Annotated in this window: 97 protein-coding genes, 1 tRNA gene and 1 other RNA gene (1 of these 99 running past the window's edge); 59 read left to right on the top strand and 40 right to left on the bottom strand. The window is 41.7% G+C overall.

Annotated elements, in window-relative coordinates:
• Nucleotides 1-114 precede the first annotated feature (114 nt).
• From J4E06_RS00005 to J4E06_RS00020, 4 genes are read right to left on the bottom strand one after another with little or no spacing between them, the layout of a single operon-like run.
• A complete protein-coding gene (locus J4E06_RS00005; RefSeq protein WP_349521993.1) occupies nt 115-1,086 on the bottom strand; it encodes a PfkB family carbohydrate kinase in 972 nt (323 codons plus the stop codon).
• The gene (uxaC, locus tag J4E06_RS00010) at nt 1,083-2,510 is read right to left on the bottom strand and encodes a glucuronate isomerase (protein ID WP_349521994.1); all 1,428 of its coding nucleotides are present in this window, start codon (nt 2,508-2,510) and stop codon (nt 1,083-1,085) included. Before uxaC ends, J4E06_RS00005 begins: the two co-directional genes overlap by 4 nt.
• Nucleotides 2,510-3,694, bottom strand: coding sequence for a mannonate dehydratase (gene uxuA / locus J4E06_RS00015; RefSeq protein ID WP_349521995.1), 1,185 nt, complete (start codon nt 3,692-3,694; stop codon nt 2,510-2,512). The genes uxaC and uxuA overlap by 1 nt, the downstream gene beginning before the upstream one ends.
• Nucleotides 3,695-3,731: 37 nt before the next feature.
• Nucleotides 3,732-4,586: an SDR family oxidoreductase gene (locus J4E06_RS00020; protein ID WP_349521996.1), complete on the bottom strand. Its 855-nt coding sequence runs from the start codon at nt 4,584-4,586 to the stop codon at nt 3,732-3,734.
• A 130-nt stretch (nt 4,587-4,716) separates the two neighbouring features.
• On the opposite strand from J4E06_RS00020, the gene J4E06_RS00025 reads away from it, so the two are divergent.
• Nucleotides 4,717-5,388, top strand: a complete 672-nt coding sequence (locus J4E06_RS00025) for an NUDIX hydrolase (protein WP_349521997.1) — start codon at nt 4,717-4,719, stop codon at nt 5,386-5,388.
• 87 nt (nt 5,389-5,475) lie between these two features.
• Here J4E06_RS00025 and J4E06_RS00030 read toward each other — a convergent pair whose 3' ends face one another.
• Both J4E06_RS00030 and J4E06_RS00035 read right to left on the bottom strand, forming a co-directional pair.
• Nucleotides 5,476-5,856, bottom strand: coding sequence for a response regulator (locus tag J4E06_RS00030; protein ID WP_349521998.1), 381 nt, complete (start codon nt 5,854-5,856; stop codon nt 5,476-5,478).
• Nucleotides 5,853-10,781, bottom strand: coding sequence for a PAS domain S-box protein (locus J4E06_RS00035; RefSeq protein WP_349521999.1), 4,929 nt, complete (start codon nt 10,779-10,781; stop codon nt 5,853-5,855). Before J4E06_RS00035 ends, J4E06_RS00030 begins: the two co-directional genes overlap by 4 nt.
• Before the next feature lie 1,140 nt (nt 10,782-11,921).
• Here J4E06_RS00035 and J4E06_RS00040 point away from each other — a divergent pair.
• Entirely contained in the window at nt 11,922-12,461 is a 540-nt protein-coding gene (locus J4E06_RS00040) for a hypothetical protein (protein WP_349522000.1), read from the top strand.
• A 31-nt stretch (nt 12,462-12,492) separates the two neighbouring features.
• Here the strand turns inward: J4E06_RS00040 and J4E06_RS00045 are convergent, their stop codons facing one another.
• Entirely contained in the window at nt 12,493-13,827 is a 1,335-nt protein-coding gene (locus J4E06_RS00045) for a metal-dependent hydrolase family protein (RefSeq protein ID WP_349522001.1), read from the bottom strand.
• Between the two features lie 59 nt (nt 13,828-13,886).
• The gene (locus tag J4E06_RS18365) at nt 13,887-14,057 is read right to left on the bottom strand and encodes a DUF2147 domain-containing protein (RefSeq protein WP_502877328.1); all 171 of its coding nucleotides are present in this window, start codon (nt 14,055-14,057) and stop codon (nt 13,887-13,889) included.
• 464 nt (nt 14,058-14,521) lie between these two features.
• On the opposite strand from J4E06_RS18365, the gene J4E06_RS00050 reads away from it, so the two are divergent.
• On the top strand, nt 14,522-14,740 hold the full coding sequence (locus J4E06_RS00050; protein ID WP_349522002.1) for a hypothetical protein: 219 nt from the start codon (nt 14,522-14,524) through the stop codon (nt 14,738-14,740).
• On the opposite strand, the gene J4E06_RS00055 is transcribed toward J4E06_RS00050, so the two are convergent.
• A complete protein-coding gene (locus J4E06_RS00055; protein WP_349522003.1) occupies nt 14,741-15,799 on the bottom strand; it encodes a site-specific integrase in 1,059 nt (352 codons plus the stop codon).
• 969 nt (nt 15,800-16,768) lie between these two features.
• On the opposite strand from J4E06_RS00055, the gene J4E06_RS00060 reads away from it, so the two are divergent.
• The 4 genes from J4E06_RS00060 to J4E06_RS00075 are packed head-to-tail and all read left to right on the top strand — an operon-like array spanning nt 16,769 to nt 19,265.
• On the top strand, nt 16,769-17,842 hold the full coding sequence (locus J4E06_RS00060; RefSeq protein ID WP_349522004.1) for an NAD-dependent epimerase/dehydratase family protein: 1,074 nt from the start codon (nt 16,769-16,771) through the stop codon (nt 17,840-17,842).
• A 3-nt stretch (nt 17,843-17,845) separates the two neighbouring features.
• Nucleotides 17,846-18,409 carry a vitamin K epoxide reductase family protein gene (locus J4E06_RS00065; protein ID WP_349522005.1) on the top strand — a complete coding sequence of 188 codons (564 nt, stop codon included), beginning with the start codon at nt 17,846-17,848 and terminating at the stop codon, nt 18,407-18,409.
• A gap of 16 nt (nt 18,410-18,425) precedes the next feature.
• The gene (locus J4E06_RS00070) at nt 18,426-18,800 is read left to right on the top strand and encodes an SPW repeat domain-containing protein (RefSeq protein WP_349522006.1); all 375 of its coding nucleotides are present in this window, start codon (nt 18,426-18,428) and stop codon (nt 18,798-18,800) included.
• 9 nt (nt 18,801-18,809) lie between these two features.
• Nucleotides 18,810-19,265 carry a hypothetical protein gene (locus tag J4E06_RS00075; RefSeq protein ID WP_349522007.1) on the top strand — a complete coding sequence of 152 codons (456 nt, stop codon included), beginning with the start codon at nt 18,810-18,812 and terminating at the stop codon, nt 19,263-19,265.
• 8 nt (nt 19,266-19,273) lie between these two features.
• Here J4E06_RS00075 and J4E06_RS00080 read toward each other — a convergent pair whose 3' ends face one another.
• Entirely contained in the window at nt 19,274-21,241 is a 1,968-nt protein-coding gene (locus J4E06_RS00080; RefSeq protein ID WP_349522008.1) for an aconitate hydratase, read from the bottom strand.
• Nucleotides 21,242-21,548: 307 nt separating this feature from the next.
• On the opposite strand from J4E06_RS00080, the gene J4E06_RS00085 reads away from it, so the two are divergent.
• The 4 genes from J4E06_RS00085 (at nt 21,549) to nhaA (ending at nt 26,812) form a co-directional block, all read left to right on the top strand.
• Nucleotides 21,549-23,435 (top strand): peptidase MATCAP family protein, encoded by a 1,887-nt coding sequence (locus J4E06_RS00085; protein ID WP_349522009.1) that lies wholly within the window; start codon nt 21,549-21,551, stop codon nt 23,433-23,435.
• On the top strand, nt 23,432-24,481 hold the full coding sequence (locus J4E06_RS00090; protein ID WP_349522010.1) for a glutathione synthetase: 1,050 nt from the start codon (nt 23,432-23,434) through the stop codon (nt 24,479-24,481). The genes J4E06_RS00085 and J4E06_RS00090 overlap by 4 nt, the downstream gene beginning before the upstream one ends.
• A gap of 8 nt (nt 24,482-24,489) precedes the next feature.
• Complete coding sequence (locus tag J4E06_RS00095) at nt 24,490-25,398, top strand: succinylglutamate desuccinylase/aspartoacylase domain-containing protein (protein WP_349522011.1); 909 nt, start codon at nt 24,490-24,492, stop codon at nt 25,396-25,398.
• A gap of 61 nt (nt 25,399-25,459) precedes the next feature.
• Nucleotides 25,460-26,812 carry a Na+/H+ antiporter NhaA gene (gene nhaA, locus J4E06_RS00100; protein WP_349522012.1) on the top strand — a complete coding sequence of 451 codons (1,353 nt, stop codon included), beginning with the start codon at nt 25,460-25,462 and terminating at the stop codon, nt 26,810-26,812.
• A 38-nt stretch (nt 26,813-26,850) separates the two neighbouring features.
• Here nhaA and tal read toward each other — a convergent pair whose 3' ends face one another.
• Both tal and tkt read right to left on the bottom strand, forming a co-directional pair.
• Nucleotides 26,851-27,942, bottom strand: a complete 1,092-nt coding sequence (tal, locus tag J4E06_RS00105; protein ID WP_349522013.1) for a transaldolase — start codon at nt 27,940-27,942, stop codon at nt 26,851-26,853.
• 33 nt (nt 27,943-27,975) lie between these two features.
• On the bottom strand, nt 27,976-29,982 hold the full coding sequence (gene tkt, locus J4E06_RS00110) for a transketolase (RefSeq protein WP_349522014.1): 2,007 nt from the start codon (nt 29,980-29,982) through the stop codon (nt 27,976-27,978).
• 267 nt (nt 29,983-30,249) lie between these two features.
• On the opposite strand from tkt, the gene J4E06_RS00115 reads away from it, so the two are divergent.
• Both J4E06_RS00115 and J4E06_RS00120 read left to right on the top strand, forming a co-directional pair.
• A complete protein-coding gene (locus J4E06_RS00115; RefSeq protein WP_349522015.1) occupies nt 30,250-30,714 on the top strand; it encodes a DUF4199 domain-containing protein in 465 nt (154 codons plus the stop codon).
• A 135-nt stretch (nt 30,715-30,849) separates the two neighbouring features.
• Nucleotides 30,850-31,407: a type 1 glutamine amidotransferase domain-containing protein gene (locus tag J4E06_RS00120; protein WP_349522016.1), complete on the top strand. Its 558-nt coding sequence runs from the start codon at nt 30,850-30,852 to the stop codon at nt 31,405-31,407.
• Between the two features lie 129 nt (nt 31,408-31,536).
• On the opposite strand, the gene J4E06_RS00125 is transcribed toward J4E06_RS00120, so the two are convergent.
• Complete coding sequence (locus tag J4E06_RS00125) at nt 31,537-32,208, bottom strand: ferredoxin reductase domain-containing protein (RefSeq protein ID WP_349522017.1); 672 nt, start codon at nt 32,206-32,208, stop codon at nt 31,537-31,539.
• Between the two features lie 399 nt (nt 32,209-32,607).
• On the opposite strand from J4E06_RS00125, the gene J4E06_RS00130 reads away from it, so the two are divergent.
• The gene (locus J4E06_RS00130; RefSeq protein ID WP_349522018.1) at nt 32,608-32,799 is read left to right on the top strand and encodes a hypothetical protein; all 192 of its coding nucleotides are present in this window, start codon (nt 32,608-32,610) and stop codon (nt 32,797-32,799) included.
• A gap of 20 nt (nt 32,800-32,819) precedes the next feature.
• Here J4E06_RS00130 and J4E06_RS00135 read toward each other — a convergent pair whose 3' ends face one another.
• Nucleotides 32,820-33,287, bottom strand: coding sequence for an MgtC/SapB family protein (locus tag J4E06_RS00135; protein ID WP_349522019.1), 468 nt, complete (start codon nt 33,285-33,287; stop codon nt 32,820-32,822).
• Nucleotides 33,288-33,533: 246 nt separating this feature from the next.
• Between J4E06_RS00135 and J4E06_RS00140 the strand changes: the two genes are divergently transcribed.
• Nucleotides 33,534-33,773, top strand: coding sequence for a DUF7218 family protein (locus J4E06_RS00140; protein ID WP_349522020.1), 240 nt, complete (start codon nt 33,534-33,536; stop codon nt 33,771-33,773).
• A 73-nt stretch (nt 33,774-33,846) separates the two neighbouring features.
• On the top strand, nt 33,847-34,338 hold the full coding sequence (locus tag J4E06_RS00145) for a thiol-disulfide oxidoreductase DCC family protein (protein WP_349522021.1): 492 nt from the start codon (nt 33,847-33,849) through the stop codon (nt 34,336-34,338).
• A gap of 242 nt (nt 34,339-34,580) precedes the next feature.
• Here the strand turns inward: J4E06_RS00145 and mobB are convergent, their stop codons facing one another.
• The 5 genes from mobB to J4E06_RS00170 all read right to left on the bottom strand — a co-directional run bounded on the left by mobB (nt 34,581) and on the right by J4E06_RS00170 (nt 46,540).
• Nucleotides 34,581-35,603 carry a MobB family relaxase gene (gene mobB / locus J4E06_RS00150; RefSeq protein ID WP_349522022.1) on the bottom strand — a complete coding sequence of 341 codons (1,023 nt, stop codon included), beginning with the start codon at nt 35,601-35,603 and terminating at the stop codon, nt 34,581-34,583.
• A 5-nt stretch (nt 35,604-35,608) separates the two neighbouring features.
• Nucleotides 35,609-36,193: a BfmA/BtgA family mobilization protein gene (locus J4E06_RS00155; protein WP_349522023.1), complete on the bottom strand. Its 585-nt coding sequence runs from the start codon at nt 36,191-36,193 to the stop codon at nt 35,609-35,611.
• A 262-nt stretch (nt 36,194-36,455) separates the two neighbouring features.
• Nucleotides 36,456-37,700, bottom strand: coding sequence for a site-specific integrase (locus J4E06_RS00160; protein WP_349522024.1), 1,245 nt, complete (start codon nt 37,698-37,700; stop codon nt 36,456-36,458).
• A 217-nt stretch (nt 37,701-37,917) separates the two neighbouring features.
• A tRNA-Pro gene (locus tag J4E06_RS00165) sits at nt 37,918-37,991 on the bottom strand.
• A 236-nt stretch (nt 37,992-38,227) separates the two neighbouring features.
• Nucleotides 38,228-46,540 (bottom strand): T9SS type B sorting domain-containing protein, encoded by an 8,313-nt coding sequence (locus J4E06_RS00170; protein ID WP_349522025.1) that lies wholly within the window; start codon nt 46,538-46,540, stop codon nt 38,228-38,230.
• A gap of 154 nt (nt 46,541-46,694) precedes the next feature.
• On the opposite strand from J4E06_RS00170, the gene J4E06_RS00175 reads away from it, so the two are divergent.
• Nucleotides 46,695-47,813: a PQQ-dependent sugar dehydrogenase gene (locus tag J4E06_RS00175; RefSeq protein WP_349522026.1), complete on the top strand. Its 1,119-nt coding sequence runs from the start codon at nt 46,695-46,697 to the stop codon at nt 47,811-47,813.
• Nucleotides 47,814-47,825: 12 nt separating this feature from the next.
• Here J4E06_RS00175 and murQ read toward each other — a convergent pair whose 3' ends face one another.
• On the bottom strand, nt 47,826-48,641 hold the full coding sequence (murQ, locus tag J4E06_RS00180; RefSeq protein WP_349522027.1) for an N-acetylmuramic acid 6-phosphate etherase: 816 nt from the start codon (nt 48,639-48,641) through the stop codon (nt 47,826-47,828).
• 4 nt (nt 48,642-48,645) lie between these two features.
• On the bottom strand, nt 48,646-49,395 hold the full coding sequence (locus J4E06_RS00185) for a DeoR/GlpR family DNA-binding transcription regulator (protein WP_349522028.1): 750 nt from the start codon (nt 49,393-49,395) through the stop codon (nt 48,646-48,648).
• 172 nt (nt 49,396-49,567) lie between these two features.
• Between J4E06_RS00185 and nagB the strand changes: the two genes are divergently transcribed.
• The 4 genes from nagB (at nt 49,568) to J4E06_RS00205 (ending at nt 55,656) form a co-directional block, all read left to right on the top strand.
• Entirely contained in the window at nt 49,568-51,505 is a 1,938-nt protein-coding gene (gene nagB, locus J4E06_RS00190; protein WP_349522029.1) for a glucosamine-6-phosphate deaminase, read from the top strand.
• Between the two features lie 206 nt (nt 51,506-51,711).
• On the top strand, nt 51,712-52,992 hold the full coding sequence (locus J4E06_RS00195) for an MFS transporter (protein WP_349522030.1): 1,281 nt from the start codon (nt 51,712-51,714) through the stop codon (nt 52,990-52,992).
• On the top strand, nt 52,985-54,571 hold the full coding sequence (locus J4E06_RS00200) for a glycoside hydrolase family 3 protein (protein WP_349522031.1): 1,587 nt from the start codon (nt 52,985-52,987) through the stop codon (nt 54,569-54,571). The genes J4E06_RS00195 and J4E06_RS00200 overlap by 8 nt, the downstream gene beginning before the upstream one ends.
• Nucleotides 54,568-55,656 carry an anhydro-N-acetylmuramic acid kinase gene (locus tag J4E06_RS00205; RefSeq protein WP_349522032.1) on the top strand — a complete coding sequence of 363 codons (1,089 nt, stop codon included), beginning with the start codon at nt 54,568-54,570 and terminating at the stop codon, nt 55,654-55,656. Before J4E06_RS00200 ends, J4E06_RS00205 begins: the two co-directional genes overlap by 4 nt.
• On the opposite strand, the gene J4E06_RS00210 is transcribed toward J4E06_RS00205, so the two are convergent.
• Complete coding sequence (locus tag J4E06_RS00210) at nt 55,653-56,867, bottom strand: multidrug effflux MFS transporter (RefSeq protein WP_349522033.1); 1,215 nt, start codon at nt 56,865-56,867, stop codon at nt 55,653-55,655. The genes J4E06_RS00205 and J4E06_RS00210 overlap by 4 nt on opposite strands.
• Nucleotides 56,868-57,031: 164 nt before the next feature.
• Between J4E06_RS00210 and J4E06_RS00215 the strand changes: the two genes are divergently transcribed.
• Nucleotides 57,032-58,093, top strand: coding sequence for a Gfo/Idh/MocA family protein (locus J4E06_RS00215; protein WP_349522034.1), 1,062 nt, complete (start codon nt 57,032-57,034; stop codon nt 58,091-58,093).
• 117 nt (nt 58,094-58,210) lie between these two features.
• Entirely contained in the window at nt 58,211-58,339 is a 129-nt protein-coding gene (locus tag J4E06_RS00220; RefSeq protein WP_349522035.1) for a GIY-YIG nuclease family protein, read from the top strand.
• 271 nt (nt 58,340-58,610) lie between these two features.
• On the opposite strand, the gene J4E06_RS00225 is transcribed toward J4E06_RS00220, so the two are convergent.
• Genes J4E06_RS00225 through J4E06_RS00235 form a run of 3 tightly spaced genes read right to left on the bottom strand, consistent with a single transcriptional unit; the run spans nt 58,611 to nt 62,107 of the window.
• Nucleotides 58,611-60,152 carry an acyl-CoA carboxylase subunit beta gene (locus J4E06_RS00225; RefSeq protein ID WP_349522036.1) on the bottom strand — a complete coding sequence of 514 codons (1,542 nt, stop codon included), beginning with the start codon at nt 60,150-60,152 and terminating at the stop codon, nt 58,611-58,613.
• Nucleotides 60,153-60,157: 5 nt separating this feature from the next.
• Entirely contained in the window at nt 60,158-61,600 is a 1,443-nt protein-coding gene (accC, locus tag J4E06_RS00230) for an acetyl-CoA carboxylase biotin carboxylase subunit (RefSeq protein ID WP_349522037.1), read from the bottom strand.
• A 6-nt stretch (nt 61,601-61,606) separates the two neighbouring features.
• The gene (locus tag J4E06_RS00235) at nt 61,607-62,107 is read right to left on the bottom strand and encodes an acyl-CoA carboxylase biotin carboxyl carrier protein subunit (protein ID WP_349522038.1); all 501 of its coding nucleotides are present in this window, start codon (nt 62,105-62,107) and stop codon (nt 61,607-61,609) included.
• 178 nt (nt 62,108-62,285) lie between these two features.
• Here J4E06_RS00235 and udk point away from each other — a divergent pair, with 178 nt between their 5' ends.
• The 11 genes from udk (at nt 62,286) to J4E06_RS00290 (ending at nt 72,621) form a co-directional block, all read left to right on the top strand.
• Nucleotides 62,286-62,894 carry a uridine kinase gene (udk, locus tag J4E06_RS00240; protein WP_349522039.1) on the top strand — a complete coding sequence of 203 codons (609 nt, stop codon included), beginning with the start codon at nt 62,286-62,288 and terminating at the stop codon, nt 62,892-62,894.
• Nucleotide 62,895: 1 nt separating this feature from the next.
• Complete coding sequence (locus J4E06_RS00245) at nt 62,896-63,228, top strand: FtsB family cell division protein (RefSeq protein ID WP_349522040.1); 333 nt, start codon at nt 62,896-62,898, stop codon at nt 63,226-63,228.
• Nucleotides 63,221-64,606 (top strand): methylmalonyl-CoA mutase subunit beta, encoded by a 1,386-nt coding sequence (locus J4E06_RS00250; protein WP_349522041.1) that lies wholly within the window; start codon nt 63,221-63,223, stop codon nt 64,604-64,606. The genes J4E06_RS00245 and J4E06_RS00250 overlap by 8 nt, the downstream gene beginning before the upstream one ends.
• A complete protein-coding gene (scpA, locus tag J4E06_RS00255; protein ID WP_349522042.1) occupies nt 64,599-66,707 on the top strand; it encodes a methylmalonyl-CoA mutase in 2,109 nt (702 codons plus the stop codon). The genes J4E06_RS00250 and scpA overlap by 8 nt, the downstream gene beginning before the upstream one ends.
• Nucleotides 66,708-66,841: 134 nt before the next feature.
• A complete protein-coding gene (locus J4E06_RS00260) occupies nt 66,842-67,615 on the top strand; it encodes a ParA family protein (protein WP_014031590.1) in 774 nt (257 codons plus the stop codon).
• On the top strand, nt 67,616-68,521 hold the full coding sequence (locus tag J4E06_RS00265; protein WP_349522043.1) for a ParB/RepB/Spo0J family partition protein: 906 nt from the start codon (nt 67,616-67,618) through the stop codon (nt 68,519-68,521). It begins immediately after the preceding gene.
• Nucleotides 68,514-69,170, top strand: a complete 657-nt coding sequence (locus tag J4E06_RS00270) for a DUF5683 domain-containing protein (protein ID WP_349522044.1) — start codon at nt 68,514-68,516, stop codon at nt 69,168-69,170. The genes J4E06_RS00265 and J4E06_RS00270 overlap by 8 nt, the downstream gene beginning before the upstream one ends.
• Before the next feature lie 3 nt (nt 69,171-69,173).
• The gene (gene dapB, locus J4E06_RS00275) at nt 69,174-69,875 is read left to right on the top strand and encodes a 4-hydroxy-tetrahydrodipicolinate reductase (RefSeq protein WP_349522045.1); all 702 of its coding nucleotides are present in this window, start codon (nt 69,174-69,176) and stop codon (nt 69,873-69,875) included.
• Nucleotides 69,876-69,923: 48 nt separating this feature from the next.
• Complete coding sequence (gene lepB, locus J4E06_RS00280; protein WP_349522046.1) at nt 69,924-71,663, top strand: signal peptidase I; 1,740 nt, start codon at nt 69,924-69,926, stop codon at nt 71,661-71,663.
• Nucleotides 71,664-71,687: 24 nt separating this feature from the next.
• Complete coding sequence (locus J4E06_RS00285) at nt 71,688-72,320, top strand: WbqC family protein (protein WP_349522047.1); 633 nt, start codon at nt 71,688-71,690, stop codon at nt 72,318-72,320.
• Nucleotides 72,313-72,621, top strand: coding sequence for a DUF6122 family protein (locus J4E06_RS00290; protein ID WP_349522048.1), 309 nt, complete (start codon nt 72,313-72,315; stop codon nt 72,619-72,621). The genes J4E06_RS00285 and J4E06_RS00290 overlap by 8 nt, the downstream gene beginning before the upstream one ends.
• Here J4E06_RS00290 and J4E06_RS00295 read toward each other — a convergent pair.
• The 7 genes from J4E06_RS00295 to J4E06_RS00325 form a co-directional block, all read right to left on the bottom strand.
• Nucleotides 72,610-73,644, bottom strand: a complete 1,035-nt coding sequence (locus J4E06_RS00295) for an endonuclease/exonuclease/phosphatase family protein (RefSeq protein WP_349522049.1) — start codon at nt 73,642-73,644, stop codon at nt 72,610-72,612. The two genes, J4E06_RS00290 and J4E06_RS00295, sit on opposite strands and share 12 nt — an antisense overlap.
• A gap of 3 nt (nt 73,645-73,647) precedes the next feature.
• Complete coding sequence (locus J4E06_RS00300; RefSeq protein ID WP_349522050.1) at nt 73,648-74,511, bottom strand: rhomboid family intramembrane serine protease; 864 nt, start codon at nt 74,509-74,511, stop codon at nt 73,648-73,650.
• A gap of 3 nt (nt 74,512-74,514) precedes the next feature.
• On the bottom strand, nt 74,515-75,249 hold the full coding sequence (locus J4E06_RS00305; RefSeq protein ID WP_349522051.1) for a rhomboid family intramembrane serine protease: 735 nt from the start codon (nt 75,247-75,249) through the stop codon (nt 74,515-74,517).
• On the bottom strand, nt 75,250-77,100 hold the full coding sequence (gene mutL, locus J4E06_RS00310; RefSeq protein WP_349522052.1) for a DNA mismatch repair endonuclease MutL: 1,851 nt from the start codon (nt 77,098-77,100) through the stop codon (nt 75,250-75,252).
• Nucleotides 77,100-77,384, bottom strand: a complete 285-nt coding sequence (locus tag J4E06_RS00315; protein ID WP_349522053.1) for a riboflavin synthase subunit beta — start codon at nt 77,382-77,384, stop codon at nt 77,100-77,102. Before J4E06_RS00315 ends, mutL begins: the two co-directional genes overlap by 1 nt.
• A 193-nt stretch (nt 77,385-77,577) precedes the next feature.
• Entirely contained in the window at nt 77,578-78,060 is a 483-nt protein-coding gene (gene ribH / locus J4E06_RS00320; protein WP_349522054.1) for a 6,7-dimethyl-8-ribityllumazine synthase, read from the bottom strand.
• Nucleotides 78,061-78,063: 3 nt separating this feature from the next.
• Nucleotides 78,064-78,825, bottom strand: coding sequence for a tetratricopeptide repeat protein (locus J4E06_RS00325; protein ID WP_349522055.1), 762 nt, complete (start codon nt 78,823-78,825; stop codon nt 78,064-78,066).
• A gap of 127 nt (nt 78,826-78,952) precedes the next feature.
• Here J4E06_RS00325 and recF point away from each other — a divergent pair, with 127 nt between their 5' ends.
• Genes recF through J4E06_RS00340 form a run of 3 tightly spaced genes read left to right on the top strand, consistent with a single transcriptional unit; the run spans nt 78,953 to nt 80,755 of the window.
• The gene (gene recF / locus J4E06_RS00330; protein ID WP_349522056.1) at nt 78,953-80,032 is read left to right on the top strand and encodes a DNA replication/repair protein RecF; all 1,080 of its coding nucleotides are present in this window, start codon (nt 78,953-78,955) and stop codon (nt 80,030-80,032) included.
• A 4-nt stretch (nt 80,033-80,036) separates the two neighbouring features.
• On the top strand, nt 80,037-80,459 hold the full coding sequence (locus tag J4E06_RS00335) for a hypothetical protein (RefSeq protein ID WP_349522057.1): 423 nt from the start codon (nt 80,037-80,039) through the stop codon (nt 80,457-80,459).
• On the top strand, nt 80,459-80,755 hold the full coding sequence (locus J4E06_RS00340; protein WP_349522058.1) for a DciA family protein: 297 nt from the start codon (nt 80,459-80,461) through the stop codon (nt 80,753-80,755). Before J4E06_RS00335 ends, J4E06_RS00340 begins: the two co-directional genes overlap by 1 nt.
• Nucleotides 80,756-81,100: 345 nt before the next feature.
• Here the strand turns inward: J4E06_RS00340 and J4E06_RS00345 are convergent, their stop codons facing one another.
• The gene (locus tag J4E06_RS00345; protein WP_100815890.1) at nt 81,101-81,520 is read right to left on the bottom strand and encodes a nucleoside-diphosphate kinase; all 420 of its coding nucleotides are present in this window, start codon (nt 81,518-81,520) and stop codon (nt 81,101-81,103) included.
• Nucleotides 81,521-81,569: 49 nt separating this feature from the next.
• Nucleotides 81,570-82,604 (bottom strand): alkaline phosphatase D family protein, encoded by a 1,035-nt coding sequence (locus J4E06_RS00350; protein ID WP_349522059.1) that lies wholly within the window; start codon nt 82,602-82,604, stop codon nt 81,570-81,572.
• Between the two features lie 74 nt (nt 82,605-82,678).
• On the opposite strand from J4E06_RS00350, the gene J4E06_RS00355 reads away from it, so the two are divergent.
• The 6 genes from J4E06_RS00355 to J4E06_RS00380 all read left to right on the top strand — a co-directional run bounded on the left by J4E06_RS00355 (nt 82,679) and on the right by J4E06_RS00380 (nt 90,848).
• Nucleotides 82,679-83,695: a DHH family phosphoesterase gene (locus J4E06_RS00355; protein WP_349522060.1), complete on the top strand. Its 1,017-nt coding sequence runs from the start codon at nt 82,679-82,681 to the stop codon at nt 83,693-83,695.
• Complete coding sequence (gene gldI / locus J4E06_RS00360; protein WP_349522061.1) at nt 83,692-84,240, top strand: gliding motility-associated peptidyl-prolyl isomerase GldI; 549 nt, start codon at nt 83,692-83,694, stop codon at nt 84,238-84,240. The genes J4E06_RS00355 and gldI overlap by 4 nt, the downstream gene beginning before the upstream one ends.
• Before the next feature lie 11 nt (nt 84,241-84,251).
• Nucleotides 84,252-85,355, top strand: coding sequence for a peptidylprolyl isomerase (locus tag J4E06_RS00365; protein WP_349522062.1), 1,104 nt, complete (start codon nt 84,252-84,254; stop codon nt 85,353-85,355).
• Nucleotides 85,356-85,460: 105 nt separating this feature from the next.
• Nucleotides 85,461-86,534, top strand: coding sequence for a DUF3810 domain-containing protein (locus J4E06_RS00370; protein ID WP_349522063.1), 1,074 nt, complete (start codon nt 85,461-85,463; stop codon nt 86,532-86,534).
• 59 nt (nt 86,535-86,593) lie between these two features.
• Nucleotides 86,594-89,539 (top strand): amidohydrolase family protein, encoded by a 2,946-nt coding sequence (locus tag J4E06_RS00375; RefSeq protein WP_349522064.1) that lies wholly within the window; start codon nt 86,594-86,596, stop codon nt 89,537-89,539.
• A gap of 10 nt (nt 89,540-89,549) precedes the next feature.
• Entirely contained in the window at nt 89,550-90,848 is a 1,299-nt protein-coding gene (locus tag J4E06_RS00380; protein WP_349522065.1) for an amidohydrolase family protein, read from the top strand.
• 243 nt (nt 90,849-91,091) lie between these two features.
• On the opposite strand, the gene J4E06_RS00385 is transcribed toward J4E06_RS00380, so the two are convergent.
• Nucleotides 91,092-91,895, bottom strand: a complete 804-nt coding sequence (locus J4E06_RS00385) for a DUF6503 family protein (protein ID WP_349522066.1) — start codon at nt 91,893-91,895, stop codon at nt 91,092-91,094.
• A 49-nt stretch (nt 91,896-91,944) separates the two neighbouring features.
• Between J4E06_RS00385 and J4E06_RS00390 the strand changes: the two genes are divergently transcribed.
• The 14 genes from J4E06_RS00390 (at nt 91,945) to J4E06_RS00455 (ending at nt 110,390) form a co-directional block, all read left to right on the top strand.
• Nucleotides 91,945-92,766: a TrmH family RNA methyltransferase gene (locus J4E06_RS00390; protein ID WP_349522067.1), complete on the top strand. Its 822-nt coding sequence runs from the start codon at nt 91,945-91,947 to the stop codon at nt 92,764-92,766.
• Nucleotides 92,767-92,769: 3 nt separating this feature from the next.
• Nucleotides 92,770-94,002, top strand: coding sequence for a M48 family metallopeptidase (locus J4E06_RS00395; RefSeq protein WP_349522068.1), 1,233 nt, complete (start codon nt 92,770-92,772; stop codon nt 94,000-94,002).
• 44 nt (nt 94,003-94,046) lie between these two features.
• Nucleotides 94,047-96,251, top strand: coding sequence for a RelA/SpoT family protein (locus tag J4E06_RS00400; protein ID WP_349522069.1), 2,205 nt, complete (start codon nt 94,047-94,049; stop codon nt 96,249-96,251).
• Between the two features lie 43 nt (nt 96,252-96,294).
• Nucleotides 96,295-96,750, top strand: a complete 456-nt coding sequence (locus tag J4E06_RS00405) for a Fur family transcriptional regulator (RefSeq protein ID WP_293168220.1) — start codon at nt 96,295-96,297, stop codon at nt 96,748-96,750.
• Between the two features lie 12 nt (nt 96,751-96,762).
• Complete coding sequence (locus J4E06_RS00410) at nt 96,763-98,031, top strand: adenylosuccinate synthase (protein ID WP_349522070.1); 1,269 nt, start codon at nt 96,763-96,765, stop codon at nt 98,029-98,031.
• A gap of 98 nt (nt 98,032-98,129) precedes the next feature.
• Nucleotides 98,130-100,241: a glycoside hydrolase family 97 protein gene (locus J4E06_RS00415; protein ID WP_349522071.1), complete on the top strand. Its 2,112-nt coding sequence runs from the start codon at nt 98,130-98,132 to the stop codon at nt 100,239-100,241.
• Between the two features lie 86 nt (nt 100,242-100,327).
• A complete protein-coding gene (locus J4E06_RS00420) occupies nt 100,328-100,807 on the top strand; it encodes a Dps family protein (protein WP_349522072.1) in 480 nt (159 codons plus the stop codon).
• 294 nt (nt 100,808-101,101) lie between these two features.
• Complete coding sequence (locus J4E06_RS00425; RefSeq protein ID WP_349522073.1) at nt 101,102-102,805, top strand: OstA-like protein; 1,704 nt, start codon at nt 101,102-101,104, stop codon at nt 102,803-102,805.
• The gene (locus J4E06_RS00430) at nt 102,805-104,001 is read left to right on the top strand and encodes an aspartate aminotransferase family protein (RefSeq protein WP_349522074.1); all 1,197 of its coding nucleotides are present in this window, start codon (nt 102,805-102,807) and stop codon (nt 103,999-104,001) included. Before J4E06_RS00425 ends, J4E06_RS00430 begins: the two co-directional genes overlap by 1 nt.
• An 86-nt stretch (nt 104,002-104,087) precedes the next feature.
• Nucleotides 104,088-105,488 carry a tetratricopeptide repeat protein gene (locus J4E06_RS00435; protein WP_349522075.1) on the top strand — a complete coding sequence of 467 codons (1,401 nt, stop codon included), beginning with the start codon at nt 104,088-104,090 and terminating at the stop codon, nt 105,486-105,488.
• Nucleotides 105,489-105,509: 21 nt separating this feature from the next.
• Nucleotides 105,510-106,427, top strand: a complete 918-nt coding sequence (locus J4E06_RS00440) for a polyprenyl-phosphate transporter (protein WP_349522076.1) — start codon at nt 105,510-105,512, stop codon at nt 106,425-106,427.
• A gap of 19 nt (nt 106,428-106,446) precedes the next feature.
• Entirely contained in the window at nt 106,447-107,484 is a 1,038-nt protein-coding gene (locus J4E06_RS00445) for a DUF368 domain-containing protein (protein ID WP_349522077.1), read from the top strand.
• Nucleotides 107,459-108,190 (top strand): shikimate dehydrogenase family protein, encoded by a 732-nt coding sequence (locus J4E06_RS00450; protein ID WP_349522078.1) that lies wholly within the window; start codon nt 107,459-107,461, stop codon nt 108,188-108,190. The genes J4E06_RS00445 and J4E06_RS00450 overlap by 26 nt, the downstream gene beginning before the upstream one ends.
• 142 nt (nt 108,191-108,332) lie before the next feature.
• Nucleotides 108,333-110,390, top strand: coding sequence for a DUF349 domain-containing protein (locus tag J4E06_RS00455; RefSeq protein WP_349522079.1), 2,058 nt, complete (start codon nt 108,333-108,335; stop codon nt 110,388-110,390).
• Between the two features lie 66 nt (nt 110,391-110,456).
• On the opposite strand, the gene J4E06_RS00460 is transcribed toward J4E06_RS00455, so the two are convergent.
• From J4E06_RS00460 to J4E06_RS00480, 5 genes are all read right to left on the bottom strand, one after another.
• Nucleotides 110,457-110,882 carry a CBS domain-containing protein gene (locus J4E06_RS00460; protein ID WP_349522080.1) on the bottom strand — a complete coding sequence of 142 codons (426 nt, stop codon included), beginning with the start codon at nt 110,880-110,882 and terminating at the stop codon, nt 110,457-110,459.
• A 75-nt stretch (nt 110,883-110,957) separates the two neighbouring features.
• Nucleotides 110,958-112,529, bottom strand: a complete 1,572-nt coding sequence (gene rny / locus J4E06_RS00465; protein WP_349522081.1) for a ribonuclease Y — start codon at nt 112,527-112,529, stop codon at nt 110,958-110,960.
• A gap of 52 nt (nt 112,530-112,581) precedes the next feature.
• A non-coding RNA gene (ssrS, locus tag J4E06_RS00470) (6S RNA) lies at nt 112,582-112,691 on the bottom strand.
• A 54-nt stretch (nt 112,692-112,745) separates the two neighbouring features.
• Complete coding sequence (locus J4E06_RS00475) at nt 112,746-113,039, bottom strand: cell division protein ZapA (protein ID WP_349522082.1); 294 nt, start codon at nt 113,037-113,039, stop codon at nt 112,746-112,748.
• 14 nt (nt 113,040-113,053) lie between these two features.
• Nucleotides 113,054-113,344, bottom strand: coding sequence for a coiled-coil domain-containing protein (locus J4E06_RS00480; RefSeq protein ID WP_349522083.1), 291 nt, complete (start codon nt 113,342-113,344; stop codon nt 113,054-113,056).
• Between the two features lie 168 nt (nt 113,345-113,512).
• On the opposite strand from J4E06_RS00480, the gene J4E06_RS00485 reads away from it, so the two are divergent.
• The gene (locus J4E06_RS00485) at nt 113,513-115,204 is read left to right on the top strand and encodes a M23 family metallopeptidase (RefSeq protein WP_349522084.1); all 1,692 of its coding nucleotides are present in this window, start codon (nt 113,513-113,515) and stop codon (nt 115,202-115,204) included.
• A gap of 130 nt (nt 115,205-115,334) precedes the next feature.
• Nucleotides 115,335-115,343 carry the 5' portion of a hypothetical protein gene (locus tag J4E06_RS00490; protein WP_349522086.1) on the top strand. It continues 639 nt past the right edge of the window, so 9 of the gene's 648 nt are visible here — the first part of the coding sequence; its start codon is at nt 115,335-115,337; its stop codon lies beyond the right edge, outside the window.

The following is a 115,343-nucleotide window of genomic DNA, read 5'->3' on the forward strand; positions in this document are numbered from 1 at the left end:
TCCACCTGGGATACTACTGCCAATTTAAAGCCTAAGTTGTAATCCTTTTGGGTCCGCTTAACTGTTTTGTTTGTTGATGATTCCATAAATAAGTCGAATTGTTGTCAACTTATTTCAGGACGGGTCATGCTTTAAACAAGAAGCCGCAACGGCAAAGTCCAAGGCTTTTTGATTATCTTCCGGATAGGCCAATAGGCCATAAATCAATCCCCCCATAAAGGAATCTCCTCCACCTACCCGATCTACAATATGTGTAATTTGATACTGGGATGATTTGAACATGGTTTTACCATCATACAACACGCCTGCCCATGTATTGTGCGATGCCGATATTGATCCCCGTAGCGTGGTTATCACCTTTTTGGCGTTGGGAAATCGTTTTATCATCTGCTGGCACACGGACAAAAATGCTTCGGCCTTGACATGTTCCCCTTGTTTTGTAATGTCCAAACCTTCTGGTTTGATACCAAAGTGTTTTTCGGCGTCCTCTTCATTGCCCAGAACAATATCGCAGTAGGAGGTGAGCTCGGACATGATCTCCTCCCGCTTTGTATCATCGCAGTATTTCCAAAGTTTGGCGCGGTAGTTTAAATCCGTGGATATGGTAACCCCATGTTTTTTTGCGATTTTCACGGCATCGATACAGGCATCTGCTGCTCCTTGTGATATGGCGGGGGTAATTCCGGTCCAGTGAAACCATTCCACATCCTTGAAAACACTGCCCCAATCTACCATTCCAGGCGCTATCTCTGCCATGGCAGAATGTGCTCTATCGTAGACCACCTTGCTGCCCCTGCTTACCGCACCTGTCTCCAAGAAATAGATGCCCAAACGGTCACCGCCATAAATAATATTGTCCGTGCCTACCCCCCGTTTTCGCATTTCCATTAGGGCACACTCGCCTATATCGTTCTTTGGTAGGCGGGTCACAAAATCCACGGGCACTCCGTAATTGGCAAGAGATACCGCCACATTGGACTCTCCGCCTCCGTAGACCACATCAAAACTGTTGGCCTGCGAGAACCTTAGGAACCCCGGAGGGGCCAAGCGAAGCATTATTTCCCCAAAGGTTACTACTTTTTTCATTCTGTTATCTCTATTTTTTGATTACATCCTAAATTAAAATAGGCCTTGGCATTTCTATAGCAAATGTCCTGAACCAAGCTACCGATATAAGGTATGTCATTCGGCACCAACCCTTTCTTTACGTCATTCCCCAATATATTACACAACAATCTCCTGAAATATTCGTGTCTTGGAAAGGATAGAAAGCTCCGGGAATCGGTGAGCATGCCCACAAAACAACTGAGCAAACCCATATTCGATACTGCATTAAGTTGCCTTTCCATGCCGTCCAATTGATCATTGTACCACCATCCCGACCCCATTTGTATCTTTCCCCGAACACTACCATCATTGAAGTTCCCTGCCATGGTCGCAAAAACTTCATTTAGAGCAGGGTTAAGATTATATAGGATGGTTTTGCCAAGCTGTCCCGTGTTTTCAAGGGTGTTCAAGAATTTGGCAAGGTTTATGGCCTGCGGAAAATCGCCTATCGAATCAAACCCTGTATCGGGTCCTAACAACTCCAATTTTCTTTTGTTTGTATTGCGTAGGGCCCCCAAATGGAATTGCTGTACCCATCCCAGTTTGTGATACTCCCGACAAAGGTGAGCCAAGGTCTCGTAAGTAAAGTATTGTATTTCTTCGATTTCCAATGGATTGCCATCCATGACCTTTTTGAAGATTGTCTCTATATCAAAGCTGTTCATCTCGAAATGGTACAACTGTTCCAGTCCATGATCAGAAAGGCGACAACCGTTCTCATGAAAATATGCCATTCTTTTTTTAAGGGCCGTAATCAAATCCTGATAGGATTTTATGTGGATTCCGGACACCTCGCCCAACTTTTCCAAATATGTTCTGTAGGCACTATTGTCCTCAATAGCATATATCTTATCTGGTCTAAAGGTTGGCAACATTTTTGGCGAAGAATCGTTCTTTGACATGCTACGATGATGTGCTAAAGTAGCTGTGGGATCATCCGTGGTACAAATCACCTCTACGTTGAACTGTTGCAACATTCCAATTGTACCATGACTTTTCTTTTGCAGTTGCTCTTTGGTATCCCGATAAATCCATCCAGCATTTTTGCCTGTAAGCAGCTCATCGATTCCAAAGTAACGTTGTAGTTCCAAATGTGTCCAATGGTACAGTGGGTTCCTGAGCGTGTAAGGAACGGTTTCGGCCCATTTTTGAAACTTTTCTTCGTCGGATGCGCCTCCTGTAATGTACTGCTCATCAATACCAAAAGTTCGCATTGCCCTCCATTTATAATGGTCATCCTTCAACCAAGCCTCAGTGATATTTTTGAATTGGTAATCACTGGCAACATGTTCGGGCGACAAATGGTTATGGTAGTCAATTATGGGCATTTCCTTCGCAAAGCCATGGTAGAGTTCCTCAGCATATGGGGTTTCCAGTAAAAAGTTATCTTTTATAAATGCCATTAGCGAAAGGATTTTTCAATGCCATACATGAGTCCTCTTAATTCTGCAAGACCCCGTAAGCGTCCTATCGCGGAATATCCGGGATTTGTTTTTTTGTTGATATCGTCCAACATTTGGTGCCCATGGTCGGGCCGCATGGGCATGCGTAGGTTTTTTACATTTTGTTCCTTGCGTTCAAGTTGTTCTTTGAGCAATTCGTACATTACGCCGTACATATCCACATCACCATCCAAATGGTCCGCTTCATGGAAATTGCTCAGTGAGTCTCTTTTGGTACTTCTCAGATGTATAAAATTGATTTTTTCCGACAGTCGATTGGCCATGCCCACCAGATCATTATCCGTCCTTACGCCATATGAGCCCGTACAAAAACATAATCCGTTATGCGGACTATCATAGGCTGCAAGCAGTTTATTGGCATCTTCTTCCGTACTCACCACTCTGGGAAGTCCCAAAATAGGGTAAGGGGGATCATCCGGGTGTATTGCCAAAAAGACCCCGGACTTTTCAGCGGTTGGGCCAATCTCCTTGATAAAGCTGTACAGGTTATTCCTGAGTTCCTTATCTCCTATTTCATTGTAAGTGTCCAAAGCCTGTTTGAACTGTTCCAACGTATAACCTTCCTCTGCTCCCGGCAATCCAGCAATGATATTTTGGATCAACCTGTTCTTGGCTCCTTGGTCCATGGCATTAAATTTGTCAATGGCGCGCCCGACAACAGCTTTAGAATAATGGTCAAAGGCCTTTTCACGATTCAGGATAAAGAGTTCAAATGCTGCAAATTCAATAGCATCAAACCGAAGTGCATAGGAACCGTCCGGCATTTTATAGGAAAGATCGGTCCGGGTCCAATCCAAGATCGGCATAAAATTGTAGCACACTGTATCAATTCCGCATGAACCAAGATTTTCAATGCTTTGATTGTAATTGGCTATATACTCTTGGTAGTTTCCCGTTCTTTTTTTTATGTCTTCATGAACAGGAATACTCTCTACAACCGACCATGTAAGACCCGAAGCCTCTACTTCTTTTTTTCTTTTGTTTATTTCCGATGTGGGCCAAACATCTCCATTTGGAATATGGTGCAATGCCGTTACGATTCCAGTTGCGCCCGCCTGCCTGATATCTGAAAGGGAAACAGGGTCTTTTGGTCCGTACCATCGCCATGTCTGTTCTAATCCCATGAATATTGAATTTTCATTACTTCTTGATTTCTTTTACTCAAACACCGCTAAAAGCACTGAACCCTCCATCGATGGGAACCACAATGCCCGTTATAAATTTTGATTGTTCACTGCTCAACCATAACGAGGTGCCCACCAAATCCTCCGGTTCGCCAAAGCGTCCCATGGGGGTTTGATCGATTATCGTGGTACCCCTTGGGGTCAACCCACCATCTTCTTTGGTCAATAAGCTTCTGTTCTGATTGGTTAGAAAAAACCCTGGTGCCAAGGCGTTGACCCTAATGTCCACTTTGGAAAAATGGACCGCAAGCCATTGGGTAAAATTCGAAACGGCAGCTTTTGCACCGCTATAGGCCGGTATTTTTGTAAGTGGGCTAAAGGCATTCATTGACGAGATGTTGAGAATACTGCATCCTGTGCGACCAACCATTTCCCTAGAAAAAATCTGTGTGGGCAAAAGGGTTCCAATGAAGTTTAAGTTGAACACAAATTGAACCCCTTCCATATCCAAATCAAAGAATGTTTTAAAATCCTCTGCTGTCCTTTCCAAGTCTTTCTTGAGCAAATAGGGTTCACTTGTTGTTCCCAAAGGATGGTTCCCCCCTGCACCATTAATTAAAATATCACAGTGCCCAAGTTTTTCCGCAATTTCCTTTTTGGCCACTTGTAGGCTTTTCCGATCGAGTACATCCACTTTGACAGCAATTGCACTGCCCCCAGCATTATTGATTTTTTCTGAAACAACTTCGGCCGATTTCATATTCAAATCCATCACACAGACCTTTGCGCCTTGATCGGCAAAAGCATGGGCCAGGGTACCGCATAAAACCCCGCCGCCACCCGTTATCGCGACAACCTTGCCTTTCAATTCTTTATATTTGGGATTTTCCATTGCTATTATTTTTTCTTTGAACAAGATAATGGGTCAAGTAAAAGTTTATTCTGTGTACTTTATACATAGTTTCAAATATATAATTTTTTACTGTCCATTCAGAGAAAAAACCAAAATTTTACACTAAAAAATGAAAATTCAAGAAAAACTTCAGGATATCCAAGTAAAACCGGATTCGTTCGAATGTTCCGTCACTGCTGACATAACGGTTTTTGGGTATGTTGACGGGAAGCTAAAAATCCTACTTATAAAAAGGTCGTTGGGACATTTTAAAAATCAATGGCATGTCCCCGGGGGAGTAATGGAAGAACATGAAACCATTGAGGACTGTGCAGCAAAGGTCCTTTTTACCCTGACAGGTTTCAGGGACATACACTTTGAACAGGTAAAGACCTATACAGCCTTGGACAGGCACCCTTTAAAAAGGGTCATTACTATATGTTTTTATGCTTTGGTCAAACCCGAGAACCACCCCTTGGCACTAAGGGACAATATTACGAGCATTGATTGGTTCGATGTGGACAATATTCCCAAAAATCTCGGGTATGACCATGAAAAACTGATCAGCGAAGCATACTCATTTGTCCAGAACAATTTAAGGCATAGACTAATAGTTGGTGAACTTTTACCTAAAGAGTTCACCCTACATGAACTACAGAACTTATACGAGGATATTTTGAATATTGAACTGGACAGAAGGAATTTCAGAAAGCGTATATTCCAAATGGATGTTTTGGTGAACACCGGGAAAAAGAAGTCGGGCGTAAAGGGAGGTCCTTATTTGTACCGTTTAAAACACTAGAGGTCTATGGCACATTTGACTTTTCATAGTTAATTCAAACAGTCAACATACTCTTTTCCCAATGTCCAGTCAAATGTAGTAAGTCCACTAACCAAATATGGATTTAATGTCTTCTATCGATAACGGTTTTTTAAAATAGCCTCTAACCAGTTTAAGCTCATCAGCCTTTTTGATATCACTTTCGTCAGTGGAAGAAGAAACAATATATATGGAAATGTTATCGCCTTTGATGGTTTGTAATCTCTCAAGTTTTTCGATAAATTCCCATCCATTCATTCTGGGCATGTTTATGTCCAGTAAAATCTGATATAAAGTTTCCCCGGTATAGTTTTCATAGAGAAAGTCCAACGCTTCCCTACCATCTGCAAATAACTTAATGGTCAGATTTGGATCCACCTTTTCTATCAATTTTGTTGAAACCCAGTTAAAGATAGGGTCGTCATCCACCAACAGTCCCAATTTATTCATTTTGTTAATGCTTTAATATCCATCAATCGTGTCTCTGCTACAATTTTTTGAACTATTCTGTCAAGTTCTTCACCGGATAGTTTGACCTGTTCAAGTAAAAAGGGTACATCGTCAGAATCGTCCGGCTCTAAGTCCAAAAGGTTGATGATTCCCAAAAGACGTGACAATGGGGCCCGTACCACGTGCGATTGAGTCCATGCAATGTCCCGTAGTTTTTTGTTTTGGGTTTCTATTGTGCTTACATATTCCTGCTTATCGGTGATGTCGCTTGCCAGTACCAACCGCACCGTTCTTCCCTCATATTCAATATCATTGCTGTAGATCTCTACACAAATGGTCTCACCCGATTTTAAGGTATGGAAAAATATACCGGCATAACTGTCTCGCTTTTTTCTTTGGCGTTCTTTAAGACTTTTTTCAAGAAATTCTATATGGGCTTTCGGCCTGATGTCCTTTATGGTCATTTCCTTGAACTCATCCAATGTGTAACCATATTTGGTTATGGCTGCGTTGTTGACGTTCAAAAAATATAATGTTTGCGGGTCATAAATCCACATCGGTTGCGGGCTGAAATCGAAAAGATCCTGATAAATCTTTTTGCTTTTGTTCAATTCTGCGTAGGAATGTTCCAGTTCCTTGTTGGTTATGGAAGTTTCTATTGCAGTAGAAAGGTTGTTCGTTACGGTGTTTAAGAAGGAAATATCTTCGTGACTCCAATCCCTTTCACTATGACAGTCGTCAAGACCAATGAAGCCCCAAAATGATGTATTTATAAAAATGGGGAGTACTAAAATAGCCTTAATATCCTGTTCAAGAAGCAACTTTTTGGTTTTAGTGTCCTGCATTTCACTGACGATGGCCCTAAATTGCTTATTACTTGTCAAAGGCTCTAAAAAATCCTGGATGTCCGAAAATGGGATACTTTGGAGTTTTGGATTATTAATCTGTGAATGCACTTTCTCACTGCTCCACTCCAACCGCTGGTTTGTTTCCAGCTCCCTGGTTTTTTCATTGAGGGAATTCTGGAAATAGTAAACCCGGTCCACTTTTATACATTGCCCCACTTTGGCAAATACTTTTTCAATTATTTTGAACCAATCGTCATAATTGAGCAGGTCTTTGTTCATTTCGGCAATGATATTCAACTGTTCTGTTTTCCGCTGAATTTTTTCATCGGCCTTCTTTTTTTGGGTAATATCCCTAAAAAACACACTGATTCCTTCTTCGGATGGATATGCATTTACTTCCAGCCATAGGCCGTAATAATCTTCAAAAGAGATCGGCTTCTTCGTCTGCAGTACCTTGTTATAGTTTGTATATGAAGGTAAATCCACCGCATCTGGGAACACGTCCCAAAGGTTTTTGCCGATCAGCTCTTCCCTTTTTACCCCGAGCAACCGTTCGGCGGTCTTGTTCCAATAGGTCACTGTGAAGTCCTCTTTCATGGCGAAGAATGCATCTCCGATACTCTCCAGTATCATATTTTTTTCCTGATAGGCAGATTCCAATGCCGCTGCGGCCTTTTTCCTTTCGTCAATATTTTTAAAATAGACCGAAACCCCACCATTGGAAGGATAGGTGTTGATCTCGTACCAAAACCCATTTCCAGGGTAGCGGTATTCAAAGCTCTCTGCTTTGCCTTTCTTGGCGACTCTTCTATATACGGTTTCCAATTCGGTGCCCAAGGTAGGGGAAAACAGTCCCCAAATGTTTCTGCCCAATACTTCATCACTCTTCTTACCAAGCAAATTTTCAGCTTCCTTGTTAAAAAAGGTAAAGTTCCAGTCCTTGTCCACAGCATAGAACGCATCCGAAATACTGCCCAATATTTCTTGGAGCTGCAATTGGGTGGTCTTCATCGCGTGGATGTCCTGGATACTTCCATATATCTTTGCGCACATCCCATTTGCACGTTCACTTTTTCCAATGATCCGCACCCATTTTTCCATTCCCGAACTGGTCTTTAATAACACCTCTTCGTCATATTCCTTGCCCGTTTCAATGAGTTCCTTAATCCCATTTTCCACTATGGGCCTGCTTTCAGGGGTATAGAATTCCAGACCACCGCTCAATGAGGCATCATAGTCCTCGTCCACTTCTATTATTTTTCGTACCATGGGCGACCAATACATGGAATCGCTTCCTGGTTCTGCAAGCAGGTCCATTTCCCAGCTGCCAATTTTGGAGAGTTCCGAGGTTTCTTCCAAGAGATGGGTCAACTTTACCTCATCGGTGATATCGAAGATCATGGAATTGAAAAGAACGGTGCCATCTCCCAATTTATAGGGCGTTCCATAGCCTTCGTGCCAACGTAGCTTTCCGTTGGGAAGTATGCTTGTCCAACGACTGTGCCATTGGGAGAACGTTTCTATAGAGTTTTGGATTTCCCCTTGGAGTTTTTCATACGCGCCTCCTTCCCTTATCTGTTCCCATACAGGTGCGGTATCCCTCTCACATTCTTCTGGGCTCATCCCCCATATTTCCGTGGATTTTTGGCTGACCGAAGCCAGCTTGTCAGTACCATCTGGATAGACAATATATTGGAAAGTAACCCCCGGCAGGTCATTGGTGATGCTTTGGATTCGATGTTCAGCTTCTTTCAGTTGGGTAATATCCTGAAAACTTCCATAGAGCCGGATACATTTCCCATGAGCCATTTCGGCCTGCCCCATGGCCTTGACCCATTTTTCATTGCCTTTAGCGGAAATAAAAGCAGCCTCATAATCAAAAGCTTCTCCTTTTTCCATTGCTAAACTGACGGCAGTTTTGACTTTTTCCCTATGGTCCTCCTTATAAAAATCAATGGCATGTTCCAGCTCAGGCTTATAGCTCTGCGGATCAGTCTCATAAATTTGGTGCACCCCGTCCGACCATGTCAACTTTTCATTGATCATATCGATTTCCCAACCGCCTATTTTGGCCAATCGCGAAGCATCGGATATCACTTCCTGCAATTTTTTGGCTTTGGTGATATCTTTAGCAGTGGCATAGACCACACCTTCATCCATCACTACCTTGCAGTACCAACTGAGCCAGACAAGATTGCCAGTTTTGGTGATGTAGCGGTTTTCAATTTCAAAGGTTTCTTGCCTATCCGTTATTTTTTGGATCAGTTCATCGGAAATTTTCCTGTCTTCTTCATGGATGAACTTGTGGAAGGAATTGCCCACAATCTCAGCTTCTTCATAGCCCAATATGTCACACCCCACCTTGTTCATTTTGAGAAAGTTCCCCTTGAAATCCAATAGACAAATGAGGTCTGGCAGGGTCTCGAACAAGTGCGTCAAATCCTCCTCCAAACGTTTTCGGTTGATTTCCGACCCCAAATAATCTTCCAATTTGGACAGTACGGGATAATGGGCCTTGAACAATTTCTCATTTTCCGAGGTGCCAACGGCCAAGACGCCTACGATGTTGCCCTGGTGCTTTAAGGGAATGCCCAACACCGACTTTACGCCCGATTGTTGCGCAGCCTTTTTTCTGACAAAGAGGTTGTTATGGTCAATGTTCCCCCACAGTACCGATTGTTTGGTTTTCCACACCGTTCCGGGAAGCCCATCGCCCAAGCCCATTTCCTTGACATCCTTGGAGTGTTGATAAAATGTTTTTCCTGTCTCATCATTCCCATACATGGCAGCAAACCGGAGACTGTTTTTGTGGGTACTGGGCAGCCATACCTCGCAAAAAGTAAAATCGCCGTAGATGGTGACCAATTTGCATACCTGTTTAAGAGAGCTCCCAAGGCTTAACTTCTCCTTGAAGGTTGCACTAATCTTGGCCAGAAAATCCTTTTCGAGCTGGGCATTGATTTTTGAGGATACATCCCTTTGGATGGCAATATAATGTGAAATAGTCCCTTTGATATCCTTAACGGGCGAAGCTGCGATATTGATCCAAAACGGGGATCCGTTTTTTCGGTAATTGGTGATGATGATCTCACAAGAATCCCCATTGATCAAGGTTTTGTATAACCGTTCCAATTCATTTCTGTCGGTCTTAGGACCTCTAAGAATATCAGGGGTTTTGCCAATGACCTCTTCAGGTTTATATCCTGTCATTTGGGTAAATGCCCTGTTTACATATACTATTTTTGGATCTTGCTCTTCCAGAGGCCCAGCATCGGTGATCATAACGGCATCATTGGCGTGGGTCACCACGCTTTCGAGCAGTTTCAGCCGTTGTTCTTCCTCTCTTTGTGCTGTGATGTCCTGAACGGTACCCTCAAAAGAGATGGGTTCTCCTTCGGTATTCCTATTCAATCTTCCTTGTTCACGAACCCATCTGATCCTACCATCGGGCAGGAAAATGCGGTGTACAAAATCCATTTCAGCCTGTCCCGACAACGCGGTTTCCTGTTCCAGTTCAAAAAGTTCCCTGTCATCGGGGTGTATGCTATTGTAAAAGGCATCAAAAGTTACTTGAAACTCGTTTTTGTCCCTTCCCCAAATTTCATAGACCTTGTCCGTCCAGCTCAATGAACCTGAATGGATGTCAAACTTCCAATATCCCAGTTTGGCAATTTTCGAAGCGGTTTCCAATCTTATTTCGGACTGCTGCAGTGCCACGTATTGTTGTTCCTTTTGGGTAACGTCCTGACATACGGCCATAATACATTTTCTGTTCTGAAAATTCACTTTGCGGCCTATAATATCCACCCTAATTTTTTCCCCATTTTTTTTCTTGTGGGTAAAAGTCCCGAAAGGTATGCTGCCCTTCTCTTGGGCGATGTTTTCATGGCAGGACTCAATGTTATGGGCTTCATCTTGGGTAGCTAGTTCCATCAATGAAAGCGCAAGAAATTCCTTCCGGTGGTATCCATAAAGGTCCATCGCCGCCTGATTGACATCCAGAATCCCAAAAGTCACTATATCATAGATCAAGTTGGGTAAGGGATTGTGGTAAAAGAGATTGCCGTAGTCGTTCATAATTGGGTCGATTGGACGTAATAAGTATTAAAAGAATAATGAATATGGGCAAAAAAAACTAAAATTTTGTTAAACCGCACATTAATCTAATTTAATTTTGTAGGTTTTTTCGACTAAATGTGCGAAGAATAACCGTCGCTCATCATCCAAACGATAAATTTTATGATTTATGTTCCATTTTATCATAAAATCATTGTGCCCAACTTTTATCATGCGAAACATTTCCCTTTCACTTATCCTTCTTGAAATATAACGACGTTTTTTATCTGTTTTAGATTGATATAGCGTTTGGGTGCAGCAATACATTAAACACTTTCTTGATAATTCTCTGGTGTTTTTTTTGCAATGACCTCAAAAATTGAAAATAAATTGGAAAAGGTGGTTGTTTATCCTTAAAGCTGGTTGGCTTTGTATCAAAATGAGGAGGCCGAATGGATAGGGTTTTATCATTTCAGTGAATATCTTAGTGGAGGGGTTCCATATATTATCAATATTGGCACTAACGATTTTGAAGATTGGTTTAATTGAAAACGCCGGACATCCTATACCCCCTTCGCCGGATTAAATTGAGTAACCTCCAATACCAAACAAAAACCTGACTTTCCAATCAATACAGTCAAATATTGGGTGGCTCAAATTTTCCGTTATTTGTAGCCTCAACCATCCGGCCCATCCACTGAAATTAGATAAACTTGGTTTTCTGCAAATGCAAAACGATTGAGCAATAATAAAGGCTCTCATCAAGGAAAATTCATAAAGAAAATCAATGGTTTGTAAAACATCCCAGATTACATACAGGCTTACTTAATTCAAATATTGACATACTTAAACTCTTGGTCCTTTTATAATGACCATTCGTTCTTTCCATTGAATGAAAAGGGTTTAAAACTTGCTTGTACCATGCAATTATCTTAAAATTGTATCCCTATTACTAGAAAAAGAAAGCTTACAAATACACACAGAATAGGTTTAGAAATTATCCAAAAAGTCCATTCCGATCAATTGAATCACAGTTTTTTCAACAAGAGCAAAAAAGAGCAAAATAAAATTTTAATGGTTATAGGAAGTGTGTCTATTGCATTGCTCCTTGTATTCATAGTTATTTCATTAAAAACTGAGGTTTATATAATAGGTGTTTTTATGTTTTTTGCCGTATTGACCATTATTGCACCATTTTATGATATGCCATCGTTAAAAAAAAGTGGGAGGGTAATTTACCATTCTCCCTTGTTTATATCAGAAAAACCTACAAATCGGGCAATCAAAATTCACGGGGGCACTTTGTTCGATTATTATTTTGTCATAGACAAAAAAATGAACGGTAAACAAAGGACGAATTTTATTTTACAGCAATATTTGGATGGGCTATTGTCCTTAATGGAACAATACAAGGAGAATAAACACCTAATCGTTAAGGGGACCAGCTACATAATCAATGAACGAACAGCAGAAAAAATGGGGTTCAAAACTATCAAAACCGATACCTTTCAAAAAATAATCTTAAACTTTAATTTTTTAAATGTTTTACTATCATATTCGATTGCAAAAAACAAACTATCGTTTCCGGCAGTTAACAATACAAAAACATTTCAAGCCGAGATTGGTGAACTGATTGAGCGAAAGGAATATGTCGAAAATCTAAATCAATCATTAAAACGTATGATTGCCAGTAATTATTAGAAAACATGGTCAATTACCGTTTGTAAAATAATTATTCTTTAGTTCCTTCTATAGTCTTTTTTATAACCTGACCCTCTTTCATTACAAACACAACTTGGGTGATGGTAGGTATAAACGCTGTAACAAGATTGCCCTTCACCGCGACAATATCCGCTTTGGCACCACTCTTCAATACTCCGATTTCATCTTGTTTTCCAAGGTTTTTGGCCGATAAATATGTTGCGGATTGTAGAATATCCAAGGGCGACATCCCTGATCCATAATAGGCTTTGAACATATCGACCGATGAACTACCCCTAGACCTGTTTATCTCTGTATAATTATCTGAACCTGCGACTATGGTAACCCCTTTTTCAATTGCCCGTTGCAATCTATCTGTCATTGCATTCCGATACCTGTCAATCCATTCATTGCTATCTTGATCATAACCAGCCAACGTACTGTATAGAACCATATAGTCCTTACTGTTTTCCGTTGGGACCAAGAACACATTTTTATCGGCCATTAATTCCAATGTTGAATCAGAAATATTGAATCCGTGCTCGATACCATCCACACCTGCCTCAACAGCGTTCCGCGCAGATTCATCAGTAACTGCATGAGCGGTCACCTTTAAACCGTAAGTATGTGCCGTTTTTACGATTGCCGTTATCTCCGCTTTAGTGAGCATAGTTTTATTGGGCAAGTTATCAGCACATATTTTAATTAGATCGACACCTTGATTGACATGCTCTTGGACTGCAACTTTGGCATCTTCCACTCCCCTAACAATCCGATATTCTTCGTCTATTAGGTTTTGATGTTTTGGTGAAACACCATAAATCTGCCCACCCGATGAAGCCAAGATAGGGCCTGATGCAAAAACTCGAGGACCCTCTATAGTTCCCTCGTGAATCGCGTCTCGAAGGGCTACATCCAAAAATAGTCCGGAGTTCCCCAAATCCTTTATACTTGTAATACCGACATCCAGATAAGACCTTGCCCTTTTAACTCCGCGCAGGGTTCGCAAGGCCTCACTTTCCATAGCAAGTGTAACTACTGCGTGTTCTGCAAAATCGACATCAGCAGATTGCGAGAAAAGTACATGGGTATGCCCATCTATTAGACCGGGCAATACGGTGTAGGCTGAAAGATCAATTATGTTGCCTGTTTTCGTGATTTTCTTACCGGCATCATATATATCGACAATCTCATTGGAATCGATCTCTACTATTTGGTTCTCAACAAGCAAGTTATTTTCGCTATCATACAAGAGACCTGCCTTGATATAAGTTATCTGACCCTGAGCTATGAAGTGCGAAGAAAAAAATAGCGTAAGCATCAAAAAAGAAAAATTATCTCTACTCATTGTGAATATATTTTTCATGGTTTAAGTTTACAGGTTACTCAAGCGTTATTACGAGCCAAAATTCAGTGTTTTCGCCTTCAGTATTGTGTTCTGCCCAGTAGAGCAATACCCAAATAACCTCTCTCTTTTAATTTTGTTTTACTCAATAGCCTTAAATAACACTTATAGGTTGCTCCATTTTCTGGATCAAGGATTGTCCCGCCATTAAAAAAATCCCCAGCTTTTTTTAGGTTCTCAATAATATTCATTCCTATGATCGCCCCCTTTTTTTCGTTCCCGTGCAAGTTTCGCAGACTGCATTCCTATAGCTTACATAACTCTCCACTATTCTGGCAAAATAGAGATTGTCCCTATTATAGATTTTAATAATTGCTTTTTTTTCTTTGGTCCTGTCATCAAAGGTTTCCCATTTTACAATTATACTTTGCCCATAGGATAAAGAGCCTCAGACAAACAATATAAGCATAGTTATCTGTTTCATTTCATTTATGTTTTAAATTTTAGACTTGGTTTTTTTTTACCTTCCATTGGAAATTGCAATGTTTAGGGCCATGATCAGAAAAATCAAGGATAAAAGTTGAATTAAAAATGGGGAAATGGATTTAAAAAAGATGTATGCACGGAACGGCGAGGAGAAAGACACAAGTAAATCCAATTGAATTGTCAACCAAAAAACAAAAGCCTCTAAAACAGGGTCTTTACAGGCTATCAAGTGCAGAAGATTGCAGGCATGCCTATTTTATTGGCCATTACCATGTCAGGTATTGCAGTCGAAAGCCCTCTATATCTTCGTATTAAGATGAGATTGCAAAAAAAGCCAGGTGTTTTGCAATATGCCAGAAGATGGATAACCGTCCACAAAATCAATGCGCTGATAGGGTGTTTCCAGTTATTATTCTCTTTTACCGAATTATTGCCCAATAATCCATAATCATTCTGCAACTGCCTGTTGTTTGTTCAATTGCCCCATTTTATCAATTAAATATTGCATGTCTTGCCCTATTTTGTTTTCCAAAACCCGGGCATAGATTTGCGTCGTGGACAATTTGGTATGTCCAAGCATTTTGGAAACCGTTTCGATTGGGACTCCATTAGACAAGGTCACGGTGGTGGCAAAAGTATGCCTGGCCGTATGGAAGGAAATATTCTTGTGTATGCTGCAAGCCTTGGTAATTTCCTTTAAATATGCATTGGTCTTTTGGTTGCTATATACGGGCAGGAGGCCATTATCCTCAATTGGTGCCCCTTCATATTTCTTCATGATCTCCACGGCTCTGGGAAGCATAGGGATCTTTACAGGCTCATTGGTCTTTATCCGTTTGGTATATATCCAATAGTTACGGTCAATTCCTTTGCTGATATTGTCCTTGGTGAGAAGCTTGATGTCCATAAAGGTGAGTCCCGTATAGCAACTAAAAAGAAAGACATCCTTTACCCTCTCCCTACCTATATTCTTGAAAGTGGTGTCGTCAATCAAATCAATCTCTCTTTGGGTAAGATAGTTGCGGTCAAATTTATCGAAGCGCAATTTAAAGTTTCGAAACGGGTCCTTGTCCAACCATTCCAACCTGACCCACAATCGTACAACCTTCATCAAACGCTCCAAGTGCTTCATCGTGCCATTGTTGGTGCAGGTCTTCGGATTCCTCTTTGGTTTGAAAGTCCTGATGTAGTTTTCAAAGTCCAATATGAACTTGTGCCTCAATTCTCCTAACGATACATCGTTGGTTTTGAGTTTTGTGGTAATGTAGCTCTTTAAGTATTTCTCGGTGGAATAGTAATTTTTCATGGTGCCAGGTTTAAGGGCATGGACCATGTTTTTGTTGTGGTACTCAAAAAGTTCAAGAATAGTATGGTTCAATTCATCCTCCCCGACATACCTAGCCTTGATCAATCTTGCCGTTATCAATGCCCTTTCCATGTGCAACTCCCTATGAACATTGAGAATTTCCCCATATACGGTGTCAAGGTAGGCGTTCAAATCTTCCATGGTTTTGTTCCTTGGAAAGGCTTTTCCACGTTTTTTGTCCCAATTGCACACCTTTATGCACCTTTTTAACTGACTTCTGCACGCGCCTTTTTTACCGTAATACGCAGGTAGATATCGTACATGTTCGGGTCATTGCGTTTTTTCCTAACGAAGAAATTAATTCCTAAAGTACTGTATGTCCGCATGTTGTAATAGTTTAAGTTGAACAAATGTTAGTGGTCGGACTGCCCTTAAACCTCAATTGTCCATACTTAAAACTACAACAATCTGTGCATTGGTGTGCTCACCTTATTGCACACCGAAAATTTGGATTTAGATGATATCAATTGAATGCAATAAAAACAAAAAGCACTGATAATCATACAATTAACAGTGCTTTATTTTAACCTAAATAGTGGTTGGTCGGGATGACTGGAAGAAAGCTATTTAATCAACTTACTAACAATCAACACCTTATACTGTATTCCAAAACTGATTAACCGAACTCTAAACTGTACTCAAAACAATACATTCAGTGGCAAAACTTATGGATGTTTTACACCTCAAACTTAGGCATTTTTTTGATAAGTAACGATTAATGATTCAATGTATCTTATAGGTAAATCAATTTCTTCTTACTATGAAAAAGCTTGTCATATTGCTTTCAATGACCTTCTTAAGAATCAATCAGTCTTGTGATAGCGCAGATGGAGATATTGACTTTGAAGGTAACAACCTTTTGAATTTCAGTTCATCAATGCAGGATTGTTGGGAGAAATCATCGAGAAAAAGGATTTGGAGTTTAACGAATTCATTGAGTTTTCATATGACAATCAATTCATATCACACGAGAATTTATCGATAGCACTAACTATTCCCGTATTTGCATCAAAGAATCTCATCCTGAACAGTTTTATTTATTCTAAAATAAATTAAAAAATTCTTTAAGACACTATCACGAAGCATTTAATATCAAAAAATTCAAAGTGTATGGACGAGATAATTGAACATTCAAAATTTGGAGCAAGAAAAGAGGACAAGCAAGTAGTAGTTATTACAGGTAGCAGCGGCCTAATTGGTTCTTCGTTGATACAACGATTATCCAAAAATTACAGAGTGGTCGGTCTGGACAGAGTAGGCCCTCCTTACCCTCCCCTACAGGCTGAATGCGTTAATTTCGACATTACTGACGAAAAAGCCATAAATGCCGCAATGGAACGCATTCGATATGGATATGGCAACAAGATTGCCTCCGTTATACACTTGGCCGCCTACTACGATTTTGGAGAAAAGGACAATCCGAAGTATCACGAAATCAATGTAAAGGGCACCAAAAAGTTTCTGCAACAATTACAAGACTTTGACGTCGAACAATTTTTGTTCTCAAGTTCCAATCTTATTTACAAACCTACCGAACCTGGAGTTAAAATCAATGAAGATTGTCCTGTTGAGGCCAATTGGGGCTACCCTGAATCCAAAGTACTAACAGAGGACCTCATCAAAAAAAACAATGACGATATCAATGCTGTTTTCCTACGAATTGCTGGAATTTATACGGATGATGGTCATTCCATACCCATCACACAACAAATCAAACGTATTTATGAAAAAGAATTGCTCAGTCATTTCTATTCTGGAGATGTAGACCACGGTGATGTTTTTGTCCATTTGGAAGACGTGGTCGATGCTATAGAAAAGGCTGTGGACAATCGTAAAGAAATACCCAATGAAACCGCTTTAAATATTGGTGAGCCCACTTCGCCCACCTATCAAGAAATACAGGATGCCGTAGGCAATCTATTACACGGAAAAGATTGGGAAACCTATGAAGTGCCCAAATCTTTAGCTAAGGCTGGTGCATGGGCCCGCGATCTTGTAAGTGACCCTTTTATTAAACCATGGATGATCGATAGGGCCGGCACCCATTACGAACTCGATATTTGGCGAGCAAAGGATTGTTTGGGCTGGGAACCAAAACACAGGGTTATGGACACCCTGCCCAAGATGATTGAAGACCTTAAGGCAGACCCTGAGGCATGGTATAAAAAAAATAATCTCGACTAAACCATGGTAAACCGCACGGAACACATACCGCCAGGTTGGGATTACAATCCTGCGACATGGTCGCAACGTATTCCCATTGTCATCCTGGCATTTATAGGATTTGCAATAGCAACATATCTTTCATTCTACCAATTGGATTATATAGATACCGTTTGGGAACCCTTTTTTGGGGAAGGCAGTGTAACGATTTTGAATTCAAAGATTTCACATTTGTTACCGATACCGGATGCAGCCCTTGGTGCTTTTGGATATTTGGTAGATGCCGTGGCCGGTATAATAGGTGGCACATCCCGTTGGCGAAAGATGCCTTGGATTGTCATCGTGTTTGGTTTGGCCGTTGGACCTCTAGGGTTCATAAGTGTGATGCTGGTGGTCTTTCAACCGGTCCTTTTTTCGGCCTGGTGCACCCTTTGTCTTGCCTCGGCCGTAATCTCCATTGCCATGATCGGACCTGCAATGGACGAGATGTTGGCCAGTCTGCAATACATTCAACGGGCAAAAAAATCAGGAGCCTCGACTTGGAAAGTATTTTGGGGCGTACAACCCGAAGTAGAAAAAGTAAAATAACGTAACCAATATCCGTATGATGTGGACAAAATTTATAAATATCGTTTTAGGTCTATGGCTGATGACAGCACCTGCAATTTTGGGGTATGGTTCTGCCGCAGGGAATAACGGGCATATAATAGGCCCCATTATCGTTACTTTTTCCACTATTTCCCTTTGGGAAGCAACAAGTACCGTACAAAAATGGAACTATCCATTTGCGATTTGGCTGCTTTTGGCCCCATGGGTATTGGGCTATAACCTGTCCATTGCCATCGTAATGGATATGGTCGCCGGGGCCATGGTATTCGCTTTATCAACTGTAACCTCTAAAAAGAAAAATCGTTATGGAGGAGGGTGGTCCTCGCTTTGGCAAAAAAATCCCGACCATATGAAGAATCCAATGGAATAATCAAAAGCAATGTTCAACACAAATACATGGAATACACAAAAATTAAGTTGGTTTTACGCCATCATTATTGCTCTATTGGTCGCTTGTGCCTCCTTAATGCTGATTTATCATCAAATTATTGAAGTTTTTGACCTTCGTATCGTCTATGTTATCTTCATTTTACTGGGTATTTTGGGATTCTCCACCAATTTGGCGAGACATTCCAAAGAAGCCATTTCTTTTATCAAGGCATTCAAACTCTGTTTTAGAACAGGAACATTTATGTTTACCATATTGTTCACCATCGTCATTGTAACTGTTATCGTTGCCCCAAACATCGATGTGATGAAACAAGGTGGATTGGTCAGCAAGGAATCTAGTCGAGTAGGTTTTTTCTTTTCAATGGTCATTGAGATTTTTGCCACTATTTTGATAAGCTCTTTTGTCGCTGCCTTTATTCCCGGGATGATTCAAAAGAGTAAATAATATCTGCTTTACGAAGCTAGTTTTTCTTTAAAATTATTGATGGTGCCACCTTTCATCAATAAATCTATCTGCCGCTTGCTCAGTTTATGACTGAGTGCAACTTCTCTATGGTCATTCTTGTTTTTCACCAATGCCCGTATAGAGTTGCCCTCCGCTATATCCCTTTTTAAATTTTTAAAGCTAATTATTGCGCCTTGTTCCAGCACATCATAATCATCTGGGTTATTAAACTCCAAGGGTAGAATGCCAAAATTCACCAGGTTCTGCCACGCAATCCGGGCATAATCCTTTGCAATGACCGCGACTTGACCCAAGTATTTAGGTGCGATTGCTGCATGCTCCCTACTGCTTCCCTGTGCATAATTCTCACCGGCCACTACAATGTGCCCTCCGTATTTTTCCTTAGCGTTCAGCGCGCTTTTATAAAATGTTTCATCAATGACCGAGTATGAAAATTTACTGATTTCGGGAATATTGCTACGAAAGGGAAGTACCTCTGCACCTGCCTTCATAATCTCATCCGTGGAAATATTATCTCCCATTTTTAAGAGTATGGGCACTTCATATTCCGATTTTAATCCCTCCATATTGGGAAGGGATTTAATATTAGGGCCTTTTTTCAGCTTTATCTCTGTTTTATGCTTAGGGGGCGGCACCAACATATCTTTATTGATTATTTCTAATTCAGGAGCTTTAAATGTTGGGTATCCCATACCGTAAATATTCACAATTTTTCTTGGATCTGTAATTTCACCTGTTAAGGCAGAAGCCGCAGCAGTTTCAGGGCTGCACAGATATACTTGATCGTCCTTAGTGCCAGATCGGTCCGGAAAATTACGGGGCATGGTGCGTAAACTTATGGAGTTGCTCGCTGGAGCTTGCCCCATTCCTATACAACCCATGCATCCAGATTGATGAAAGCGTGCCCCTGCCTTTATCAAGTTTGCAAAGGCTCTGTTTTCAATCATATTCTGAATAATCTGTCGGGAGGTCGGGTTTATATCAAACGACACTTCTGGGTGTATTGCCTTATCCTTGACAATGGCTCCTGCCATCCAAAAATCACGCAATCCCGGGTTGGCCGAAGAACCAATCACTACCTGACCTATCTTTTTTCCCTCGACTTCTGTAACGGGTACCACATTTCCTGGACTTGTGGGCAAAGCGATCAAAGGGACAAGGGTATCCAAAACAATTTCATCTTCTAAATCGTAGGCACAATCATTGTCTGGAAGGATTTCCATCCAATCCTGTTCACGACCTTGAGATTTCAAAAAACGTTTTGTTTTTTCATCACTGGGAAAAACCGTGGTGGTCGCTCCCAGTTCAGCACCCATATTAGCTATGACATGGCGATCCATGGCACTTAAATATTTTAATCCTTCGCCGTGGTATTCAATTATTTTACCCACTCCACCCTTTACATCGTATCTACGGAGCATTTCGAGCACAATGTCTTTGGCACTGACCCAATCTGGCAGTTTTCCTGTTAACTTAACCCCCATTATCTTGGGCATTTTCACATAATAAGGCTGTCCGGCAATAGCAGTGGCCACATCGAGCCCGCCGGTTCCTATGGCCAACATTCCCAATGATCCCGCGGCACAACTATGGCTGTCCGAGCCCACTAGGGTCTTTCCCGGAATGCCAAAGCGTTCCATGTGTACAGGATGGCTTACGCCATTACCGGGCCTGCTGTACCATAGTCCGAATTTTTGGGCGGCAGAATGCAAAAAAAGATGGTCATCTGCATTTTTATAATCGGTTTGCAACAAATTGTGATCCACATATTGCACCGCCACTTCAGTCTTTGCCCTATCGAGTCCCATCGCTTCCAGCTCCAATTGAACCAAGGTCCCTGTAGCATCTTGAAGCAGGGCCTGATCTATGGTAATGCCAATTTCAGTTCCATGTTTCATTTCTCCCTTCACCAAATGGGATTGTATCAATTTTTGGGTGACGTTCAATGGTTTCATGATGCTAATAGGTTTTATAAAAAACAGTTTCAACCCATTGAATTATAAAAGTTTTCGTGGGCTTCCCTTTAAAATACAAATAATATGATGGAAAAGCCATGCTTTTGGAGCAAACAATTTATAGGTTTCAAAACCTAACCTATAAATACAAGGTGAGTTTTCATCAAAGAATTCCTGTAAGCAACACTTCTACAGATTTTTTTATGTTTTAAGCAAAAACTTGAAGCATTAAAGTCAATGATCATTATTGACAATCATTATGTTCAAAAGAAACTTCACTTAAGTATAGTGAATAACAAAGTGAACAATGGATAAAATAAAGTTTCTTTTCAAAAAATCCATCGAACAGATTCTAAAGAATTTGGGGAAACACGATGAATACAATTGCCGTTTACCTGGAGGTGGGTTATTGCATATTGAAAGTGGCCTACCGTATTTGATTGTTTACCGTAAGAAAACCAAAGATGTAGGAACAAAAGAAATCGTGCTCAGCGAGGCGTGCTATCTGGTCATAGGTCGGAAAGACTTTAAAGGATATCAAAACCTAATATTTGCATTGGCCGACCATTTTTCCACAAAATACGAATCTTATTTGCTGTTTGAGCTCTTTTCGGGCCCAGAAAACAGTACAAATTTTTCTATGAAAGGCCCGGCTGAACTACTACCAAAAACACTTAAAGTTTTGGAAAATGGCCTGCAACAAATCAACCTGATAGTTCCTAATATTCAGATAGGAACAAGAATGGAAAATACCAACTCAAGACATCCTGATGGACGGAGACCGCTATTAAGCATTGAAAAAACCAAACAATGTGGTGCCCTGCTTTTAGGGCTTGAAGTACCACCTATATACCGTGATGTCAAAAATCGGTTATATCCAGTTTTCTTTAGGGAATTCCATAATTTTTTAACCAAGGCAATGCAGCAAGCCATTTATGACTTTATACGGATACAGACCGTTTGTGGCGTTACGAGTTACAATGCTCTTGGCCAGCGATATCCCAAAGAAAAAGTTTTTGAAATTGACAGAAAACTATCGGACATTGAAAACTCCTATCAGTTTTTGTGGTTGGTATCCCCTTCGAACATACATAATATTAAAAATACATTTTTTGACAGCGGTTTTGAGACCATACTTGATTATCACTATCGTTTGTTGCCCATAGACCCCGATTTATTGAAAAGAAAACTTTATGAGCTTAGGATTGAAAAAATTGAAGACCCTACCCTATCCTACATTTTTCGTCAGAAACGGGAAGAACTCGATCATCAAATTTCTATGCTCAACGAGCGGGGCACTGCCAATTTCTTTTACAACAGCATTCGCCTGCATCATGGTATTGAACGTGAACTAAAAGAAGAAGCCGAGAATTTATTAAAACATCTTCCGGAAACCAACTCAGAGGACAATGAGGATTCCAGAATGGACACACAGGAGTTTGCTGCATTGGCACAAAAAGAAATTGATTTTCTAAAGAAACAGGATAATAGCTTTACATGTAAAATTCATATCCGCAAGGATTTAAACATTATGATGGTTTCTCAAGGCGACCTCTACATTCCAGCGGATTATAATGTCAAAAGGTATGAAGCTGAGGCTTTGATACAACATGAAGTGGGAATCCATGCCCTGACCTATTTCAATGGCAACCAGCAACCCTTTAAACAATTGAGCGTTGGATTGGCAGATTATGACCCGATGCAAGAAGGCCTAGCGGTTTTTTTTGAGTATATGGCAGATGGTCTAAGCACAAACCGCTTGCGAACATTGGCCGGGAGGGTTATAGCTGGCTGGGCCAGGTTGAATGGTAAAGATTTCAAAAAGATTTTTGAACTGCTAGTTAAAGAATATGGCTTCAGCAAAACACGGGGCTTCAATATCACCTCAAGAATTATGCAGGGCGGCGGTCTTCTCAAGGACATCATCTATTTAAAAGGACTTTTGAAATTGATGCATTACCTAAAAAATGGTGGTAAAATAGAGCCCTTGCTCTCTGGAAAATTCGGTTTCCATCATATCGAAACCATACAACAATTGACCGAACGAAACATACTGAAACCGCCAGTGTTGAAACCTAGATATCTTCTTGACTTGAATTTTGAGGCCAAAGTAGAAACAATAAGACAGGGTTTACCTGTTTACAATATGGTATGCGACAGTATTCCTAAAGAAACTCAAATTGCAAACAAATGAGAATATGTTTTGTCTTAAATAAAGTGGCCACAGAGGCCAATGGTACGTCCATAGCATTGATGACCAAAGCCCATGAAATGGGTCATAATGTCAGTGCTACAGGGGTCGGTGGCTTTAACCTTGACTATGCGGGCACCATAACCATTGATGTCACAGCAGTAAAAAAAGGAAAGGAAATCAAGAAGCCGGAGCAATACCTCGAAGCCTTAAAAAGTAAACAGGCCCTACAAAAAAGAATAGAGGCCAGTTCTTTGGACGTCCTGTTTATAAGGAATAACCCGACGGAAGAACGCGCTGGAAGAGAATGGGCCGAACACTCCGGAATTGCATTTGGTCGAATGGTACAGCAACTCGGAGTGCTCGTACTCAATGATGCATATGCCCTTTCAAACGCATTCATTGATAAACTTTATTTTGAGGAGTTGCCCAAGAGCATCAAACCCGCCTCCATTATTACCCGGAACAAAGAGGATATATTAGCCTTTTGGAAAGAAAACAATAAGAAAATGGTGTTGAAACCCTTAGAAGGTTCGGGAGGGCAAAACGTATACTTGATTGATGAAAACCAGAAAAATCTCAACCAGATTATATCCACCTTAACCGCGGAAGGATATATCATAGCACAAGAATATCTTCCCGAAGTAAAGCACGGCGATGTTCGCGTGCTACTCATGAACGGTAAAATATTAGAGCAAGATGGTAAGCAGGCCATTATTCGACGTGTAAGTGGCAAAGGAGAGTTTAGAAGCAATTTTTCCCTTGGAGCCACTGCGGACAACAGTAAACTAACCGGTGCCATGCAGCACATTGTGGACATAACAGCTCCAAAATTGATCAATGATGGACTCTTTTTTGTGGGTCTGGATATTGTAAAGGACAAACTGATAGAGATCAACGTACTGAGTCCTGGTGGTTTAGCCAAGTTCAACAAAATAGGTCTACCGGATTTTACGCAAACCGTAATCCGGGCAATAGAACGAAAATTGGAGTTTAAAAAAATGCATGGCAACCATATTTCAAACAAGACTTTAGCAACTATGCAATAATATAAACTATGGAAAAGGAAGTATCCAGGATAATCGGTGAATATAATTCTGGAACACCTGGCCCCCTATTATTTGTAACAGCAGGTGTTCACGGCAATGAACCCAGTGGGGTAATTGCCTTGCAGAAAGTATTTCGTGAATTACAACAGAATAAACCAAAAATCAAGGGTACCGTGGTGGGTGTCTCGGGAAACCGCGAAGCACTTAAGAAAAATGTCCGATTTATCGACGAGGACCTGAATCGTATTTGGACCCAAGAGAAATTGGACAAAGAAATCCCTGAATCGTCCGAACAGATAGAAATGGGGCGTATTATCGGTGCATTGAACCGGTACCCCAAAAGGCATTATTATAAGCAATACTTTTTGGATTGCCACACCACGTCCTCAGAGAGTCTGCCCTATATATCGGTACAAGAAGTAAATGACAATGACCAATGGGCAAGTCGTTTTCCAACCTACATCGTAAGAGGTTTCAGTGATTTGATCACTGGCGATATTGATCATTATTTAAGTCGCCACGGCCTTACCGGTTTTGTTTTTGAGGGCGGACAACACGAAAGCGAAACCGCTGTTGAAAATCACGAAGGCATAATATGGTTGGCCCTCAAGAAAGCTTTGGACCTTGACTTACATTCCATTTCGTGTTATCCCGAATGCGTTAAAAACTTTACGAAAAAAAACGCTCCCCAACCAAAAACCTTCGAAATCGTGTATCGCCACAGTCTTCAAGATGAGGATGATTTTAAAATGGAACCTGGATTCAAAAACTTCAGCAAAATTGAAGAAAAACAATTGCTGGCCCTGCACAATGGAAAAGAAATTCGAAGTGACCGGGATGGTTATATTTTTCTGCCTCTCTATCAATCCAAGGGAAATGACGGTTTTTTTATTATAGAAGAAGCAAAAGCGCATTGAGCAACTATAGACAGTAAGCAATATTTAATGGTTAAACCCAAAAATGTTGAAAACACGTTAAATGACTAGACTACAGCCAAGAACATACTGGGGAAAATTTAAAGATAAAATCAGGTCGCTCTTTTCGGGTGATTTATCTTCGGGTGTGCTTATGGTACTTGCTGTAATAGCAGCCTTGGTAATTGCTAACGCAGGTTGGGCTTCAGAATATCATGAATTTTGGGAACAACAATTGAACATCCAACTAAACAACACCAACTTGGAAATTACTTTTCATGAAATAGTAAATGATGGTCTTATGGCCATTTTCTTTTTTATGATTGGACTGGAAATAAAACGGGAACTTATCGCAGGTGAACTTTCTAAACCCAGAAAGGCATTGTTGCCCATTTTATGTGCAATTGGAGGACTCATTTTCCCAGCGTTGATTTATTTCTCACTCAACTTTGGGAAAGACACTATGCCTGGCTGGGGAATTCCCATGGCAACCGATATCGTGTTTGCTTTGGTATTGTTGACCTTGGTAGGAAACAAAAAAGTCCCTTCCAGTTTAAAAATATTTATAACAGCCCTTGCTGTTATCGATGATCTCTGCGCTGTGCTGATCATTGCTTTTTTCTATACCGATCAAATTGTTTTTGACAGTCTATTATGGGGTTTCATATCTTTTTTTGTGCTGCTGATAGCTAATAGAATCGGTCTGCGAAATCCTTTATTTTATGGCGTAGTGGGTCTTTTGGGCATTTGGACAGGTTTTTTCCTTTCAGGCGTGCACGCCACCATTGCCGGGGTAATTACAGCCGCTGCCATTCCAGCAAAAGTGGGAATGAACGAAAAACAGTTCACCAACAATATCAGAAACCTTATCGACACTTTTGACAACACACGATCATTGGATACCGTATTTATACAAAAAGAGCAGCTTGAGTTGGTGCATATTATTCAAAAGGCCATACGTAAAACAGTTCCTCCTTTGCAGACTATTGAAAAGGTATTACAGCCCTTCGTGAATTTTGTTGTACTCCCCTTATTTGCCTTTGCCAATACAGGCCTGGTTATTAAGGCTGAAAATATGGGCCAATTGTGGCAACCGCTATCTCTTGGTATTATTTTAGGTCTGGTTGTAGGGAAATTTTTGGGCATATCTTTAATTGCCCGATTAGCCGTTGCCGCCAAAATCGCCAAACTACCACAAAAAGTGAAATGGCCACAATTATATGGAGCAGCAGCCTTTGCCGGTATAGGGTTTACCATGTCCATATTTATTGGGGGGCTGGCCTTTGATAATGAAGCATATGTTTATCAGTCCAAGTTGGCAATTTTATTGGCATTTGTTTTGGCTGTTCTATTAGGTAGCGTGATTTTTCGCTTTTTTGTGAAATCAGAAAATGGACAAAATGTATCAACAGCATGAAAATAGTTGCACTGGTTTTGAACAATTATTCAAATTTATCAGACTGTTGCATTTTTTTGCTCTTCTATACCGTTTAGAAGCTTTTTAAATGGAGTATTGAATTTGTCGATGCCCTCTTCCACAAGATTATGCGCAATTTGCTTCATTTGAATACCTGATTCTTCTATTTTTTCCAATCTCTTTGAGGCCTTATCCATATCATTCTTCAAACTATCCGTAGCCTTTCCATGGTCCCGAAATGCATTGAGCGTTTCCATGGGAAGGGTGTTAACGGTGTCCTCTCCTATCAAAGCCTCCACATATTTCACATCGCTATAGGATGGGTCTTTTGTACTGGTACTGGCCCACAGTACTCGTTGCGGTTTGGCGCCTTTAGCTTCTAATTTTTTGAATCTTTCGCTAGAAAATACTTCTTCATAGATCGTGTAGGCTTTCTTCGCAGATGCTATGGCCGCTTCGCCTTTGATATCATGCAATCCTTTCTCTTCCAGCAGAGGGTCTACCATAACATCGATACGGCTAAGGAAAAAACTTGCCACGGAACGCACTTCATCAGTGGGTTGGCCGGCATTAAATCTTTCTTCCAGCCCATCGATATAAGCTTCTGCAACTTTTCTGTATCTATCCAAGCCAAAAAGCAATGTAACATTTACGTTTATTCCTTCGGAGATACATTGATGTATTGCTGGAAGCCCCTCCAACGTCCCCGGAATTTTGATCATCACGTTCTTGCGGTCCACTTTTTTCCAAAGTTCCCTGGCTTGTTCAATAGTGCCGCCTGTATCACGGGCCAGGTGCGGGGAGACTTCTAGACTAACAAAGCCGTCATCTCCTTTGGACTCATCATAGACCGGCCTGAAGATATCCGCTGCTTGCTGTATATCCGCAATTGCAATCTCAAAAAATATATCTTCATTGTCCATTCCCTTTTTTGAAAATTTTGCGATGTCCCCATCATAATCAGAACTGTTGCTGATTGCCTTTTCAAAAATGGCAGGGTTTGAGGTAAGGCCGCGTAAGCCATCCTCCTCTATAAGCTTTTTCAATGTACCGGAATCCATTAGGTTGCGGTCCAGTAAATCCAGCCAAATACTTTGGCCGTGTCTGCGTATTTCTCTTAAGTTGTTCATATCATTTTATTCTTTGTTTGTTCTACATTCTTTTTAAGAAAGCAGCGCCTTTGCTTTTTCAACTATATGCTCTACAGTGAAACCATATTCTTCCATAAGCTCTGCACCAGGAGCCGATTCTCCAAATCTGTCAACACCGATTACAGTGCCTTCATCTGTTACATACTTGCACCACCCCATTGGTGAGCCCGCTTCAACGGCCAATCGTTTTCTTATGGTCTTGGGCAATACTTTTTCTTTATAATCATCCTCCTGTTTTTCGAAAAGTTCCCAAGAGGGCATGCTCACGACCTGTGCGGCAATGTTCTGTTCTTTTAGTTTTTCTTGGGTGGCAATCACCAATTGTACTTCTGAACCCGTACCAATGAGAATAATTTCAGGTTCGTCATCAGCTTCGGAAAGTATATAAGCTCCTTTTTCCAGGGCATCGGCTTTCACATATTTTTCCTGATCAATTATGGGAAGTCCCTGTCGTGTTAAAACAATTGCAACTGGCCCTTCGGAATGTTGGATGGCCACACGCCATGCATGTGCGGTTTCATTGGCATCTGCTGGACGAATAACCATTAAATTGGGCACAGACCTGAGGCCTATCAATTGCTCCACGGGCTGATGTGTTGTACCATCTTCGCCCAGGCCAATACTATCGTGCGTGTAAACTAAAATTGGGCGAGTTTTCATGATGGCTGCCAGACGTATCGGAGGTCTCATATAATCTGAGAATATAAAGAAAGTAGCACCGTATGGAATTAAATAATTGTTCAATGCCATTCCGTTTAAAATAGCTCCCATGGCATGCTCCCTAACCCCAAAGTGAAAATTACGGCCCTCTCTAGTGTTTGCTGAAAATGATTCATAATCTTCCAACTCCGTAGCGTTGGAAGGTGCCAAGTCGGCTGAGCCTCCTATTAAATTGGGTAGATACGCTGCGATAGCGTTCAAAGTTTTTCCAGAGGCTTTACGCGTCGCCATTTTCTCCCCTGGGGTAAACACCGGTAGTTCTTCCTCCCAGCCGTCGGGTAGGTTTCCGTTGGTCAATTGTTCATATTCCTTAGCGAGTTCGGGATATTGCTCTTTATAATTTTCAAATAGTTGGTTCCACTCCTCTTCTTTTTTAACGCCTTTTTTACCTGCATCACGATACAGGTTCAATACCTCTTCATCTACGTCAAATTTTGAATCCGAATCAAAACCAAAGTTTTGTTTAACAAGCTTTACTTCATCTTCACCCAAAGGAGAACCATGAGCTTCTCCGGTATCCTGTTTGTTGGGACTACCATAGGCAATATGCGTTCTCACCTTGATAAGAGAAGGGCGATCGGTTTCTTCTTTAGCCTGATTTATAGCTTTGGAAAGGGCTTTTACATCGTTGCCATCATCCAGTTCTTGCACATGCCAACCATAGGAATCAAAGCGTTTGGCCGTATCATCCGTAAAGGTGATGTCGGTATCTCCTTCTATGGAGATATGGTTGTCATCGTATAAATAGATAATGTTGCCTAACTTTAAATGCCCGGCTAAGGAAGCAGCCTCGGCACTGATTCCCTCCATAAGATCACCATCACTGCAAATGGCGTATATCTTATAATCAAATAAATTAAATTGAGGTTTGTTGAAGCGTGCAGCCATGTATTTCTGTGCTATGGCAAAACCGACACCATTGGCAAAACCTTGACCCAATGGCCCTGTGGTGACTTCCACTCCCTTTAATAAATGTTTTTCCGGATGCCCTGCGGTTTTGCTGTGAAGCTGCCTAAAGTCTTTAATATCATCCATGCTAATATCATATCCGGTCAAATACAGAAAATTGTATTGCAGGATACATGCATGCCCTGCAGATAAAATAAATCTATCCCTATTGGCCCAATCTGGGTTTTCAGGATTGTAGTTCATGGCTTCCATCCAAAGCACATGCCCCATGGGCGCAAGCGCCATGGCTGTTCCCGGGTGCCCCGATTCGGCTTTCTGTACGGCATCTATTGCTAATATTCTTACAGTATCTATTGCTTTTTGCTCTATGCTTTCCAAGGTTTCGTTCATACTCAAGGGTTTTAGGTTTGTTTGCATTATAGCTTTATACCTTAGAAAATACGGATTGTTCAAAAATTGGATTGATGGTATCGATACAAAAATTGGTTCAAATAGTTAAGAATGCATGCAATGAAAAGGGCATCCTTATAGTTTTAGAACCAAAAATTAAATCGAAAAGGGCAAAGAATCCCCATGTTGATGTATACGTTTAAAGAGATTAATGAGTGAAGCAATCTTTCAAGATTCAATACTAATTCTCTTAAAAAACACAGAACTATGAAACAATCTTATCTTCCCTATTGGTATGGCATTGGTATAGCTGCTGCCGCCATCGCATTTTTTATATTGTTATCACTTTTTGATTTGCACACGAATCCTTTTTACAGCGCAGCAAACATTATATTCTTTGGAGCTGGATTGTTTTTGTTAGGATTAAAATGCAAGAATACTGCCAATGGTGATTTTAAATATCAATATGGATTCTTGGCCATGTTCAAGGCCGGAGTTTTTGCAACTCTCATCATTTCATCTGTTTTTCTCTTGTACATAACAGAACTTAATACAAGTTTTTTAGCAGAGATGCTTACCGTTTGGAAGAAAGATTACAATATTACGCCCAATATCGTAGTCTTTGGATTGGTACTGATGGGGCTTTCTACCAGTTTGGTGTTCTCTTTAATCCATATGCAACTATTTAAAAAATCTCAGAATACCGAAAAAGGTAAAAAACATACGTTATAAAACCACCTGGCACCGGAGCCATGTTCGATTGTTTTTTTCGATACCATCAATTTAAACTTCATTTAAGTCAACCTTTGTTCCATCCATATTTTAGATTATTGATTCAATGGATATTAACATTAAAACTTTTATACTATGAAATTGAAAGATAAGAAAATAGCCATATTGGCCACGGATGGATTTGAACAATCTGAACTTTTTGAACCTTTGGAAGCACTCAAGAATGAGGGGGCAACAGTTGATATTGTTTCCAATAAAGAAAGAGAGATTACAGCTTGGAACAAAATGGATTGGGGCAAGAGCATTGAAGTGGATACAACTGTCGATTCTGCCCATGTATTGCATTATGATGCCTTGGTATTGCCTGGTGGATTAATAAACCCTGATATTTTACGAATTCATACAATTGCCGTTAATTTTGTAAAAGCATTTTTTGAAAGACATAAACCCGTCGCTGCAATTTGCCATGCTCCATGGCTTCTAATAAATGCTGATGTTATTGATGGACGAAAAGTTACTTCCTACAAAAGCATAAAAAAAGATGTTATTAATGCAGGCGGGCTATGGGAAGATAAAGAAGTGGTTGTGGACAACGGCTTGGTAACAAGTCGAAACCCTGATGATTTACCTGCATTTTGCAGTAAAATTATAGAAGAAGTTTTAGAGGGAAAACACGAGGGACAACACGCGTAACATCTTCACCTGATTATATAAACTCAAAGAGGGGCGGCCAATTCAATGGTCGCCCCTCTTTGAGTTATTGCATTACAACATATTTCAAGTACAATTTAATGCATAGGGCTTAACTTGGTTCCGTCCATACTAAGATTCTTCAGTTACTATCTTATCATCCTTTGCACCAAGTTTTTTCAAATCTTCAACCACGCTTTCAATCATTTTTGGTGGGCCGCAAACATAAAAATATTGTAAGAAGTCCGATACGGTATCCTTTAAGTACTTCTCATCAATATGACCATGGGCGTACTTCTCCGCATCCTCCTTGGATAAGATGTTTAGGAAATTACTTCCGAGCAGACTACTAAACCAATCCTCAAGAAAAATATCCTTTACCGTCTTGTTGGCAAATATCAGGGTGTTATTGCTCATTTTACTTTGCTCCTCTAACGACTTGAAAATGGCAATAAAAGGAGTCACTCCTGCACCTCCTGCCAAAAATATCCCGTTGCCCTTGAACTTGATTGCACCAAAAACATCTCCTACAACAAGTTCATCACCAACATCTAGTTCGGTAAGCTTCGCTGTTACGCCATCATGTTCCGGATATACCTTAATCGTAAATTCCAACACATCTTCTGTTGGCAAGTTTGTAAAGGTAAACGGTCTTTTTTCATCCTTCCAATTCTCTTGGTTGATGGATATCTCGGTAGCTTGACCAGGCTCAAAGTTGTAATCATTTGGTTTTTCGGTAACAATTCTCAAAACATTGTAATTGATCAATTCAATGGATTTGATTTTTACGGTATGCGATTTCATCTATTCTTTTTTACATTCATAAAACTGATAAAAGTATCCGAACAAGCTGCTTTGTTTTGATATCTACTATCTCTAGAGGGGCAAAGTGTGACGCACGTAAAAAAACAGAACTAGTTCGGAACTTTCAACTTTAAATAAATTAAGCATTGGTAAATCGATAGGTTAATCAGATACATACAATTGTTGACTCGATTGAGCAGAAATTAAGCAAACGAAACACTCTTTAAAATACATTATGAGTGTGAAGAGGCATCGATTAACTCATTTCAGTCAATCTTAATTTTTATTGCAACAATCTAAAGCTTTTTCATTGTTATATTATGGTTGTCTATGAATTACAGCAGTGAAGTTGGCAAACTTCAACGAGCTTCAATACAAACTCAAAAACCGCTAGGAAAAATGGAAAAGAAAGGAAAAAAAGAACATTGGAAAGCCAAAGATAGTGCTCCAATGGAAACAAAACAGGAAAACGATATAGGTGTGGAAAATCGAACAACACACTCCACAAAGAATAGGTTTCCATGGCTCACCATCATTGCAGTGATAGTATTGATTTCTATTGTAGCCATTACCATACTTACAGGAGCCTAGGAATTTTATATGTGTTAGTGCTACTCCCCTTTGGACTTATTTCTTTCCCCCAACTTATCATCTATATAGCCGAAAATAATATTTATAACAACCACTAAAACGGTGAGAATAGTCAACTCTATCCACATGACCATAGCTGCCAAGCAACCTGCTCCTGCACTGCACCATAACGTAGCCGCAGTTGTAAGACCCTTTACCCGCTCCTCTTTCTCTTTTTGAAGAATTACACCTGCGCCCAAAAATCCTATTCCCGTAACAATTTGACTAAGAACCCTGGTAATATCGGTATACTCTTCGCCATAAAACCTCAAGGATATTAATACAAAAACAGCAGAACCTATCGCTACTAAAGTATTGGTTTTCAAGCCCGCCTCTTTACCTTTAAGTTCTCTTTCCAATCCTATTAAAAGCCCGGAAATGGTGGCTAAGCCCACTTTTAGGGCAAAATCCATTATTTGAGCTGAATCATTTGTGAATACTTCTGTCATAAATATCAAATTAAAGAACCACCTTTAAGTAGGAGTTGCTAAAAGCTACACTGTTCTGTTCTAACCCATTACCCCATAAAGTCTTAATCTTAACGCTATTCATTATTAAGTTCGGTGACCAGAAAAAATGAATATCCGTTCTAGAGCAATAAAAATATCAAATGGGGCAATCAAACCCGTGTTATTTTAAAACCTTTGACCTAAAGCAAAGAAAGAAGGTCTTTGCAGTAAATCAATATGATGATTATGCCAAATACCAGAATAAAAAACGAGGAACAATATGAAGCCCTACTTGATAAAGGGTACAGTAAAGAAAAAGCTGCCAGGATTGCCAATACACCAGATGCAGGAAAGAAAGGTGGAAAAGCAAGTCCATATGAGGAATGGACGAAAGAACAGCTCTATGACCAAGCCCAAAATGTGGGCATCGATGGTCGCTCCAAAATGGACAAAAAAGAACTTATCCAAGCCTTACGAAACAATTGAAGGAACCTATTCGGTTCATTTTCCTTATTTGCAAAACGGAACATAAAAAAAGAATACCGTAAGTCCAAAACAAATGTTTTTAAAAATAAAAAAAACAGAATATTCGCCAAAGGAAAAACCGGTACTGATTTGGGACGGTACATGCGGGTTTTGTAAATTTTGGATTATCCGCTTGCAAATTACCACCAAAGATAATATAGCCTATCTGCCTTATCAAGATGCTGCTGATAGATATAAGGATATTCCTGTAAAGGAATTTAAGAAAGCTTCTCGCTTGATTGAACCGAACGGTAAGGTTTTTAGTGGTCCCGATTCCTTTTACCGAAGTCTAAAATATACTAGCATAAAATCCCCTTGGCACAATTGGTACCAAAATAGCAAATGGTTTTCCAAGTCCAGCGACCATACCTATATCTTTATTGCTAAAAACAGGGCGTTGCTGTTCAAGTTAACGAAAGTCTGTTTTGGAAAAAACCCAACCAATTTAAAGCATTATTGGCTTATTTATCTCGCTATCCTTGTTTTTGTAGTAATCATTGCTTTACATACGTTGTCACAGCATTAATAATTTTTTCTTCCATACCAAAAAAATGTTTGAGGGCAAAGGCCCAAACCAATAGAATAATTCCTATAATAAATAATATGGTGTTTAAGCTAATCTCAAAACTGAACTGTTTATTACAAAACAATAATAACCCCAAATCCTTACCACAAACTTTTGCGCATGGATCCTATCGGGTTTTTGTAGTGTTCCGGTAGATAAGCGTAAAACAAAAACCCGAAAGGGCGCAACCTACTTTTTGGATTTCAATAACCCATGTCCTCACCTGTGCCCCTAGCTTTATCGATTCCCCTCCCAAGAGCCTTGATGATCTTGGCCGCTATTTGCATTTTATTGGTCGGTATACTGGGAGCTTTTACACCCATAGTCTTTAAAAGTTTAAAGGCCATGTCCTTTTCCTTTGTGGGCAGTCCCATTACCTTGGCAAAGAACTTCCCCGGTTCCTTGGCATGGGCCTTTCTCCCAACATAGGATTCCACATAGTTCCTTTTGAAGCCCGTTGTCCTGTCAAAAGTCTTCTCCGCTGCTTGGTAAAAATTGTCCCTATCAAATCCTCTCTTGACCATCTTTCCGTTCAGTTCCACTTCGGATGCCTTGTGCTTGGCCATGGGGGAAAGGGTATAGGTGTTCGTTACGTCCCTTCTGCTCACTATGATATGGATATGGGTCTGTGGCCCCTCTTTTTGCATTCCTGCGGCCACCAATTGTCCATTCTGTTTGTGTGGGGCCAATCTTGTTTGCTCTGCAATACTCTTTTCAAGCTCTTTGACGTTCCCTATGGATTCGCCACGCTCAACTTTTCGTATCTCGTTCCTGAGCCTTGCTATCTCCCCTCGGTAGGGTGCATTCTCCCGGACCTGTTTGTCAAATCCCCGATAGGTGCGTTCATGCTCAATCTTGGCATAGTATTTCAGGTTCTCGGCCTTGACCTCTTGGTTCCTATGGAAATTCTTGGCATAGTCCTCCATGAGTTTCCTTGTGTATTCCCTTAGCATATTTGGGTCATTGCCTATGGCCTTTAGTTCCCTTTGGTTGGGACTGACCACTATGGAATAGAATTTCGGGTCTTTCTGCCTCAATTTGGCCGTATTGGCATCTATTTCATCGATGACCGTTTGAGGGCTTACGCTGTCGTTTTCTTGGTCAAAGAATTCCTCCCTGTGTTCGGGTAATCTATCCTCGTTTTCCTTTTCCAGATAGTCCACATAGTTCCCCACACTGGAGTTGTAGGTACTGCCTATTTTCTGTGCTGAGACGGTAAGGTACATGGCTGTTATCTTAATTGGTATTTGAGGCTCTCAAAATCCCCAATGCCCATATTTATTTTTAAATAGGGTTTTCCCATCATCGGCTCTACCTTTTCAACGTTGTTAAGGATTTCATTGCAACGTTTTTTATATTCTTTGAATTCTTGCAGCATTCTATCATGCTCCACTTTTGGAACGGTATTCCTAGGCTCCAAAAAATCCATTCGCTCTTCCTGTATCTGGACGGGTTTCCGTCTCGGTTTCCTTCCATCCTTTACATAGGCCTCATAAAGTATCAACACCATTTCATAGGTGGGTCGGATACTGGTCTTTTCCATGTTCTTGATAATGGCAATAAGCCTATCGAATTTTTTCATCATCTGACGCTCCATCTTTTTGATACTGTCAAGGATGATCTTTGTCCCCTCTCCAAAAGGGTCGAGGTTGTTCTCCTTGAAGTATTGTATCATTCCGTCCAACACTTCGCTATGGGATTTGTTGAATTTTTTGGAATAAGTGCGAAAGCGTGTGGCCGTTTCCTTCTTTACGGTGATATTGGAATAACCACCGCTCCCTTTTTTTGTTCTATCATTTGTTGATTGCTTTTCCATAGGTATTTTTCATTTTTTCGTCAAATTGCGTCAATTTTTGCGTCAAAAATTTCCAGTGTTTACAGGGCTTCCCATAGGGTTTACTGTAGATTTCAAAAAAGTCTACTGTAGGTCCATATTTTCCACAGTATTCCAAAATCGATTCAATCAACTGGTTTTCAACGTTTTGAAGACCCGAAAATAACCGTGATGGCGCAATCTGCGCATCACCCTCTTGCTATTCCGAACAACTCCCATTCAGTCGTAGTTCTGAATACCCTTTTCAATCCCCGATTGCCTTTTTATGTTCCTTTTGGTTCATATGGTCAATCAGGTTCTGCATGTCCTCCCCTATCTTGTGTTCCAGTACCCTTGCATAGATCTGGGTAGTGGACAGTTTGGTATGGCCGAGCATTTTGGAAACGGTTTCTATCGGGACTCCATTGGAAAGGGTTACCGTTGTTGCAAAAGTGTGCCTGGCCGAATGAAAGGATATGGTTTTATAAATACCACAAGCCTTAGCAATTTCCTTTAGATATTTGTTTGTCTTTTGATTCGAGAGTACAGGTAGTATTTTAGTATCGGTCTCTGGACTGTCCCAATACTTTTCAATGATTTCTTTTGCTTTGGGCAATAGGGGCAGTTTTACACTTTCCGATGTCTTTTCCCTTTTGGTATAGATCCATTGGTTTCCATCTATGCCCAATACCAGTTGATTCTTTTCAAGTTCCCGGACATCGATATAGGATAGGCCTGTATAACAGGCAAAAAGGAAAGCATCCTTGACCTTTTCATATCCTGCTCCAGTGAAGTCCGTTTCTTCAATGAGCCTAAGTTCCCTTTCCGTTAGATAACTGCGTTCAGTTTTATGAAAGCGGAGCCTATAGTTAATGAAAGGGTCTTTGTCCAACCATTCCAACTTAACGCCCAGCCTGACCATTTTCATCAAACGCTCCAAGTGTTTCATAGCTCCATTATTGGTACATTTTTTTCCCTTTTGGAGTTGTGGGCCGTTCAATAGATAGTGTTCAAAATCGGTAATGAACTTATAGTTCAATTGTTTCAATCTGATGTCGGGTAGCTTGTATTTGGATTCCAAAAAACGAAGGAGATACTTTTTGGTCCCATAATAGTTCTTCATCGTTCCGGGGCGGAGTACACTCTTTTGTGTTTTGTTATGATACTCGATAAGTTCAAACAGGGTATTATGTTGCTCGTCCTGCCCTAGATAACGGGCCTTAATGGCCTGTGCCGTGATCACCTTTTCTTCCCGCAATAATACCTTGTGGGTGTCCATAATCTGGGCATATACCTCATCAAGGTAGCTGTTCAATAAACGGGCCTTGTGGGTCAGACCATGGAGCCTTCCCTTGTTTTCATCCCATTCATTCACCGAAACATATCGTTTCAGACTAATCTCAGCCCGTTTTCCATTGACGGTGATTCGGGCATAAATGGTCAGCTTTTGGGGATTATTTGAAATGTCCCGTGTGAAGAGAAGTACTTTTAAAGTGTTGGAATTGCGCATAATACATAACTTTTGGGTTTGACAAAACAGGTTTGCAAAACACCCATAAACAGCGTCAAACTGTAGCTAAATTATGCACAAGGAACGTACCGAACCATTCACCGAACTCTACACCTTTTATATGTATTTAAATGATATCAAATGAACGCACAAAAAACAAAAAGCACTGTCAATCAGTCAGTTGACAGTGCTTTGATACCACCTATTTAGTGGTTCGTCGGGATGACTGGATTCGAACCAGCGACCACGCGCACCCCATGCGCGTACGCTACCAGACTGCGCCACATCCCGAAATCAGCAAAATGCTGACAAAATCCAAAAAAACAATACCCAAATTTCAATTCCGCCTTACTGCCAAGCAGTCTGGGTACCAGACGGAGTCCATCCCGAGCGTAGCCGAAGGGCCACATCCCGAAATTGGACTGCAAAAATATAAATTTTGATGAGATTTTAACCTAGAGCTGATAAAACTTTTAATGTATCATCAAGAGTTCTGAATTTTAATTTTCTGGACACTGGTAAGTATCTTATTCCCTATATAATGTAAAGTGTCCCACAAACTGTTGTTTTTCATTGTCGTTGGCATTTACAACATACCAATAATCTCCTGTTGGCAGTGGTTTACCCTCATAGTTTCCATCCCATTTTTTTACTTGGTCCAAACGTGCCACTACTCTTCCGTACCGATCGTAAATTATTACATCAATGAAAGGGAAATACTCACGGTTCTCTGGATACCAATAGTCGTTTAGGTTGTCGCCATCTGGGGTAAAGAAATTTGGCATTTCGGGCATTCCCTCAAAGTTGAATGGCAACACTATACTGGCCTCACATCCATTTTGATCACGAACCATAATATTAATATTGGAATCCACCGTAATATTGAAGGTGTTTACCTCACCATAAGACTCTCCTTGGAAGAAGTACTCATAACCTCCAAAACCGCCGGTTGCGATTGCCGTAACTTCATCAGGACCGGTTTTAGTGGCCTCCAATGTAAGTGGTTCGTATGCTTCAACTTCGAAGTCAACAAAAGTGATACAGCCATTGGAATGATAGATGTAAACCGTATGCTCTCCTGCCGGTAAATCTCCAAAGGTGCGCTGGTTGGTCGCCATCATTACATCGTCTACATCCAAAGAGAACAATAAGTCAGATAGTTGAGAACTGTCCTCGATATTAATGGTAACTGTGCTATTCGGGAATATACCTTCACAACCATATTCCACCACAGGTTCTGCAATAATATCCACCCCTACCCCAATTTCTGCAATTACATTGGTTTGGCAGCCATTGGCATCCCTAACAAATACAACATAGGTTTCACCTCCTTGAAGGTTATCAAAAAATAAGTTATCGTTTTGTACAAAATCAGCATCGTCGGCGGAGTTTACACTTGTGTAATAAGGAGCTGTACCTCCAGTAACCTCAAGGGTCATGGTTCCATCCGCATCGCCCATACAGGTTTCTGGGGTTGTATCTACAACTCCCGCTACCAACTCCATAGGTTGGGTAATCTCCACTGTTCTGGTAATGGTACAGCCTAAATCATCCTGTATAATGATATCGTACGTTCTCGGTGCCAAGTTGGTAAATGTCTTTCTATTTGGGTTTACGGGGTCATCGCCTTCAAAAAATTCACTTAAAGTATCAGAAATTGAATATCTGATCTGACCTGTTCCTCCACTAGCCTCAATAATGATCTGTCCATTCATATCCCCGGAACACAACACGGGCACCGCCTCCAAATAATCCAATACCAATGGGTCTCTTGGCTCAATAACTATGGGGCTCGAAATAGCCTCACATCCGCCACTTTCAGCATACACGTAATATGTTCCCGGATTCAATTCCCTAAAGATACCCGAGCTTTGGGCAGGACGAACAATGGTTGCTGCCGATGGAGGCAATGTATTGGAATTTACCAAGGTATAAACATAATTTCCGATACCTCCAAAAGCTTCGGAACGTATAATTCCCGTTGCCTCTCCCGCACAATTTATGGTGGCGTTGGTCAAATCCAAATCGATTACCAAAGGTGCAGCTGGATCTAAAGAGATCTGATTGGATTTCTCAAATGGACATCCATTGGAATTTTGCACATCGTACTGGAACGGTCCTGGATCTAATGTAATATCTGCTGCAATCTCTACGCTGGTCATTCCAGCTCCAAAAGGTATAAACGGATCGGTAGTGCCCGATCTGCGGTAAAAATAATCTACACCTGGTTCTGGATTGGTCACAGCAAGTTCCATTCTACCCAAGTCTCCGCATCCGGGTGGCTGTAATTCCACCAGTTCGGCAACTACGATTTCTGGGTCTGAAATGGTTATTACATCTGTTTGGGCACTACAGTTCCAGCCATCAAAAATGGTAATTCTATAGTCTCCAGCGGATAAATTGGCAAAAGTCGGGGTAGTCTGTAATCCACTATTGGTACCATCCGTAATTCTATTCAGTTGATACAAATAGTTTCCTGGTCCTTGTCCACCAGCCACATTGTATGCTTCAATAATGGCATCGTTATCGTTGTTACAGGCCAATGGACTCACAATACGAATATTCGCTGTTATATCGATTGGTGGAAGCAAATCTACATCCGTTGTAGATTCACAGCCTCTCCAATCCCTAACATTTACGGTATAGGTGTCTGTTGATAAGTCCTCAAAAACAGGGTTGGTATTTGGGTAATCCACCAAAATAGTTCCATCAGATGCCACCAATTGATATTCATAGGTTCCCCATCCCCCATCTCCAGAAGCTGTAATTTCTCCAAACCCAGGTACGTTGCACGTAACGGGAGATGTCTGTACAGCATCAACAGTTAAAGGTCTGTCCGGTGAACGCACCGTTGTTACATTACTTACCGCGTCACAATAAGGCGTATCCAAAGCTTCAATCCGGACCACCAAATTACCCGCTGGTACATTTTCAATGAGTTCAGGAGAATTGATAGGTGCGTTGGTATCAAAAGTTCCCGTTACACCCGTTGTCGTTTCAACTCCTGCATTATCTCTAGAGAATACCTCGTAGTTATAGGCACCGCTATAATTGCTGATGTCCAAACTTATGACACCATCACTACCATTAAAACAGGTTACAGGGTCCACTTCAGCGATCACAGCCTCAATATTGTTATATTCGGGCATATTGATGGTGGTAGTCAAATAGGTACATCCTCCACTGCCCACATCAGTTACTGCGAATATATAATCACCAGGTGTGGAAATATCCCAGCTTACTCTATCGCTTCCACCTGAACTAAGGGCCGGTTCGGAACCTAGCGGTAAAATCTCCACTTCGTAATCTCCGGGCCCTTCATTTATAATGATATCAATAGAGCCTGGATTAACGCCACTTCCTGAAGCATCACAAGAAATTTGATTGACATTGTAACTGAAGGTAATGTCCGTCGGAGTATTGATGTAGACCGTATCGGTAAGTTCACATCCATTTTGATCTCGTGCCGTTACAATGATAGTCTGATCAGTTCCATTATCAATCACCTCAAAGGTATTGCTTGTCTGGAAGTTGGTTCCGTCAAACTGGGGCGTGCCATCATTCATACTGTATGTGTACAAGCCCGAACCTGTAGGGGTTCCTGTTCCATCTCCATTATCATCGGTATAAATTGTAATGGTCGCTGTACTGAATTGGTTACTGGATGGATTACAGCTAAAATCGGTATTGATTGCATTTACCATCAATTCGCTTGGTTCATCTATGATGATGTCCCCTGAACGGTCGGTACAACCTCTATCGGAAACTGCCTCAACTTGATAGGTATCTGGTAGCAAATCATCAAACACTGGAGACCCTTGTGGCCCTGCAATAATATTTGAAGTTGAACCTTGGTACAACACATAATTAATGGGCGTATCGGTATCAGTTCCAGGTTGTAGTTCTATGGATATGGTTCCATCATCAGCACCAAAACAGGTTACATCACTACTTGGTGTAGCTGTAATTACTGGTGTGTTTACTGTAGAAACATTTACAATGGCTTCATCTGAACACAAGGGAGACGTGTTGGAATCTAAATCCGTAACCAAAATGTTGTAGTCCCCTGGCAATACATTAAGGAATACATTGGTTGGTTGAGCAGGCCCAATATTGGCCAACGTACCTGCATCCCTCAATTGGTATTCAAAATTACCACTACCTCCAGTCGTGTTCACCGTAATCTCTCCATCTCCTGCGTTACAGGTCGGGTATGAGGTAGCGTCAGCACTGATTGCAAAGAAATCAAATACATCTGCTGTCACCGTATTGGTACACCCGTTGCCATCCCTAACCGTGATGACGTAGCTTCCTGGATTGGGCACGATAAAAGTGGTTCCTGTTTGAAAGCCACTTCCAATATCATATTGGAAAGTTTCCTTGGGCAATCCAGAACCTGTTGAAAGTGGCGAAACGATATCAATTTGATAACCGCTTGTCGCTGTACACTGGTTTACTACATCAATTACTGGATTTGGAACTCCTGCTTCTTGTGTCACCGTTAAGGTTGTTAAAGCGGTACATCCATTAGCATCTTGCACATAAAAATCGTAGTCGGCCGAATATGGCCCAGGAATCTCAAACGTGGTTTCGGAAGTAAATGTTGACGGTGCTGGGTCTCCTGTTGGCACATAGGCGTAGTTATACGGACCTGTGCTACCAAAACCTCTTACAGTCACCAAAGCGCCCACATTACAGGTAGCTTCCACAAAATTATCGATAGCAATGGATACTGAACTGATATCTATAAAAGCTAGAGTACTCCCACTACATCCGTTGGTGTCGTCGGTAACAATAATTTGGTAGTTCCCTGGTGCCAATCCTGTAAATGTATCATTATAAGGAATGGTTTCGCCTGTAAATGATGTTGGCCCGGAAACCGTTGCACCAGTATCTGTGTTTTGTAATGTAAGAGTGAAATCACCCGGCGCTGATATACCTGAAACTTCATAATCAATAGCACCACTGCCCGCCACATTACAGGAGGCTGACAAGGACGTTGCTGCTACGGCTACGGGATTAATGGGGCCAATTGGGTCAATCTCTTCGATATAGGTACAGCCATTAGCATCCCTTACCTCAACAAAATAAGTTACTCCAGGCACAACCAAACCGGTTACATCGAAAATATCGTTGCCAGCACCAGTACCCAAGATCCAAGTTGGGTCTCCCACCAATCTGAACTCATACGGCCCTGTTCCTCCCGAGGCCTGAACCCGGTATGGGAATGCAGTATCAGAACAAAGTGCTGGGTCTGCGTCCAATGGAATCAAATCCAACTGGTTCTGGTCGATGACCACTTGGTCTCGGTCTTCACAACCTTGTGCATCCGTAGTAATTACCGTATAGTTTCCTAATGGCAAGTTTGGAAAGTTTACCGTTGTACTTGCAGTACCTGTTGATGATGCTACCGTACCGCCAAATTCATCTACCAAAACATAATCAAATGGAGCCACCCCATTGTTTATGGTGGCAGAAATGGAACCGTTTACAGAACCTGCTGAACAAACCGCATCGATGGGAGTTGCCGTAGCATCCAATGGATCACTTGTTCCAATGGTTACGGTATAGGCAGGGCTCACGCACCCCCTACTATCTCGAATTATGAAACCACCATGGGATCCTGGACCGTATCCGGAAAATATATTTTGTGTACTAAAAGTCGCTCCATTATCATTACTAAACTCATATGGAGGAACACCTTGTGTGGTATCCGGAATCAACTCCACTACCCCGCTGGTATTGTCTCCACATTGGGTATCCGCAGCCACTGCGGTACCAGCGATAGTCTCTGGTGGAGAAATAGTTACCGTATTGGTTTCCGTGGTACATCCCCTCGCATCAGTAATTTGGAACTGGAAGGTGGTGTCCGAAATTATGGAACCATCATTTGGAATATTGTATACAAAGGAATTTCCTGAAATATTATTGTTGTCCGAAGTATATGGAGCGCCATTAATGCTCACTTCATAAATATCATAGTCCCCCGAAGAGGTGTAGCCATTGGTGATGTTCACCTGAATTTGACCGGGAGGGCCTGCACAATCCAGTTCTTGAATCGTAGTCGCATTGGCCATAACTTGTGGCTCGATGGTTGCTGTGACAGTGTCCCTACAATCGTTGGCGTCTATTACCTCAATGGTATATGTGCCTGGGGTAAGTCCTGTAAAACTAGTACTGGCTCCCAAAGCGCCACCGTTGATTCGGTATTGATATGGCGCCAAACCGCCTGAAGCATTCACTGCGAGAGTGGCCGCTGTAAAGTTATCGTAACAAAAGTCCGAAGCACCGCTATCCAAGGTCAAAGTTGGTGCATCCAAACGTGTTAAGGTAAAGCTATCGGTTACGGTACATCCATTGGCATCCGTTACACTAACTTGATAGGCTCCATCTTGCGAAAGATTGGAGAATGTACTACCGTTTTTAGGCCCTCTGGTGGAACCATCAGGCTGGGTTAGGGTATATCTGTTACCACCCCATCCACCTACGGTATTGATACGAACAGCTCCCGTATTACCATTTTGGCAGCTCATTGCCGTAACATCCAAACTAGAAATGGCAAGGGCTGTAGATGGCTCTTCAATGACCAATGTCGCGGTATCGGTACAATTGGTTTCTTCATCGGTAACGGAAATCATATAGCTTCCGGCTGCCAATCCTGTTAACGGAATAATACTATTGTTTTGCCCTGTGAAAACCGTTCCTCCATCAATACTATAACTGTAGGTGGAATTGAATCCATCCACTAAAAATCGTCCTTCACCATCGGAATCACCAACACAAGTAACCACTCGGGTTTGTTGGCCTTGCACACCAATGGAACTAATATCCGTAATGGCATAATTTTCATCGTAAGAACAGCCTTCATCATCGGTTACCCTAAAAGTATAAGTTCCCAAGCCTAGACCAGTGAATGTACTGTTGTTTCCATTGTTCACAACACTTCCCGCCGGGGCTATAATTTCATATGTATACGTTCCAGAACCTCCTGTAACGGTTAAATCCAACGAGGCGGTGGTCGTGATACAATCCAAACTTGAAATGTTGAAATCCAAGTCAGTTGGCTTGTTCAAAGCGTTAAAGACGATATCCGAAAGTGCTTGCACACATCCATTGGCATCTCGAATCATTGGGGTGTAGGTCCCAACCCCTAGATTTGGGAATACAGGATTGCTACTAAAGCCAGCTCCCACGCTGTACTCATAGGGTGCAGTTCCTCCCGCAACGCCCGATATTGTGATTTGCCCGCCGTTTTCATCTACACAAGTCGGTGCACTATCCGCTGTGGCAGTGGCTGTTATTGTAGATGGTGTACCTATGGTTGCTGTTTGAGGTGTGGTTTCACAAGTAAAAGAATCCTGCTCGTAACGCAATACCACATCATAATTGCCCGGGGCCAAGTTTGAGAACACGTTACTTACTTGGAAAGTAGCACCATTGTCTACACTATAAAGAATTTCGTACCCATAACCACTTGTTACGTTTATCGTGATTCTACCATCGTTGGCTCCGCCACAATTGGCATCTTCCTCTGTATAATTGAATACGGGTGGTGGGATATTTTCAACGGCGACTGCAGCGGTTCGCTGACAGCCATTGGCGTCCTCTACCAAAATATTATAGGTACCAGCAGAAGTTACCGAAAAACTGGATGTACTGGAATATGTAGCACTAAAAGCACCTCCATCCAAACTAAATCTATACGGTGCTGTTCCTCCACTGGTAGTTACATTTACATCTACGGAAGTTGCTCCACAACCAAAACTGTCTGATGCCGTTGCCGAAACGGCCAATGGGCTTATTCCTCCTCCAATTACAATGGGGTCTCCATCAATATCAGTGGTAATGGTCTCGGAGCAAGAGTTGGTTTCAACCCTGATGCTATACGTACCAGGACTAACATTGGCGAAAGTATAATTATCGGCTCCATTGGGTCCAAAAGTATCTACCGTAACGCCATTCTTCACCAATCTGTAAGTATAAAAACCAGGAACGCCAGACACATTAACATCTATGCTACCAAGTTCACCGCTACATAAAATATCGTTTGCTGTAACATCTACACTGATGTCCAAATCATCAACAGTGACTTCGTTGGATGGAAACACACAGGCAGTTGCGGATACATTTTTTAATCTAACATAAACCCTGTAATCTCCAGAAGCTGTAATATCAAAGAAAGGAGCATCTTGATAAGGTCCGGCAGCACTGTTCAAACTATACTCGTATCCTGCGGGAACATTGGTAACTTCTACCCTGCCTGGGTTCCCACAGACAATATCTTCTTTGATGAGTTGCGGGTCCAATGGATTCAGGGTTGACTTAAAATAATAATATTGTCCAGAGTTTACTCGAACTCTAAACTCCCCAGCAGATGACAAGTTGAAGGTTGGATCGGTACCAACGGTATTCCAAGTACAAGCACTATTGATGGTAGGACAATCATCCACCACGGTGGGCGCGCAACTGTTGGGGTCTAGCCGCTGCCATTGGTAGGAACTTCCGGATTGACTCAGTGTCAATGTCCTAACATCGCTGGTTCCGCACAAGAAGAATTTTGCCACGGTACTACCATCGTTCGGGCACGTAACCTCCTCGTTCGCTCCATTGATTATGGTAGCGAACATAGGGGGTGTTGCAAAAAGTTCACTTTTTTCGGTAGATGCTTCCGTTTTTGCTACATCGGGAATCTCTTTTAGGGTCTTGGGCTCTGTTCTGTTGGACACCATATTTGTTAGTATCCTTGTAACATTTGTTTTTGCCAATACCGTGGAACCGAAGATTGAAATGAACACCAACAACACGACATATAGCAAATGCCTTGTTTTTTGTGGGAGCATAGGGTTAAGTCTTGTTTGGAAGAATACTCAGATTTGGGACCTTTATATTCTTAAATAGTAATTTTCTTTTCTTATAAAAATTCTGTTTATCTTAATCAACCGGCTTTAAAAAAATGCCGTTCATCCATTAAATCTATTATTTCAACGTAAAATTATGCAAAATAGTCTCTTGTTCCCCTATTTTTTCGTTGTACTGCTTGGTACATCATGCGCTCAAGCGCCAAAAAATGATATAAATTCTCCCGAAACCCTTGATTTTACTGCGAAACTCGTGGTAGATGACCTTCAGAACGCCTGGGGAATGGTTTTCTTGCCCAATGAGGCCATTTTAATCTCGGAAAAGTCTGGAAAGCTTCTTCTTTACCAATCTGGCAGCACCAAGGAAATTGAAAATTCACCTGAAGTTTACAACAGAGGTCAAGGTGGATTAATGGATATTGAACTGCATCCCGATTATGATAACAATGGTTGGATTTATTTCTCTTATGCCTCATCTGAAGGAGAGGGCAAAGGTGGTAATACATCCATAATACGAGCCAAGTTATCCAACAATAAACTTGTAAATGTTGAAAAGCTCTACAAAGCATCGCCAAACTCAACACGTGGACAACATTTTGGCTCAAGAATAGAGTTTGATAGAGACAGATACTTGTTTTTTTCCATTGGCGACAGGGGAAATAGGGATGGAAATCCACAGGATATCACCCGCGATGGTGGAAAAATATACCGTTTGCACGATGATGGCCGTATTCCTGAAGACAATCCATTTGTGGATAAAAGCGGGGCGAAAAAAGCAATCTACAGCTATGGACATCGAAACCCACAAGGCTTGGCTCTTCATCCTAAAACCGGAGTGCTTTGGGAACACGAACATGGCCCAAGGGGCGGGGATGAAATCAATATTATAGAAAAAGGAAAAAACTACGGATGGCCCGTAATCACCTACGGTATTAATTACAGCGGTACTGAAATCACCGATGAAACCTCACGGCCCGGTATGGAGCAGCCGCTGCATCAGTGGACACCATCCATTGCTCCCTCGGGAATGACGTTCGTTACTTCCGGTAAGTATCCCAAATGGCAAGGCAACTTATTGGTCGGCTCTTTGGCTTTTCAATATTTGGAGCGACTGGAGCTAAACGAAAACCAAGTGACCTATCGAGAAAAGTTGCTGGATGGCATGGGTCGTGTTCGCAATGTACGTCAAGCACCCGATGGTTTTATCTATGTAAGTATTGAAGGGAAAGGTATTTACCGCTTAGAGCCGAAATAATAAGGTACTCACTTATTTCAAAGCATCTACGGCCAACTTTACCGAACCATATTTTTTGAGCGCTTTTTCTGCTTCGTCATAGCCCAATCCAAGTTCTTCCATAATATATCGTGTGCCCCTATCCACCAATTTGGTATTGCTCAATTGCATATTCACCATTTTGTTTCCTTTGACCCTGCCCACGCGAATCATCAAAGCGGTAGAAATCATATTGAGCACCAGTTTTTGACTGGTTCCACTTTTCATACGCGTACTGCCTGTTAAAAATTCGGGTCCTACGTTCACTTCAATGGGAATATCGGTTGATTGGGCCAAAGGTGAGCCTGGATTGTTAGTTATTCCCGCCGTTAAGATACCATTGGCCTTTGCATCTGCAATCCCTCCCAATACGTAGGGTGTTGTGCCCGAAGCTGCTATGCCCACCAAAACATCATTAGGATTGATATCGTATTCTTGAAGGTCCTTCCAAGCTTGCTCCGTATCATCTTCTGCATTCTCGACCGCCTTGCGAATCGCCTGATCACCTCCTGCAATCAATCCAATTACTCTATCGTGTGGCATTCCAAACGTAGGTGGAATTTCCGAAGCATCCAATATGCCCAATCTTCCGCTGGTTCCAGCTCCTATATAAAACAGCCTTCCTCCTTTATCAAAACGCTTGGCCATTTCATCAACAACTTGGACAACCTGAGGCAATACCTGCTCAACAGCTTCCGCCACTTTCTTGTCCTCATTGTTGATATGGGTCACAATATCCAAAGTATCCATTTCATCCAACCCATCATAGTGGGATGGTTCCTCAGTAATCTTAATGTGCTTTTGTACCACTATATTATAATATTTGTATGTTCAAATTTTTGAATGCATCAAGTTTTGAATCCCAAGGCTCCAATTCCGTTATCATGGTATTGATTATGTTTAGATCGCAAGTTTTAAAGCGATGCTGGGAATTCAGCTTCTCCGAAATACATAAAAGTACGGCTTTCTTAGAGGCATTGATAACGGCCTTTTTGGTCTGTACTACATCCCAATCAAATTCAGTTAATCCAAATTCGGTATCAACATAGCCTGTTCCTATAAAGCTATAATCCACTTTTATCTGTGACAATGCATTGATGGTACTGGAGCCCATAGCTATTTGCGACCCCTTTGAAAGTGTACCTCCAATAAAAATTGTTTCTACATTTGGTTTGCGCAGTAATTCCATAGCTACGGGAAGGCTCAAGGTAAAACAGGTAAGCTTTAGATTTACAGGTAATAACCGTGCCAATTCCAGACAAGTTGTTCCCCCATCAATAAGAACAACACTATTGTTTTTAAGGAGGCCCACCGCCTTTTTGGCGATAGCTATTTTCTTGTCTTGTGCATAAACATTGCTTTGTTGAGGGCTGTGATTGGCAAACCCCAAAGAAACGGCACCCCCATGCACTTTGACCAACAAATTTTCCGCATCCAGTTCCTTAACGTCTCGCCTCACGGTATCAATGGAAACTTCAAGTTTCTCGGCCAAATCCGTAAGCAACACTCTGTTGTGCAGCTCCACTTCGTTGAGTATGGAATGCTGTCTTTCTTCTTTAAGCATATTCTATCCTTTTCATATGATTTCAAAAGTAGAAAACAATTCAAAATAACGCCTTCTGGTTTGATTGCAATGTTAACTTTTCTTTAAAAAAGCATAAAACAGCAAATATATTGCAAAAAACAGCAATTTTACATTATATTTGTCTCGATTAACATCTAAACATCGATAAATAATGCAAGAATTAGCCAATAATCCATTAAAAAGAGAGGTCTTGGACACCGAAATGGTGAAGTTCGAAAAAATCGACACCCATATTTACCAAGACGCTCAAAGTGCATCATGGTATGTTGCCAATGAAATTGCAAGTCTGATCAAACAAAGGCAAGAAGAAGGCAAAAAGGCAGTTCTTGGGTTGGCAACAGGCTCTACGCCGACCAAGGTGTACGATTACTTGGTTCAGTTTTATAAAGAAGGTAGGCTTAGCTTCAAAAATGTGGTCACTTTCAATTTGGACGAATATTTCCCGATGGATCCAGACTCCATCCATAGCTATGTTCGCTTCATGAACGAACACTTGTTTGACCATATTGATATTGAACCTCATAATGTCCACATTCCAGATGGGAGTTTGCCTAAGGAAGAAATCAGAAAGTATTGCTTGGATTATGAGGAGAAAATAAAAAATGTCGGAGGTATTGATATTCAGATTCTAGGTATTGGAAGAACCGGGCATATCGGTTTCAACGAACCTGGCTCCTCCCTAAACAGCAAAACCCGTTTGGTTCGCTTGGACCGTGTAACACGCCTTGATGCTGCAAGTGATTTCTTTGGCGAAGAAAATGTTCCTAGAAGAGCCATCACTATGGGTGTCGGTACCATAATGGACGCCAAGAGAATAATTATTATGGCCTGGGGGGAAGGAAAAGCCCCTATTGTACGGCAGGCAGTGGAAGGCGAAATAAAAGAATCCGTTCCTGCAACTTTTTTACAGCATCATACCAATTGTGATTTTGTTCTTGACGGAGCAGCATCTTCCTACCTGACAAGAATAAAAACGCCATGGTTGGTAACCGAGTGTGATTGGGATGAAAAACTCATCAAAACCGCATCAATTTGGCTATCCGAAAAACTGGACAAGGCCATCTTAAAATTGACCAACGAAGATTATAATGAATATGGTATGGGCAGCCTAATTGCCGAGGTAGGCTCCGCAGAGCAAATCAATCTATCGGTATTTAACCAATTGCAACGCACAATTACAGGCTGGCCAGGTGGAAAACCCAATGCTGATGACAGTCAAAGACCCGAAAGAGCACAACCCCACCCTAAGACCTCATTAATTTTTAGTCCTCACCCCGATGATGACGTGATTTCAATGGGAGGCACTTTATTGCGATTGGTGGACCAAGGACACAATGTGCACGTAGCGTATCAAACTTCGGGTAATATTGCAGTTTTTGATGATGAAGTAATACGATTCCTTGATTTTGCCACCGATGTTCAAAAAGACAACAAGGACCTCAAAAAGAGGTTTAAAGAGGTGCGTGAGTTTCTGGCCAACAAAAAACCGGGAGAATTGGACAGTCCCGAGGTACAGTATTTTAAAGGATTGATAAGAAAAGGGGAAGCCTTGGCCGCTTGTCGCTATTGTGGTGTGAAGGAGGAAAATGCGCATTTTCAGAACCTGCCATTCTATGAAACAGGTGCCGTTAGGAAGAAACCGCTTTCTGACAAAGATGTTCAAATCACCTATGATTTGCTGAACAAACTAAAACCGCATCAAATCTTTGCCGCAGGTGACCTTTCCGACCCTCATGGTACACACAGAGTTTGTTTGGATGTAATCTTTAAAGCCATTGAACGCTTGGTGGATGAAGGCTCGGATTGGATAAGAAACTGCTACGTTTGGTTGTATAGAGGTGCATGGCAGGAATGGGACATTGCAGATATGGAAATGGCCGTACCGATCGGACCAAAAGATATGGACAGAAAAATCAACGCCATATTCAAACACCAATCCCAAAAGGACAGTGCCATGTTCCCTGGAAACGACGAAAGGGAATTCTGGCAACGTGCAGAACAAAGAAACAAGGATACAGCGAATAGATATAATGCACTAGGAATGGCAGAGTACGAAGCCATGGAAGGTTTTGTACGGTACCATTTCTAAAAAAACAACATTTCATTTTAAGTTGTAAGTTGTTTAATTAATCTCGAAAAGGCCTACATTTAGTGCATACGTAGGCCTTTTTTCTTTTATGTGCTTCCGTTAAAAAACATAAAACTTGACCGTAAACCAAAGTGATGTTACCTAATTAGCTTGAACTTCCCGATATTTCAACCAACAAAAACCAATACTGTAAATTAAAACCACAAATGAACGTAGCTCCGAAAGATAAAAACGCATGGCTGTGGATTCCATTTTTATATTTTACCCAAGGGATTCCCTACATTTTGGTGGTAACGGTCTCCGTAATCATGTACAAAAGATTGGGCATTGGCAATGCCGAAATAGGATTGTACACGAGTTGGCTGTACTTGCCTTGGGTCATCAAACCCTTGTGGAGTCCCATTGTTGACCTTAACGGCACCAAAAGAAAATGGTTTTTGGGCATGCAATTGGTGGTTGCCCTCGCATTTTTGTGCATCGGCCTCTTTCTACCTTCAAATTCCTTCTTTATCATAACGCTGGCGTTCTTTTGGATGGCTGCATTCGCCTCCGCCACCAACGATATAGCTTCGGATGGGTATTATATGATAGGCCTCACCCAAAAAAAGCAATCCTTTTTCATTGGCCTTCGTAGTACTTTTTACCGATTGGCGATGGTAACAGGCCAAGGGCTTTTGGTGATTTTTGCTGGTTTTCTTGAAAATAAATACGGTGACAACACCAAAGCATGGTCAGTAACCATGATCAGTGCAGCGGTATTAATGCTTGCCCTAACGGTATCCAACTTTTTTACTGCTCCCAAGTTTGAAGAAACAACCACCGAACCCAAGGAAAAACCAGCAGGATTCTTCGAAGTATTTGCCACTTTTTTCAAGAAACATCAAATCGGAGTCGCCCTTTTGTTTGTATTAACGTATAGACTGGGGGAATCCCAATTGGTTAAAATGGCCTCTCCTTTCTTGTTGGATGAGCTGGAAGTAGGCGGATTGGCTTACTCCACCGAAGCCGTGGGCACTATTTATGGTACCGTGGGCGTAATTATGCTGTCACTCGGAGGAATCCTTGGGGGAATATTGATTTCCCGAGATGGACTTAAAAAATGGATGTTGCCCATGTTACTTGCGCTCAATTTGCCCAATGCACTGTATGCGATTTTGGCCGTGACGCAAACCACCAGCATATATGCCGTGGTCGGTACCGTAGTGCTTGAACAATTTGGGTACGGTTTCGGCTTTGCCGCTTTTATGATGTACCTTATTTATGTGGCCGAAGGAGCCTCCAAAACATCTCACTACGCTATCGCCACAGGTTTTATGGCCCTGGGTATGATGCTGCCCGGTATGTTGAGCGGATACATTCAGGAATGGATAGGCTATGACGGCTTCTTTATTTGGGTGGTTATTGCCGCTTTACCTGCTTTTTTGGTCCTTCGCTATTTAAAGTATCCTGCAGATTACGGTAAAAAAACGGTTGAATCCAATGACTAAAATTCATCAAACTTATACACTTCCAAAAGAAACCCTGACTTTAAAACAGAAAGTGGGGCAATTGTTCATGCCAGCTGTTTTTATCAACGACACAGAGGAAGAAGTGCAGCAGATGGAGAAGCTCATCAAAGAACAGCATGTGGGTTCCATTTGCTTTTTCCACAGCAGGGCCAGTGCGGCCACCAATTTTGAAGGGAAGAAGAAAATTGTGCACAACGAAAAAAGCTACGATCGTCTGTTGGAGTTGATTACCCGGTATCAAAAAGCTGCCACTATACCTTTACTTGTTGCTATTGATGCCGAATGGGGACTTGCCATGCGCATAGAAAACACCCCGCAATACCCTTATGCCATTACTTTGGGAGCTTTGACCAGCAATAATGACCTAATTTATAAAGTGGGCAAAGCTATTGGAAACGATTGCAGACAAGCAGGAATTCAATGGAATTTGGGGCCCGTGGTCGATATCAACAACAATCCTGAAAACCCTGTAATTGGATACCGTTCTTTTGGGGATGATAAAAATAGTGTGACCCACAAAGCAGAAGCATTCCTAAAAGGAATGGCAAAGAGTGGAACCCTAAACTCCATTAAGCATTTTCCAGGGCACGGCGATACCGCAACGGACTCCCATTTAGGTTTGCCCGTAATCGACAAATCTTTGGAGGAACTTATGGAGAATGAGTTATTTCCTTTTCAAAAACTGATTAAAGCAGGAGTAGATTCCGTAATGGTAGGACACCTGCTTTTGCCTCAGTTGGATTCAGAAAATCCATCCACCACCTCATCAAGAATCATTACAGACCTTCTCCGAAAGCAATTAGGTTTTAAAGGGGTTGTAATTTCCGATGCATTGAACATGCATGCAGTGTCCAAAAAATTCCCTCAAAAAGGAGCCTTGGAAAAAGCAGCCTTTACTGCGGGTATGGACGTGCTATGTTTTAGTGAACATGTAGCTGAAGGTGTTGAACAGATTTTGACAAATGCTTCAGAAGAAAGAATTCAAGAAAGTTTTGAACGAGTCTGGAAGTTAAAACACAAAGTGTTTTCCGAAAAAACGCCTTCCAGTGATTCTGGCACTGGTGAAAACTCCAAATTAAACCGCAAAATTGCAGCACAAAGCATCACGGAATTGTATGACAACACATCAATCGTGGAGCAAATAAAATCTTCTGATTTTTTGAATGTTTCCGTGAATTCCGGCAATAAAAATAGCTTATCGGAACAAATTTCATCCAATTTTGGGTCAAAAGAGGTTGATTTGGATGCTGCCTTGGCATCTGACAACCAAAATCTTGTATTGAGCATCTTCCCTCCTGCTGTAAAACCCAAAAACCAATTTGGTTTTGATGAAAAAACATTGTCCTTAATCCATAAATTGGTTGGGAAGAAAAATACCTTGATCTATCTTTTTGGAAATCCCTACGTGCTGGATGTTTTAAAACTGAAGCCGTCATCCAATGCCGTATTGGCGTATCAAGATTTTCCAGAGTTTCAGGAAGTTGCTTTCGAGCATTTTTCTGGTACAATTGAAGCTAAAGGGGAACTCCCTATCCAACTAAAAACCTTTCAACCATGAGTGTTTATAAAGTCTTGGGGTTAATGTCTGGAACCTCTCTCGATGGGTTGGACATCGCCTATTGCCATATTTGGAAAGAAGATGGAAAATGGAGTTTTTCCATAAAAGAAACTGCCGAAATCGATTATTCCGATGAAATGCGGGAATACCTCAAAAACGCGATTCATCTTTCCGAAGAAGAACACGAACAACTGCACAAGGATTATGGAATTTGGTTGGGACAACAATCCAAAATATTTATAGATGAGTTGGACGAAGAGGTTGATTTTATCGCTAGTCACGGTCACACATCACATCATCGACCAAAAGAAAGTATCACTTTTCAACTGGGTGATGGACAACTCTTGGCAAATACTTCTGGAAAACAGGTGGTATGTGATTTTAGGACGAAAGATGTGTCCCTAAAGGGACAAGGTGCCCCCTTGGTACCCATTGGCGATAAATTGTTGTTCCGTGCATATGATTTTTGCTTGAATCTGGGTGGAATCAGCAATATCTCCTTTGATAAAAGTGGAGAACGCATAGCGTATGACATTGGATTGGCAAACATGCCGCTGAACTACATCACCCATAAAATGGGACTGGCCTATGATAAAGATGGAAAACTGGCCCGCTCGGGAAAATTGGACCATACCCTCCTCCAAAGACTCAACAATTTGGAGTATTATGGTCTGCCCTATCCCAAATCCACGGGTTACGAATGGTTTACTTCGGAGATTGTTCCCATGATCGAAGCATCGCAGATTTCCAATGAAGATTTGTTGCACACTTTTATCCATCATAATTGCGAACAGATTGCATTGAGCGTCCACAAGCATAAAAACAACAGTAATTCTGACAACAAGCTCTTGGCAACGGGAGGCGGTGCCCTCAACACGTTTTTTATGGATACGCTCCAAGATAAACTGGGCTCAAGTATTGAGGTTGTTGTGCCAAACAAAACCTTGATAGCCTACAAAGAAGCTCTTGTTTTTACATTAATGGGCGTACTCCGTTTGGAGGGGAAAACCAATGTGCTGAAATCAGTTACCGGTGCCACTTCCGATTCGTGTAGTGGCGAAGTGTTTTTTCCTGAAACCAATTAAGTTGTGACCACTCGCTTTCTTCTGGGTTTGTTCACCAAAAGAAAAATAGTCAACGCGCACAGTCCACAAATCGCCAAACCTGCAAATAACGGCCAAACGGAATCTTTTACAAACTCACCGATAAAGGTTGCGATGGGTATGGAAAGTAATGTGGACACAAACCCATTAATAGCCGCTCCGATTCCTGCAATATGACCGATAGGCTCCATGGCGATGGAACGGAAGTTCCCCCACATAAATCCAAGGCAGAAAAACTGGATGGACAAAAATCCGACCAATACATAAATGCTCGGGTTAGGGGTATTGAGAAAAACAATGGAGTAGGTAAGTGCAACAACGCAAAATACAATGGTTGCCATTAAAGACAGTCTTCGCATTCCAAAATGCATTACCAAGGTTCCATTTAAAAAAGTTGAAAGCCCAATAGAAACAGCAAGTCCCGCAAAGATGTACGGAAATATTTCTTTGAGGGCATATTGATCTTCAAAAATATGCTGGGCAGAACTCAGGTATACCAAAAATGCGCCGGTTACCAATCCCGATGTCAATGTAAAGGCAACCGTCTCCCTATATTTTACAAACTCTTTAACACCATCAACAAAAACGTGTCTCGTAAAGGGGATTTTATATTCAGGATGAAGTGTTTCTTTTTGTCGCTTCCAAAACCATACGGCAACCACCAGCACAAAGAACATTTGTACATAAAAAATGGCTTGCCAACCCGCCGCATCCAAAATCAATTTTCCTATGGCAGGAGCAACAACGGGCACTAGAATAAAAAATGCAACTACGAAAGACATTACCTTGGCCATATAATCCCCCTCATACGTGTCTCGAATAATGGATATGGAAATGGTTCGAGGTGCAGAGAGCCCGATTCCCTGTAAAATTCTACCAATTACCATAATCTCCAAGGATGGCGCATACAAACAGATGATACTTGCCAGTAAAAAGATGATAAAACCGATGTATACAACCGGCTTACGTCCAAAACTGTCCGATATGGGCCCAAAGAACAATTGCCCTACGCCAAGTCCCAAGAAAATCATGGTAACCAATAATTGATTATCCGTAGGGTCGGTGCTATCAATGGCTACCCCAATATTGGAAATTGCGGGCAAAATGGCATCAATGGCCAAGGCTACGATGGACATCAAAGCGGCCATCATGGCCACAAACTCAAAGTTGGGTTTCTGATTTAACTTTTGCATCAGGCAAAATTAGGCATACCCGATGGACCAATAAAGCTTTTAAGAAAGGTTTAATGATAAGAAAACATTTACAACGTTATAGTTAGGGTTTTTAGCAGCTTATCACCACCCAATAGGTTCAAAAATTCAGATAATCCTATCTTTAAAGATAAATTAACCGAACAATGAAACAATTAAAAACCTTAGTGGTCGGATGCGGCAATATGGGAACTTCGCACGCTCGTGCCTATCACCAATTGGATGGATTTGAAATAGTGGGATTGGTAAGTAGAGGTGCCAAAAGTAGGGAGCACCTTTCCCAAGAATTGGATGGAGCACCTACTTTTTCGGATTATGCCGAAGCATTGAAAACAACTCGACCCGATGTTGTCTCTATAAACACATACCCGGACACGCATTACAACTATGTAAAAATGGCCCTTGTGGCCAATGCTCATGTCTTTGTGGAAAAACCATTGGCCTTGACCGTGGATGAGGCACAAACATTGGTTGACCTAAGTTATAAACATGAGCTTAAAATGGTAGTGGGTTATATTTTGCGAGTGCACCCTACGTGGTCCAAGTTTACAGAAATGGCACAGACCTTGGGCAAACCCCTGGTGATGCGAATGAACCTGAACCAACAAAGCTCGGGGGAGCAGTGGTACACCCACAAACAGTTGATGCAATCCATGTCGCCCATTGTGGACTGTGGCGTGCATTATGTGGATGTGATGTGTTCCATGACCCGTTCCAAACCCATCAGTGTTTCTGCCATTGGCGCACATTTATCAGATGAAGTGGATTCCGATATGTACAATTATGGACAGCTACAGGTACGTTTTGAAGATGGTTCCGTTGGCTGGTACGAAGCAGGTTGGGGACCCATGATGAGCGAAACCGCATTTTTCATAAAAGATGTTATTGGTCCCAAGGGCTGTGTTTCCATTAGCGATGCGGACAAAGGCGCATCTGAAGATATTGAGGGGCATACCAAAACCGGAAGTTTAAAATTGCACCATAGCCAACTCGACACCGATGGAAATTTCGTCAAAAAAGATGAAATCATCAGTACCTCTGATGAACCCGACCATGACGGACTTTGCTTGTTGGAACAGGAATATCTGTTGGATGCCATAGTGAACGACCGAGACCTCTCCCATCATTTAAATGATGCCGTCAACAGTCTTAAGATTGTATTGGCTGCGGATGAATCCGTTAAAACGGGGAAGACGGTGATGTTATAGGCAAACTGTCAGGTCGAGTCCTTCGGCCACGCTCAGGATAAACTAAAGTCGAGACCCTTTTTAAAATACTTTGCTATGTTTGGTGTCAGGTCGAGCGCAGTCGAGACCCACCAAATCATGAAACTATATTTTGTCTACATATTAAAATGCACTGACGGATTAACCTACACGGGAATTACAGATAATATGGACCGTAGGTTCGCCGAACATCAAAACGGAACGAACAAAATGGCTTTCACCTATTGAAGAAGACCTGTTAAGCTTATCTTTCAACAAGAATTCAATGATGTTTTGCAAGTCATCAGTTTTGAAAAGAGAATAAAGAAATGGAGCGCCAAAAAGAAGTTTGCTCTTGCTGCGGGCGATATGGACCTGTTGCAAATATTATCGGAGTGCAGAAATGTTTGGCATCATAAGTTTGATCCAAACCAAGATTGAGGTCTCGACTGCGCTCGAACTGACAAACCTCAATTCGTGTCAAACCTTCACCCTTCACCATATAACTTTTACCTTTTGTTTACAACGGAATATTCCCATGCTTCTTCCAAGGGGTTTGCACGGTTTTTTTCTCGAGCATAGCAAAAGTCTTCAATAGTTTGCTACGGGTATCTTTGGGAAGAATAACCTCATCGATAAATCCACGTTTTGCAGCACGGTAAGGATTGGCAAACTTATCGGCATATTCGTCTTCTTTCTCTTTTAATTTAGCTTCGGGGTCATCAGCAGCAGCAATCTCCTTTCTAAAAATAATTTCACTGGCACCCTTCGCCCCCATCACTGCGATTTCAGCACTTGGCCAAGCAAAATTAAAGTCGGCACCAATATGCTTGGAATTCATCACATCGTAGGCACCGCCATAGGCTTTACGGGTAATCACCGTAACGCGTGGCACGGTCGCTTCACTCAAAGCGTAGAGTAATTTTGCTCCGTGCATAATAATCCCGCTCCATTCTTGGTCTGTTCCGGGCAAAAACCCTGGCACATCCACCAAAACCAATAATGGAATATTAAAAGAATCACAAAAACGGGTAAATCGAGCAGCCTTTCGGGAACTTTTTACGCCCAACACCCCTGCCAAGAACATAGGCTGGTTAGCAATTATCCCAACACTTCGCCCGCCCAATCTGGCAAAACCAGTTATAATGTTTTCAGCATAATCTTTATGGATTTCATAAAACGAATCGCCATCAATAATACCATTGATCACATCGTGCATATCGTAAGGCTTGTTGGGATTGTCAGGAACAATGCCAGACAATTCATCCCGTGTCTCATCTCCAAGTTCATAAGGCAACACCGGTGTTGTTTCCTTATTGTTTTGGGGCAGATAGTCCAACAAGTTTCGAATATCATCCAAACAAGTGGCATCATTGGCAGAAGTTTTATGGGCAACCCCAGATTTTACAGCATGGGTACTTGCACCTCCCAACTCTTCCGAAGTAACTGTTTCGTTGGTCACGGTTTTCACCACATTCGGTCCCGTAACAAACATATAGCTGGTTTCTTCCACCATTATAATGAAATCTGTCATCGCCGGAGAATACACCGCCCCCCCGGCACAAGGTCCCATAATGGCCGAAATTTGAGGTATAACCCCCGAAGCCTGCACATTGCGGTAAAAAATATCGGCATATCCACCCAAAGATTTCACTCCCTCTTGAATTCGGGCACCCCCAGAATCGTTAAGACCTATTACAGGCGCACCTACCTTCATGGCCAAATCCATCACCTTACAGATTTTTTCGGCATGGGTTTCCGAAAGTGCTCCCCCGAAAACCGTAAAATCCTGCGCATACACATATACCAATCTTCCATTTACGGTTCCATAGCCTGTTACCACACCATCGCCATAATACATTTCTTTGTCCATACCAAAATCGGTGGTGCGGTGGGTCACCAAAATGCCCATTTCCTCAAACGAACCTTCGTCCAAAAAGTAAAGTACCCTTTCGCGAGCAGTCAACTTTTTCTTTTGATGTTGCTTTTCAATACGTTTTTCGCCTCCACCCAAGTGGGCTTGAGCAATTTTTTCCTGTAGTGCTTTTATTTTGGGATCCATAGGATTCAGTTTGAAGGTAATCGTACTATTTTTTTGTCTTCCAGAAATTGATAAAGGGCAATCATTGCTGCAACTTCTGCTCCGTTGGCCGTTTGCTCCTTGATTTTTTCCGGAGAATAATAATTCTTCACAAAGTGGGTGTCAAAATTACCTGACCGGAACGCTTCATGGGCAAACACAAAACTTCCAAAAGGCAAGGTGGTCTGCACTCCTTTTACTTTATAATTTTGAATGGCATCAAGCATTAGCTCTATGGCCTCCTCGCGGGTTTTACCATAGGTAATCAACTTGGACAGCATGGGATCATAGTAAATGGGGATATCCATTCCTTCCTTAAAGCCGTTGTCCACACGAATTCCATTTCCGACAGGCAATTGATAGGTTTCCAAGTTGCCCACACTAGGCAAGAAATCGTTCAGCGGGTCTTCGGCATACACCCGAAGCTCAACGGCATGACCATTAATTGTAAGATCTTCCTGTTTCATGGGAAGTTCTTCGCCGCGGGCCACCTTTATCTGCAATTCTACCAAATCTACACCCGTAATCAATTCGGTAACAGGGTGTTCTACTTGGAGACGGGTGTTCATTTCCAAAAAATAGAAATTGAGGTCGGCATCCATCAAAAACTCGACGGTACCGGCCCCAACATAATCACAAGATTTGGCCACTTTGCAGGCTGCGACGCCCATTTCTTCACGCAATTCGGGCGTCAAAATCGATGAAGGAGCCTCTTCCACCACTTTTTGGTGACGCCTTTGCACGCTGCATTCCCTCTCAAAGAAATGTAGCACATTACCGTGCATATCGGCCATTACCTGCACCTCGATGTGCCTAGGTGATGTTACATATTTTTCCACAAAAACGGAACCATCACCAAAAGCAGAGGTAGCTTCGCTAATGGCGCGCTTCATCCCTGATTCCAAATCTCCTTCTTTTTCCACGATTCGCATTCCTTTACCTCCACCACCAGCAGAGGCCTTTATCAAAACAGGATAACCGACTTCATTGGCAATTTCATGGGCCTTGGCCACATCGGAAATAGCTTCATCAATACCGGGCACCATAGGAATATCGTAGGCTTTCACAGCTTCTTTGGCTGCCAACTTGCTCCCCATGATCCGAATGGCCTTGGATTTTGGACCAATAAATGTGATACCACTTTTTTCGACAGCTTCCGCAAAGTCCGCGTTTTCACTCAAAAACCCATAACCTGGATGAATTCCGTCAACATGGAGTTTTTTGGCCACCTCAATAATTTTGTCCCCTCGCAAATATGATTTATTGGAAGGCGCTTCGCCAATACAAACCGCTTCGTCAGCTAATTGCACATGGGGGGCATTCCTGTCCGCTTCCGAATAAACGGCCACGGTCTTAACACCCATTTTTTTTACGGTCTTTATGACCCTGACCGCAATTTCGCCTCGATTGGCGATCAATATTTTTTTCATGGTGTTCTATTGAAATTCAATCAACAATTGTTTCTTGTCAACGGCATCACCTTTCGATACACCTATCTTTTTGATTACACCGTTTCTTGGGGAAGTTATAATGTTCTCCATCTTCATGGCTTCCAGGATAAGTAATTGGTCTTCCTCATTGACTTCTTGTCCTTCCTCCACCAAAATATCCAAAATCAATCCCGGCATAGGTGCAGTGATAGAGTCTATATTTTTTCCGCCATTGGTGGCAAAGCCCATTTTTTGGATAAGCTCATCCAATGGGGTCTGAATCAAGGCTTGGTACTCACTCCCGTTAATACTTACGGTGTAGGTTCCTTTATTAAAGTCGGAATCCAAAATTTTTACATGGTACGATGCACCATCCTTTAAAAAATGATAGGCATCAGTACCTGTTTTAATCAAATCCAACGAAGAAATAGTGTCCTTGGAAAGTTTAAAGTCAAAGCCATCGCCAACCTTGACCGAATAAGATTCATTCATATAAAAATTTTCCATTGGTTAGCTTGATAAATATAAGGGTATTGCATTAAAATAACACAAAGCTAAACCCTTAAACTGGTAAAAATTATGACATCGATCATTCATTATTTGGTAGATGATTACTAATTATGTTGTATCATAACAATGCACTAGATATAATCATTTGTTTATTTTTGATGACAAATTTTGAACTATGTTGATTCTAGGGATTGCCGGAGGCACAGGGTGCGGAAAAACAACGGTAGTAAACCAAATTGTTGAGCAATTGCCTAAAGACGAGGTTGGTGTAATCTCGCAGGATTCCTACTATAACGATCTTTCCCACATGAGCCGTGAAGAAAGGACGAAAATTAATTTTGACCACCCCAATTCCATTGACTTCAATCTATTGATTGAGCATATTGACCAGTTAAGGGAAGGAAAGACCGTGGACACTCCTATTTATTCCTTTGTAGAGGAAACACGGATGAAGGAAACCATTCCCACGCCACCCCGAAAGGTGATGATAGTGGAGGGAATTTTGGTACTGAGCAATCCTAAATTGAGGGATATGTTCGATATAAAAATATTTGTACATGCCGATTCGGACGAACGTTTGATAAGAAGGTTGCAGCGGGATACCAAGGAGCGTGGTCACGATTTGGACAAGGTACTCACAAGGTACCAAACCGCGGTAAAACCCATGCACCTTCAATTTATTGAGCCTTCGAAGGAGTTTGCGGACATCATTATACCAAACAATCGATACAATACGGTTGCCGTCGATGTTGTCCGAACCATTATCAACAACAATCTTACATAAAATGGGCCTTAAGGAGTTAAGAAAAAAGAAATGGTTCAAGATTATGACCAACACCTATATTTTGGTGCTGACCATTTTTGTGATTTGGATGGCGTTTTTTGACACGAACTCCCTAATGATTCATTTGGAGCTGGAAAATGAAATAGATAAGTTGGAAAAGGAAAAAGAGTTCCTTAAAAGTGAGATTGCAAAGGACAAGGAAATCTTGGAAAAAATGTCCGATGAAAGGGAGCTGGAAAAGCTGGCCCGCGAAAAATATTATATGAAAAAGGACAATGAAGAAATATTCCTGATTGAATATGAAGATAGCCTAAAGAACAAACAAGATGAATAATACCAACCTATTTCAAGAGTTTCCTGAAGTTTCCGCTAAACAATGGAAACAAAAAATTCAAATGGACCTCAAAGGTGCCGATTACAACGAAACCTTGGTTTGGGAATCTTTGGAAGGCATCAATGTTAAACCCTTTTACCATCAAGAAGACCTAAAGAACATTCCAACTTATTCCTTGCCCAAAGACCACAATTGGTCGGTAGGTCAATCCATTTATGTCGGTGATATTCAAAAAGCCAATGCGAAAGCCTTGGAAATCTTGGAAAAAGGCGCAGAAAGCTTGATTTTCACCATTCCGAATGAGGAAACCGATTTTGAAGCATTGTTCGAGGGTATCAATCTGGAAGGACTGGAACTCTACTTCGATTTTGAGTTTTTGGCCTTGGAACCTATCAAAAAATTGGTATCCCTTCTCAAAGACAAAAAAGCAAAAGCCCATTTGAATATTGACATTATTGGTCACTTGGCAAAAGATGGCAACTGGTACCATGATTTGAAAAAGGACCATGAGATATTGACCGAATTGGTTTCATTGGGCACTTTGGACATATCAATTATTGGAGTTGACCTGTCCCTTTATCAAAATTCAGGAGCCAATATGGTGCAACAATTGGCCTATGGTTTGGCGCATGCCAATGAATATCTCAACCATCTTATCACTTCGAGCGCAGTCGAGAAGTCTTTTCCCATCGCCTTTAAAGTAGCCGTGGGAAGCAACTATTTCTTTGAAATAGCCAAAATCAAAGCGCTGCGATGGTTATGGAAAAGTCTGGCAGCGGAATATGGAATCAAAAGTAATTGTACAATTTTGGCCGTGCCCTCAAAACGAAACAAAACCCTGTACGACTATAATGTGAATATGCTCCGCACCACCTCCGAATGTATGTCGGCAGTTTTAGGGGGAGCAGATAGCGTATGCAATATGGCCTATGATGCCATTTACCATAAAGACAACGAATTTGGTGAGCGTATTGCACGCAATCAACTATTGCTTTTAAAAGAGGAAGGCTACTTTATCGAAGCTTCACAATTTGCTAATGGCACTTATTATATTGAATCACTCACAAATCAACTCACGGAAAAAGCCTTGGTGCTTTTTAAGCAGATTGAAAAAGCAGGGGGTTTTCTGGACAGTTTAAAAAAAGGGATGGTTCAACGAAAAATAAAGGAAAGCGCCGAAAAGGAACAACAACTTTTTGATGAAGGCAAGATAGTTTCACTAGGAACCAACAAATATCAGAATCCACAAGATAGGATGAAGGATAATCTGGAACTCTACCCCTTTGTAAAAACCAAAGCGCGGAAAACAATCATTGAGCCGATAATCGAAAAAAGATTGGCCGAAGCATCCGAACAAAAAAGATTGAACGATGAGTAGAAAAGACCTTCAACATTTGGAATTAAGTTCAAAGTTAGGAGTTCAGAGTTCAGAGTTGAATGAAACTCATAACTCAAAACCCATAACTCATAACTATAGCCACGCCAACTTTGCCGCGGGTATTTCCCCATTTCTTCGTGGCCCCTACTCCACCATGTACGTTAGCAGGCCTTGGACCATACGTCAATACGCAGGTTTTTCCACTGCTGAGGAAAGCAATGCGTTTTACCGACGAAACTTGGAAGCGGGACAGAAAGGGCTTTCCGTAGCATTTGACCTCCCCACCCACCGTGGTTACGACTCGGACAACGACCGCGTAGTCGGGGATGTGGGCAAGGCAGGAGTTGCTATAGATTCCGTTGAGGACATGAAAATCCTGTTCAATGGTATTCCTTTGGACAAAATGTCCGTTTCCATGACCATGAACGGTGCAGTAATTCCAATCATGGCCTTTTATATTGTGGCAGGTCTTGAACAGGGTGTTTCCATGGACCAACTTTCAGGAACCATTCAAAACGATATTTTGAAGGAATTTATGGTGCGGAACACCTATATCTACCCTCCCACTCCGTCCATGCAAATTGTTGCGGACATTTTTGAGTTCACCAGTAAAAATATGCCGCGGTTCAACAGCATCAGTATTTCTGGATACCATATGCACGAAGCAGGAGCCCCTGCATCCATGGAATTGGCCTATACGTTGGCCGATGGCATTGAGTACATCCGAACTGGAATAAAAGCAGGGCTTAAAATTGATGAATTTGCGCCAAGACTTTCATTTTTCTGGGGGATTGGAATGAACCATTTTGCGGAGATTGCAAAAATGCGTGCCGGAAGAATGCTCTGGGCCAAATTGGTAGATCAATTCAATCCATCCAACCCAAAATCATCGATGCTCCGTACCCACAGCCAAACCAGCGGATGGAGCTTGACGGAACAAGACCCTTTCAACAATGTGGCCAGAACTACCATTGAGGCTATGGCGGCAGTATTTGGAGGCACGCAAAGTCTTCATACCAACGCTTTGGACGAAGCCATTGCCTTGCCTACTGATTTCTCGGCACGAATTGCGCGGAACACACAAATCTATCTGCAAAAGGAAACCTATATTACAAAAACAGTAGACCCGTGGGCAGGAAGTCATCAAGTGGAACGATTGACCCACGAAATAGCCGAAAATGCCTGGGAATTGATTCAAGAGGTGGAAAAGTTGGGCGGAATGACGAAGGCCATTGAAAAAGGTATTCCAAAAATGCGCATTGAAGAAGCTGCCGCCAAAAAACAGGCACGTATCGATAGCGGTCAGGATATTATAGTTGGGGTAAACAAATACAGATTGGAGAACGAGGACGACCTGCAAATTTTGGAAGTGGACAACGCGAAGGTGCGCAAGCAACAAATGGCTCGCCTTGACCAAATTCGAAGCAGTAGGGATTCCAAAGCTGTGGAAAAAGCACTTGAAGACATCCGAGTTACTTCCAAAAAAGCTATGGAAAATAACTCTGACCGTGGAAATTTGTTAGCTTTAGCAGTAGAAGCGGCCAAAAAGCGTGCTACCCTTGGTGAAATCAGTGATGCCATGGAAAGTGCCTTTGGACGCTACCGAGCAAAAATTCAATCCTTTACCGGAGTGTATTCCAAAGAAATTAATAACGACGAGAGCTTTGAGAATGCCCGCAAATTGGCGGACAAGTTTGCGGAGCAAGAAGGCCGTAGACCACGTATAATGGTTGCTAAAATGGGTCAGGATGGACACGACCGTGGTGCCAAAGTAGTAGCCACTGGTTATGCCGACCTAGGTTTTGATGTAGATATTGGGCCTTTGTTCCAAACACCGGCCGAAGTCGCAAAGCAAGCTGTGGAAAACGACGTCCATATTTTAGGTATTTCCTCCCTAGCTGGTGGGCATAAAACCTTGGTTCCAGAAGTGGTACAGGAATTGAAAAAATACGGTCGGGAAGACATTATGGTCATCGTTGGAGGCGTAATTCCGAAGCAAGATTACAAACATTTATTGGACAACGGAGCCATCTCGGTTTTCGGCCCCGGTACCAAAATTGCAGATGCTGCCACGGAAATACTCAACATTTTGTTGGACTGACCCGCATAACAATCACGTAAATAAAACTTTAACTTTCTTTAACGTGGAATGCAGGGGTTATTCACCCCCTGTTAACAAATTACATTTTATCGCATCCTAAATAATCGTATTTTTAGCACCTAACTTACTATGAAATGGGCAAGATTATTGCAATTGCAAACCAAAAGGGCGGTGTAGGTAAAACTACCACTACGGTAAACCTTGCAGCCTCCTTAGGTGTATTGGAAAAAAAGGTGTTATTGATTGACGCCGACCCCCAGGCCAATGCAACATCGGGTTTGGGTGTTGATGTTGACTCTATTGAAAAAGGTACATACCAACTTTTGGAACACACCATGAGCGTGGAAGAAGTGACCATTCCAACGGATTCTCCAAATGTGGATTTGGTACCAGCACACATTGACCTCGTTGCCATCGAGATTGAATTGGTGGACAAGGACAATAGGGAATATATGATGAAAGAAGCCCTTAAAAATTTGGGCGACAAGTATGATTTTGTATTGATAGACTGTGCGCCTTCTTTGGGATTGTTGACCTTGAACGCACTTACTGCTGCCGATTCAGTGATGATACCCATCCAATGTGAGTATTTTGCCCTGGAAGGTCTTGGCAAACTATTGAACACCGTAAAAAGTGTGCAAAAAATACACAACAACGATTTGGACATCGAAGGAATGTTGTTGACTATGTACGATTCCAGGTTACGCCTTTCCAACCAAGTTGTTGAAGAAGTGAAGAAACACTTCGCAGATATGGTTTTTGATACCATTATCCAGCGAAACGTTAGGCTGAGCGAAGCTCCAAGTTACGGCGAAAGCATCATAAAATATGATGCAAGTAGTAAAGGCGCCTCCAATTATCTTAACTTAGCCAACGAAATTTTGAAGAAAAACAAGGAGAAAGTTTAGATGGCGAAAGCAACAAAAAAACAGGCACTGGGAAGAGGCCTGTCCGCTCTTTTAAATGATCCAGAAAACGATATTAAATCAGTTTCTGATAAAAATGCGGATAAGGTTATAGGCAATGTAGTGGAATTGGATATCAATTCCATTGAAGTAAACCCATTTCAGCCTCGTTCCAATTTTAACGACGAAAACCTTGAAGAATTGGCCAGTTCCATTCGTGAATTGGGCATTATACAACCGATAACGGTCAGGAAACTCGATTTCAATAAATTCCAATTGGTTTCTGGTGAGCGTAGGTTCCGTGCCTCCAAATTGGTAGGACTGGAGACCATTCCAGCTTACATCCGCATTGCCAACGACCAAGAGTCCTTGGAGATGGCCTTGGTGGAGAACATCCAGAGACAGGACCTTGACCCTATCGAAATAGCACTTTCCTACCAACGACTTATCGACGAGATTGAAATCACTCAAGAAAAGTTGAGTGACCGTGTTGGAAAAAAACGTTCCACCATCACCAATTATTTACGCTTGTTGAAACTGGACCCCATTATCCAAACGGGAATGCGGGACGGATTTATCAGTATGGGACACGGCAGGGCACTTATCAACATCGATAAGAAAAGAGAACAGATCGCCATTTACGAAAAAGTAGTTTCCGAGGGTTTGTCCGTAAGAGCTACCGAACAATTGGTAAAAGACCACAAAGAACCTAAAAGTTCAGGTTCTGAAAAGAAAAAGAGCACATCAAATGTGCCCGAATTTGTTTCCAACAGTTTGGATTCCATCAAAGAACGGCTTGCCACCAAAGTGGACATTACCGCATCAAAAAACGGAAAAGGAAAAATTGTGATACCCTTTCATTCGGAAGAAGACTTTAAGCGTATCAAAAAATTGTTGACAGGTGAATAAAAACCTCCTTTTATTGTTCTTTGCCTTTTTGTTGTTTCACTCAGGATTTTCTCAGGAAGAAGAGGAAAATGAAAAAACAAAACAGCCCCAGCAAACCACAGAGGTGGATTCCATTGCACAAAATATGGAAGGGGAAGGCGTTACTTTTGAAGATGTCACCAAACAAGAGAACATAAATCCTCTTGCACCCAGTAAAGCTGCCTTTTATTCGGCAATACTTCCTGGTTTGGGACAAATTTACAATAAACGCTACTGGAAAGCTCCCATAGTTTGGGGAGCCATTGGAACGGGCATTTATGTCTATTCCTACAACAACACCGAGTACAGAAGGGCCAGAAATGCATTTAAGCGCCGACTTGCTGGTTTTGAAGATGACGAATTTTGGGACTTGAACGGTGATGGCAGCGGACCCGATGTATCTTCGGAAGCATTGCAGGAGGCTCAAGAAAACACACAACGGGATAGGGATTTGGCTTTGGTCATTACCATTGCTCTTTATGCCCTGAACATTATAGATGCCAATGTGGACTCTCACTTAAAACAATACAACGTTAGTGATGATCTGGCCGTTGACTTCAAACCTTATTTAGATATAAACCCCCTTACCTATTCGCCAAATTATGGGATGGCTATGGTCATAAAGTTTTGATATATGAAAATTGGTCTGTTTGGATATGGCAAAATGGGAAAGATGATTGAGCGAATCGCTCAGGATAGAGGCCATACCCTTGTAGCAAAAATTGATAATCCTTCGCAGGATGTGGATTACGAATCCATGGATGTTGCTATTGATTTTAGCACTCCAGAGGCTGCTTTTGATAACATTACCAACTGTTTTAAAAACAAAGTTCCCGTCATTAGTGGCACCACGGGATGGTTGGACAAATTTTCGGAAGCGGTCAACATTTGTGAAGAGCATAAAAGTGCTTTCATCTACGCCTCTAACTTTAGTTTGGGCGTAAATATTTTCTTTGAACTCAATAAACATCTAGCCAAAATGATGGCCGGGTTGGAACAATACAAAGTTGGTATGGAAGAAATCCATCATACCCAAAAACTGGACGCTCCAAGTGGAACAGCCATAACCTTGGCTGAAGGCATTATTGAAAACACACCCTACGAAAAGTGGGAATTGGACAAATCTGGAGATAAAATCATCCCAATAAAATCCATAAGGGAAGGTACGGTACCGGGAACGCATAGCATCGCCTATGGAAGTCCCGTGGACACCATCGAAATAAAACACGAAGCACACAACAGGGAGGGTTTTGCCCTTGGAGCTGTCATAGCATCGGAATGGATACAAGGAAAAATAGGTGTTTTCTCTATGAAAGATGTGTTAAACCTAAGCTAAAAACGTAACAACAATGTAGACCAAGGGTCTAACAAAGAAACTTTTTATATGGACGGTATACAATGGATCATTTTTATCCTGATCATTCAAGTTATCCATTTCTTGGGAACTTGGAAACTCTACGTTAAGGCAGGCAGAAAAGCATGGGAAGCCGCCATACCTGTTTACAATGGCATTGTTTTGATGAAAATCATTAATAGACCATGGTGGTGGGTGCTGTTGTTGTTCATCCCTATCATCAATTTATTGATGTTCCCCGTGATTTGGGTAGAAACCATCAGAAGTTTTGGTAAAAATTCCCTTGTAGATACTTGGTTGGTCATCCTTACACTTGGTCTTTACATATATTACATCAATTATGCTGAAGATGCACAATATATTGAAGACCGCAGCCTAAAACCAAAAACAGGATTGGGCGAATGGGTGAGTTCCATTGTGTTTGCCATTGTCGCCGCCACTTTTGTACACACCTACTTCATTCAACCCTACGTGATTCCAACAGGTTCGCTGGAACGTACCTTGCGTGTTGGTGACTTTTTGTTTGTGAGCAAATTCCATTTTGGTGCACGAGTACCTATGACCACATTGGCCGCGCCTATGGTTCATGATACGCTTCCCGTATTAAAAACAAGGTCATATTTGGCGGACGTAGACCCAGAAACCCATAAAACTTCCTGGATAAACAAATTGCAACTACCCTATATGCGTTTGCCCGGTTTTGAAAAGGTAGAGAAAAACGACATTGTGGTATTCAGCTTGCCGGCTGATACTTTGTATCAGTTCTTCAAGGCCCAAAAAGCCGTAATAAAACCCATCGATAAAAAATCAAACTACGTAAAACGATGTGTGGGAACTCCTGGGGATTCTCTCGAAGTTATCAATGGGTATGTTTACATCAACGGGGATCAACTCATACTATCGGATAGGGCAAAACCTATGTATATGTATGATATTTATGCCCAAAATGGAGTTTCCAGTAAATACTTGGAAGAGGTTGATGCCTCTGACTACGTTCGAAAATACATAGCATCCAATATCAATGAATCCCAATATAATGGATTGGCCCCGTATATTTCTGGGGCAAGACCGACCGACAATGGAAAAATTGAGCTTTACACACAGGAAAATGGCATTCCAACCGATGTAATTCGCCAATTGCGACTTTCGTTGTCCGAGGAAAAACCCCGTTCTCGCATGGCCAACCTAACCCATGATATGGTCTCGTCCTTAAGAAACAATCCTGCGATTGATTCTGTAGTACAAACCATCGAACCGAAAGGGCAATATGGTGGGGCATTTCCTCAAAAACCCAGCCTTTACCCTTGGAACAACGATAACTTTGGACCCATCTATATTCCGAAAGAAGGTGCAACGGTGGAAATCAACTCGAAAACCATTCCTTTTTACAAAAAAATCATCCGCGATTACGAGCACAACGACGTAAAAGTTACCGGGAACAAAGTACTCGTTAACGGTGAGGAAGTCAGTTCCTACACATTTAAGCAAGACTATTATTGGATGATGGGAGACAACCGCGACCATTCCGAGGACAGCAGAACTTGGGGCTATGTTCCCGCCGACCACATTGTGGGCAAACCGGTATTTCTTTGGATGAGTTTTGACAACTTTAGACAAGGCATCGCCAATTGGAGGGTTCGTTGGGACCGTGTATTTACCACCGTTGGGGGTAGTGGTGAACCCGTGTCGTACTTTTGGTACTTTATCGCATTGTTGGCGGGGTGGTTTATTTTTGATTTCCTACGCAAGAGAAAGAAGAACAAAGATTAGATTAACCGTAAACTATAGTGTTCTTTGAAAATACTGCTCCACCCTACATATTTTCCAAGCATTGCCACTTTTGCGGCCATTGTGCAGCATGAAGTGGTTTGGGAAGCCCATGATAATTTTCAGAAGCAGACATATCGCAATCGGTGCTATATTTCAACGGACAAGGGCAAACACATGCTCAATATCCCCATTAAACACACAGGGGGAAAAGAAGGACGTCAAAAATATATTGATGTGCGCACCGAAAACAGTTACAATTGGAAAAAAGAGCATTGGCGTACCTTGGAAACCGCGTATAGGACCTCCCCTTTTTTTGAGTTCTATGAAGATGAATTGAGACCTCTTTATGTGGGAAGCCAAAATTCGCTTTATGAATTCAATCTAAAAACCATTGAAGCGGTTGCGGCTTGTATCGGAATAGAGATTCCAACAGAAAAAACTAAAAAGTACAAAGTTGAACCAATAACCTATTTTGATACCCGCTTTTTGGTGGAGGCCAAAAAGGAAAAAGACTGGAACATCGAACCTTACACCCAAGTATTTGAGGAACGACACGGATTCATCCCCAATTTAAGCGTGCTTGATCTCCTGTTCAACGAGGGCACCAACACGCTCAGTTACCTAAAAAGTCTATCTTTGGATTTAAAACATGCTTAGGCATCTACTCCATTACGGGATACACTTTTTAATCCCTATTTTGATCGCCGTTTGCTTTTTTAAGGACAATCGAGTCAAGGTGGCTTTGATTTTGCTCGCGGGAATTGTTATTGATATAGATCATCTGTGGGCCACGCCACTTTTCGACGCCGACCGTTGCAGCATTGGTTTTCACTTACTGCACCGCTATTGGGCGATTGCAATATACAGTTTGTTGCTGTTCATAAAACCAACTAGAATTGTGGGATTAGCCTTGATCATCCACATTATCGCAGATTCCGTGGATTGCCTACTGATGTGATTTTAGCCTCAATGTAGCCATTATGGGGTAATGATCGGACAGTCTTTCATCATAATTGTGATGGGAGAGTACTTCAAACTCAGGGTCTGCCAATATATAGTCAATACGTAGTGGGATTTTCCATAAATCATAGGTACGACCAAAACCTTTACCCTTCTCAAGAAAAGTATCCTGCAAACCCTCATTTACAATTTTGTAAACATTGGAAAATTGCGTGTTATTAAAATCACCACAAACAATGTTTCTGTACGGACTTTTGTTAAGATGATTCCTGAATATTTCGGCTTGTTCCATTTGTTTGGAAAAAGTTACCACTAATCTTTTATACGTTTTTTCATACTTTTCGCCGTCAGAAAAATTATCTGTGCTTGGTATAATCTTAAAAGACTCTAAATGTAGGTTATAAAACCTAATCGTGTCCTTTTTGAACAACACATCCGCATAAATTATGTTATTACCTGTATTGGGTAAATCAAAAGAACCGCTATTAACTATTGGATATTTCGAAAATATTGCCTGAGTAACTCTATCTGAATGAGGAGTCTCGCTCCGATATTTATACTGTTCTAGCTGCTTGTAACGCCTTCTACTATGCTCTTGAATCAATAAAACATCTGGATCCTTACTCTTAATGAAATTAATTATACTATCACCAACTTTTGGCTGCCGAATCCAGCCATTAATATTAAAATGCCAAACATTATAGGACATAACACTAAGGTCAGAAGGCTTTTTTTGAGCAAAACCACTATCACCAAAACGATAGAATATCCCAAACATTAAATAACCTAGTAAAATGGCGACAAAAGAAACTAAAAACTTCCTTTTCAGTCTAGCAATCCAATACAGGAGAAGCAATGTATTTAAAGCAAAAAGAAAGGGAACCACCAAACTCAGGACTGAAATTGCGGAAAAAAACTGTAACGGCACATATGAAATAACCCCGGTAAGTATCAACAGAAACGCAACCAGCAAATTAATTGCAAAAACTACCTTATCCCATATAGAAGTCGATTTCTTCACCTATCAGTCTTCCTTACCTGCTTTAAACAAAAAGTCTTTTTCTTCCTTGGACAAGCTTTCATAACCGGACTTGCTTATTTTATCCAGAATCGTGTCAATTTTGCGCTGTTTGGCCTGTTTATCGTAATCTTCCTTACTTTTTGCTGCAGCTTTTTTCTTGTAGACGGTCTTTAAAGGTGCCTTCTTCTCTCTAGGTTTAAAAAGGTCTACTAGTGAATTTCTCATTTTGGTGAAACCAGCACCTATGTCATTGCCCTTAAATAACTGTCGAGCATACATATATCCCAAAAATGCTCCGCCCAAATGGGCCATTCCACCACCAATGTTGTCTCCCATACCAATCAGCACTAAATCCTTGACCACCAAAGCCACACCAATATACCATAGTTTGATGTTGAAGAAAACAACACGAACTTCTTGGTTGGGAATATAGGCACAAACAAAAATAAGTACGGCGTTCACACCTGCGGATGCTCCAATCAATGCAGTTTTTGAGTTGACCAAAGTCGGAAATACATTATAGCTGAGCAGAAATACCAATCCGCCCAATATCAAACCTAAAAAGTAAACGTTGATAAAGCGTTGGGCATCAAAAAGGTTCAAAAAGATTCGACTGGAAAAGTAAAGCACCAGCATATTCCAAAAAATATGACCGAAACCTGCATGAAAGAAAGAGTACGTAACCAAAGACCATGGCTGAGCCAAAAACTCGAAAAAATCCTTGGGCAAATGGAACCAATGGGAAAACGACTGCCCCAGCAATGCACCAGAGAGTCCATCAATCAATAAAATAAGCACATTGATGGCAATCAGTTTTTCGGCTATGCTAAGCCTGGCAAATTGATATCGAAGTCCTCCATTCATCATAAGTTAATCCCATCGATTATTGTTGAACTGGTTCTTTTTCCAGTACCACATCATTATAAAACCAATCAAAGCCCCACCTATGTGTGCAAAATGCGCTACCCCTGTATTCACATTTCCTATCCCGAAAATAAGGTCGACCGCAATTAGAATCGGTACAAAGTATTTAGCCTTTATCGGTACTGGTAAAAAAATAAGCATCAGTTTTGCCTCCGAATACATAAATGCAAAAGCCACCAAAATACCATAAATAGCTCCCGAGGCCCCAACCGCCGGGGTGTTGAAAGCTGTTAACATACTATCTACGGTACTTTTTCCAACAATATCATACCATCCAGGACTATATTGCCCGTTTGCCAAAATATCCAAAATCTGTGTACGGGCAATTCCCGCACCTTCCAAAGCACTCATTCCTTCGTTGAAAAGAAAATAATTTACACCCGTGTGCAACGCTGCAGAACCCAATCCCGCAGAAAAATAGAAGAACAGAAACTTGTTCTTGCCCCAAATACGCTCCAATGGCGTACCAAAAGCCCAAAGCGCATACATATTAAAAAGAATATGCATAAAGTTTCCATGCATAAACATGTGGGTAACGACCTGCCACCATTCAAAATTGGGGTTTTTGGGAAACCAGAGCGACATCCACTGGTACATCTGATCTCCATATAAGCTTGTAGCAATAAACATGATCACATTAATGATCAGTATATGTTTTACTGCCTCGGTAAGTCTACCCATTTAATTGAATTTTTTATCAATATCCCCCTCGGAGATAATGGTATACGTTATTTTTTGAAAAGGGCTTAAGTTAGGCTCTTTGCAGGCAAAAAGATTATTTACCAAGATCAATTGCGATTCTTGGTCCAGTACATCCCCTGTTCTTACGGCCAAATTCCTACTCAATGCCTTGGCCAACAATTCGGCCTGTGAAATGGAACCATCGGAGTAACCCTCCATATAATCTGCAATTAAGCGATCCAATACCGTGCCAATTCCGCTTTCGGGGACCATCATGGGCACGCCTGTCACTTTTACAGTTTCTTCCTCCAAACTCTGGAAAGCAAATCCAATATTTGTCAGGCTTTCCTTTATCTCCTTGAGAACGGCCAACTCTTGTTTGTTAAAAGTCAGTTCCAAAGGAAACAGCAATTGTTGACTTACCCCTTCTTTGACAGTGATTTCACCCAAAAATTTCTCAAATAGAACGCGTTCGTGCGCTCTATTTTGATGGATGACCAACATTCCCGATTTAACTGTGCTCACCACATATTTTCTTCGCAGCTGAAAAGTGCTCGCCAAATGATCTTCAATATCTTCACCTGAATACAAGGTCCCTTGTTCCTCGCTCTCGGATTCTATGACAACGCTACTGAACTCTTGGTTGTCATTTTGATTGCCTAGACCTTCGTACAAGTCCTCCCAACCTTTGGTGCTTTGTTTGTGGAAATTACCTCTTCCAGTGCCCTTGCTTGGCGTTTTTTCCTCAAAAGGATTAAACGTGCTGTCCACCGTTACTTTGGGCAAGACTGCACCTTTTTCTTTGTAAGAATATGGCGTATCCAAGTTGGGGTCATGGTCAAAATCCAATACAGGAGCCACATTGAACTGCCCCAAGCTATGCTTTATGGTAGATCGTAAAATAGCGTACAGCGTGTTTTCATCATCAAACTTCACCTCGGTTTTGGTGGGGTGAATGTTGATATCGATAGAGGATGGGTCCACATCCAAAAACAAAAAATATCCAGGATATGTGTCGGATTTTATCAACCCTTCAAAAGCAGCGACCACTGCGTGGTGTAAATACGGGCTTTTAATGAATCGGTTATTGGCAAAAAAGAATTGCTCTCCCCTGCTCTTTTTGGCAAACTCGGGCTTGCATATAAATCCGGAAACTTTCACCACATCGGTCTCTTCGTTAACGGGCACCAATCGATGCTCCATTTTACTGCCAAAAATGTGAACAATGCGCTGACGATGTTTTGTGCTGGGCAGATTGAAAATCTCAGCACCATTATTGTAAAAATGAAACTCAATACTCGGGTGAACCATGGCCACACGATGGAATTCATCTGTAATATGACGAAGCTCTACTTGGTTCGACTTTAAAAAATTTCGCCTGGCCGGTATATTGAAAAATAGGTTTTTAACGGAAATGGAGGTTCCCTTCGGAGTAGCCACCACATCTTGGGAGATAATCTTGCTGCCTTCAATTTTAAGATGTGTCCCCACTTCGTTGTCAGCAGTTCGTGTTTGCATATCAACATGCGCAATTGCGGCAATGGACGCTAATGCCTCGCCTCGAAAACCTTTGGTTTGCAGATTGAACAAGTCCTGTGCTGATGATATTTTTGAGGTGGCATGACGCTCAAAAGACAATCGAGCATCTGTTTCGCTCATCCCTAAACCATCGTCAACGACTTGGATCAAGGTTTTACCACCATCCTTTACAATAAGTTTTATAGAAGTTGAACCTGCATCTATGGCATTTTCCATTAGCTCCTTTACTACGGAAGCGGGCCGTTGGACCACCTCCCCTGCTGCTATTTGGTTAGCGACATGGTCCGGTAGAAGTTTAATAATGTCCGCCATTATGGATTCAGGAATATTGATAGATCAAAATCGATGATAAACAAGAACAGCAACACCAAAACGGCCACAATAATCCAAAAACGAAGTTTCAAATTTTTATCTCCTTCGGTCTGTAAATCATCCATTGCAGAGGTAAACTTGTTCTTTAGCCCTTTGTTGGAATGTGCCGTAGTTCGAAATTTATCAAGCTTGTGCTCAATTTTATAAGGATTCCCTTCTCCCTTGTAATATCTGGGGGAGTAATCGAAGCTCTTATTTTTCCTAAGTTTTAAAGGGTTTCGCATGGTATCCTTATCGCTGTAACCTCAAAGGTACTTAAAATAGAAAAAAAGGGTTCGACGTTTGTCCCAAAAAATGTTAACAACTATCTGGATATTTGTGCAACCAGGGGATTGACCTTATTGGATTCTTGGATGTTCAGAAGTTGGATTGTCGAAGTATTGAACTTGAACTTGAACTTGAGCTTGAACTTGACTTTTACTTGCCCAACACAGCCATTTGTATGGCGGCAATGGCCGCTTCGGTTCCTTTGTTGCCGTGCTTGCCCCCACTCCTGGCCCTGGACTGCTCAATGTTATCATCCGTCAACACACAAAATATTACAGGCACATCATACGCAACGTTCAAGTCTTTTATGCCTTGTGCGGTGGCGCTGCAAACAAAATCAAAATGACTTGTTTCGCCACGGATAACGCTGCCAATAGCAACAATGGCGTCAACCTTTTCCGTTTGAATCATTTTTTTACAACCGAAAGTCAGTTCAAAACTACCCGGTATGTTCCATCGAAGCACATTTTCAGGTAGTGCCCCGCAATCCAAAAGGGCTTCTTCGGCACCTTGGTAAAGCGCTTCAGTGATTTCCCCGTTCCATTCAGAAACAACAATCCCAAACCGAAGGTTCTTCGCGTTTGGGATTTTGTTTTTATCGTAAATGGATAAGTTTTTATTCTCTGTGGCCATCTTTTAGTTTTGCGCCAATCCAATTAGGGCTTCAACACCATTGGCTTCTTGTGAGTTGGGATATTCTTCTTTGATTCGCTCAAAGTACCCAAAAGCTTTACTTTTTTCCCCAAGTTCCAAGGCCACAACACCAGCTTTGTGCAAAAATCTTGGTGCGGTAAACTCATTATCACTATGTGCAATGGCTTTTTCGTAGTAGTCCAAAGCATCTTCAGGCTGGTTTAATTGAGAAAAAGCATCTCCAATTCCACCTTTGGCCATAGCTCCCATAATGTCATCATCGGAAGAAAAGTCCTCCAAATGAGCAACAGCCTGATCATATTGCTTCAAATTCAAATAGGTCATTCCTGCAGAATACTGGGCCAAGTTGGCTGCTTTGGTACCACTGTATTCCTCGATAATGTCCAAGAAACCATATTTACCTTGGGCGCCGTTCAATGCCAATGTGAACAAAGAATCCTTCTCAGTTTCACTTGCCAGAGCTTGATCAAAATATTGTTGTGGATAAAAAAGTTCGTTTGCTGCAGCAGCTTCTTTCGGGTTCTGAATGAATTGGTGGTAACCCAGGTAGGCCAAAACACCCACGGCAATTACACCAATAACGCCCAAAATGTAGTTTTGGTTCTTCTGAACCCACTCTTCGGTTTTGGAAGCTCCTTCGTCCAAAGTGTTGAAAACTTCAGCTGTTGTGCTGTCGTGTTCTTCTAACTTAGCTTCCTCTTCCTTATTTTTTGGCTTAAAGCCTCTCTTCTTGTATGTTGCCATCCGTCATTTAATTGGTCGCGCAAAAATAAAGTTTTTATCCAAAACCAAAAGGTAATTTATTCGTTATTTTTGGAATCCCGTTTTGGAGGGGTTACCTTTTAATTCCAAATTGTTTCTCTAGCATTTTATGTTTTTAAGACATTTATCTTTAGTCAATTACAAAAATTTTGATTCCAAGACGCTGGATTTCGACCCTGTGATCAACTGTTTGGTGGGCGACAACGGGGTGGGAAAGACCAATGTTTTGGACGCCATTTACCACTTATGCTTCGGTAAAAGTTACTTTAATCCGGTTTCTACGCAGAACATAAAGCACGGTACGGAATTTTTTGTGGTGGAAGGGGAATTTGAGAAGCACAACAGGACGGAAAAAATACTCTGTTCTTTTAAAAAAGGCACCAAAAAAGTCATCAAACGCAATGATAAACCCTATGAAAAGTTTTCCGAACACATTGGTTTTCTGCCTTTAGTGATTATTTCCCCCTCTGACCGTGACCTTATTTTGGAAGGGAGCGAGACCCGAAGGAAGTTTATGGATGGTGTGATTTCGCAATCGGACAAGGTATATCTGCAAAATCTCATCAAATACAACAAGGTGGTTTCGCAGCGAAACTCCCTGCTCAAATATTTTGCCGCCAACCGTACTTTTGACCGTGATACCCTGAGTATTTACAACGAGCAGATGAACGCCTTGGGAACGGCAATCCATCAAAAAAGGGTAGAATTTATCGAGGCTTTCATGCCCATTTTTAAGGAACAGTATCAAAATATCTCCGAAAAAGATGAGCAAATCGACCTCTCCTATGAAAGTCAGTTGAGCGATGATACCCTTTTGAAACTCTTGGAAAAGAATATTGAAAAAGACAGGGCATTGCAATACACTTCCGTGGGCGTACATAAAGATGATCTCAGCTTCACGATTGCGGGGCATCCCATCAAAAAATTTGGGAGCCAAGGGCAGCAAAAATCTTTTTTGATTGCCTTGAAACTGGCGCAGTTTCATTTTATCAAACAATTGGCGGACACCACCCCGATTCTATTATTGGATGATATTTTTGATAAATTGGACGAAAACAGGGTTTCTCACATCGTCGGATTGGTGAAGGATGATAATTTTGGACAAATTTTTATCAGCGACACGCACGCCGACAGAACAGAAGATGTAGTTAAAAACATTCATCAGAGCTATAAAATTTTTACCTTGTAGCTTTATGAGACGAATCCTTTCCATATTATTGGTTTTAATGCTCTGGGGATGTAATGATTCATCTGTAAACGAAGATGATTTGCATTATTTGAACGGCTATTGGGAAATATCCGAAGTAGAATTCCCTGATGGGTCCATCAAGGAATATGGTTTGAATACTAACATCGATTTCATCCATTTGAAAAAAAATGAAGGCTATCGAAAAAAAATGAAGCCTAAATTTGATGGCACCTACGACACTTCCAAAGACGTGGAACGTTTCACCATAGCCCAATCCAATGAAAGATTCACCCTATATTATGAAAGCGAGTTTAGTGAATGGGAGGAAAAACTGGTGCGATTGGATTCATTAACCTTTTCGGTAATCAATCAAGAAGGGGTAACCTACAGGTACAAACGCTTTGAACCCATCAAAATCCCACAGTAATGGCCAAAAGACATAGTTCCCACATCCCATTAAGCGAAGCTTTGAGCGAGTTTATCCAAGAGAACAAGCTCCAAAAAGGTATGGACAGGGTGGATGCCAGAGAAGCTTGGGTAAAACTAATGGGCAATGGTGTAAACAACTACACCACAGCGGTTGAACTAAGAAACGAAACGCTTTTTATCTCGCTCTCCTCTTCCGTTCTGCGCGAAGAATTGAGTTTGGGCAAGTCCAAGATAATTAAGATGATCAATGAAGAATTAGGTAAAGAACTGGTGAAAAAGTTGGTTTTAAGGTAATCGAAATGTCAGTTCGAGTTGTCATCCTGAGCTGTCACTCTGAGCGCAGTCGAAGGAGCAATCGAGAACAACCATCAATTATTGACTTTATAGATTTTTCGCTTTGCTCAAAATCACAGATAACCTCAACACAGTCATTTCGACAGAGGTAAGCGAAGAGAAATCTAGCGCAGTTCGTCATGCTTAACTTGTTTCAGCATCTCACTTTAGTATTTATGAGATTCCGTGTCAGGCACGGAATGACAATTCATTCCAATCCGATTCATGAGATTCCGCAACCAGTTCGGAATACATAAAAAAGCCACCCAAAAAGGTGGCTTCCACTAAAATATCTTTGTATCGCGATTAGTAAATTTCCCTTCCTGAGAAATGAAAAGCACCCTCTATAGCAGCGTTTTCATCACTATCGGAACCGTGTACTGCATTTTCACCAATACTGGCAGCATACAATTTTCTGATGGTTCCTTCGGCAGCTTCCTCTGGGTTGGTAGCACCGATCAATGCACGAAAATCATCCACTGCATTGTCTTTTTCCAAAATAGCGGCCACAATGGGTCCCCTTGTCATAAACTCCACCAATTCGCCAAAAAATGGACGCTCTTTGTGGATGGCATAGAATATTTCGGCATCCCTCTTGCTCAATTGTGTAAACTTCATGGCCACAATCTTAAAACCAGCAGCCGTAATTTTATCCAAAATTGCACCAATGTACCCGTTTTCAACGGCGTCAGGCTTAATCATGGTAAATGTTCTATTTCCAGTCATTTTTTTAAATTTTGCGCAAACTTAAGCTTTTTCGCCCAAGGTACAAGGCTCAATAGGTTTGTTTTAGTTCTTGAAGCACTACGCCATTATCTCCTTTCATCTTCATATCGGCTTCCTTTTTTTCAAAATCAAAGGCAATTACACCGTAACTTTTCTCTGAAACCACCTCCCCTACGCGATACTGATTGGGCTCTCCACTAAAACTAGAATAGGAATGGGTAAGTCCGCTGCTGGTAAAGTCTACCAACGGATAGGATAGCCCATCAATATTCGTTTTGGAGAATTCGGAAATGTGTCGGTCTCCCGATAAGACTATCACACCTTTCGCCCCCGATTTGGCAATCATACTTTCAAGTTTTTGAACTTCCAATGGAAAATTGCCCCAGGTTTCGAAACCGTGCTCACCCGAAAGCACCTGAATGCTTGACATGATCAAATTGAAATCAGCATCAGATTGGTTGAGTTCGTTCTCCAACCATTGCCATTGTGTTTCCCCAAGTACGGTTGCGGTAGAATCCGTAGTGGGTTGATACCTTTTTTTGGAATCCTCATCTTTGATAAGCTCACTTCTAAAATAGCGGGTATCCAACACAATAACTTTCACTTTTCCAGTTGGAACCTTGTACTCGTGGGAAGCATACACCCCCTCTTGATTTCTTCGCTCACTATCTTCGGGCACTCCCATAAAATCCAAAAACACTTGTTGGCTTTCGGCCTTTATGGAGAAATCAGAGCCACCATCATTAATGCCAAAATCGTGATCGTCCCATGTTCCGATTACAGGCACCTGTTTTTTCAATTCAGCATAGCCCGCAACCGTGTCCTGCATCGCATAAATCGCGCGCAATCTTTCCACATCATCCGTATCCGCATAGACAATATCACCGCCCCAAATCCACACGTTGGGGTGTTCCTCCAAAATATCGTCCCAAAAAGGATTGGGTTCTTGCGACATATTGCAAGACCCAAAGGCCACTACAAAATCGGGGGTTGATTTTGCCGGGGATTCCGCTGCTTTCCGCTCCTTCTTTTTACAGGCAGAAAACAGAATCAAGGCTGCCAAGAAAATGTAACATTGTTTCATAATGTGTTTTTATTCGATCAAAAATACGGAGAAACCGAGTTACCTCTATATTATATTATTGTATATTTGGCCGCATGAATTCAGTGGATATCACGACAGTAAAGTCGATTCTTTCCCAACCTCAGAAGATAGCAATTATACCCCACAGAAACCCCGATGGTGATGCTATGGGTTCCTGTTTGGCGCTCTATGGTTTTTTAAAAGCGAAAGGGCACTCAGTGCAGGTTGTTGCGCCCAACGACTACCCAAAATTCCTGAAATGGATGCCATGGAACAATACCGTTATCAATTTTGAAAGGGAAAACGCTAAAGCTAAAGAGACCATAAATGACGCTACGGTAATTTTTACCTTGGACTTTAACGACCTTTCCCGAGTTGGTCAAATGGAATCTGTTTTGCAAGAAGCGGAGGCTGATTTTATTATGATAGATCATCACCAACAGCCGAGTGATTATGCCAAGGTGACCTATTCAGATGTTTCGATGAGCTCTACCTGTGAAATGGTCTACAACTTCATCGACTTTTTGGGTGAAACCAAGCATATTGATGCCGATATGGCCACCAATTTGTACACGGGCATTATGACGGATACCGGCTCTTTTAAATATCGTTCAACATCCAGCAAAACGCATCGGGTGGTAGCCGAACTTATTGACAAGGGTGCCAACAATATGGAAATCCATCAAAAAGTTTTTGACACCAATTCTCCCTCCCGCTTGCATTTGTTGGGTGTTGCTCTGAGCAATATGGTTATCCTGCCCGAATACAGAACAGCATACATTACCCTCAGCCAAGATGAATTGGACCAATATGATTTTAGCAAGGGGGACACTGAAGGCTTCGTAAATTATGGGCTAACTTTGGAAGGTATTATTTTTGCGCTCATTTTTATAGAAAACCGCGAAGAAGGCATTATCAAAATTTCGTTGCGTTCCGTTGGTGATTTTTCCGTGAACGAATTTGCTCGGGAACATTTTAACGGGGGCGGACATACCAATGCTGCTGGTGGAAGAAGTGAAGTGAGCATGGAGAAGACCATCTCTAAATTCAATGAGATTTTGAAAACCTATAAAACTAAATTGAACCCATGAGATTTTTGCTAGCTATACTTTTGACTGCAATGGTTGCGAGCTGTGGAGGTCCAGAACCAAGAAAACCTGTAGAGGTTAAATCGGGCAGTTTTTACAAGGAGTCCATTGAACGTACCAAAAAATTATTGGCCGCAGAGGAAGAGGCCATTCAGGAAATCATCTCCAAGGATACCGCTCACCAATACCTGTCTAGTCCAGATGGATTTTGGTACTATTACGAGTCGAAGAACGATACGGCAACTTATCGACCAAAAACCGGCGATCAAATTTTGTTTTCCTATAATCTGATGAGCCTCCGCAACGATACCATATATACTGTAGAAGAAATAGGGCCAACTTCTCACGTCATAGACAAGCAACAGTTGTTCCCCGGGCTTCAAAATGCAGTGAAACTCTTAAAAATAAACGAGAAAGTTACATTTTTGTTCCCATCTCCCCTAGCCTTCGGCTATCAAGGAGACAATAAGGCCATTGGTCCCAAAACACCACTTAAATCATCAGTAGAATTACATACAATCATAATAGATAACGACAGTTTAAACTAAATTCATAAGCAATGAAGAAATTATTTTACATCATACCATTATTTCTCCTAGTGATCATAGGATGTAAATCGAGCAAGTATGCGGATTTGGGCGATGGAATTTTTGCTGACATCCAGACAACGAAGGGAGATATCATCATCCAATTGGAATACAAAAAAACGCCTGTTACCGTGGCCAACTTTGTATCCTTGGCCGAAGGCAAAAACCCATTTGTGAACGATGAGTACAAGGACAAAAAGTTCTATGACGGGATTGTTTTCCATAGAATCATAAAGGATTTTATGATTCAGGGTGGGGACCCGACCGGGACAGGAAGCGGAAACATAGGGTATACCTTTAAAGATGAGTTCAACGATTCGTTGAGACACTCCAAAAAAGGAATCCTTTCCATGGCCAATAGAGGCCCCAAGACCAATAGCAGCCAATTTTTTATCACCCACAAGGCAACGCCTTGGCTGGATGACAAACACACCGTTTTTGGTGAAGTGGTCGCCGGAATGGATGTAGTGGACACCATTGCCAACGTTGAAACCGGCGCTGGTGATAAGCCAACCACCGATGTTGTAATGGACCACGTGGAAATTGTACGCAATGGCAAAGAGGCGCGACAGTTTGATGCCGTTCAAATTATGAGCGATTACTTCGAGGAAGCCAAAGCAGCCGAAGAAGCATTCAAAAAAATGAAGGAAGATTTGGCGGCCCAATTTACCGAACAAATTGATGAAGCTGAAGAAACCTCTAGTGGTTTGCGTATTTTAAAACTGAAAGAAGGAGACGGAGAACAGCCCAAAGTAGGTCAAAAAGTATTGGTCAACTATGCCGGATGGTTGTTCAATGGGGACTTATTCGATAGCAATATTCAAGAAATTGCCGAACAATTCAACCAATTGAACCCTGGAAGAAGAGATCAAGGTGGTTACCAACCTTTCCCTATGGATTACAGCCCCGATGCACAATTGGCCGCTGGTTTCCGCGAAGGTTTGTTGACTATGAAAGTTGGTGACAAGGTACGTTTATTCATCCCTCCACACCTAGGATATGGCGATAACGATTATGGACCTATTCCTGGTGGCTCCACTTTGGTTTTTGATGTGGAAGTTGTAGGAATCCAATAGTAAAACTCAAATAATGCAATCTAAAAAAACCGTACTTTTCTGTGCGGTTTTTTTTATGTATTCCAAGCTTCACAGGGAATCTCGTATCACCTTGCCGCCAATTTGATGGGACAAAAAACCAAGACCATAATCGCAATTGCCCTGCCAATACAAATACTATTGGTAAAGTGGCTCAGTAGCTACCCCAACTTTGTTGAGGAATACTACAGTAATGGCATATACCCCCATGTTTCAGGTTTTTTAAGGATTTTGTTCGGCTGGATTCCATTTTCCTTTGGAGATTTGATCTACACAGCACTGGCCATTTTGGCCATTCGATACGTGTACAAACATTGGAAAAGCATCAAGCAAAAACCGTTTTTGTTCCTAAAGGATATTGTTGTTGTGTTGTCCATCGCGTATTTTGCCTTTCATCTGCTTTGGGGCATGAATTACCACCGCCAGCCCATCAACTGGAAATTGGGTATTGAACGTGAATATACCGTTGACGAATTGGTTGAGTTGACCCAGTTCATCATTGCAAAAACGAACCAATATCAATTGGAGTTGACCGGGGATACTATCTCTCCCGTGCACATCCCCTACTCCAAAAAAGAAATTTTCGCCAAAACGGAAGAAGCTTATGGCAACTTTGCAAAGCAGTATCCCGATTTTGATTATGAACATAAAAGCTTAAAATCATCCATCTACAGCGTTCCATTAACGTTCATGGGGTACGGTGGCTATCTTAACCCGTTCACCAATGAGGCACAAGTAAATGGGATTACCCCGAAATTTAGGTTGCCCACCGTGAGCGGGCACGAAGTTGGGCATCAATTGGGGTATTCCGCCGAAGGAGCCACCAATTTTATCGGGTATTTGGTCACCTCGCAAAGCAAAGACCCCTACTTTAAATATTCGGCTTACAATCATGCGCTAGGGTATTGCCTTACCGACCTTTTCTATAAAGATGAAGAAGTATACAATGCTCTTGTGGTGACCATTAACCCAGGAGTGAAAGAAAATTTTAATGAATTGCGTGATTTTTGGAAAAAATATGAGAACCCTATGGAACCCATCTTCAAATCCGTGTTCAACACTTTTTTAAAGGTGAACAACCAAAAAGACGGTATAAAAAGTTACAATGCCGTCGTGGGACTCATCATTAACCACCGAAAACAGCATTTTCGGCAGGATTGAAACTTGTAGAGTCCTCTCACAAAGGTTATCTTTAAACCGACTAATTCAATTCAAACCTTATGAAACTTAAACTTTTAGCACTGTTGCTCTTTATGGGCAGTGTTTCTTTGTTTGCACAGGATTATTTTCCAAAAAATGACGGTGTAAAGGCAAAGAAGAACAACAATTACACGGCATTCACCAATGCCAAGATCTATGTAACCCCCACGGAAGTTATCAATAACGGTACCTTGCTGATTCAAAACGGCAAAGTGGTACAAGTGGGCAAATCCGTAAGCATTCCTAAAAATGCCGTTGTAGAAGACCTTGAGGGAAAATCCATTTATCCCTCTTTTATTGATATTTTCTCAGGTTTTGGAGTAAAACTTCCCAAAGAAGCAAGCGGCGGGGGAAGGTCGGCACAGTATGGACCGTCCAGGGAAGGATTCTACTGGAACGACCATATTATGCCAGAAAATGATGCCATCAGTAGCTTTACTTATGATGCCAAAGAAGCCAAAGAACTTAGAAATGCAGGTTTTGGAACCATCAACGCACATATTGAGGACGGTATCGCAAGAGGGACCGGACTTTTGGTTACTTTGAACGACGAAGCATCCGAAGCACAACGTATCCTTTCTGACAAATCAGCACAATACTTTTCTTTTGAAAAAAGTGTCGCATCCAGACAATCTTACCCAGGTTCATTGATGGGCGCCATGGCATTGATGCGCCAGGTGTATTATGATATGGACTGGTACAGCAAGGGCAATGTAGACACCAAAGACCGTTCTTTGGAAGCACTTATTGCGAACAAAGGCTTGACCCAGATTTATGCTGCGGGTGATAACGGTAACGTTTTACGTGCTGATAAAATCGGAGACCTTTTTGGTATTCAATATACCATTTTGGGTGGGGGCGATGAATACGAGCGTATTGATCAAATTAAAGCCACCAACGCCAAATTGATTTTACCCCTCAATTTTCCAGATGCGTTTGATGTTTCCAACCCATACGAAGCCAAATACATTGCTTTGAAAGATATGAGACATTGGAACTTGGCACCATCCAACCCAAAGGTGCTGGCCGATAACGGGGTGGATTTTTCCATCACTTTGCACGGGCTTAAATCCCCAAAAGAGTTGAAGACTAATCTTATGAAAGCCATTACTTATGGACTTTCAAAAACCAAGGCACTGGAAGCTTTGACCACTGTTCCTGCCGATATTCTAGGTAAATCCAACGAAATTGGCTCCTTGAAAGCTGGTAGCCAAGCTAACTTCTTGATTACTTCAGGAGATATTTTTGACAAAGGAACCACACTTTACGAAAACTGGGTTCAGGGAACCAAGAACGTTATAGAGCGTATGGATGTCATCGATATTCGTGGTGATTATAATCTTGCTGTTAACGGAAGTACTTACACGGTTTCCTTGACGGGCGATGCCGATAAACCAAAAGCGGAAATCAAAAAAGGTGACGAAACCGTGGATTCCAAGATAGATTATGCAGCGGATTGGTTGAATATTTCTTTTAGTGACGACAATATTGGTTCTTACCGAATGGTTGCCCAGGTTTTGCCAGGAGCTGAAACCATCAAAGGAAACGTGGTGCTTCCAAATGGTGACGAAACTTCGGCCACCATGACCAAGACTTCATCTTTTGAAGAAAAATCAAAAGACGAAGAGACCGATGAAAAACCAGAATTAATGACTTTGACCTATCCAAACGTGGGATATGGTTTCAAGAAAAAGCCTGAACAAGAGAATATCCTATTCAAAAATGCAACTGTTTGGACAGGAGAAAGCATTTTGGAAAACACCGATGTACTCATTAAAAACGGTAAAATTTCTAAAGTAGGTACAAATTTACGGGCCGGAGGAGCTACCGTGGTGGACGCCACAGGGAAGCACCTTACAGCAGGAATAATCGATGAGCACACCCACATTGGCGCATTGGCCATAAACGAAGGAGGACACAATTCTTCCGCAGAAGTACGCATGGAAGATGTTATCGACCCTGAGGACGTTGCCATTTACCGCGATTTGGCCGGTGGAGTTACTACCGCTCAATTATTGCACGGTTCCGCCAACCCAATCGGTGGGCAATCTGCCATTTTTAGATTGAAATGGGGCGAAAGTGCCGAGAATATGGTGTTTGACAACTCACCCAAGTTTATCAAATTCGCATTGGGAGAAAACGTAAAGCAGTCCAACTGGGGGAGCTATTCTCGTTTCCCACAGACAAGAATGGGTGTTGAGCAGGTGTATACCGATTATTTTCAACGTGCCAAGGAATATGATGCCAAGAAAAAAAGCGGGGAACCGTACCGTCATGATGAAGAAATGGAAACATTGGCCGAAATCTTGAACGGAGAACGATTCATTTCTTGCCACTCCTATGTGCAGAGCGAAATCAACATGATGATGAAAGTCGCTGAGAAATTTGATTTCCGTGTGAACACGTTCACCCACATTTTGGAAGGTTACAAAGTAGCCGATAAAATGGCCGAGCACGGTGTTGGCGGAGGTACATTTAGTGACTGGTGGGCATACAAATATGAGGTAAATGATGCTATTCCTTACAATGCCGCTATCATGGCAAGCCAAGGGGTGACCGTGGCCATTAACAGTGATGACGCGGAAATGTCCAGAAGATTGAACCAAGAAGCCGCCAAAACCGTAAAATACGGAGGTATGTCAGAAATTGAAGCTTGGAAAACCGTAACCTTGAATCCTGCCAAATTGCTTCACTTGGACGACCGCGTAGGAAGTATCGAAGAAGGCAAAGACGCCGATGTGGTGCTGTGGAGCGACCATCCCTTATCGGTTTATGCCAAGGCTGAAAAAACGTTGATCGAAGGGAAAGTGTATTTTGACCTGAAAAAGGACAAATTGCTGAGAGAATCCATCAAAAAGGAAAGAAACCAATTGATTGGAATGATGTTGAACGAAAAGAAAAAAGGAGGAAAAACACGTACTCCCGTTCAGAGCAAAAAAGAAGAGTTTAATTGTGACACCCTTTAAAAAATAGACCATGAAAAAAATATTTTTAATCATAGCAATTATTTTGGGGGGTTCATTGAACGCACAACAAACCCCTGCCCCACCTCAATCCGAACAAATTGCCATTATCGGTGCTACTGCTCATATTGGCAATGGAGAGGTGATAGAGAACTGTACCATTATTTTTAATGATGGAAAAATTACCGTGATTGGCGCAGATGTATCGACACCGACTACCGGGACAACAATTAATGCCCAAGGCAAACATGTGTACCCTGGCTTTATAGCACCTTCCAAATCGCTCGGTTTGGTAGAGGTTGATGCCGTTAGAGCAAGTGACGATCAAGATGAAATCGGTGAAATGATTCCCCATGTGCGCAGTTTGATCGCCTACAATGCAGAATCTAAAGTTGTGGAAAGTATGCGCCCCAACGGTGTTCTCATTGGACAGGTAACCCCTCAGGGAGGTACCATCTCGGGAACATCCAGTATTGTTCAGTTTGATGCATGGAACTGGGAGGACGCTGCCGTAAAAACAGACGATGGCATCCATATGAACTGGCCCAACTTTTTTAGAAGAGGCCGCTGGTGGAGAGGAGAAGAAAGAGGATATATCCCCAACAAGGAGTACGGAAAAGAAATGGACGACATTAAAATGTTCTTCCAGAATTCCAAAGCTTATGGAAACGCAAATGAAACAGAGAAAAACCTTCCATTTGCTGCCATGCAAGGTCTTTTTGATGGATCTCAACGCTTGTACATCCATGCAGATGGCGAAAAGGAGATGACCGATGGTGTGACCATGGCCAAAGAAATGGGCGTGAAACACGTTGTAATAGTTGGAGGGTATAGAGCCAATAAGATTACAGATTTCCTAAAGGAGCATAATGTTGCTGTTCTAGTGGAGCGTACCCATTCCCTGCCCAGTTTTGATGATGATGATTACGACATCACCTATAAATTGCCAAAGTTATTGATCGATGCGGGGCTTTTGGTGGGACTTCAAAACGAAGATGCCGCCAATTTCCAGGTTAGAAACCTTGCTTTTTATGCAGGACAAACAGTTGCCCAAGGATTGGACAAAGAAACCGCATTACAACTGATCACCGGAAATACCGCGAAGATTTTAGGGATAGATGATAGGTACGGTACTTTGGAAGAAGGCAAAAGTGCCACGCTCTTTATTTCTGAAGGAGATGCATTGGACATGCGCACCAACAAACTCTCCAAAGCATATATTGATGGTAGGGATATTTCACTGGAGACCCACCAAACCGAACTTTGGAAAAGGTATATGGGCAAATACGAAAGAGAAAAAGAAGGACAATAGATTCCTGAATAACAATAAAAAACGGCGCTAAAAAACGGCGCCGTTTTCTCTCTTACTATCTTAAGTTGTTTTACTTTTAAGTGATTATACCTAGCGCAGTAATGTCAGTTCGAGTTTTTTCCAAAGGAAAAAGTATCAAGAACTAGAATTCTGGCATCGATGTTCCCATACTCTATAAAGTTTTTCTTCGCCGCACGCCAAAAAATCACTCAAATTGACCAATTTCCAAGAAAACACACCGTATTAATTCATTTTAATAGGGACATACTCCCCATTTTCTGGCTTTTCATAAAATGATTCTGGTTTGGAATTCTCACTTAGGGTTGCATCTTCAAAATTAACCGTGCTTGCAGGTTCCATAATTTCTCTTCCTTCATACTTGTGCCATGTAATGGATTTGGGAAGTATCAGTCCATTAACTTCTTGCCAATCGTCATAACGAATCCACTTGACATTGTCTGAACTTTCCCCTGAACGATAGGTTACCGTATAGCCCAACCACCTCATTTGATGCGTCTCTGGGTCAAAATGAATGTAGTACTCATCTTTAGATGAGGCACCAACCCCGAACTCATACGCTATCTGTATTCCCGGGTATTTCTTCCCTTCGTATTCCAAATCTTCAGTTGCGGAATACATAATGCCATCATCAGCCAATACAAAGGGCATGGCATAGAAGTAGAACATCAAATTATGATAAAAACCGACATCTCCTTTATAGGTTTCGTCGGCATCCAACAGCCAGGCTTCTTTGCCATCAAAACCCATTGAAAATTGTTCCGTGTCAATTCTATCTTTTCTAGACCATAAGTCTACCGTATGGGTTTCGGGCAGCTCAGGTTTAGGAAGCACATAGGACAATGTTCGTTGCTTTTTCCATTGCTCCAACCCTCCGTGCGCATCAAAAACCTTGATCATCGCATCTGGATATTCAGGTTTCGATTCAGTCATCGCTTGCGGAACAGGCTCTTCCACTTCTTTGGTTTTAGGCGTTTGTTTGCAGGCCAAAACCATCAGAAAAAGTACTAGAATGGTTAATTTGTTCATGGTATGTATTTTACCAGTTGGTCGAAAAGCCCTTTTTTTAATTACAGGAATGGCTATTTTTACCATGCGTATGGAAACTAAATTGATCAGTAGTGCCCAAAATCCCTTGGTTAAAAAAATCCTCCTGCTTAAGGAAAAATCCCGTGAACGAAGAAAGACGGGACTTTTTGTTGTAGAGGGACAACGGGAAATTGAACTGGCACAAAAAGGAGGATATACTTTACAGACCCTTCTTTTTTGTCCTGAGATCATGGGCGAGCTTTCCATTGAACCTATTATAAAGCCTTCAAATCCTGAAATCATCCAAGTTTCTGAAAACGTTTATGGCAAAGTTGCCCACCGCGGCACCACAGAAGGTGTTCTTGGATTAATGCAGTCCAAAAATCATACATTGGAGAACATTGTATTTAAAAACAAAACACCCTTGGTACTGGTGGCCGAAGCACCCGAAAAACCGGGAAATATCGGTGCACTTTTGCGTACTGCGGATGCTGCTGCCGTTGATGCCGTTTTAATAGCAAATCCCAAATCCGACCTATATAGTCCAAATATTATACGTTCCAGCGTAGGTTGCCTTTTCACCAACCAAATAGGCGTAGGAACCACGGACGAAATCATTGACTTTTTACAAACCAACCAAATCAAAATTTACTGTGCTGCCCTGACTGCTTCCAAAAATTATGTAGATTGTGATTTTAAAGTTGCTTCGGCCCTAGTGATGGGAACGGAGGCAATTGGATTGACCGATACTTGGCTTAAAAATTCCGACCAAAACATAATTATACCGATGCAAGGAGAAATAGACTCCATGAATGTTTCGGTATCCGCTGCAATACTTATATTTGAAGCGAAGCGCCAGCGCGGATTTTAAGCTATGGAAAAAAATTCACTCTTTTACGTAATACTGGCTATCCTTGTGGTCCAATACTTGGTCCATCAGTATTTGGAGTACTTGAACGCCAAGCGTTTCAAATCAACACTGCCCCCCGAACTTGCCGATGTTTTTGATGAAAACGAGTATCAAAAATCACAGCAATACAAACAAACCAACTATAAATTTGGGTTGATTTCCGATGGATTCTCCCTTGTGTTGACGATATGTTTTCTGTCTTTTGGAGGTTTTGAATGGATTGATCAACTCACTCGTTCCATCACCGACAAACCCATTCCCATGGCTTTGATTTTCTTCGGGATCATTATGCTGGGAAGCTCCATTTTGGGATTGCCGTTTTCATACTACCGAACTTTTGTGATTGAAGAGCAATACGGGTTCAACAAGACCACCAAATCCACATTTTTATCGGACAAAATAAAGGGCGGTATCCTCACGATCATTTTAGGAGGAGGCATTTTAACACTGTTTATGCTGTTCTACCAATCCACAGGACCCATTTTTTGGGTTTATGCATGGGCGATGGTTGCTATAATTATTCTTTTCATCAATTTGTTCTATAGCCGCTTGATTGTTCCGCTATTTAACAAACAAACACCCTTGCAGGATGGGAGTTTAAAGAGTTCAATCGAAAACTATGCACAAAAAGTGGGTTTTGAGCTTCAAAATATTTTTGTTATTGATGGCTCCAAGCGTTCCACGAAGGCAAATGCTTATTTTTCAGGTTTCGGAAAGGAAAAACGCATCACGCTATTTGATACATTGATCAATGATTTAAGCGAGGATGAAATTGTAGCCGTTTTGGCACACGAAGTAGGACATTACAAGAAGAAGCACATTATTGTCAACCTTATTGTCTCACTCTTGACCACAGGTCTGACCTTGTTCATCCTTTCCTTGTTTATAAATAACCCTAAAATATCATTGGCCATCGGCGTGTCCACACCAAGTTTCCATGCCGCTTTGGTAGGATTTGCCCTTTTGTACAGTCCCATTTCGGAGGTAACCGGCTTGGTCATGAACTATCTGTCAAGGAAATTTGAGTTTCAGGCTGACGATTTCGCCAAAACTACGTTTGCAGCAACACCTTTGGTCTCATCTTTAAAAAAATTGTCCAAAAAAAGTTTGAGCAACTTAACGCCACACCCTGCCTATGTTTTTGTTCACTACTCCCACCCACCGCTAGTGGAACGCATCCAAAACCTAAAGGCATAGTTTTTGTTGTTTAGATAATAAGATTGTAGTAAATTTAAAATACTATGACAGAGGCTGCTATTGAAAAAGAGAACAAGGAGATTGCGAAGCAGTACAAGGAATTACTTCGCATTAGCTACCAAACCCTAACGGACGAGGACAAAAAGTTGATTCGTTCTGCGTTTGATGTGGCCGTGGATGCCCACAAAGACCAGCGACGCAAATCTGGGGAGGCTTATATCTTCCATCCGATTGCCGTAGCCAAGATCGTAGCTTCGGAAATTGGTCTTGATGCCGTTTCCATTGCCTCTGCCCTGCTACACGATGTGGTCGAGGACACGCCCTATACTTTGGCTGATATTGAGCGGATGTTCGGTGAGACCGTTGCCCGAATTGTGGATGGACTCACCAAGATTGCCCACTTAAAAAAGGACAAGGACATTAGCCAGCAAGCAGAGAACTTTAGAAAAATGCTGCTGACCTTGCATGACGATGTTCGGGTAATCATTATTAAGATTGCGGACCGTTACCACAATATGCTAACCATGGAATCCATGCCGGAGCATAAACAGGTAAAAATCGCATCGGAAACCCTTTATATTTATGCTCCCCTTGCCCATAGAATTGGGCTGTACAATATTAAAACGCATCTGGAAGACCTTTCCCTAAAATACACAGAACCTGAGGTCTACACCGACATACAGGCCAAAATAGAGGATACCGAAGAAGAAAGTGCTGCCTACATCGAGGATTTCTCCAATGTAATCAGAACATCTTTGGACAAAGAAGGTCTCAATTATTTCATCAAAGGGAGAATGAAGTCCATCTTTTCTATCCGTAGAAAAATGAAGTCTCAGAATGTCTCTTTTGATGAAGTTTATGACAAATTCGCGATCAGGATTATCTATAAATCCGACAAGAAAAACGAAAAGTTCCTTGCTTGGAAAATATATTCCATAGTTACAGATCACTTCACCCCCAACCCTATTCGTTTGCGGGACTGGATTACCTCGCCCAAATCTACGGGCTACGAAGCACTCCATATTACGGTTATGGGTCCGAAGGGCAAGTGGGTAGAAGTTCAAATACGAAGTGAACGCATGCACGAGATTGCCGAAAAAGGCTATGCGGCTCATTTTAAATACAAACACGGTACCCAAAAAGAACAAGGCATAGAGGAATGGCTCAACAAATTACAGGAAGCACTCGAAACTTCCAATGGCAATGCCGTTGATTTTGTTGAAGAGTTCAAGCTTAACTTATATTCCAAAGAAATATTTGTTTTTACCCCCAAGGGAGACTTAAAATCTATGCCAAAAGGGGCAACAGCTTTGGATTTTGCCTTCAATATTCACACCGAAATTGGACTGAAGACCCGCGGTGCCAAAGTCAATGGAAAACTGGTTCCGTTGGGAACCAAACTTCGCAGTGGCGACCAAGTGGAAATCATAACCTCGGAAAGCGCCAAACCCACCCAAAACTGGTTGGATTATGCCGAAACAGCGCGGGCACGGTCTAAAATAAAATCATCGCTCAGCGAGGAGAAAAAAGAAGTTGCCGAAGAAGGAAAGGAAATATTGCGGCGCAAGCTAAAAGCCCAAAAAATAAACCTGAACGAGGACACTATAAACAAATTGGTGACTTTCTTCAAATTGAAGACAAGTTTAGATCTATTTTACAGGGTCGGCATCGGGGTTATCGACAACGAAAAACTAAAGGATTTCTCTTCTTCCTATCACAATGCATTTATCAATTTCTTTAAGAACCGGATGCGCAAAACGCCTCCCCCAAAAGATGTTGACAAAAACGAAATCACAACCAAGTACGATTTACTTGTGTTTGGCAAGGAGGAAGAACGGCTCAACTATAAATTATCCCAGTGCTGCAATCCCATTCCCGGTGATGACGTTTTTGGTTTTGTCAGTGTAAACGATGGTATCAAGGTGCATAAAAAAAACTGTCCCAATGCCATATCATTACAGTCCAACTATGCTTACCGAATCATCAGCGCTAAATGGATTGATTCCAGTCAAGAAGAATTCTCCGTTGACATTAAAATTACGGGAATCGACAATATGGGATTGGTAAAGGACATCACCAAAATCATCTCCGAAAATATGCACGTGAATATGCGCAACCTCAACTTTAGCGCAGATGGCGGTACCTTTAAGGGAAAAATTACTTTGGTCGTAAAAAACAATAACATCCTCAAAAAGCTCATGAACAGTTTAAAGCAAGTTGAAGGTATCGATAAAGTGAGCAGAATTTAATTTTTAACTGTACCTTTGTTCTTTAGCATAGGTAGAAAGAGCTATGGGAAACAACAAAAATCAGGAAATTGTAAAAAACGTGTTCACTTCGTTCCTTGAGGAAAAAGGGCACCGCAAAACCCCTGAACGCTACGCCATTTTACAGGAAATTTACGAAAGTGACGATCATTTTGATGTGGAATCCCTCTACATTAAAATGAAAACAAAAAATTACCGGGTAAGTCGCGCCACGCTCTACAACACTATTGAACTGTTATTGGAGAGCAAATTGGTGCGTAAGCATCAGTTTGGCAAAAACCAGGCCCAATACGAAAAATCCTATTTCGACCGTCAGCACGATCACGTCATCTTGACGGATACTGGCGAAGTAGTGGAATTTTGCGACCCACGCATTCAATCCATAAAAAAAACAATTGAAGAGGTTTTTGACATTAAGATCAACAATCACTCATTATATTTCTACGGAACTCGAAACAAAGAAAAAAACCTAACCGAATAACCCGAACATTACATGGTAGATTTATTGCTTGGACTCCAATGGGGAGACGAAGGAAAAGGAAAAATTGTTGATGTACTGACCAAGGAATACGATATTATAGCCAGATTTCAAGGAGGTCCAAACGCTGGACATACTTTGGAGTTTGATGGCATAAAACACGTTTTACACACTATTCCATCAGGGATTTTCCATAAAAACGCCATTAATATTGTAGGAAACGGAGTGGTAATAGACCCTGTAATCTTCAAAAAAGAGCTGGACAACTTGGAGCAATTCAATATTGATATTGAATCCAAACTTTTTATATCCCGAAAAGCCCATTTAATCCTGCCTACCCACCGCTTGTTGGATGCCGCTTCCGAGGCTTCCAAAGGAAAGGCCAAAATAGGTTCCACCCTAAAAGGAATTGGCCCAACCTATATGGACAAGACAGGCCGTAATGGAATGCGTGTCGGGGATTTGGAGTTTGATGATTGGAAGACCAAATACCGAGCCCTTGCCAATAAACACGAAGCCATGATCGATTTTTACGACGTGGATATTGAATACAATTTGGAAGAATTGGAGGCCGAATTCTGTGAAGGGGTAGAAACACTCAAAAAACTCACCTTCATCGACAGCGAGGAATACATTTTTAAAGCACAGGCCGAAGGCAAAAAAATCTTGGCCGAAGGCGCCCAAGGGTCCCTGTTGGATATCGACTTCGGAACCTACCCATATGTCACATCTTCCAACACTACCGCAGCTGGTGCCTGTACTGGTTTGGGGGTTGCCCCCAATAAGATCAAAAGGGTTCTGGGCATATTCAAGGCCTATACCACCCGAGTAGGCAGCGGACCATTCCCAACCGAACTATTTGATGAGGATGGCGCAAAAATGGCGAAAATCGGAAATGAATTCGGAGCCACCACAGGCAGACCGCGCCGCTGTGGCTGGTTGGATTTGGTCGCACTAAAATATGCAGTTCAAATCAATGGGGTAACCGAGCTGATGATGATGAAAGCCGACGTGCTCAGTGGCTTTGAAACCATTAAGGTGTGTACCGCATACCAATATAAAGGAGAGGAAATTCAACATTTGCCCTACAACATTGAGGAGGAATATGTAACACCGATATACAAAGAAATGAAAGGATGGTCGCAGGATTTGACCAAAATGTCAAAATCAGAAGACCTGCCCACCAATTTGAACGACTACATCGCATTCTTGGAAGATCAATTAAATGTACCCATTAAAATAGTATCCGTAGGCCCGGATAGAACCCAGACTATTCATAGGTAAACTTCGGTTTTTTGTTCATTTTTCAGTAATTTCAAAGTCCTGTTTTCCTATACAGGACATTTTTTTATTACACATATAATTGATTAAAAATCAATGTCATGAACAAAGCACTGGCCCTTTTATTGTTAATGGGAGTTTTTATTTCCTGTACTAAAGAACCTTCACAATTATCGGTAGCATCTCCCAGCGGGACCAATTCTATTGATTTTGGCCTATCGGAAGATGGCACACCCTATTATTTAGTGCATCATGGAAACGAAACTGTTATCGACTCCTCGTCCATGGGGTTTGACTTTCAGCATCAGAAACCTTTGAAAACTGGACTGAGCATTGTGAGCTCCACCGAAAATTTGGTCAATGAAACTTGGGAAATGCCCTGGGGCGAACAAAAGGAAGTGGTGAACCACTACAACGAATTGGTCGTTACCTTGGAAGAATCAGAAGCTCCCAATCGTCAATTCAATATTTATTTCAGGGTCTATGATGACGGAGTTGGCTTCCGCTATGAATTTCTTCCCCAAGAAGGTGTCGATAGCATTATCATCATGGACGAAAACACCGAATTTCAGTTGACCGAAGATTATACCACATGGTGGATTCCCGGCGATTGGGATATCTATGAACACCTGTACAACACCACCAAGGTTTCCGAAATCGACGCCCTTTCCAAAAGGAACAATACCGACCTTGCCGCAAGCTACATTCCTGAAAACGCCGTGAACACCCCTGTCACCATGCGGGGCGAAAATGGGCTTCACTTGAGTTTTCATGAAGCCAACCTAACGGACTATTCAGGGATGACTTTGAAAGTTGATACGGAGTTTTGGTTATTGACCAGTGAGTTGGTCGGTTCCGACCGATCGGGGTACAAAGTGAAGCGGGAACTTCCCTTTAAAACACCATGGCGAAGCATTCAAATTGCGGATAAGGCCAGTGAGCTCATCGAGTCCAAATTGATCGTAAACCTGAACGAACCCAACAAACTTGGTGATATTAGCTGGTTTGAACCCAAGAAGTATGTTGGAATTTGGTGGGAAATGCACGTAGGTAAATCAACTTGGGACTATGCCGGTTCGCAGGATATGAACACCTTTACCCAAGATTTGAAACCCACCGGCAAACATGGGGCCACCACCGAAAACACAAAAAGATATATCGACTTTGCGGCCAAAAACAACATTAAAGGTGTTTTAGTTGAAGGATGGAATACCGGATGGGAACATTGGATAGGTGTCGAGGACCGTGAAGGCGTTTTCGATTTTGTGACCCCCTACCCTGATTACGACTTGGATGAATTGAACCGCTACGCCAAGGAAAAAGGGGTGGAAATCATCATGCACCATGAGACCTCAGCTGCTCCAAGGACTTACGAGCAACAATTGGATACAGCTTTCCAACTGATGAAGAAATATGACATGAGCTCGGTCAAGACGGGGTATGTGGGAAAAATAATTCCCAAAGGAGAATACCACCATGGCCAGTGGATGGTGAACCATTACCGAAAAGTGTTGGAAACAGCGGCTGGGTACAAGGTGGCCATCAACGCCCATGAACCCATCAAACCCACCGGAATCCGAAGAACCTATCCCAATGCCATTGCCAGGGAAGGGCTTCGTGGTCAGGAATTCAATGCATGGTCGGCCGATGGCGGAAATCCACCAGAACACCTCCCCATTGTGGCATTTACAAGAATGTTGGCGGGCCCCATAGATTTCACCCCAGGAGTTTTTGATATTGAAATCCCCAACAAGGAAGATAATCGCGTAAGTACTACACTAGCTCAGCAGTTAGCCCTTTATGTGGTCATCTACAGTCCTGTTCAAATGGCCTGCGACCTTCCCGAAAATTATGAGAATCAGCCCGCATTCCAGTTTATTCGGGATGTAGGTGTGGATTGGGACGAAACGCATGTGTTGAACGGCGAGGTGGGCGACTATGTGACCATTGCCCGAAAGGAAAGAAAAACAGGAAACTGGTTTGTTGGTGGAATTACTGATGAAAATGCTAGAGAAGTCAGTATTAATTTTGATTTTCTGGATGATGGTGTGGAGTATGAAGCCGCTATTTACAAAGATGCTGAGGGTGCACATTATGAAAACAATCCGACAGCAATCAGCATTGAAGAAATAAACATTAGCAAAGGTTCCGCTTTGACGGTTCAATTAGCGGAAGGAGGCGGATTTGCCATTAGTTTGATCAAGAAAAAATGATTGATTCATCACTGGTCTATGTGACTTATATCACTTTAAACACAGCATATTTCCTTTATCTTTGAATCAAATAAAAACAAGCTGACATGACACATAACCTCAATCAAATAGGTCTGGACAAACAAATATCTAGCGACCTATCCGACAAACTGAACCAACTTTTGGCCAACTATCAAATATTTTATATGAATGCCCGTGGTTTCCACTGGAACATTAAGGGCGAAAAGTTTTTTGAACTTCACGCAAAGTTTGAAGAGCTCTACAACGACTCTCTGGTAAAAATCGATGAAATAGCAGAAAGAATTTTAACCCTAGGGTTTACTCCATTGCACAACTATGCCGATTATTCAGAGCTATCCAAGATTAAAGCTGCGAAGAATGTTACAAGTGGCAGAGAAGCGGTTCAGGCAATCCTAAATGGTTACGAAGTACTTCTTCCTTTGGAAAGAGAGCTTCTGGAAATGTCAGGAGACTCCAACGATGAGGGGACCAATGCCTTGATGAGTGACTACATTCGTGAGCAGGAAAAACTGATTTGGATGTATTCAGCATTTTTAAACAAATAAACCATTATGGATTTGAAATCCATAGTTTTCAAAAAGATTGAAATTCTTTTAAGTCCTCCTTTAATCTCTCCATAGGAGGGAAACTTTTATCCTTTGGGGAGACTGGAGAGGGATTTTAACCTTTAGCCTGACAATAATGAGATTCCATATCCAACACCTACCATTGCGGACAAATTACCCTTACCCTAAAGCGCGGAAAATAAAATTGGTCACAATCACCTGAAAGAGAATTCCCAAAGCTTTCTAAACGGTATATGCCACGTCCGTTAAAAATCCTACTTTTGGGCAAAATTTATGCATTTGAAAAGCATTTCATTTTTTATTCTATGCCTTTTCGCTTTTAGTGTATTTGCTCAGGAAGAACAACCCGAGGGCGGTAGACAAATCAACATTGTCTACGGAGCCAATTTTACCAAAGATGAAGCGCAGTTCCCGGGTGCATCCATTTTTAGCAAGGACGATGAGCGACAGGTACAATTTGAACACCAAGGAGCTGACCTTTGGTGTGACATTGCTATTTTCTATGCCGAAGAGAATCGTTTAAAAGCCATTGGGAACATCCGTTTGCAGCAAGGAGATTCCATTGAGATGAACAGTGGTAAAATGAATTATGACGGTAACACCAAACTGGCCAAAGCGTGGGAGAAAGTAGATTTGACGAATGGCCAAATGACATTGACCACAGACACCCTTTATTTTGATCGAGAAAAACAACAGGCCTACTACAACTCAGGTGGTAAAGTGGTAGATTCCGCCAATGTGCTTACCAGTAAAGTTGGCACCTATTTTATGACACCCAAAAAGTATCAATTTCAACGGAACGTACACATAGATAATCCGGATTATATTATCGATTCCGAGCAGTTGGACTACTATACCACCTCCAAAAATGCCTATATGTACGGTCCATCAACAATAACCGGCGAGGAATATAAAATATATTGCGAACGTGGCTTTTACGATACTACCATTGAGCAAGGCTACGGCATCAAAAACACCCGAATCGATTACGACAATAAAATCATTGAAGGAGACAGTCTCTATTTTGATAAGGCGACCGAATTTGCATCTGCCACCAACAACATCCAGATTACGGATACCATAAACGACGGGGTAATCCGGGCTCATTACGCAGAAGTGCACAAGGCCAAAGACTCCGTTTTTGCCACCAAAAGAGCGGTTTCCATCAGTTTGGTGCAAAAAGATTCACTCTACATGCACGGAGACACGCTTATGGTGACCGGGAAAGAAGAGGAACGCATTGTAAGGGCTTTCAGAAATGCCAAATTCTACAAAACGGATTTAAGCGGGAAATCGGACTCTATTCATTTTGATGAAAAAACAGGAATTACCGAATTGATCACCGACCCCATTTTGTGGAACGTGGACAATCAAATTACTGGAGACAGCATTCATTTGATATCCGATATGGAGACCGATAAATTGGATTCACTAAAAGTGATAGAAAATGCCTTCATCATTTCGTTGGATACCATTAGCGGAACAGGGTATAATCAAGCAAAAGGAAAAAACCTCTTCGGAAAATTCATAGAAAACGAGTTGAAGATCATCGACCTCGTCCAAAACACCGAGGTCATCTATTATGTCTACAACGATGACCAAGAGCTCATCGGAATAGATAAGACCATCTGCAGTAAAATTCGCCTCTTGATGGCGGATAACGACATTGAGGACATTACCTTTTACGTGACCCCCGATGGTGATATTTTCCCCGAATCCGATTTGCCCGTGGAGAGTCGTAAATTAAAAGGTTTTGTTTGGCGCGGCGATGAACGGATGATGTCTTGGGAAGAAATTTTTGACGAAGACGACAACAATATAGAGCTGGTTAAAATTAGGGGCATAGACAATCCTATTGACATTGATGCAGAGGAAAACGAACGCCAAAACAACGAGAACGACCCGATCAATGCGCCCAACACCAAGGCAGTAAAACCCAAAAAGCCCGTTCTTAAAAAGAAAGCACAGAGTCCGTAATGTCCAAAAGCGATTTTTTTACATACCAAGCGCAAACCTCACCCCATCCGTTGGCCTTGGAAGTTTCGCATGCCAAAGGAAGCTACATCTACGACCAAGACGGTAATGCCCATCTGGATTTTGTGGCAGGAGTTTCCGCTTGCAGTTTGGGACATTGCCACCCCAAAGTGGTTGATGCCATCAAAACGCAAGTGGACCAATATATGCATGTGATGGTCTATGGCGAGTACGTGCAACGGCCCGCCGTGGAATACTCCAAATTATTGGCTTCCCTCCTTCCTAAAAATCTGAACACCACCTATTTGGTCAATTCGGGAACGGAAGCTATGGAGGGTGCCTTGAAATTGGCTCGCAGACATACTGGTCGTTCGCAGATAGTTGCGGCAAAAAAAGCCTACCACGGCAATACGATGGGTAGTTTAAGCCTTATGGGGCTGGAGGAACGAAAAAGTCCCTTTAGACCGCTAATTCCAGATGTCAGGTATATTACTTTCAATGTTGGGGAAGAGCTTGAAAATATCACCGAGAAAACTGCCGCAGTGGTTTTGGAGACCATTCAAGGGGGCGCTGGGTTTATTTTACCAGAAAACAATTATCTGAAAAAGGTGAGAAAACGCTGTGATGAAGTTGGAGCCCTGCTGATATTGGACGAAATCCAACCCGGTTTTGGCCGAACAGGCAAATTATTTGCCTTTGAACACTTTAACTGCCCTCCGGATATCTTGGTTATTGGAAAAGGAATGGCTTCGGGCTTGCCCGTGGGAGCTTTTGTGGCATCTAAGGAATTGATGTCCGATTTAAAAGAGAATCCAAAATTCGGCCACCTGACCACCTTTGGAGGAAACCCTGTAATTGCCGCAGCAAGTTTGGCCACCTTGAAAGAAATTACCGAAACAGACCTGATCCCACAAACCCTGGAAAAAGAAGAATTGTTCAGAAAACTATTGCAACATCCCTTAATAAACGAAATACGAGGCAAGGGTTTAATGCTTGCTCCAATAATGCAAAACAAGGAAATAGCCGATTATTTGGTTCTTGAAGCCGCTAAAAAAGGGTTGATACTTTTTTGGCTTTTATTTGAGTCCAAGGCCGTGAGAATATCACCCCCATTAACTATTTCAATGAAAGAAATTAAGGCGGGTTGCGACCAAATTATCAGTATTTTAAATAGCTACCAACCCGACACTGTTAACTAATTTGTTGATAACATACACCGAATTTGGACTTAAACAGAACCGCAAAGGGTTAATTTTAAGTCCATAGTTCAACCAAAAACGTTCCTATGGCGTTAGAATCTAACGAATATCCTGACAAATCCATTAACAAGTTTGAGTCCATGCTCAAGACGGATGACGTCTACTTCTTTGATGCGGAGGACTTTGAGGAAATTATTCATCACTACCTGAACAACGGTAAAATCTCCTTGGGAAAGAAAGCGATTCAGATTGGCTTGGAGCAACATCCAAATTCCATGGAATTGAAGCTTTTACAGGTCGAAGTGTTGGCTTTTGAAGATAAATTTGATGCCGCCGAGACGCTTCTAGATGAAATTCAGAACATTAACGCGGCCAACGAAGAAGTCTTTATCCAACGAGCCAATATCCGTTCCAAGCAGGACAAACATCAAGAAGCCGTTAACCTGTTATTGGAGGCCTTGGACATTACCGACCACTCTTTCGACATTCACTCCCTTTTGGGAATGGAGTATCTTTTTATGGATGATTACGAGCAGGCCAAACTCAGCTTTATGCGTTGTGTCGAGATTGATGACAGGGATTACTCTTCGCTATATAATGTAGTATATTGTTTTGAGTTTTTGGAAGATTTTGATGGCAGCATCTATTACCTGAACGATTATTTGGACAGAAATCCCTATTGCGAGGTGGCCTGGCATCAACTAGGTAAAATGTACTTGGCCAAAAAGCTCTATATCGAGGCATTGACCGCTTTTGATTTTGCCGTTATTTCCGATGACTCCTTTATCGGTGCCTACTTTGAAAAAGGCAAGGTGTTGGAAAAATTGGGACGATACAACGAAGCCATCGAGAATTACGAATCAACCATATCCATAGAAGACCCCACATCGTACGCTTTTCTTCGTTTGGGCAAATGCCACGAAAAACTGGGCAACTACGATTTGGCAAAGTACTATTACTACCACACCGTTCACGAAGACCCATTATTGGATAAGGGTTGGTTGGCCATTACCGATTTCCATTTTGGACAAAAAAACTATGAAAAAGCCCTGTATTATATCAACAAGGCCATAAATATTGATGGGGAAAACCCTAAATATTGGAAAAAAGCAGCAAAAATATATTCGGCCATGGATAATTTGGACGAAGCTGACTTTGCCTACAAGCAAACCGTGGACTTGGGTAATTACGAGTTGGGAACTTGGGCAAACTGGGCAGAAGTGCTTAATGGCATAGGGGACTACAATTCTGCAATCCAAGTTCTGATCCAAGGACTGGAATTTTATCCGGACAATTCGGACCTTACCTACAAATTGGCCGGTATCCATTTAAAAAATCACGATTTGGACGAAGCAAAAAGCATCTTATCCAAGGCCATGAAATTGGATATTGGTAAATTGCAGCAGTTTGAAAAAGAATTCCCGGAATTCATTGAAGTTGATTGGGTAAAAGCGCTAGTTTCAAAAATCAGGAAAACGGCCAAGTAGCCCCGCCTTATTACCAAATTAATGCAAGCACGTCGTATACTGGACTACGTTTTTATCACCCTGAAAGGAATGGCCATGGGTGCCGCGGACGTTGTCCCGGGAGTATCAGGAGGAACCATTGCCTTTATCTCTGGTATCTACGAAGAACTCATAACCTCTATCAACAACATAGACCTTTCCCTCATCTCAATTTTAAGGAAAGATGGCATCAAAGCCGTATGGAACAAAGTCAATGGAAACTTTTTGTTGGCTCTCTTCTTGGGAATCTTTATCAGTGTACTCTCCTTGGCAAAATTTCTGAGTTGGCTTTTGGAGAACGAACCTATCTTATTATGGTCATTTTTCTTTGGATTGGTGGTCGCCTCGATATTTATGGTGGGCAAAGAAATCACCAGATGGACCATGGGAACCGTGATTGTTTTAATTTTTGGGAGCGCCTTAGCCTTTTTTATAACAGAACTGCCTGCCAACGACAATGTGGATAGCCTGCCCTATTTATTTCTTTCCGGTGCATTGGCCATCTGCGCCATGATCCTTCCAGGTATTTCGGGAGCATTTATTCTTGTATTGTTGGGCTCCTATAAAACTATCTTGGATGCTGTTCACGAAAGGGACATCAAAATAATTTTGACCGTGGGCGTTGGGGCTATTTTTGGACTTCTGAGCTTTGCCCGCTTGCTCAAATGGATGTTCAATCATTATAAAAACATCACCCTGGCACTTTTAACAGGGTTTATTTTGGGCTCTTTGAACAAAATTTGGCCTTGGAAAAAGGTTTTGGAAACCAAAACCTTTGGCGAAAAGACCATCGTTGTGGATGATATGAACGTACTTCCAGGTGCTTTTGAGGGCGATAGTAAATTAATGCTTGCAATTCTATTAGCCATCCTAGGTTTTTCACTTATTTTTATCCTGGAAAGATTAGCTTCCAAAAAATAAGGAAAACCTATTTGTGCAAATGCATCAACCTAGAACATTTCTGGACAACTTCTTCTTGGTCATCAAAGGTCTCTGTATGGGGGCTGCCAACAAGGTTCCTGGGGTTTCAGGTGGTATTGTTGCCTTTGTTGCCGGTTTTTATGAAGAATTCATCTATTCGCTGCAAAAACTGAATTCGAAAGCGCTGAAACTATTCTTTAACGGTCGTTTTAAAAGTTTTTTCCAGTACATCAATGCCAAGTTTTTAGGCCTATTGATCTTTGGAATGTTGGTGAGTTATTTTAGCGTGTCCAGAATTTTGGACTATTTCTTGGACCATAACGAACTCTTTGTTTGGGCGACGTTTTTTGGCATGGTCATAGGTTCCATTTACTACATCGGAAAAGATTTCGCCCCTTGGAACCAACGCACGATTCCTGCCGGCATCATTGGGTTGATCATTGGTGTTTCCATAAGTTTTTTAAGCCCCGCCAAAGAAAATGACAATTTACTTTTTATTTTTTTCTGTGGCATTGTTAGCGTTTCTGGGATGACACTTCCCGGTTTGTCCGGCTCTTTTATATTGATCCTATTGGGAAATTATGTATTGCTACTGGTGGATTCGGTCAACGCGCTCTACGATACTTTTTCCGAAGTTTTTTCAGGAGATTTCAGTTTTGTTAAAAACACAGAACGTTTACAGACCCTAAAAATATTGGCCGTTTTCACGCTCGGCTCCATTACGGGCTTGGTCAGTTTTTCACATTTGCTCAGTTATGTGCTAAAACACTTTAAGGCAACCACTACTGCTGTATTGTTAGGCTTTATCACAGGTTCCCTGGGCGTTCTATGGCCCTGGAAAAGAACCATTTTTAAATTGGACGAAGCCGGCAACCCCTTATTGGATTCCAATGGAGATAAAATTATTCTGAATTATACACGGCATTTTCCAAATATGACCGAGGCAGAAACTTGGTGGGCCATGCTTTTTGTTTTAATGGGGATTTTGGTATTATTGGTTTTGGATTGGTATGGCAACAACAGGAAAAAAAATGAACAGATTCGGGCTTCTAGGTAAAAATATATCTTATTCTTTTTCGCAAGGATATTTCTCCGAAAAATTCAAGGCTTTAGGATTAAATGACCATAGCTACGAGAATTTTGATATTCAAAAAATAGACGAGTTTAAAAACGTGATCGCCCAAGACAACCTCAAAGGGTTCAACGTTACCATTCCCTATAAAGAAGATGTCATCCCCTATTTGGACGAATTGGACGCAAAAGCCGAAAAAATTGGGGCCGTGAACACCATACAATTCACTGAAAACGGACTAAAAGGCTTCAACACTGATGCCTATGGTTTTCAAAAATCATTGGAACCCTTCCTAAAACCCCATCATAAAAATGCATTGATTCTGGGCACAGGTGGTGCTTCCAAGGCCGTTCGTTTTGTTTTGGACCAACTGGGGATTGCCAACACCTATGTTTCTCGCAACAAAAACCAAGGTCAGTACACTTATGGAGAAGTGGACAAGGGTATCATAGAAAAAAACACCCTGATCATCAACTGTACCCCACTGGGAACCTACCCCAATGTTGAGGACAAACCCGCACTCCCCTACCAATATATCGGGTCCAAACATTTATTGTACGACTTGATCTACAATCCAGAAAAAACCAGTTTCCTAGCTTCAGGCGAGACGAAAGGAGCAATCATCTGCAATGGGCTAAGCATGTTGGAGCACCAAGCGGAAAAAGCTTGGGAAATCTGGAACAATGTCTAAAAAAAGGAGTAAACATAAGTATTTCACCCATCCGCACAACTATCTCCGTCCATAAAAGAAGAATCAATACTTTTGCTATTAGACAATTAAGTTGTTAAATTGGCTATAATTATCATCAATCAAATAGGTAAACAAGCTACGGATGCAGGAAAACGATCATAAACTTCAGCAAGCTGAAGGTGGAACAGAGGAAAAACCAGAAAACACAAAAGGACAAGTGGAAGAAGCTACTCCGGCCGAACCCAAAGTGTCCGAAGAAACCGTATCTGACACTGAAGAGTCACAAGAACCTAAAAAAGAGACTGTTTCCGAATCCAAAAACAGTGAGAACGATTCCGAAAAAAATGATTCCGAAGAGCATTTAGATGAAATCGATGAATCCAATGCGGAGGATGCAGAAGATGCTGAAAACGAGAAACGGCATACCATCCCTATGTTGGATTACCACTCCATGACCATGGAAAACTTGGTCGGGGAATTACAACGTTTGGTAAAAAACGAGAAAGTACAGGCCATCAACAAGCATGTAAGCGCCATTAAGTACGAGTTTGACCAAAAATTCCAAGAATTTCTGGATGAGAAAAAGGAGGAGTTTGTGTCCAAAGGAGGCAATGAAATTGATTTTCGATATAATTCCGTTGCCAAAAGGCAATTCAATGAAGTATATTCCGACTTTCGTGAAAAGCGGGACCAATACTACAAGCAACTCGATCAATCCCTAAAATCCAATTTGCAAAAAAGATTGGATATTATTGAAGAGCTAAAAGGACTCATTGATATTGAAGAGGATATCAACACCACCTACAACAACTTTAAAGATCTGCAAAACAGGTGGAGAAATGCTGGGCCCATCCCTCGTACCAATTACAACGATGTTTGGCGCACCTACCACCACCATATGGAGATTTTTTATGATTTTCTTCACTTAAACCGTGAGTTGCGGGACCTTGATTTTAAACATAACCTTGAGGAAAAGCAAAAATTGGTGGAGCGCGCCGAAGCTTTGGCCGAAGAACCAGATTTGAACAAAGCCTTTAGGGAATTGCAAACGCTTCACAAGATTTGGAAAGAGGACATCGGCCCCGTTGCCAAGGAACATCGTGAAGAAATTTGGGAAAAATTCAGTACCGCTACCAAGGCCATGCACCAGCGTAGGCAAGAACACTTTCAGGAATTGGAAAAGGTCTACGAAAAAAACCTGGAGAAAAAGCAAGGGATTATAGCCAACATTGCTAAAATAGCCGAAAACGTCGCGGACAACCACAGAGGCATACAGCAACAAATAAAAGAGGTCGAATCGCTCAGGGATTCGTTCTTTAAAGCTGGAAAGGTACCTCAAAAGGTCAACGAAGAAACTTGGAGCCAATTCAAGGAAACGGTACGTAAGTTCAATCGCACCAAAAATGCCTTCTACAAAAATCAGAAAAAAGAGCAACAGCAAAACCTAGAAAAGAAAAAGGAACTGTTGGAGCTTGCCATTTCTTTGAAAGATAGTGATGATTGGAACGAGGTGACCCCTCAAATGAAGCGCATACAAAGGGACTGGAAGAAAATTGGCCATGTTCCCAGAAAATACTCCGATAAAATTTGGAAAGAGTTCAAGGACGCCTGCAACCATTATTTTGACCGTTTGCACGCTGAAAAGAACGAAGCACACCAAGAAGAGTTCGAAAACTTTAAGAAGAAAAGCGAATGTCTGGACCGCCTCAAAGAATTTCAGCTTAGCGGCGACAAGACAAAGGATATTGAAGCAGTTAAAGCCTTTTTGGCCGAGTGGAAAAAGTATGGTCGCATTCCCTACAATAAAAAACACATCAATAGCAAGTTCAATAAAATTGTGGATGCGCTCTTGAAAAAATTGGGGGTAGGCAAACAACAATCGGAACTGCTCAAATACGGAAACAAGGTACAGGAACTGGCCAAAACCGAGGATAACTACGCCATTGGCAACGAACGTGTTTTTGTAAAGCGCAAGATTGACGAAGTGAAATCGGAAATCCGTCAATTGGAGAACAATCTTCAGTTTTTCTCAGATGATTCTGAAGACAATCCCTTGGTCAAAGAAGTTGTCAACAAATTGGACAAACAAAAAGAAGCGCTTCAAACTTGGAAAGAGAAAATGAAGAAGTTGAATATTCTGGAACACAAACTTAACAAGGGCAACGAAGAAGAGGAAAACGACAGTAACGAAGAGGAATAAGATTCCGTTTTCTATGGAAAAATATCAAAGGGCCGCTAAAACTAGCGGCCCTTTGACTTCTCCCGTCTAAGATTCAATACATTCCAACAAATAGTTGATCAAATCCGTAGTGGTGACTATCCCCACAAGTTTGCCGTTATCCACTACAGGCAGCGCATGAAATTCTTTTTTTGAGAGAAAACGTGCCACATCCTTGATTGAAGTATCGGATGCTACACTCATAACATCGTTGACCATCACCTGAGGAATGGTGAACATATTATATACAATGGTATCCACAAATTCCTCATGCTCATCCACCGCATCCGCAAAACTGATACGCAACAAATCGGTGTAGCTCAGTATTCCCACGATGGAACTACCTTCAACAACAGGAATATGTCGAATATGATGCTTCTTGAAAAGCCTTTCTGCAGTAACCAAATCATCTTTGGTCGTGAGCGTGACCAGTTTTTTGGTCATTATTTTTGAAACGGGTACACTATTTTTCATCACTCAAGTTATTTATCAATTCCCTGAATGAAATTAGCCTGATTTTGGTTATAAAAATATGATAAATATCAGCCCTCACTTGGCTACGTTCACCGATCGTGTTTCACGGATTACGGTAACCTTTACTTGACCTGGATAGGTCATATCGGTCTGTATTTTTTGTGAGATTTCGAAAGAAAGTTCAGCTGCCTTGTCATCGTTCACTTTTTCGCTTTCTACAATAACACGTAGTTCCCTCCCTGCTTGAATGGCGTAGGCTTTCTGCACCCCATTGAAACCGAAGGCGATATCCTCCAAATCCTTCAAACGTTGAATATAAGAGTCCAAAACCTGCCTTCTTGCGCCAGGGCGAGCACCGCTGATAGCATCACAAACCTGAACGATCGGGGATATTAAAGTGGTCATTTCAATTTCATCGTGGTGAGCTCCGATTGCATTGCAAACCTCATCTTTTTCACCATATTTCTGCGCCCATTGCATCCCCAAGATGGCGTGTGGGGTTTCCACCTCCACTTCGGCCATGGGCACTTTACCAATATCGTGAAGCAATCCGGCTCTTTTGGCGAGTTTAGGGTTAAGACCCAGTTCGGCGGCCATTACCCCACAAAGTTTGGCAACCTCTCTGGAGTGTTGCAATAAGTTTTGTCCGTAGGAAGAACGATATTTCATTCGGCCCACTGCTTTGATCAATTCCGGATGCAATCCATGGATGCCTAAATCGATTACGGTACGTTTTCCTATCTCTGCTATTTCTTCGTTGATTTGCTTCTCGGTCTTCTTCACTACCTCCTCGATACGGGCAGGGTGAATTCTTCCATCGGTCACCAGTCTGTGCAAGGACAAACGTGCCACTTCCCTTCTAACGGAATCAAAGCAGGACAGTATAATGGCCTCGGGGGTATCATCCACAATAATCTCAACCCCTGTAGCGGATTCCAAAGCACGGATATTTCTACCTTCACGCCCGATAATCCGTCCTTTTACGTCATCGGACTCCAAGTTGAAGACGGAGACACAGTTTTCCACCGCTTCTTCGGTACCGATACGTTGTATGGTATTGACCACGATTTTTCGGGCCTCTTGTTGTGCGGTAAGCTTTGCTTCTTCCAAAGTATTTTGCAGGTACGCCATAGCATCGCTTTTGGCAGTTTCCTTTAAAGACTCGAGCAACTGTGCCTTGGCATCCTCTGCAGAAAGTCCGGATATGACTTCCAACTGCTGCACTTGGCTCTTATGGAGTTTTTCAACTTCGGATTGTTTTTTATCGAGTATCTCGCTTTTGTACTCGACCTCTTTTATCTTTTGTTGAAATTGATCGTTCAGCTTTTTGTTCTTGGCCAATTCACTGCTCACTTGGGATTCTTTGTCCCTTGTACGTTTTTCGGCATCGGCAATTTTTTTATCCTTGTTGATAATGACCTTCTCATGCTCTGCCTTTAGTTCCAAAAACTTCTCCTTGGCCTGAAAAATCTTATCTTTTTTAATGCCCTCACCTTCTTTCTTGGCCTCTTTTATGATATCCGCTGCTTCTCTCTTGGCGTTGGCAATGGTCTTGGATGCCTTGCCCTTCTCCATCATCTTGGCAATTACAAATCCTATTGCCAGCCCCACAACAGCTGCGACAACAATAACTATGATATTATCCATGTTTGCTTATGTTTAGTTAAAAAAAAAGCCCACATCGGAAGAAGTTTTGTACAAACTCCAAAATACAGGTTTAGGGCTAACAGACTGATCAAGGATCCCTATACAAGTAGGGCCTGCTTTTACAACCTAAACTCACCCTTTCTAATTATAATAGTGTTGAGTTTGTCAAAAATTAATTACCAATGTGGGCAGTAACAATATTTTATTTAAAAGAACTTATTCCCCAATTTTGGAATGTACCAATTCGTCCAATGCTCTTAACCGTTGCATCGCAGCATCAGCATTTTCTGACTGGTCTATTCCACCTTGCTCAATTTTTGAAGCAAATTGTAAGGCACACATGGCCAACACATCTTGCTTGTCCCGAACGGCATAGTTTTGCTCAAACTTTTTTGCCAGATTTTCTATGTTCTTGGCTGCTTTCCGCAAGCCTTCCTCCTGTCTTGGATCAATCGTCAAAGGATACACCCTATCTGCAATCGAAAGCTTTATTTTGAGCTTTTCGTCCATAATTTCGGTACCTGTTAATCCGCTAACTTGGCTATGCAAACATCAAGTTCGCGAATCAATGTATTTATTTTGAGCTTAGCTTCTGTTTTACTAGTATTACTACCCAGCATTGTGTTCGCCATTTTCAGGGAATCATATTTTTCTTCCCAATCGCTGAGTGCTTGCTGTTGGATTTTGTTTTCTTCCTTTTGAAGTTCCAATTCCTGTTTTAACTTGGCATTGAGTTGGTGCAACAGCTCCATTTTGTGAAGCAATTTGCTCACCTTGTTCTCCAAAGAATCAACAATCTCAACAAGTTCGCTCATATATGCAAACAACAATACGTACTACACAAAGTTAACTAACCTCGGACAACCTCGCAATACTTTTAAGATTTATTCTTAAAGCGTTGCTTCAAGTCTTAAGCGGTTCTCTTAAATGCTTTTATCAAAACAAAACATTGGTTACTTTCGTAGGGAATTATTGATTTTTATATGCGCCGCAACTTTTTTTTAGTCCTTTTTTTTATTGCACTACACTTATCTGCCCAGAAAAAATACCCTCAAAACGAATTCCGTGCTCCTTTGGACATTCCCTTGGTTTTGGCGGGGACTTTTGGCGAGCTCCGCTCCAACCATTTCCATGCCGGAATGGATATCAAAACCCAACAACGCGAAGGGCTGCCTGTTTTTGCCATCGACGATGGTGCGGTGACGCGGATCAAAGTCTCAAATTGGGGGTATGGAAAAGCATTGTACGTTGCGCATCCTAATGGATACACCTCGGTATATGCACACCTTAAAAAGTTTGGACCAGAGATAGAGGAGTACGTAAAGAAAGTACAGTACGAAAAGCAATCCTACGAAGTGGAAATGTTTCCGGATTACGGTGAACTCAAAGTAACCAAAGGAAGTACCATTGCCTACTCTGGCAACACGGGCAGTTCAGCCGGTCCGCACCTTCATTTTGAGATACGAAACAGCGTAAACGGAAAACCCACCAACCCACTGCTCTATGGGTATGAGGTTAGGGATGCCACGGACCCAAGCTTGTTGGGACTTTATGGATATCCATTGTCCAATGATGCTTTAATCAACCAGAGCGCTGAAAAAATCCAGTTGAACTATACGCGGCAGCCTGATGGCTCGTATTTGGCCGACAAGGTCACTGCAATCGGCACCATTGGCTTCGGCATCAATACCTTTGATCGTTTAGATATGGCCGCAAACAAAAATGGTGTTTATGCCATAAAGCAATCGGTAAATGGCAGGGTATATTCCGAATTCGATTTTGAGTCCTTCTCCTTTGGGGAGACACGTTATATTAACACCCTGATCGATTACGCCCATTTTTACGACCACAGACAACGCATCCAAAAATGTTTTAAAGAACCCTACAACCATCTAAACATCTACAAGGCACTTTATAACGATGGCAAAATAAAAGTGAGAGAAGGGATGTCCTACAATGTGGAATTGCTTATTTCTGATTTGGCCGGAAACACCACAAAACTCATCATTCCCGTCGAAGGAAAGAAAGAAGAGACGAAAATCGGTAAAAAAGACAAAACCACCGATAATTATTTGATTGCTGAAAAACCAAACAACTTTGATCTGGGTGCCGCAAAAGTTTATTTTCCGGCCAGTACCTTTTATGAAGACTTTTTCATTAAGCTGGAAAAAGGGAGCGACACCATAACCATTCACGATAACAGCGTGGCCGCACATCGAAATTTCACCATAAGCTTCGACCCTTCAAAATACTCGGTAGCCGACAGAAAGCAACTGTTTATTGCCCATTTGGACAGTAGAGCTCGACCTTCGTACTCCAAAACCTATAAACGAGACGGTTCTTTTACCACCCGCACCCGTACATTGGGCACCTACACTTTGGTGAAGGACAGTATCGCACCGGAAATAAGGCCCAAGAACTTTAAGGAAAAACAGTGGTTGAGCAATTACAGTTACCTGAGCCTGACCATAACGGACGACCTTAGTGGTATAGACTCCTATTCAGCTACCTTGAACGGCAAATGGATCTTAATGGAGTATGAGCCAAAAACAAACACGATAACCTACGATTTTGGAGATAAGGTGGTCAACGAAACGGAATGTGAGCTAAAAGTTACAGTTACGGACAATGTGGGCAACTCTTCAACTTATGTAGCAACATTTTTCAGGAAATAGCCCTATTTTTGCACTCGAAAAAGCGTCCACAACTTTAAACGGTCTGTTTTTTGTGTTATTCTAAGAGTCAACCAATCATCCAAAACAACATCGTCCAAGATTTAGTAAATGTTGCATTAAAAATTGATTCATGAAAAAA

Source organism: Allomuricauda sp. NFXS6 (genome assembly GCF_040148835.1).
GTDB lineage: Bacteria > Bacteroidota > Bacteroidia > Flavobacteriales > Flavobacteriaceae > Flagellimonas.

Excerpts from the sequence above, each read along its gene's own strand:
- J4E06_RS00135 (WP_349522019.1), bottom strand. The coding sequence starts at position 33,287 with ATGACAGAAGTATTCACAAATGATTCAGCTCAAATAATGGATTTTGCC.
- J4E06_RS00290 (WP_349522048.1), top strand. The coding sequence starts at position 72,313 with ATGCTTAGGCATCTACTCCATTACGGGATACACTTTTTAATCCCTATT.
- udk (WP_349522039.1), top strand. The coding sequence starts at position 62,286 with ATGTTGATTCTAGGGATTGCCGGAGGCACAGGGTGCGGAAAAACAACG.
- J4E06_RS00325 (WP_349522055.1), bottom strand. The coding sequence starts at position 78,825 with ATGGCAACATACAAGAAGAGAGGCTTTAAGCCAAAAAATAAGGAAGAG.
- J4E06_RS00225 (WP_349522036.1), bottom strand. The coding sequence starts at position 60,152 with ATGGATCCCAAAATAAAAGCACTACAGGAAAAAATTGCTCAAGCCCAC.
- J4E06_RS00095 (WP_349522011.1), top strand. The coding sequence starts at position 24,490 with ATGGAAAAGGAAGTATCCAGGATAATCGGTGAATATAATTCTGGAACA.
- mobB (WP_349522022.1), bottom strand. The coding sequence starts at position 35,603 with ATGTACCTTACCGTCTCAGCACAGAAAATAGGCAGTACCTACAACTCC.
- uxuA (WP_349521995.1), bottom strand. The coding sequence starts at position 3,694 with ATGGGATTAGAACAGACATGGCGATGGTACGGACCAAAAGACCCTGTT.
- rny (WP_349522081.1), bottom strand. The coding sequence starts at position 112,529 with ATGGATAATATCATAGTTATTGTTGTCGCAGCTGTTGTGGGGCTGGCA.
- J4E06_RS00460 (WP_349522080.1), bottom strand. The coding sequence starts at position 110,882 with ATGAAAAATAGTGTACCCGTTTCAAAAATAATGACCAAAAAACTGGTC.
- J4E06_RS00335 (WP_349522057.1), top strand. The coding sequence starts at position 80,037 with ATGAGACGAATCCTTTCCATATTATTGGTTTTAATGCTCTGGGGATGT.
- J4E06_RS00115 (WP_349522015.1), top strand. The coding sequence starts at position 30,250 with ATGAAACAATCTTATCTTCCCTATTGGTATGGCATTGGTATAGCTGCT.
- J4E06_RS00345 (WP_100815890.1), bottom strand. The coding sequence starts at position 81,520 with ATGACTGGAAATAGAACATTTACCATGATTAAGCCTGACGCCGTTGAA.
- dapB (WP_349522045.1), top strand. The coding sequence starts at position 69,174 with ATGAAAATTGGTCTGTTTGGATATGGCAAAATGGGAAAGATGATTGAG.
- J4E06_RS00400 (WP_349522069.1), top strand. The coding sequence starts at position 94,047 with ATGACAGAGGCTGCTATTGAAAAAGAGAACAAGGAGATTGCGAAGCAG.
- J4E06_RS00075 (WP_349522007.1), top strand. The coding sequence starts at position 18,810 with ATGTTCAACACAAATACATGGAATACACAAAAATTAAGTTGGTTTTAC.
- J4E06_RS00455 (WP_349522079.1), top strand. The coding sequence starts at position 108,333 with ATGCAGGAAAACGATCATAAACTTCAGCAAGCTGAAGGTGGAACAGAG.
- J4E06_RS00410 (WP_349522070.1), top strand. The coding sequence starts at position 96,763 with ATGGTAGATTTATTGCTTGGACTCCAATGGGGAGACGAAGGAAAAGGA.
- J4E06_RS00245 (WP_349522040.1), top strand. The coding sequence starts at position 62,896 with ATGGGCCTTAAGGAGTTAAGAAAAAAGAAATGGTTCAAGATTATGACC.
- J4E06_RS00170 (WP_349522025.1), bottom strand. The coding sequence starts at position 46,540 with ATGCTCCCACAAAAAACAAGGCATTTGCTATATGTCGTGTTGTTGGTG.
- J4E06_RS00380 (WP_349522065.1), top strand. The coding sequence starts at position 89,550 with ATGAAAAAAATATTTTTAATCATAGCAATTATTTTGGGGGGTTCATTG.
- J4E06_RS00260 (WP_014031590.1), top strand. The coding sequence starts at position 66,842 with ATGGGCAAGATTATTGCAATTGCAAACCAAAAGGGCGGTGTAGGTAAA.
- J4E06_RS00085 (WP_349522009.1), top strand. The coding sequence starts at position 21,549 with ATGGATAAAATAAAGTTTCTTTTCAAAAAATCCATCGAACAGATTCTA.
- J4E06_RS00390 (WP_349522067.1), top strand. The coding sequence starts at position 91,945 with ATGGCTATTTTTACCATGCGTATGGAAACTAAATTGATCAGTAGTGCC.
- J4E06_RS00070 (WP_349522006.1), top strand. The coding sequence starts at position 18,426 with ATGATGTGGACAAAATTTATAAATATCGTTTTAGGTCTATGGCTGATG.
- J4E06_RS00365 (WP_349522062.1), top strand. The coding sequence starts at position 84,252 with ATGAAGAAATTATTTTACATCATACCATTATTTCTCCTAGTGATCATA.
- J4E06_RS00080 (WP_349522008.1), bottom strand. The coding sequence starts at position 21,241 with ATGAAACCATTGAACGTCACCCAAAAATTGATACAATCCCATTTGGTG.
- scpA (WP_349522042.1), top strand. The coding sequence starts at position 64,599 with ATGAGTAGAAAAGACCTTCAACATTTGGAATTAAGTTCAAAGTTAGGA.
- J4E06_RS00430 (WP_349522074.1), top strand. The coding sequence starts at position 102,805 with ATGTCCAAAAGCGATTTTTTTACATACCAAGCGCAAACCTCACCCCAT.
- J4E06_RS00235 (WP_349522038.1), bottom strand. The coding sequence starts at position 62,107 with ATGGAAAATTTTTATATGAATGAATCTTATTCGGTCAAGGTTGGCGAT.
- J4E06_RS00420 (WP_349522072.1), top strand. The coding sequence starts at position 100,328 with ATGACACATAACCTCAATCAAATAGGTCTGGACAAACAAATATCTAGC.
- accC (WP_349522037.1), bottom strand. The coding sequence starts at position 61,600 with ATGAAAAAAATATTGATCGCCAATCGAGGCGAAATTGCGGTCAGGGTC.
- tkt (WP_349522014.1), bottom strand. The coding sequence starts at position 29,982 with ATGAACGAAACCTTGGAAAGCATAGAGCAAAAAGCAATAGATACTGTA.
- J4E06_RS00220 (WP_349522035.1), top strand. The coding sequence starts at position 58,211 with ATGAAACTATATTTTGTCTACATATTAAAATGCACTGACGGATTAACC.
- J4E06_RS00475 (WP_349522082.1), bottom strand. The coding sequence starts at position 113,039 with ATGGACGAAAAGCTCAAAATAAAGCTTTCGATTGCAGATAGGGTGTAT.
- J4E06_RS00005 (WP_349521993.1), bottom strand. The coding sequence starts at position 1,086 with ATGAAAAAAGTAGTAACCTTTGGGGAAATAATGCTTCGCTTGGCCCCT.
- J4E06_RS00060 (WP_349522004.1), top strand. The coding sequence starts at position 16,769 with ATGGACGAGATAATTGAACATTCAAAATTTGGAGCAAGAAAAGAGGAC.
- J4E06_RS00250 (WP_349522041.1), top strand. The coding sequence starts at position 63,221 with ATGAATAATACCAACCTATTTCAAGAGTTTCCTGAAGTTTCCGCTAAA.
- J4E06_RS00145 (WP_349522021.1), top strand. The coding sequence starts at position 33,847 with ATGTTTTTAAAAATAAAAAAAACAGAATATTCGCCAAAGGAAAAACCG.
- J4E06_RS00040 (WP_349522000.1), top strand. The coding sequence starts at position 11,922 with ATGTTTTTTGCCGTATTGACCATTATTGCACCATTTTATGATATGCCA.
- J4E06_RS00155 (WP_349522023.1), bottom strand. The coding sequence starts at position 36,193 with ATGGAAAAGCAATCAACAAATGATAGAACAAAAAAAGGGAGCGGTGGT.
- J4E06_RS18365 (WP_502877328.1), bottom strand. The coding sequence starts at position 14,057 with ATGAATATTATTGAGAACCTAAAAAAAGCTGGGGATTTTTTTAATGGC.
- recF (WP_349522056.1), top strand. The coding sequence starts at position 78,953 with ATGTTTTTAAGACATTTATCTTTAGTCAATTACAAAAATTTTGATTCC.
- J4E06_RS00140 (WP_349522020.1), top strand. The coding sequence starts at position 33,534 with ATGCCAAATACCAGAATAAAAAACGAGGAACAATATGAAGCCCTACTT.
- J4E06_RS00125 (WP_349522017.1), bottom strand. The coding sequence starts at position 32,208 with ATGAAATCGCATACCGTAAAAATCAAATCCATTGAATTGATCAATTAC.
- J4E06_RS00485 (WP_349522084.1), top strand. The coding sequence starts at position 113,513 with ATGCGCCGCAACTTTTTTTTAGTCCTTTTTTTTATTGCACTACACTTA.
- J4E06_RS00065 (WP_349522005.1), top strand. The coding sequence starts at position 17,846 with ATGGTAAACCGCACGGAACACATACCGCCAGGTTGGGATTACAATCCT.
- J4E06_RS00370 (WP_349522063.1), top strand. The coding sequence starts at position 85,461 with ATGGGACAAAAAACCAAGACCATAATCGCAATTGCCCTGCCAATACAA.
- J4E06_RS00195 (WP_349522030.1), top strand. The coding sequence starts at position 51,712 with ATGAACGTAGCTCCGAAAGATAAAAACGCATGGCTGTGGATTCCATTT.
- nagB (WP_349522029.1), top strand. The coding sequence starts at position 49,568 with ATGCAAGAATTAGCCAATAATCCATTAAAAAGAGAGGTCTTGGACACC.
- J4E06_RS00395 (WP_349522068.1), top strand. The coding sequence starts at position 92,770 with ATGGAAAAAAATTCACTCTTTTACGTAATACTGGCTATCCTTGTGGTC.
- gldI (WP_349522061.1), top strand. The coding sequence starts at position 83,692 with ATGAGATTTTTGCTAGCTATACTTTTGACTGCAATGGTTGCGAGCTGT.
- lepB (WP_349522046.1), top strand. The coding sequence starts at position 69,924 with ATGGACGGTATACAATGGATCATTTTTATCCTGATCATTCAAGTTATC.
- J4E06_RS00385 (WP_349522066.1), bottom strand. The coding sequence starts at position 91,895 with ATGAACAAATTAACCATTCTAGTACTTTTTCTGATGGTTTTGGCCTGC.
- J4E06_RS00200 (WP_349522031.1), top strand. The coding sequence starts at position 52,985 with ATGACTAAAATTCATCAAACTTATACACTTCCAAAAGAAACCCTGACT.
- J4E06_RS00045 (WP_349522001.1), bottom strand. The coding sequence starts at position 13,827 with ATGAAAAATATATTCACAATGAGTAGAGATAATTTTTCTTTTTTGATG.
- uxaC (WP_349521994.1), bottom strand. The coding sequence starts at position 2,510 with ATGGCATTTATAAAAGATAACTTTTTACTGGAAACCCCATATGCTGAG.
- J4E06_RS00130 (WP_349522018.1), top strand. The coding sequence starts at position 32,608 with ATGGAAAAGAAAGGAAAAAAAGAACATTGGAAAGCCAAAGATAGTGCT.
- J4E06_RS00265 (WP_349522043.1), top strand. The coding sequence starts at position 67,616 with ATGGCGAAAGCAACAAAAAAACAGGCACTGGGAAGAGGCCTGTCCGCT.
- J4E06_RS00315 (WP_349522053.1), bottom strand. The coding sequence starts at position 77,384 with ATGCGAAACCCTTTAAAACTTAGGAAAAATAAGAGCTTCGATTACTCC.
- J4E06_RS00035 (WP_349521999.1), bottom strand. The coding sequence starts at position 10,781 with ATGAACGACTACGGCAATCTCTTTTACCACAATCCCTTACCCAACTTG.
- J4E06_RS00185 (WP_349522028.1), bottom strand. The coding sequence starts at position 49,395 with ATGCTTAAAGAAGAAAGACAGCATTCCATACTCAACGAAGTGGAGCTG.
- J4E06_RS00350 (WP_349522059.1), bottom strand. The coding sequence starts at position 82,604 with ATGAAACAATGTTACATTTTCTTGGCAGCCTTGATTCTGTTTTCTGCC.
- J4E06_RS00120 (WP_349522016.1), top strand. The coding sequence starts at position 30,850 with ATGAAATTGAAAGATAAGAAAATAGCCATATTGGCCACGGATGGATTT.
- J4E06_RS00020 (WP_349521996.1), bottom strand. The coding sequence starts at position 4,586 with ATGGAAAATCCCAAATATAAAGAATTGAAAGGCAAGGTTGTCGCGATA.
- J4E06_RS00425 (WP_349522073.1), top strand. The coding sequence starts at position 101,102 with ATGCATTTGAAAAGCATTTCATTTTTTATTCTATGCCTTTTCGCTTTT.
- J4E06_RS00355 (WP_349522060.1), top strand. The coding sequence starts at position 82,679 with ATGAATTCAGTGGATATCACGACAGTAAAGTCGATTCTTTCCCAACCT.
- J4E06_RS00055 (WP_349522003.1), bottom strand. The coding sequence starts at position 15,799 with ATGGAAGATTTGAACGCCTACCTTGACACCGTATATGGGGAAATTCTC.
- nhaA (WP_349522012.1), top strand. The coding sequence starts at position 25,460 with ATGACTAGACTACAGCCAAGAACATACTGGGGAAAATTTAAAGATAAA.
- J4E06_RS00030 (WP_349521998.1), bottom strand. The coding sequence starts at position 5,856 with ATGAATAAATTGGGACTGTTGGTGGATGACGACCCTATCTTTAACTGG.
- J4E06_RS00435 (WP_349522075.1), top strand. The coding sequence starts at position 104,088 with ATGGCGTTAGAATCTAACGAATATCCTGACAAATCCATTAACAAGTTT.
- J4E06_RS00210 (WP_349522033.1), bottom strand. The coding sequence starts at position 56,867 with ATGCAAAAGTTAAATCAGAAACCCAACTTTGAGTTTGTGGCCATGATG.
- J4E06_RS00440 (WP_349522076.1), top strand. The coding sequence starts at position 105,510 with ATGCAAGCACGTCGTATACTGGACTACGTTTTTATCACCCTGAAAGGA.
- J4E06_RS00480 (WP_349522083.1), bottom strand. The coding sequence starts at position 113,344 with ATGAGCGAACTTGTTGAGATTGTTGATTCTTTGGAGAACAAGGTGAGC.
- tal (WP_349522013.1), bottom strand. The coding sequence starts at position 27,942 with ATGAACAACTTAAGAGAAATACGCAGACACGGCCAAAGTATTTGGCTG.
- J4E06_RS00340 (WP_349522058.1), top strand. The coding sequence starts at position 80,459 with ATGGCCAAAAGACATAGTTCCCACATCCCATTAAGCGAAGCTTTGAGC.
- ribH (WP_349522054.1), bottom strand. The coding sequence starts at position 78,060 with ATGGCCACAGAGAATAAAAACTTATCCATTTACGATAAAAACAAAATC.
- J4E06_RS00160 (WP_349522024.1), bottom strand. The coding sequence starts at position 37,700 with ATGCGCAATTCCAACACTTTAAAAGTACTTCTCTTCACACGGGACATT.
- J4E06_RS00090 (WP_349522010.1), top strand. The coding sequence starts at position 23,432 with ATGAGAATATGTTTTGTCTTAAATAAAGTGGCCACAGAGGCCAATGGT.
- J4E06_RS00450 (WP_349522078.1), top strand. The coding sequence starts at position 107,459 with ATGAACAGATTCGGGCTTCTAGGTAAAAATATATCTTATTCTTTTTCG.
- J4E06_RS00375 (WP_349522064.1), top strand. The coding sequence starts at position 86,594 with ATGAAACTTAAACTTTTAGCACTGTTGCTCTTTATGGGCAGTGTTTCT.
- J4E06_RS00300 (WP_349522050.1), bottom strand. The coding sequence starts at position 74,511 with ATGATGAATGGAGGACTTCGATATCAATTTGCCAGGCTTAGCATAGCC.
- J4E06_RS00305 (WP_349522051.1), bottom strand. The coding sequence starts at position 75,249 with ATGGGTAGACTTACCGAGGCAGTAAAACATATACTGATCATTAATGTG.
- J4E06_RS00405 (WP_293168220.1), top strand. The coding sequence starts at position 96,295 with ATGGGAAACAACAAAAATCAGGAAATTGTAAAAAACGTGTTCACTTCG.
- J4E06_RS00415 (WP_349522071.1), top strand. The coding sequence starts at position 98,130 with ATGAACAAAGCACTGGCCCTTTTATTGTTAATGGGAGTTTTTATTTCC.
- J4E06_RS00175 (WP_349522026.1), top strand. The coding sequence starts at position 46,695 with ATGCAAAATAGTCTCTTGTTCCCCTATTTTTTCGTTGTACTGCTTGGT.
- J4E06_RS00025 (WP_349521997.1), top strand. The coding sequence starts at position 4,717 with ATGAAAATTCAAGAAAAACTTCAGGATATCCAAGTAAAACCGGATTCG.
- mutL (WP_349522052.1), bottom strand. The coding sequence starts at position 77,100 with ATGGCGGACATTATTAAACTTCTACCGGACCATGTCGCTAACCAAATA.
- J4E06_RS00205 (WP_349522032.1), top strand. The coding sequence starts at position 54,568 with ATGAGTGTTTATAAAGTCTTGGGGTTAATGTCTGGAACCTCTCTCGAT.
- J4E06_RS00445 (WP_349522077.1), top strand. The coding sequence starts at position 106,447 with ATGCATCAACCTAGAACATTTCTGGACAACTTCTTCTTGGTCATCAAA.
- J4E06_RS00215 (WP_349522034.1), top strand. The coding sequence starts at position 57,032 with ATGAAACAATTAAAAACCTTAGTGGTCGGATGCGGCAATATGGGAACT.